Origin of the sequence: Shewanella sp. MBTL60-112-B2 (assembly GCF_019655055.1) — a bacterium.
Lineage (GTDB): Bacteria > Pseudomonadota > Gammaproteobacteria > Enterobacterales > Shewanellaceae > Shewanella.
On record NZ_BPFA01000012.1, the window covers coordinates 1 to 115,343 of the forward strand.

Sequence of the window (115,343 nt, forward strand, 5' to 3'; positions counted from 1 at the left end):
ATCTAATAAAATTACAGTGTTATAAAAAATATCTTGCTAGCCTGACAGCCGACTTTTCATTACAATGGCGCCGACCAAGCGGGGAAAGACACCCTACATAACGTTAGATTATTGGTCTTTTCTTTTTGTTACTCAAACATTTCTGATGAAAAAATCAGAAAAGTGAGATAAAGGATCTGTTAATGAGCGCTGATAAACACCTACAAAGTTGGCAAGAACGTTTCGAAATGGCTGAGGCTATGCAGCCATTACTTGGTAAGTTATACCGTAACCAAGGTGTAGAAGTTGTTGTCTATGGCAAACCTCTACTAAATGCCTCTACAATCGAAATCATTAAATCGCACCGTTTAGTGCGTCGCCATGTTGGTGAAAAACTTAGACTACGTGAAAGCTTTCCATTTGTTGAAGCTTTAAGCAAGTTAGCGGTAAAACAGTGCAAAGTTGATATCGGTAAATTAGCAGTAAATTACTGGCGCGAATATCCAGATGCAAGTCAGATTGAGGCTTATATGAGCCGTGAACTTGCAGATGCTATCAGTAACGAAGATGACGAAGCTGCTAGAGATGTTGTTCTGTACGGTTTTGGCCGTATTGGTCGTCTATTAGCACGTTTACTTATCGAAAGAACTGGTGTTAGTAACAAGCTTAGACTACGTGCAATCGTACTTCGCGGTGGCCGTAAAGGTGATTTAGAAAAGCGTGCAAGCTTACTTCGTCGTGACTCTGTACACGGGCCATTTAACGGTTCTGTTGAAGTCGATGAAGAGAACAACGCGATTATCGCAAACGGTACCTATATTCAGGTTATTTACGCTAACTCTCCAGATGAAGTGGATTACACTAAATTTGGCATTTCAAATGCTCTTGTGGTTGATAACACGGGGATCTGGAAAGATGAAGCCGGTCTTGGTTTACACCTTAAATCTCCAGGTGCAAGCAAAGTATTGCTTACTGCTCCAGCAAAGGGTGCAATTAAGAACGTAGTTTATGGTGTAAACGAGCAGGACATTCTTGACGAAGATACTATTGTATCGGCTGCAAGCTGTACGACTAACGCGATTACACCAGTACTTAAAGCGGTTAACGATAAGTATGGAATCGAAAATGGTCACGTGGAAACAATCCACTCATATACTAACGACCAAAACCTAATCGATAACTACCATAGTGCAGACCGCCGTGGACGTAGTGCGCCACTTAACATGGTAATTACTGAAACTGGCGCAGCGAAAGCTGTATCTAAAGCATTACCTGTACTAGAAGGTAAACTAACAGGTAACGCTATTCGTGTACCTACGCCAAATGTTTCTATGGCCATCATTAGCTTAAACCTTAACGGTGAAACTAATAAAGAAGAGCTTAACGAATACATTAAAGATATGGCGCTACAATCTGATTTACAAAACCAGATTGATTACACTGACTCAACTGAAATTGTTTCGAGCGACCTAGTCGGTTCACGTTACGCCGGTGTTGTTGATTCACAAGCAACTATTGCTGAAGGTAAACGTGCAATCCTTTACGTATGGTATGACAATGAGTTTGGCTACAGCTGCCAGGTTGTTGGAGTAATGCAAAAAATGCTTGGCCTTAACTACCAGTCACTTCCAAATGGCTAATTTGTTATAGTTCAATGCTTGTAGATAAAACGCCTCTAATATAGAGGCGTTTTTTATTTTGAACTATTATTAGCGATCCACGCTTTATCTTTTTCTTTTATCTGCAAGCTGATTGTTTCGTTCAAGCCATACTTCACTATAAAGCCTTAAAATATGCAATTAGTAGATTGCTAGATTGATATAGCAGAGCATCTTAAACAACATCATAAGCGTGACCTGAAAAGAGTAGGCTAGTAGCATTAACTGATCCGGGCTCGTCAGTTTTAATCGCTAAAGGTAATGGTAAGGATAAATCGCTGATAAACAGTATTCACTTCGGCTAGTCTTTTGGCTGACTTTTCACCTAAAAGCTTAAAAAACGTAAGCGTTGCTGAATTTAACATCAAACAGTCATAAAATTGTTTTTTCGAGATTGACTCTCAACAGTAAATCGGTAGAATGCCATTCCGTAGTCAAGGGGAAGCGAACTAAGCAACAGCTTGATTACAGATTAAATTGAAATGCGACATTAGCTCAGTTGGTAGAGCGATACCTTGCCAAGGTATAGGTCATCGGTTCGAACCCGATATGTCGCTCCAATTTACATCATGTGGCGCGATGGCAGAATGGCTATGCTGCGGATTGCAAATCCGTCGATCTCGGTTCGACTCCGGGTCGCGCCTCCACAAACAAGAATTTGGTGAGTTTTAATCCGAACAGGATAAACCAGTATTGGTACCGACAATACGTATCATCAGAATCAAAGAGTTTGCCCGTGTGGTGGAATCGGTAGACACAAGGGATTTAAAATCCCTCGCTGAATAAGCGTGCCAGTTCAAGTCTGGCCACGGGTACCAAATAACTCTTTCGAGAGTTGCAGAGAAGCCTCGACAATGTCGGGGCTTTTTTGTATCTAGCGTTTTACTAGAAGCACAAGGGATTTACTTTTTATAAGAGATGCCTCGCTGAATAAGTGTGCCAGTTCAAGTCTGGCCACGGGTACCATCTTCATATGAAGAGTAAATAAACCAGCCATTGAGCTGGTTTTTTTACGTCTTAAATTTGAGTTTATAGTAAGGCATAAGGGATTACTTTTTATAAGAGATGCCTCGCTGAATAAGGGTGGCAGTTCAAATCTGGTAACGGGTACCATCTTCATATGAAGAGTAAATAATCCAGCCATCGAGCTAGTTTTTTTACGTATAAAATTTGATAGAAAGCAATAAGACCTAATAATCCCTCGCGCTCTTGATAAAGTAAGGCGTGCCAGTTCAAGCCTGGCCACGGGTACCAAATAACTCTTTTGAGAGTTGCAGAGAAGCCTCGACAATGTCTGGGCTTTTTTGTATCTAGCGTTTTACTAGAAGAACAAGGGGTTTACTTTTTATAAGAGATGCCTCGTTGAATAAGCGTGCCAGTTCAAGTCTGGCCACGGGTACTATCATTAAGCCCTCTGGCTTTTTTGTTTCTGATATGAGTCTCTACTTGAACTGAGCAAGAAATCCCTCCCACACTTCATAAAATAGGCGTGACAGTTCTAAACTGGCCACGGGGAGTATTTCTTTTGGAGAGTGGCTAAACCGGCCATAGCTCTGAGCTTATAGCTCGCGCCAAACTTAATGAGCAATCCTATCAATTCTAAATACCATCACGGGACCTAATTACCTCTTGTAAAGCTAAAAGGCTACAGAGTAGCTTACGTTAGAAGTGAGTAAGCCCAAATGTAATAGGGCTAAGTAAGTTCCACAGGAAAAGTGAGGTAAAGTGAGGAAGGGGAGGTACAAAGACTCAGTCCTAAAGATCACTATTTTATGTCTTGTTCCTTCGGATTTTCTTGAAGTAAAGATAGGAGGTTTGCGATTAATTAACCACAACCTGAACATCTTTTGGCTTGTTAGAATACGTTTTAAGCAGTTGAATCAAATAAACTAATAACCAGTTGACTCAATTTTATTATCGAGTAAAGTATGCCTCGTTCCCAGCGGTTAAGGGCACAAAATGGCGCGATGGCAGAATGGCTATGCTGCGGATTGCAAATCCGTCGATCTCGGTTCGACTCCGGGTCGCGCCTCCATAACTTTTATAGTTATAAGAATATGAATTTGGTGAGTTTTAATCCGAACAGGATAAAGCAGTATTGGTACCGACAATACGTATCATCAAAATTAAAGAGTTTGCCCGTGTGGTGGAATCGGTAGACACAAGGGATTTAAAATCCCTCGCTGAATAAGCGTGCCAGTTCAAGTCTGGCCACGGGTACCATCTTCATATGAAGAGTGATTAAACCAGCCTAGAGCTGGTTTTTTTACGTCTAAAATTTGATAGAAAGCATTAAGACCTAATAAATCCCTCGCGCTCTTGATAAAGTAAGGCGCGTTAATTCAGGTCTGGCCACAGGTACCATCATTAAGGCCTCTGCATTAAATTGCGGAGGCTTTTTTGTATCTAGCGTTTTACTAGAAGCACAAGGGATTTACTTTTTATAAGAGATGCCTCGCTGAATAAGTGTGCCAGTTCAAGTCTGGCCACGGATACCATCATCAAGGGTTCTGCATTATCATCCCAAGCTATTATTGGCACCTACATTTCAGCTTTGATGGGCAAACAAAAGCCCTATGAAATAGGGCTTATTTTAAAAGAGCTGTTTACCGGACTAAGAACCTAAATACATTTGGCCGGCTTGGGCAAACCTGCAATTTTGGTTGCTTGTTTTGCAGGCCCAACTGGGAAGAGGGTATAAAGGTACTTAGAATTACCTTTGTCGGCGCCAAGCTTTAAGCCAATGGCCTTAACTAGCACTCTGATAGCCGGACTGGTTTTAAACTCTAAATAAAAATCTCGAACAAAGTTAATGACTTCCCAATGTGCTTCGGTAAGCGTAATGTCTTCTTCAGCGGCAATAATTGGCGCAAGCTCAGGAGTCCAATCATTAACAGACTTTAGATAGCCTTGATGGTCCGTATCGATTTGTGTTCCGTTGAATTCAATCATTTTACCAACTAATTACTTTATTAAATTTAAGGCTGAGCGATACAAAATCATCGTAATTGATCTGTTTTACATCGTTTAAAAGGCTTGTAAGCCCACGAGCGTTAACATCTTCTTGTAACGCGATGACATTATACGCATTTAACTGTGTGACCCAATCTTGTTTTAGCAAACAGTTAACCGCATTCCCTGTGAGTAATATACAGTCTGCCTGCGCTGCGTAACGTAAGCATGTCTTTAATGCAGAGTTTTGCTCTGGTGAGTTTTGTATTAGGTGTAAAATCATTAGAAAACGATAACCTCATCCACTGCATTGAAATGGCTAGTAATCTCGTCTGGAGCGCTTAGCGTCACCCCAATACGAAGTTCTTGCTCTGACAATCCCAACTCTTGCATAGACTCTTTACACACCAAGACGGTATCTATGTCATATAAGGGTAATGCACCTAAAGTCGCAATATAGTCTTTAGCTCCAATAGACTCAGGATCTTGACCTTTGAGGAGAGTTAACACACCTTCGTTAGTAAATAGTAAGCTAACTTCTTTCTCAAAGCTTGCGCTGAGCAAAGACAAATCGAGGCCTTCTCTGCCATGTGCAGTACCATGAGGTGGCTGCTTGAAAACAATACACAATTTTTTCATAAACACTTTTTGCCTTGCAAACTAGATTAACTAACAGTTAAAAGCAGACCAATCTGTCAGCAGTTTCTATGCCGATCACTAACTCACCTAAGCCGCCCATGATAAATGGGGCCTGCATATTCCATTGACTCAGGTTATTTTCCTTCGCCTCAGACTCAGAAATAACACCACGACGCAGTGCGGCAGATACACAATTAACTAAAGCGGTGCCGTATTGGTTATGTAAGTCAATCCAGGCTTGTTTAAGATCGAATTCGTCGCTGGCGGGACTATTGAGGTGGTTGGTATTTAATACGCCATCTTGATAGAAAAATATCTTCTCAATACTGTGACCGCTTTCTAATGCGGCCTTAGCGAATCGGTAGGCACTGTAACTTGCTGCACTGCCATAGCTGGCAGAGTTAACCTGAATAATAAATTTGCTCATGGTAAAAAAAATGGCCCTGTAATAGGACCATTTTAACTCAATTAAATTTAATTGGTATTAGTCATCGCCACCAATGCCCATTAAATGCAGCAGAGCAATGAATAGGTTTAAGAAATCTAGGTATAGCGAGATAGTTGCGCGAATATAGTTAGTTTCGCCGCCATTAACGATTTTGCTTGTATCGTAAAGGATAAAGCCTGTCATTAATAATGCGATACCGGCATTAAGCGCCATAAATACCATGCCGTTGCCAAGGAACAGGTTGACCAAAAGGCCAACAAACATGATAACTAGACCTGCGATTAGGAAGCCACGCATGAAAGAGAAGTCTTTCTTAGTGGTTACTGCATATCCAGATAATGTAACAAAGATAACTGACGTTAAGCCTAACGCTTGCATAATTAGCTGCGGGCCGTTCGCCATACCGGCATAATGATTAAGGATGTAACCTAGCGACGCACCTTGCATACCTGTAAAAGCAAATACCCAGAAGATACCAGCGCTTGAATCAGCCTTTCTAAGGGTAACAAACAATAGCACTAAGCTACCTAGAGATAGACCAAGAGACATCATAGGGCTGATGGCGAGTGCCATTGCCAATCCCGCACACACTGCAGAGAATGCAAGTGTCATAGAAAGCAGCATATACGTATTTTTCAGCAGTTTATTTACCTCAACGGTAGTACTGCTATACGCGGTTTGTTGTGTCATATCTTTCATTTCTTTCTCCGAAGACAAATTTTCAAGCTATTTAATTTGAGCACAATATTAATAAGGAGTTCCCGGATCCTAAAAATGCGAGTAAACCTCGTGTTAAGTAATTGAATCATACCGCAGCTAAACCTAGGTATAAAGCGCTTAACGGCCAAAAGTTAGCTAAGTTAAGCTTAGTTAATCTAACCAATCTTTATGAAGCTTCTCACTATCGCCCAAATAATCCAGTACCCAAGCCATGGCAGGGGACTTATTGGTGGCATTCCAGGCTAAGCAACAGGGACTGGTTTTGTTAGGCCGTTCGAGTTGTTTTTCAATTAATGCACCAGTTTTAATAAATGGAAATGCAAAGTGCGCCGGCATATAACCAACACCTAGGCCTTCGCGAAAGCAATTTATCGCTCTGATCCAATCTGGCACAACTAAGCGACGTTGGTTCTCTAATAACCAAGTCATGCGTTTAGGGATCTCTCGAGAGGTGTCTTCTAAACAAATAGAGGGGTATTGCCTTAACTCATCATCTGTTAGTGGACGGTCTATGTCAGCAAGAGGGTGATTTTTTCCGACAAGAAAACACCATTCAATTTCGCCCATGTCTCTAAAATGGTAATCACCACCAACAGGGATAGCCGTTGTTGCGCCAATTGCGATGTCACTTCGCCCAGTGGCTATCGACTCCCACACACCATTGAACACTTCGATGCGAATAATGAGCTCGACATTATCGAATGTTCGGTAGAAGTCAGCGATTAAATTACTAATTTTATCAGCACGTACTATGTTATCTAGAGCAATAGAGAGCGTAGGTTGCCAGCCATTGGCTACACGTATAGTATCGGCGCGCATTGCGTCAATATCGGTTAATAATGATCGCGACTGTTTGACGAAGTGCTCACCAGCGGCGGTTAAGCTAACGCTTCTGTGATGGCGAACAAAAAGCACTACACCGAGCTCTTCTTCTATTTGTTTAACTGCATAACTCACAGCTGACGGGACTTTATGTAATTTATTTGCCGCAGCGGTAAAACTGCCCACTCGGGCAACCATATCAATAAGCTGTAGAGACTGTTCTGAAAGCATGGTTCACATCCTGCTGTGATTTTTTTTGATAGCTAATGTGAAAAATAAACGTTTCACAGCACATTAGCAAGTGTTTACACTGCGCGACTTTAATGAATCCAGATCAGAATTTCGAATTATGAACTCACTAACAAGCGCAAAATACTACATTTTCCTAGCATATCTCGCGATATTAAGCATGTTGGGCTTTATTGCCACCGACATGTACTTGCCTGCATTCAAAGCAATTGAAGACACAATGGCAACATCGCCATCACAAGTCGCAATGTCTTTGACGTTCTTTTTAGCTGGCTTAGCGCTAGGTCAGTTACTTTATGGCCCTTTAGTTGAACGATTCGGCAAACGTAACTCGCTAATCTTTGGTCTAGTATTGTTTGCTGCTGCCAGTTTTTCAATCGCAGTAAGTGACTCTATATTAGTATTTAATATCTCTCGATTTATGCAAGCTTTAGGTGCATGTTCTGCTGGTGTTATTTGGCAAGCGATTGTTATCGAAAAATACGATGCAGCAAAAGCGCAGGGCGTTTTTTCTAATATTATGCCGTTAGTGGCCTTGTCACCAGCACTTGCTCCAATCTTAGGTGCGTTTATTTTACAATCATTAGGTTGGCAGAGCATTTTCATTACATTGACCGGTATGGCTGCAGTAATGATCCTTTTAACGGTTTGGTTTGTGCCTACAGAAACCAAAGCAATAAGCCATGATAAGAAAGAGATCAGCTACTTATCAATCCTTAAGAACACTAAGTACCTAGGCAACGTGGTTATTTTTGGTGCTTGTTCTGGTGCGTTTTTCTCATACTTAACACTGTGGCCAGTAGTAATGGAGCAACATGGCTTTGATGCTACAGCGATTGGACTGAGTTTTATTCCGCAAACTATTACTTTTATCTTGGGTGGTTATGCGAGTAAAACCCTTATTCGTAAAATCGGTTCAGAGAAAACCCTAAAGATACTATTATCAGTATTTGGCACCTGTGCTATGTCTATTGCTGTCGTGACTATCTTACTGCAAGGACTATCAATTTATCCATTGCTGGCAATATTCTCTGTGTTAGCTGCATGTAGCGGTGGTATTTATCCGATTGTTGTAAATGGTGCACTACAGGAATTCTCTGACAATGCAGCTAAAGCTGCAGGTTTACAGAATTTCCTACAGATCAGCTTATCGTTTGGTGCTTCAAGCCTTGTTGCTATGTGGGCGACAAGCGGTGAAGTCGCGATAGGTTGGGGGATTATGATCTGTTCTTTCATCGTGTTTATTGGTTTCAAATTACGTAACTATAAAAGCTGGAATGAAGTGAGCGAAGAGATCGTGATGCCAGATCCAGCGCGCATTGCAATCAACCAGGATGAGAAATAAGCAAACTGATTCGTTCTTAACCAAAGTGATAATTTATTAGAATTATCACTTTACAAGACCCCCTGAGCGCTATATTATTCGCGGCGTTCGGAGGGATGGCAGAGTGGTCGAATGCACCGGTCTTGAAAACCGGCATGGGTTTATAGCCCATCTAGGGTTCAAATCCCTATCCCTCCGCCACATTCAAGATGAAGCCCCTAGCAGAAATGCTGGGGGCTTTTTCGTATCTAAAACCTGGGTTTATAGCGTATATATGTAGGGTTTAAATCCCTATTTATTTGCCATATTTAAGACGAAAGGCTCATCAGAAATGATGAGCCTTTTTTCGCATGGGAAAATAAACAGCATTGAACCTTAGGGTTCCTATTGGTTAAAGCCAACTGTTATCAAAAAAGGCCTTAGCTTGCGCTATTGAAATGAGCTAAAAAAGCCCCTATGCAGTAGGGGCTTTAGACTTGAGGTATTCTTGTATACTAACTTACCGCATGCTCAGTTGGCATGGGGGACTGTGTAGGCTCTTCCACTCGAGACTTACTGCCAATCATGCGCTTAATATCCTCAATCATCACATACAAACATGGGATTAAGACTAAGGTCACGACAGTTGCAAACAATACACCAAAGGCTAATGATACCGCCATCGGGATCACCATTTTCGCCTGCATACTGGTTTCAGTCATAATCGGGACCAAGCCGATGAAGGTGGTGAGGGATGTCAGCAAAATCGCCCTGAAACGTCGACAGCCGGCCTCGAGTACCGACAACTTCATCGCCACACCTGACTCACGTGACTTATTGATATAGTCAACCATCACTAGTGAGTCATTCACCACAACACCTGCTGCGGCAATAATACCAAATACAGATAGTGCACTTAGATCTAAGCCTAGAATCATATGACCAAGTACTGAGCCAATCACACCAAATGGGATCACCGACATGATCATAATGGGTTGTGAGTATGACTTGAGTGGTACAGCTAATAGGCTGTAGATCACCAACATAGAGATCAAGAAATCCCTAAGCTGGGTATCAGCACTATCAAGCTGTTCCTGAATATTACCCGATACTTCACTCTTAACTCGTGGGTATTTAGCTAATAATTCCGGCAAAAAGTTATCGCGGATATCTTTCGCCAGTTTAAATGGTTCAGCTTGGTCAGCGTCAACTGAACCCCAAACATTAATGGTACGATTACCATTTTCACGACGAATACTATTAACGCCATCGGTCACCACGATTGCAGCCACCTCAGATAGCGGGATTTCAGCGCCTTGGGTCGTTTTAATCATTACGTCTGAAACTTGGGCAATAGAGTTACGTTGCTCTTCAGGGTAACGCAGCATCACCTTGATCTCTTCGCCGTTCCGTAAAATACGTTGGGCTTCGAGGCCGTAGAAACTGTTACCTACCTGGCGCGCGATATCTGCGAGGGTCAGGCCTAAGCTATGGGCTAATGGCTTAAGCTCAAACTGGATCTCTTTAGCACTAGACTGGCGACTGTCGTTAACGTCACCAACACCTTTGAGAGTATTGAGTTTAGCTTTAAGCTCTTTCGCAGCAGCCACTAACTGTTCATCATCATTGCCTTCGAGCCTAAAGCTGATATCGCCATCATCACGGCCACCGCCAAACAAATTATCTTGAATGGTGAATGACTTCATTCCCGGTATTAATGGCATGTTTTGACGCCATAGCTCGGCCACAGCAAAGGTATCGATAGGACGAATTTCAGGATCCACCAGTTTTGTCATCACCTGAGCCGAAGTACGGCCACGTAACTCTACCTGCAGATCAGAAATCATCTTCTGTCCGTACTTTTCCTCTAGTTCGTTGTCGACACGCCTTAGCGCTTCTTCAATCGATAATGCTGCCGATAAGGTCGCATTTTCAGAGGCATCGATGTTCATATCAAATGTGATCCGCGGAAAATCATGAGGAATTTTCGGTTGACCAATAAAGCGTACCACTCCACCTGAATAGAGACCTGCACAGACTAAGATCATACTGATAAATATCATGATGACCGTATAGCGATACTTAACCGCAAGTTCTAGCGATGGACGATAATAGCTTTGGATCAGCGTCTTTAAGCCCGTATCGACTTTACCCTGTAAAAAGTTAACCCCGTTTCGTAGCCAATCGACTGGATTTTTTGAACCCGGTTTTACCACTGTCTTTTGTTTCATGCGTGCCAAGTGGGCTGGCAAGATAAGTTTTGATTCTATGAGTGAGAATATTAGGCATAGGATAACCACAAAACCAATGGCTTGGCCAAAGGCTGAAGAGGGGCCATCATCTAGGGTGATAGGTAAGAAGGCAGCAATCGTTGTAAGCACGCCGAAGGTCGCTGGCATAGCCACACGCTTAACCCCACGGATAACATTATCGAGAGTTTGGCCCTTTTCTTCACACTCTGCGTGAGCACTTTCGCCCATCACAATGGCATCATCGACCACAATACCTAAGACTAAGATAAAGGCGAACAAGCTAATAACGTTGATGGTGACATCGATCATTCCCATAGGCATAAATAGCAAGGTACCTAAGAAACAAACCGGTAGTCCCATCATCACCCAGAATGCTAAACGTACACGCAAGAATAGAGCGAGTAATATGAAAACCAGCACGGCACCGCTTTTCATGCTGTCTAACATGAGGTTCAAGCGGCCCTCTAAGTAATAAGTCATATCTACCCAAGGCTCTAACTTAACCCCTTGTGGCAACACTTTCTTCTTCTCAGCAATATAAGCTTTAACCACATCGGCAACATCGGTAAGACTTTGATCGTTTGCCGCCCCAATAAAGAAGGTCACCGAGTTCATACCATTAAACTTGGAGTATTGAATTCCTTGCTCAAAACCATCAACGACAGTCGCCACATCACCTAGTAATAGGGTAGTTCCATCTTCAAGAGTGATTAACGGTAGGCTTTCAAACTCATAACCCACATAGGCCTGATTCTGAACTCGTAGATTAATGTAACCGTTTTCAGCGCGGATTTGACCCGCTGACATATTACGTGAATAACCACGAACGGCATTGGCAACATCATTAAAGCTTAAGCCAAACTCACGTAGCCTATCTTTACTGACCTCAATGGCAATCTCGTACCCAAGCCCACCATAAAACTCAGTAATATTTACTTTTGGTAGTTGTAGTAACTCATCATGGATCTTTTCTCCTAAGTCTTTTAACTGACGCTGAGACAGATCGCCATAAAGGCTCATATACATCACTTCTTGACGTAACTTTATCCGCTCGACTTTAGGACGCTCCATCCCGTCGGGAAAACTTGAGATAGAATCAATTTCTGACTTTACCTCTTCGAGTACCACTTGCGGATCGTAAGAGTCTTCAACTCTGAAGTATCCAGATGAAGCATTTCGATTCGAATAGGTGATCACTCGCTTAAGACCTTGGACACTCTCTAATGCTTCCTCAATCTTAATGGTGATCCCTTCTTCAACTTCTTGCGGAGCTGCACCCGGGTATACGGCATTAAACTCTAGCCAGTTGATCTCTACTGCAGGAAAAAACTGCTTACGTATGGTATTTGCCGTTAACAGTCCGCCTAGCAAGATAATAATCATAAGCAAGTTTGCTGCAACGCTGTTACGCGCAAACCAGGCGATGATGCCTTTATTAGTATCTATCATGAATTAATCCTTATCTTCCATCGCAATTTGCGTAGGTTGCTGCTCAGGATCTTGTTCATCACGTAACAACTTATCTTTTGGGAGAGCTAGCTCCATGCCTTCGATTGGATAATCTAAAGCCGAGGTGATCACATTCATGCCCACTTCAAGACCATCAGATACAATAACCTTAGAGCCTATTTGGCGCAGGATGGTGATGTCTTTGTACCTAAGCTTGCCTTCATCATCTAACACTGCTACTTGGTTATTGACTACAAGGTGGCGAGGCAGTTCAGCGACCAAGCCCGCATGGGAACCATCGATTGTTGCAGTAACATAAGTGCCATAGCGTAATTCATTGTTATTCGATTTAAGGCCATAAGGATCGGTGACTTTGGCAACTAAGTAGGTCATACGGCTGCGATTATCAATAACGCCTTCACTTCGAACCACTGTTGCAGGCCACTCTTGAGTCTTACCTGCGAATTCACCTTTTAATACTACTTGTGCATGTTTGCCTTTTTCATCCAAAAATTGCAGTTCTTTATCTGCAATAGGAAGACGGATCTCAGCCTCAGCGGTACTTAATACCTTGCCTAAAGGCGTGCCCATGCTGACATATGAACCTAAACCAATGTTGCGAGCCTCAATTAGAGCATCGTATGGTGCTTTAATTAAGGTACGTTCAAGATTACGTTTAGCACGCTTAAGGCCAGCTTCAGAAGAGTTAAGTTTGGCTATCTCTTGTGCTAGCTGAGGCTTTCGAAGACTTAGTTCTGTGGGCACACCGTTTTCAATACGTTTCCATTCCTCTTCGGCAACCTTACCGAATGCTTTTTCTTGAACTAGCGTCGCGCGCGCAGAAGCCATATTAGCCTGAGCATCAATCAGTGCTGCTTCATAATCGCTAGGATCTATTTTTGCTAGGATGTCGCCTTTTTTTACAAAGCCACCACGCACAAAATTTTCTGACAAGAAAACGATCTCGCCATTTAACTGCGATACCAATTCCGTCTCATATTTTGCGTTAACCACGCCATAGGAGCTAACGGCGAAACTCATAGGATTAATTTGAACCGCTTCTACCGAAACCAAGGGGGTGGTATCGAGCTTTTCCTTTTCTTCAGGGGGCTTTTTCATTGCCGATATGCCAATAAATCCTGCCACGCCGACAGCAATGACAGCCATTGGTAATATGATCTGTTTTTTCGTAGCCACAAACACGTCCTCTTGTTGAAGCAAACCTGTACTCAATACACAATCTTTTTAAACTTGCTAAAAGAATTAATAAGAGCAATCTAATTAGAATTTTGAATGTATGTTAATGGAAGTAGAGACTTGTAACAGTAGGATTATGTAAACATGTGTAACTAAATTTGACACAAAAAAATGGCAAACGTTGCTGTAATCTCAAAACACAAGGCCGCATTGACTCTATTTGACTGTTTTATAATGATAAAGCTATCTTTTATAGGGGTCATAGCCTTAGCCTTTCAGCGTGCCAATGCCAGTTAACGTGCCTGTAACTTTAATGGCTTCAATTGTAACAAAAGCTAATTTACGCTAGTGCCGATGCCGCCGATAATTATCGATGTTATATTTACTGGAAAATTGAAGGGAACCTAACGAGGAAGCAGAAGGAGGGAATACCATAGAAAGTAAAAAAGCAGTCCCTTATCGGCACTGCTTTCGTGTGTTTATTTCATCAATCTATTTCGTCAGCCTAAACTAGCTAAGAAATTAACCGCAGCATTTCTTATATTTCTTACCGCTGCCACACACACATGGGTCATTACGGTTCGGGGATTTTTCAAAACGCGTTGTTTGTGGCTTATTGAGCAAGCCTTTTAAAAGAAGAATATTCTCTTCTTGACTTGGATCGACAGTAATCATGCCCACCAGCTCATTATCAGTAAGCAGTTGTAATACTTCTGCTTCACGCTCAGCGGTTTGAACAAGCAGTTGAAGTGGGTTTTCTTCGGTTCCCACTTTTATTTCACGTTTAGTGTTGTAACCATAGCTTTCGTGCTTAGGCTTTGGGGTTTTACGCCCTTTAAAAAAGAATTTGTCTGACATCGCTATGGTGCTCAATCTAAATAAGGATAAATTTAGGCAAGCTTATACTATAAAAATGGCTTCAGTGGTATCTAAGTCTGACAATAGCGGGTTTTTTAGTACAAAAATTAGCTTTGGGGCATGGATAGCGGTTATCTAGGATCCCAAAAGCGTATACCGCGAGAGATCAAAGAACTCGTGTTTACCTCACCTGTCTAAATAGATAGCGTACACAGAATGAAAACAGGGGGGAATTGCTTGTGAAAACAGCTGTAGATAGTCTTTTGCTGCAAGATATTGCCATCAGAGACCTTTTGTTATTTCCGCATTGTAGAAAACTTTGTTAAAATCAGCGCAAATTAAAGGAGAGCTTTATATATGCCAGTTTATGTTGTGGGCCACAAAATCCCAGACTCAGATTCAATTTGTGGTGCTATCGCACTTGCACACCTAAAAAACCAAATCGGTGAAGCGTCTGTTGCGACTCGTTTGGGTGACATTTCACCAGAAACGGCTTTCATTCTAGAAAAGTTTGGTTTCGAAGCGCCTGAGCTTAAGCTTAGCTATGCTGGCGAAGAAGTTTACATTGTTGACCATTCAGAACTAACTCAAGCACCTGACGATATCGCAGAAGCAACAATTGTTGGTATTGTGGATCACCACAAATTAGGCGATCTAACCACTTCAACACCGCTTGAGTGCTGGATCCGTCCAGTGGGTTGTAGTAACACCGTCATTAAGATGATGTATGACTTCTACAATGTTGAGATCCCGAAAGAGATCGCTGGCATCATGTTATGTGCAATTCTAAGTGACACGGTTATTTTCAAGTCACCAACTTGCACCACAGCTGATATTAAGTGTGTAGAAGCACTAGCTGAAATTGCTGGCATTGAAGACTTTAAAGCCTTAGGCATGGATATGTTTAAAGTAAAATCTGCAGTAGAAGGCACACCTGCACGTGACCTTGTTATGCGTGACTTTAAAGATTTCAACATGAACGGTAACCTAGTGGGTATTGGTCAACTAGAAGTGATTGATCTGTCAGTATTCGACGACATCAAAGCTGAACTAGAAGCCGATATTGCTGCGCTTAAAGCTGAAGGTAACCGTCATAGCGTACTATTGCTACTGACTGACATCATGAAAGAAGGTTCTGAAATGCTAATCGTAAGTGACGATTTAGCGAAAGTTGAATCGGCTTATAACTGCAAGTCAGTAGATAACAAGTTTTGGTTAGATGGTGTACTAAGCCGTAAAAAGCAAGTTGTACCACCACTACAGGATGCTTTCGCTTAAGTTAAGCGTCTTACTGAAAAACTCAGACATTAAAAAGGCCGAACTTATGTTCGGCCTTTTTGTAACCCGCTAGCAGAGCTAGTCTTAGTTAACTTAGTTGTGTTAGTTGTCTTTCTTATCTTTGTTACGTAAGCCGTTAAGCCGCGCTTGGGCTAAACCTAAAATACTGTTCTTAGGATAGTCGCCTTGTTGATTTAAGTTGCCAACCTTGCAGCCAGTTAGTAACTCAATAGCCTGGTTAACATGAGTAATGGCCCAAATATTGAATTTACCTTTCTCAACTGCTTCAACAATATCTCGACGTAACATTAAATTGTGTACATTCGACTGAGGAATAATCACGCCTTGGGTATCACGACGCCCCTTAATCTTACACACATCGAAGAAACCTTCGATCTTCTCATTGACGCCGCCAATAGGCTGGGCTTCACCAAACTGGTTCATTGAGCCGGTAATCGCGATATCTTGGCGGATCCCTTTACCGGAAAAAGATGACAACATGGCACATAACTCTGCCATCGTGGCACTGTCACCGTCGACTCCACCATAGGATTGCTCAAACGTGAGGTGAGTCGATAGCGGGATCTTATCCGTCTTTCCTAAGATTGCTGCGATATAAGCGGTTAAGATCATTACACCTTTCGAGTGGATACTGCCACTTAGATCAACGTTGCGCTCGATATCAAATACTTTACCTTCACCAAATGAGCTGGTGGCCGTAATTCGACTCGGTGCGCCAAATTGGTAATCCGTCGTCGACATCACAGATAAGCCGTTTACTTGCCCAACAGTTTCGCCTTGAGTATCAATCAAGGTTTGGCCATTAGTGAAGCTTTGCATAAATTCGTCTTTTGCGCGGCAGATACGTTTTTCTTTATTGAATAACGCTTGCTCAACATGGCTGACTCGGATCATGTTGGCATTTGCTGCGCGGGCACAATAATTTGCCTCACGTAATAAGTTGGCAATATCTACTGAATGCAATGACAGCATATTCTGATCATCAGCTTGGCGAGAGCTAAACTCAATGACTCGAGCGATTGCCTTTTTATCGCAATGTAAGATTTGGTTGCTGTGCACTATGCTAGAGATGAACTGGGCATAATGCCCCTCGGACACGTCAGTTCGTGGCATTCTATCTTCAAAGTCGGCAGTAACCCGGAACAACTCAGTAAATTCTGCATCGTACTGCTGCAAAAGTTTATAGGTAGCAAAATCACCGAATAAGATGATTTTTACATCCAGCGGAATCGCCTCAGGATCCAATGAGATGGTACCAGACAAGGTCACCTCACGTTCGAGAGAAGTTAAACTCAGCTTGCGTGATCTCAGTGCTCGCTTCAAACCGTCCCATACATAAGGATGCTCAAGTACCTTAACCGCATCTATCATGAGCACGCCGCCATTTGCCTTATGTAAACTACCAGGGCGAATGAGAGAGAAATCGGTAAAAACCGTTCCTTTATAAGTAGCGTTTTCGACATAGCCGAAGATAGTGTGATAGTTCGGCGTCTCCTCAACAATGATGGGCTGTAACTGAGACTCTTGAGACACCAGCACATTGATCTGGTAGCGCCTTGGCATTTTCTTACTCATCGAAGCATAGGCTAGGGCAGCTTGCTCTTCGCTTTCTTCTAAGAAAATGTCTAGGTTGTCGAGAATGTCTTTATGCATTGCTTTTATATAAGCTTTGACACTGCTCTGTGCTTTATATTGCTCTTTTAATTTTTCTAGCGCATGGGTCAGTACCTCTTCGGCGACTTCCTCATCATGCTTTTGTTGCTTTTCTGAGTACTCTTCTTCCCACACAGTGATCTGGCGAACAATGCCTCTAAGTTGAGCCTCTAGAGCAGAAATTGCATCCTGCATCGTAGCTTGCTCTTCTGCAGAAAGTGCAACATAGCTTTCTTCTGTATGTGGCTCCTCACCATTTAAGGCAACGAGTTCATAATTACCTTGTGCAGAGATAGATAGGCCAACACTATTACGCTTGGCTTCTTCTGTTAGCACCAATAATGCTTCTTCTTGTTTCGAAGTCAGTTGGTTTTTTAATCTGTCGGCTCGGTTGTAGTACATCTCATTATCGAACGCTAAAGGTAATGCCTTTAGCAATTTCGACATTAACTTTTCCATGTCTTTTTTAAAGCTCAGTCCCATACCCGCTGGGAGCTTTAACACTTTCGGGCTGCGGCTATCGTCGAAGTTAACCACATAACACCAATCGAATAGTGTACGGCCGTTTGAGTTAGGAGCCTGACGATTTAGATGGCGAAGCACCATAGTACGTTTGCCTAAGCCGTTACGGCCTAGCGCATAGATGTTATAGCCTTTTTCTTTCATCGAAAGGGCAAACTCTACCGCTTGTTGCGCGCGGGCCTGGCCGACTATTTCGTCTAAGGGTTCGAGGTGTTTAGTCGACTTGCAGTCTGAAGAGAGCTTTTTTAGCGTCGACGCGCGGTAAAGCTTGGCACTGCTGAGAGGTTTTATTGGCATAATGCGTCCTCTTAATGACGGTCAATAATTTTACTCTATACAGTTAGATAGTAGATTTCTGCAATTATTTGCAGATCGCTTAGATATTAGCCTATTAGAGGGTTTGTTTGCTGGATATTTATACAAGATGAGGTTGAGAGGACCTTTTAAACAGCCTTTATTGTCAATCAAAAGTATTTAACTCTCTGATGAAAAGAGACTTTTACCAACAAGGATTTTAGAAAAGGTTTTTATTAAAAAGGCTTTCACCATTTACTCCATTAAAGAGTAAATGGTGTCTCGGCTAAGAATAGCTTTAGTTGTTTTCCATGGGATGTGGTCTCATTCCATGTGAAATGGGGATTACAAACCTTTTCGATATTGCTCGTTGGTGGTGTTAACAATCAATCCCTGTAAATTACCAGAAAGCTCAGTCCCACTTGTGTTTAGCACTTGCCTCTGTCCTTGTGAAGATTGCACTGCTGCTCCGTCTAATGGCTGCTGCGAAAGTGACTCAACAAACATAGCTACCGTGTCAAACGGGCTTTGCTGTAACTGACTCTTCGTCGCTACAGCGCGAAGATCTAGCAGTACTGAGTCAAAATAGCCTTTCAGTTCAGACAAGACCTGTGGGTTATAGAAGTGCTCGCTTCCATATAGAGCATTATGTTCTCTACGCTTCTTATCAATAACAAAGTCGATGCCCTTTACATTGGTCAAAGAGCTGGTCTTTTTACAAACAGTTAAGCATTCCTTATCCATAATTGCTTTATCGCAGCCACAGGATTGTAAGAACAGACATTGACGGCTGCTCATTAGCATCACCGGGTGATATAAGCTGTAATGTACTTTAAAGTTGCTTGGCGCCTTGATGGTTTTTATCTGTTGCTTATTGAGTTCATTAGAAACGAATGCACCTACACAGCCTTGCTGCTGAAGGCTGTGCATACTCAGAGAGTTGCTTATGTTCAAATACGGGCCTGCAATCCACTCTATGCCATGTTGGTTGGCGGCAATGCCGACACCGCTATTGTTGCTGACAATGATTTTAGGCTGAATGTCAGACAGTAATTGCTTTGCCGCAATAAAATCAGGCTCCATAATCACTGCGCCGAACCATGGAATTAGCTCTGGTTCCTGGGTAAACAATAGGCTCAATTTTTCACGCTCAGCTTCTATTGCATCAGGAATAGCATAATAAACACTGACATCTTTACCGTTGAATGATTGTTTAATCTCACGGTATAGGGCGAGCTCTCGTCGATTAGCGATAAGAATTGACACGCCAGTGTGTTTGCCAAGGTTAGCTTGAGCATTTGCTGCCTTTGTTTCTTGTGTCACCTGCTTGCGCACCGCTTGCAAGGTAAGGGGCTCGACATGCTCTCTACCATCGTTTAACCAACAAACAATTTGGCGCTTCATCTCAGTTAATTCTTTAAACGGGACGAAAAGGTTATCAGCAAGCTCGTCATAACAGATAGGTTCTAGACTGAACTCCAGTCCACCAATACTCGCGAAGCGTTTCGTAAGCTCATCTGTCTGTAAGCCGTATTTGTCTGATGGCAGTAGCACTGAGCTTGATTTCACCTCAAAGCTAGAATGTTTACCTTTAAGGTTATTAACTTGCAACTCCACTGAGATCCGTAACGCTTGGTCTTGCTGACCGCTAAAGCGTAAGCTAACAATGGGTTTATCTAAACTTAGCTTGGCAATTTTTCCAGCAAGGGTCTCAATGATCTCGGTCTTTTCATCATAGAGGGCTTTCTTAACATTAAGTCCACCCTCTGAGTTTTCTCCTGAGACCGGTTTTAAACTCTCAATTCGTGTGAAATGCTGAACCGCGTTGTCACGAGGATTATCGATATACATATTCTTACCGACGGCGCCCTGAAGATATCCGTTAGAAAAATCACGGTTAAATACTGTGTACAACGGATTTTTATCATTGCTCATCGCTTGATTTTGCTCAAGACGAGTTATCTGCTTACGCCAAGTATCAATGACTCTATAGACATAGTGAGACTTTTTTATTCGTCCCTCAACCTTCAATGAATCTGCTCCAGCAGCATAAAGCGCATCAAGATCTGAGTATGCCGAGTTATCTTTCAAATTCAGTGGATATTGTGCGCCTACATCTGTGGTTTGATATTGATCTCGGCAAGGCTGGCTACAACGGCCGCGATTACCTGAGTTGCCGCCATGGGCCGAGCTGAAATAACACAGACCTGAAAAGCCAATGCAGTTAGAACCGTGTACAAATACCTCTGTCAGCATATCTAGGCTATGAGCCTTATCTGACATCAGCTTTATTTCCTCTAGATTAAGTTCCCTAGAGAGGTTAACTCTTGAGGCACCAAGCTTGGACAGAAATTCAAGCTGTCCGCTGTTATGGGTGGTGACTTGAGTCGATGCATGAATATCAAGGCTCGGGTAATGCTGTTTCAATAGATAAAACAAGCCAAAGTCCTGAACAATAACCCCATCTATGCCTGTGTTGACTAATTGGTTTAACAACTTCAGCAATGCCGGGAGCTCTTGCTCCAACACTATGATGTTAAGTGTTAAGAACAGTTGGCAGTTATGCTGATGCGCGATACGGAGCAGGCCGTATAGATCTTCAAAACTCAAATTCTCCGCACGGGTACGGGCATTAAAGCTATTTAGGCCACAGTAAACCGCGTCAGCCCCCGCAACAATAGCGGCTTTAATCGACTCGATATCACCACCTGGTGCGAGTAATTCAAGTTTTCTCATGGTATTCCTAATGCTGACCAAAAATGCTATAAATAGATCATTACGGCAGGTCGGTTTTCTATGGGCTGATACAAGTGATAGAGGTGTATTGTAAAACCTCATTAGGAGGAGATCTATGTCAGTAAAGTGTATTTTAACGAACTATGATATTGATCTGTGTGCAGCCTGGGTGAGTAGCGATGCTTAGTCTAGTTTCTAGAAAAGTATGCAGACATAAATAAAAGCAACGGGCTCTTAGGGCTGTATAAGAACACGTTGCCAATAAAATGAAATCTTTAGCTAGACCAATGAATGTAGTTGATTTTCCAATGGCCATTCTCTTGCTTGCCTAAAATCATCGTTTCAAGTTTATGGCGCTTAATTTCAGTTGCCTTATCTTCAACTTCTAAGAAGGTTCTCACGGCTGTTGAGATAGCAATATTACCAACGACTTTGAGGGTTAGTTCATGAAATATCGCTGTTGATGATTTCAGGGCGTTAATATCATCCTGTAAATGCCCCTGCTGATAGGCAAATAATGAGCGTTGCACTCTATCATTTTCAACAATAACCACATCCGTGGTTAAATATGACACAGCTTTATTCTGATCTCCTTGTTGTAACGCTTTATGAAATTGGGTTACGACTTCAGCAATAGGTGTTTCAAACCCATGGAACAGATCAGTCGGTGGATTTGAAGCTCTTTGTCCGTAAACAAAGGAAGATACAAAAACAGTAATGAAGGTGATAATTACCGCAATATAGCGAGTAGCTTTAATTTTCAGCATTAATAAATTTCTTCTGTTAACAATTTACAATTTAATAGCAGCCAATAAAGCTGCATATTGTTATTTATGATGTTAAAGAAGAGAAAATAGGGGGCCTATAAAGAGGCCGAGCAATAGTCAGTAATATGTTGAGCTTATAACACCAAATGTTCCGTTCAGTTAAAGGCCGTGTTACTAACTTTAGGAAGTCCATAAAGATTGGCGTTAACCCACAGCAATTAGCACTACAATTACAACTGTCGCGGCAGATAGAGTATCCGCTGCAGTCAAAGCATGAATTAATTTCAACTGATTCAAAAGCCGCTAAGTCTGGTAGGGTTTTGAAGTTAAAGTCTTTTGTGAATAGGGTTTTAGTATGAATATAGTTTACTTCGTGCTGATTTTGATTCATAGAAGTAAACGATTGGCTTGCACTAACGAATATAAAAAGTAGCAATATACAGTTGAATTTAATGCTCACGTTGAATGCTCAAAGCAATAACTCTAAATAAGAGGCTTACAGTAGTGAAGTCCAATAATTAAGCTTTTTATTTTAAAGTAAACACCGTTTTTATAACTTGAAGTACATCACAATTGACAGCCCTAGATTTACAGGCGACTAGTCGTTATTAAATATAATCATTAATCACATAAGCGTATCATCCCTATTCGGTCAATAAGTAAGCGTAAGATGCTGCGCTGCTCATTTTATAAAGAGAATTACTCTGAATTAGTGTAAGCTAAATGTTCTTATTCTCAAGTAATTACCTTGTACATTACTGCTTAGAATTTCATCCGTATTCACTTAGAACACCAATATTAGAAGTCCAATATGCTTTACAATCAAAATCACGCTAACCGTTTTCCAAAAGGCAAGTTTGCTATGTGGAGCGTATACAGCTTCACGGGCGCATCCATCTTCGCTTCCATTATATTTTCATTACTATTGTTTCTCTCCATCGATGACGATCCTGTCATGCAGTTACTATTTGGTGGACTGGCGGTAATTTTCGAATTAGGTAAGTTTTTTGCCTGGTATGAAGTAGGTGAGCGTTATGCACGTAAGAACATTATGGGCATGTTATCGGCGTTAGGTTTTTATGCAGTATTGGCCGCGATCTCTATCGGTGGTTCAATTGGTGGTATTAACAGTGCAACCAATAAAGCCCAAGAGCATGTTCACGTACAACAAAGTAAAGTGAATGCCTTCAACATGCAGATTAGTGCTATCGATAAGCAGATTGAGCTTAATAACGTTGCTGCTGAAAAGTATATCCAGATGGAGCGTATCGCTACCGGTGTGACTCGCATACAAAAAGAGAACAATAAACTACGTGAACAACAGCAGCAATTGGCTATGCAGCGTGATAGCGTTCCGGTTGTCAGCCAAGGTTCTATCGTTGGCCTGATTGAAAGCTTAGCATTATCACTTAATATCAAAGCTGAAACGGCGCAACTTGGTTTAGTGGTATTTTTATCTATTCTATTGGATTTCTTTGCGGCATTCTTTGTAGGTTTGATTGGTGAGGAAAACCGTTTCAGACAACGATTTAAGCAGCAATCTCAACAGCTAGAGCCTATTACGTTAGATGCCTATCGTCGTGTGCATGACGATTCAGATTTTATCCCGGTTTTTGAGCCTAAGCAGTTACCCGAGGCAGAGCCTAAGCCTCTATATGAACGTGCTTTAGATGCACTTGGCAATAATAGAGTTAACTGTAGTAAACGTGCGGTAAGTCAGTTTTTAAATATCTCAACTGAAGAAGTGGATGAGATTTTTGCTCGCATGTTCAGTGAAGGCATAGTCACTAAGAAGCCTAATAACCATTATCAATGGCACGGTATCAACACCGAAATTAGCGCAGAACCTGAGCCCGTTTAAGCTATCTCATTAGAATAAATGACACTTACTAAAGGAAGCAGCATTAGTTGCTTCCTTTTTTATTGGCCTTTTGTGCTAAAAACAGCCTCCAACTTCAAATTGGTATTTGAATAAAAGCGGTAAAGCCCTTAGGATCAAGCCAATAAATTATCAACAAGATCTCAGTGAATGCCAGCGAATCAGATTAATACTCAACAAGAACCCTTAACGCTTTATTTTATCTATGACTCTCACTGCCCGTGGAGCTATGCTGCCACCCCCGTTGTCGAAGAACTGCTAAATGCTTTCGACTATTCAGATGTTCATTTATTGCATTGCGCACATTTCAATGGCTCTGACGCACCTAAAAAGGCGCAAGTAGAGCAGGTTAGTGCACTCAGTAATCAGGAATTTAGTGATGCTTACTTTAAGCAATCAAACAACAAGGTGTCTTCAGTTAAGACGGCTAACTTTATGTCTTGGGTTCAGTCTAAGCAAGCTGATAAAGAGTTCGAATTGCTCAAAGCGCTGCAACATCAACATTTTGTTGAAGCCAATCCGTTAAATTCGAGAGACGATTTCGACAAGATAATTAATCAATATAAATTATCTCCGTCAAATAAGGTGTTTAAAGATGCACTAAGCCATGAGGCGGAAAGTGTGTTAGCGGGTATTGCAGAGGTTGGTGAGGCGATTGGTACCAATGCATTCCCAGTGCTCGTGATGACATCAGGCGATGAAGCTATCTTTATCGATCACTCGCAACATTTGGCAACGCCAAAAGGTGTGGTGGAAGAGGTTCGTGCTGAACTTGCAGCTTTAAGCGCTGAGTAGGTTAAATAGCCTGCCACTTGTGCAATAGATTAGTGAAGTTGCAGATTGTGAATTTTCACAGAGCGAAATCAGAGAAAGTGACTAATTAAATAGCACGCTGGTATATCGTCAGGTTCAGTTGAATAACCTTGGTCATTTTTGCTACAAGGTTATTCAATCATCCGTACAGCCACTAAAATCAGCCGAATCATTCACGTTAGTTGTTATAGCAAAGTCGAACGAGCGCAACATAGAAAATCACTAAGCCAAACCACTTAAGTACTAACAGAGTATCGATAAGCATACAGCCACTCCTTAGAGAAATAACCTTTATCATACCAGTCTGTTGGGCTTGTATTTACTGCGCTGTAGTCACTCGTTAAAAGCTAGTATTCAAACCCGATAAACTAGTCCACATTCAGTTCATCTTTAAACGGTTACAGCTTAGCAAACGAATGTTAAATGCGGATTAATTAACCGCATTTAAATGAAACATTCGTTTCGATAATTCAGTACTAGCAAGTCTAGTTCTTTCTCTGCGCATACACATGAATATAGCGACCTAATGACAAAAATGGCTCTTGCCTACACAGCTTTTGCTCCATCGCTAAGATCTGCTCGAAGCTAAAATCGCCCATATCATGATTTTGCATATAATCATGAAATGTTCTAACCCCTGTCTTCCCTATGATCTCAAAGCCAGCTTGCTCTAAGCATTGATAAACTAAATCCGGCTTAATACCTTGCTGAGGTTGAAGTTTAAAGCGTTTACGATGCGGCATGCCTTGTTCTACATGGTTAAGGTTACCACAGATTAAATTTTTAAATAGTAAGCCGTTATAGTTGTAGAACATCACCGAGATGATCCCGCCGGGCTTTACCTGCTCACAAAGCGAAGATAACGCGCTAATCGGTTCTGCTAACCATTCCATTACCGCGTGAAACAGGACTAAATCGACAGGCTCATTAAGATGCTCTGCCACATTCTGCACCGGGCTATGAATAAACTGATACCTATCCAGCAGTTGGTTTTCTCTGATGTCTTGCTTTGCCAGCAACAGCATTTCACTGGAAAGATCGCAAAGACTGATATTATGGCCTAGAGCGGCAATTTTTTGCGACAACTGCGCTAAGCCGCCGCCCGCATCGAGTACATTAAGCACCTGCTTGTGCTGGTGGACGTCTTGATTAGGGTTTAAGGCTAATAAAATTTGTTCAATATCCTGCCATACCACTGTTTGTCTTATTTCACCTTTTGCGGTGCCGTAAATGCTCGCGGCAAACTTATGAGCTAAATCGTCAAAATTTCTATCTTGTTTCACAGCAGTCTTCTTCGGTTGAACTTGACGTGTGGCATGTTGCTGATGTCAGGTTTCTATAATACGCGGGCGCAGATTTTCTCACAGGATGAGCGCAAATAAAATCGTCATTGCAAGGAAAAGGTCATAAATGAGTTGTGATATTTGGCGTTTTCATTTCTATCTTAAATACGTGAGCCGCATAAGTACCCATAAATTTGAATACAGGTTAAAAATATCCCGGGGTTATATTTTTGTTTTTGCATATATAGTGCATAAATAACGAATAGGCTTTACATGGTCATAGTTTTCTAATTGCTCTAACAAGGCATGTTATTCACATGTGCATCACTACTATAAAAGTAAAAATAGGCAGCAAGTAACGATAAGATGCGTAACAACTACAAACATAAATTTAGTTTGAATGCTGGTGGACAAAATCAAAGTCAGCATGACCATTAGCTGTCACTTAGCAAATAGAGGACGAGTAAATGGGGCTACAATCAGCAATAGAAGCTTTGCTAAGCAATGGCTCATTGTCAAATTTTAGGCTTCACAAACCTTGATGTAAGAAGCGGTATGCAAGCCGTTGAGGCTATAAATAGTAAGCAAAGTTAGCAGGTAAAGATTGTTGGGTAAAAAAAAGAGCGGTAACTCTATTGTCGGCACTCAATAGAAATCGTGCACCATAGGATTAACACTCTTGTTTGACGCTGCTATTTTAAAAGCGACTCATTTTAAGACCTCATCTTGTTTAAAGCCTTATTTTGAGCATTCCTTTATAGCAAGTCGTTTTAGCGACGGAAAGTCACGTCTTCAGTTTCACTTAAGTGAATTTGCGTTTGTGCAATTTGAGTTTCAGCTAAAACCTTACCTTGTCGCACAGAGTAACGCACTGGCACCTGACGGCGCAGAGCATCGAATCCATTATCCGCAGGTAGGATAAGCAAGTTACCCGGCTTACCCAGTTCGATACCATAGTTATCTTGGATATTTAGGGTACGTGCCGACTTGTTAGTGATCAGCTCAAGTGAGTTATTGATCTGATCGTAGCCCATGATTTGGCACACATGTAATCCCATATGCAGCACCTGCAGCATGTTAGCAGTGCCTAGTGGATACCAAGGATCAAAAATATCATCGTGACCAAAACAGACGTTAATATCGGCTGCAAGCATCTCTTTCACGCGGGTAATACCACGACGCTTAGGATAATCATCGAAACGGCCTTGTAGATGAATATTCACTAGCGGGTTGGCAACAAAGTTAATCCCTGACATACCAAGCAAACGGAATAAACGTGAAGCGTACGCGCCATTGTAAGAGTGCATTGCCGTTGTGTGACTTGCTGTTACGCGCTCGCCCATTTCATATTTATGGGCAAGGGCTGCTACGGTTTCCACAAAACGAGACTGCTCATCATCAATTTCATCACAGTGAACATCGATTAAACGGTCATACTTACGCGCAAGTTCAAACACATAGTGCAGAGACTCTACACCGTATTCACGGGTAAATTCAAAGTGCGGAATGGCGCCAATTACATCTGCGCCTAGCTTTACCGCTTCTTCAAGCAGCTCTTTACCGTTCGGGTAAGATAAAATACCTTCTTGTGGGAAAGCCACAATCTGAATATCTACCCAGTCTTTCATCTCTTCTTTTACTTCAAGCATGGCTTTAAGTGCAATAAGAGTCGGATCAGACACATCAACATGAGTACGAACGTGTTGAATACCATTAGCAATCTGCCACTTTAAGGTTTGCTTAGCGCGCGATTTTACGTCTTCAATCGATAGCATCGACTTACGCTCAGACCAACGCTCAATGCCTTCAAACAAGGTACCTGAAATATTCCAGCTCGGCTCACCAGCGGTTTGAGTGGTATCTAAGTGAACATGAGGCTCACAAAATGGTGGCACAACCATGCCGCCTTCACCATCAATTACTTGCAAAGCATCGGCACTTGGAAGTTCGATGCTTTGCGTCATAGCAGCAATCGCTTTGAACTTACCGTCTTCAATCAACAATTGTTGAAGGCCTTCTTGACCTTTTAGAGTCACATTTTTGATCAACATACTTGCTGATGGCATGGTGTTTTCCTTATGCATTGGTAGCATTTTTACAATCTGATTTAACTAATTTTTGTTTATTGATGCGTTTTAGCGCCTCATCTATTAATAAATAGCTGATAGCACCCGCAAGTACGGCATTAATTGGCACTATGCCTGGTAATAAGTGACCAGCTAGCACGCCTATCACGACACCGCTAATGGCGGCCCAATTTACCGTTGAAAACTTAGCATTGGCGAAGTCTTTATATTTCTCACGGTTACGTAAGTAATCGGCGATGATTATGCCACCAATCGGTGGGATGGCAGCCGATAGGAAAGTTAACCAACCGACGAAGTTATTATATAGCCATAGTGCACACAGGGTGCCGATCACGCCGTTAAAAATCGACAGATACTTACTTGGCAATCCGGTAATGTTCGAAAAGCCTAAGCCCGAAGCATAAAGCGCATTATCATTGGTGGTCCAGATATTAAGACCTAGGATGATAATTGCTGGGATTAATAGTCCCTGAGCAATCATCACCTCAGAGATATCTGCTTGACCAGTTGCCGCAGCGCCCGCCGCGCCGAAGATAAACATTAGCGAGTTACCAACAAAGAAAGCAAACATGGTAACAAACACGGCAGTTTTAGGGTTTTTACCGAAGCGAACAAAATCCGCGGTGAGTGTACCGGCAGAGATGAATGAGCCGACAACCAGTACCAATGCCGTATTAAAATCGATTGGGTTTTCAGGCGTAACCGCCATTAGGCCTTGCATGCCGCCCATAGTGTCAACCGCTTGTAGTACTGAGAAACCACCAAATAGGGCAATAGCAGGAACCGCAATGGCTGATAAAATCATAATTGCGCCAATACCGAAGTAAACGGTGAAGGTCATGAGTAGACCCGAGATAATAATCAGTAGGTTGGTATCTATGCCTGTGGCTTTTTGTACCGGAATAGCAAACATGGCCACGCCAACACCAAACCAACCAACTTGAGTGCCACCGAGAAGCAGCGAGGGTAACCAGGAACCTTTTAAACCGAAAGAGTAACGCGCGAGGAGATGAGTAGAGAGGCCAGATTGAGCGCCGATGTAACCAAGAAAAGAAGTATAGATACCGAGAATTAAATTACCAATAAGAACTGCAAGAACAAAATCATTAAAAGAGAGGCCGGTGCCGAGCGTTCCTCCGGTCCACATACTCGCTGAAAAAAAGGTTAACCCTAACATCACCATTGTCAGAGAAAGCACCCCTTTGCGCGCCGAGATAGGAACTGGGGTTAGACTGTAATTATTATCGCTTGCCATTTATTGTCCTTGGATAGAATAAAGAAAATACACGGCTTACCTAAAGTGCTGAAACCTGCGGCTAAGCAAGGGCTGTAGAGCTACACGTCGGGCAAACGGCGCGTAGTTTAGTGATTACAAATAAAGAGTCAAGCAAATCTCGAGGCTATTCGTATAAATAAAAATAAAGGTAATAGGCACGTAAGATATAAGCTAATACTTAGTTGCTGAACACTGCTAAATATGGGGAAGTAAGGCTTGCTTGTTAACTGCGTGGCGGTTGGCGCGGTAGTTATTAACCTATGTTTGAGTTTGTATTAGCGACTTCAACTCAAAACCAGACCGATACAAATCCTTTCTTAAGTGCACTTTATCAACATCATTATGGAGCAAAAAAAGTAAAGCGTCCTTATAGAAGACGCTTTACTTGCAGCTAATCAAGATCATCAATTAGGTTAAGGAGCGGGTTCGATCTTGGGCTTGGGTTTAAATAACGCTAACAGTGGAATTAAACATAAATAAGAAACCAGAAGGAAGCCGAAGGTAAATACGAATGCCGTCAGGGTCGATTGTTGATGTAACATATTTTGCACCTGAGCCAAAAATGTCGGATCGGTGATGGTTGTTCCTTGAGCTTGTGCAGCCTGTTGTAAAGCCGGATTGGTTGGCGAAAGTGCGCCGCCTAATTCGTTCCATTCGCGCTGCTGGGTGCGGAAAAAATAGGTGTTAACGATCGAGATCCCGAAAGAGCCGCCGATGGTACGACATAAGTTAAACACCACAGCACCGCCGATGGTACCTTTGGGGGCGAGTGTGGCATAAGCCAACTGGCTAAGTGGGGCAAAAACTAATCCCATTCCGGCACCTTGAATAATACTTGGCAGTAAAATCCAATAGATGTTGATCTCAAGGGAGTATTGCGTCATCAAATAGGTGCCGAGTGCATTAAGGCTTAAACCAATGACTATCAATAATCTCGCATCAATCCTATCCATATAACGCGCCATCATCAGTAGCACAAATGCTGAGGCAAGTCCCCTGGGAGCCATGGCAAAACCTGTGGTTTCTACCGGGTAATTTAACAGCTGCTCTAACATCATAGGCTGTAACTGAGTAATGCCAAACATGCCCATTGAGAAACCCGCCATCACCAGGCAAGACATGGCAAGGTTACGGTCTCGTAACAACCAAACGGGGGCAATTTCACTCTTAGTTATGAAAGAGCGCGCAACAAAGAAAATAATCGCAATGGCGCTAATAATGGCTGAAAACAAGATGGTATTGGACTCAAACCAAGATTCATCATTACCTCGGTCGAGCACCATCTGTAGTAGGCCAATACCTATGGTCATTGCAATCACGATTGGCCAATCTATTTTAGGTTTACCTTTACCACTGAGCTTAACAAAAGAGTAAATCAGCGTAAGGCAGATAGCACCAACGGGGAGATTGACGTAAAAGATCCAGCGCCAATCCATATTTTCGGTAATGATCCCACCCAGAGTAGGCCCTAAAATGGGTCCAAGCAAAACACCGACACTAAACAGTGCCATCGCTTTACCACGCTGATTGGCAGGATAGATCTGCACCATGATTGATTGAGAAAGCGGGATAACCGAAGCACCAAATGCCCCTTGCATTACCCTAAAGGTCACCATTTCTGCAATGGTATCAGCCTGGCCGCAAAGTGCCGAGCTGACTATAAACCCACTGACTGATATGAGTAGTAAGTTTCGAATACCAAACTTTAGGGCCAAAAAGCTGGCTAGTGGGATAAAAATCGCCTCAGCCATAGAATAGGAGGTCAATACCCAAGTGACTTGATCCGAAGTGACCCCCAATGCGCCCATCATATGTGGCAGGGCAACGTTAGCGATAGTCATGTCGAGCAACACCATGATGGCCGATAGCATTACTGCTAACGTCACCAGTTTGCGACTGCTTTCACTCAGTACCTGGCTATCATCAGCAGCAGGCATAGTTTCTGATTTATCGCTCATGTTACTGCTCTTGCTTAGATGGGCTATTAACCGTGTTAATGCTTACGTTAGCACTAGCCCCCACTCGCAATGGAAAGTCAGGGTGTTCACTTTCATTGGTTAGGCGGATTAATACCGGAAAACGCTGTGGGACCTTGACCCAATTACCCGTTGCATTCTCTGGAGGTAACAAAGAAAAAGATGAACCGCTGGCGGGAGAAATCGCTTCAATGGTGCCGTGGTAATCCACTTTGGGGTAAAGGTCTAATGTAATTGTGGCGACTTGACCAGCGCTAATACGCTCAAGCTGTGTTTCTTTAAAGTTCGCTTGAACCCAATAGGTATTCGCCTCAACCAAAGGCACCAGTGCTTGCCCTGGGGATACAACACTACCAGCATGGGCAGTTAACTTGCCTAAATGGCCGCTTTTAGGAGCAAAAATATTAGTGTATGAAAGTGACAAGCTTGCCTGACTAAGTGCTGCTGCAGCCTTTTTCACTTCAGGCGCGGCGTCACCTTGCGCTCCTTGGGACTTAATAAGCTGAGTCATGGTTGCGCGTGCGGCGATGACGCTTTGTTCTGCAGCAGACAATTTGGCGCTAGCATCATCGAGTTGCTGGGCAGGTAGCAACTCTTTACCTACTAAATCTTTAATACGCTTATGGGTTATTTGAGCATCTGACAATTGAGCCACAGCACTTTTCACATTCGCGCTGGCGGCAAGGATGGCGTCATCGGTGGCGGCGTTATTTTGTAGCGCAACCTCATAGGCTGCACGCTCTTCATCGAGTTTCGCCTGAAAGGGCGCGGGGTCAATCTGCATCAGCAAGTCACCCTGGTTAACCTTTTGATAATCAGCTGCATTAACACTGATCACTTTGCCGCTGACTTGTGGAGCGATATAGATAATATTCGCGTGTACATAGGAGTCATCGGTGCTTGGGTAATTTTTTTGATGCTGAATATAGAAATAGCTGAGAGTAACTAAAATAACAACCACGATGGTTGCGACAATAAGATTACGTAGGACATGGGATGTTGGCTCTGCTGCTTGCGTTGGATTTTCGCTCATTTGTTTAACCCAGTTAGCTTAGTGATAATAAGCCGAGCCGGCAACGAGGGTTAAATAACTCATTGCACGGCTAGGTATTTATTGGTTTCAACAAATATTAGACCCTGTTTGTAGTCGTCACAATGTAAGTGCCTAAAAAAGCACAAAAGTGAAATCGATTTAATACTGTGACGAGGGTACATTTAAGCATCTTATCTTTACTGTTAGTGCTGGGTTAACACTTTATTGAAGGGATGTCGCGCCAACGAGTCGTATACTGGGGGGTTAGCATCTCTCTGCGCATGCCCCATTTCTGCGAGATCCCCTGAGCCGCCAAAAACAGAGAGTCAGTGCCGTATTTTGCATTAATACTATCTAACACCTGCATCCTATTAGGGTTTCTGCAACTTTCGAATAGATCTTGCTGCAGGTTGGTCTCACTGCACAAGTTAATGAGCCCGACACCGATTTTGTAATAACGAATAGCGGGGTTAAACCTAACAATAGCCGCCCGAGTTGCAGCTTCAATCAGCTCACAAGTGTCATTTGTTGGATAATTAAAATGATGAACAAACTTAAATCCGCCGGGCTGCTCATCAAAAGGCGAGTTGGAAGCAAAAATCAGCATGCTTTTACATAGCGAACCTTGGCTTCTTGCCTTTGCTGCAGCGGTTGAAGCATGCTTGCTTAACGCCTGACACAAGGAAGTTAAGTCGGTGACACGGTTACCGACGCTGCGGGTTGAAAAGATCTGTTTTTTATCGGCACGGGCTTCATCCCAAGTTTTGCACACTTCACCATTTAGTTCACGAACGGTACGTTCAAGCTCGATACTAAATTGCTTGCTGGCAATGCCGGGTTTCATTTGTGACAAGGCAAAAGCGTTATGAATGTTCATAGCGGCAAGCCTCTTGGCTATTTTTCTGCCGACTCCCCATACATCATCTGTTTTCATGGTCTTTAAAATTACAACCAGTTGCTCATCACAAGTAATAGTGCACACACCGTTATATCCGGCGATTTTCTTGGCGGCATGATTGGCCACCTTTGCCAGTGTTAGCGTCGAGCCAATCCCCACACAAACCGGTAGCCTTGTTTCTTTCCACACAGCCCGTCTCAGCTTTAGCGCGTGCTGTGTTAAGCAAGAGATGGCTGGGTAACAATGTTTAAATGACAGAAACGACTCATCGATACTGTAAATATGCTGCTCAGGCGCAAAACGGCCAATCACCTCCATCATGGCAGTAGAGAGTGAACCATAAAGCTCATAATTGGAGGAAAGCGCAATAATACCTTTTTGCTCACACAGTTTATTCGCCTCAAAGTAGGGGCCGAATTTGCTTATTCCAGCCTCTTTGGCCAATCGATTGGCAGCAACAATACAGCCATCATTATTACTGAGCACCACGATAGGGCGGTTACGCCAGTCCGGCCTAAACACCTGTTCGGCACTGCAATAGAAGGAATTGGCATCCACAAGCGCATACATGGTTAGTCGTTCTCTAAAATAGGGCTTTTGCGATGGCAGCGAATAGAGCGGATCACTACGCCCTCAACGCTAAAGGTATCGTGCTCGAGAATAGGCGTGCTCATATGAGACTCATTGGCCGACAGCAGTAATCGGTTCACCTTATCGATAATCTTGCATACAAAAGAACCGTTGAAGTTCGCCACGATAACATCTTGATTTCGCACATCAACATGCCTATCAACAATCAGAATGTCGCCATCAAAGATGCCTACACCTTGCATAGAGTCGCCATTTGCCAATCCAATGAAGGTCGAGCTTGGGTGCTCTATCAGCAATTCATCAAGACTTAGCGGCAGTTGCCGGTAATCGGTAGCGGGAGATTCAAAGCCTGTAATGCCAGCACTGGCGGCAATTGGGATGATATTCATCTAAAAAAACACGTTAACTGTACATTTATACAGTATAGTGGTTTTGTATCATTTTGCGCAATAAGCATGACCACGTTCTGTGAGCAGTGTGACCTGATTGAATACGTGAAAGGCGGCGAGGTAAGCTAAATATAGGGAGGCATGCTAAATATCAGCAATAATATTGGTATTAGAACCGCCTCTGTTAGAGAAGGAACACTAATCCTATCTCTTGTAATATGGTTTAGCCTTGAAACCTTACAAAATTGTATAGTTCAGGAAAACTTGCGGAAAGCTCTCTTAAGTAAAGTAGCCTCATCGACAGGGAAGCACCTTGTCTGTATTAAAACAAATGAGGATTTAACCATGAACAATACATCAGTTTTTAAAACAACAACTATTTCAACTCTGCTTGGACTGAGCGCCATGATGGCTACTGGCTCTGCAAATGCAGATGATGCTCCAACATCATTGAATCAAGACACTGTCTCTTTACTTCAAGCTGTCGCATTGGCTGAAACCAACACGGGTGGCGTAACGATTGAAGCCGAACGTGAAATGAAAATGGGACAGGTTTTCTATGAAATTGAATTAATCGGTAAAAACGGTAAGAAGATTTATACCGCAATCAACACACAAACCGGTGATGTTATTTTAACAGGCAATCGTAGTCATAATGATGATTATGACGCTGATGATAAATTAGAAGATGCACTGTACTTATCAGGCTTGAACAGTGGCCAGTATTTATCGATTGAAGATGTTGTTAAGCAAGCTGAAGTACAATTTAGCGCTAAAGCGTGGAGCGTTGAACTCGATGATGATCACGGTAATATTTCTTATGAAATCAAGTTGATGACTGTCAATGGTAAGCAAGTTGAAACTGAAGTGAATGCATTGACAACAGCGGTGAGCAAATAATTCTCTCGTTTAACACTTGAGCCGAATACTTGAACCGAACAATGACTAGCTAAAAAAGGGGTGATCTTTGATGACCCCAAGGAGATCTAATGACTGAATCAACAAATACCAACCAAGAAGCTGAGCCTTGCTCGAAAAGGTCGACGTCTTGGTCAAACAGCGTCAAATGCTGCATTAGTAAATCGAAACAGTGGCTCAACAAATCAAAACTGTGGTCGTCAAACATACCATCAAAGCTTAAAAGCCTGAGTAAGAATGGACCAAAAGCACTGCTTGGTTTAGCCTCTTTCTCTCTGTTTTTCATACTAGGATTGGTTACGCTGGGCGCGAGCTTATTAGCTGGTATCGCAGCGGTGATTATGATGAAATACCAACAGCATAAAGCGGAAACCATGCCAAGTGATGTGGCAGAACCAACGCCAACTGAACAACAAAATACCCCTATCGTTGCGGTTTAAGCGGCAACGACGTTACCCCTATGATCTGAGAGAGAGCCGTCATGCGAGTGTTACTGGTTGAAGACGATGTGAGTCTGAGCAGTTTTGTTGAAAAAGGACTGCGTGAAGCAGGCCATCAAGTCGAGGTGACAGAAAACGGCAAATATGCAATGAGCCTATGCATGACGGAACACTTTGATGTGGCAATCGTCGATCGCATGTTGCCGGGCCTCGACGGCTTGTCTTTGGTTAAGGCACTTAGAGCTGCGCAAATAGGAACACCTATCTTATTTTTAACCTCCTTAGGCGGGGTGGATGACCGTGTGCAAGGATTAGAAGCCGGAGGTGATGATTATCTTACTAAGCCATTTGCATTCTCTGAGCTGCTTGCGCGTGTTAGCGCACTTTCTCGCCGGTCCGGATTGACATCAACCGATACTAAACCGCAGCTAACTTTTGGCGATCTGGTATTAAACTTATTTGAACATACCGCAACACGTCAAGGTAAGCTGTTGGATTTGCAGCCTAAAGAGTTTCGTATTTTAGAATTGTTCTTACGTCATCCTGGCCGCGTGATCACCCGTACAATGCTGCTTGAGCATGTATGGGATATTCATTTTGATCCTCAAACTAGCGTTGTCGAAACTCACATTAGTCGTCTTAGAAACAAAATAGAGAAGCCTTTTGGCGACACACTGATCCAAACCGTGCGAGGCGCTGGCTACAAGTTAGAACATCGACACATTGAGGAGGCCAAATGAAACGCAGACTGCTTGAGATATTGAAAAATAAAATCTCACTTCAGCAAATCGTTAACCGACTACCACTATGGATGAAAAGCTCTGCAACCCAGCAAGGTGTGATGTTTGTTCTGGTGTCGCTATTTAGTCTTGTGCTGATGGCTAGCGTAACCATTCTCTATGTCGACTATGAACTGGGTCAACAGAACAGTGAGCTCGTTAAAGAATCAAAGCTGCGGGCAACTGGTGATAAACACGATATCGACGACGATCCGATTGAAGATGACGATATTATCGCAGTGCTTACCACAGGTTTTATTCTTGCAGGCGTTTTAGTATCACTCTTTACCATAGCCATTGTTGTCGCGATGAGCCGTATCAGTCAGCAGCGAATATCTCGTATTGAGCAAGTATTGAACGCGGCAGCAGACGGTGATTTGTCTGCACGGACGGGCGAGAAAAACACCTACAACGATCTGGCGAGAATATCCGTATCAGTAGATGAGATGCTTTCACGTTTACAAGGTTCTGTAGCGGCGATGAGCGATATTTCCTCCAATATAGCCCACGAACTGAAAACACCGATCACGCGTTTAAGACACAATTTACTTACCTTACGTGACGAGGCCGATGTATCAAAGGTTGCGCACAGTCAGAGCTTTAACAATGAACTAGAGCATGCCTTGGCTGACTCTCAACGCCTTGCTTCTATTTTTGATGCCCTGTTACGTATTACTCAAATTGAGTCAGGCGCAAGACGAAGCCGCTTTATGACTACTGATTTAAGCCAGATTGTTGATACCGTTGCCGAAATTTATGTCGATGTAGCCGAAGATGCCAAAATGCAGTTGCAGATCCACAAAGCGCAATCACCCTTGTTAATCCAAGGCGATCGAGAACTACTGATCCAGCAAATTGCCAACTTGATAGAAAATGCGCTGCGATATTGCTCTGCAGGCAGTGTGATCAAGCTAAGCTGCGGCGCGGATGATAAATCGTCACTGGTTTGGCTCAAGGTTGAAGATAATGGGCTCGGTATTGCTGAGACAGAAAGGGAGCGTGTTTTTGAGCGTTTATATCGTGTTGATAAAAGCCGTACCGACGGTGGCTTGGGGCTTGGCCTTTCATTGGCAAAAGCCATAGCGGGTTTGCATCACGGCACTATTGTTTTACACGATTGTAAGCCCGGCCTAGGAGTGTGTATCACAATGCCAAAACAAGGTGCCTGATGCTGACAGTCATAGCATCAGTGAGATAGGTGAACTATAGCAATTGATGCTATTAATTCTGAGTCTAAATGACGTTTTATCGTCAGTCGCGACTGCCCCCATTCCCAGCGGATATGGATGACACAAAATTATCCGTCTCGCTAAGGTGAATGTGTTTATAGATAAATAAGGTGCATATAGAACCAGCTAAAATAAAAGGTATAGCCCCCCAAAGTAGCCAACCATCCATTATCTCTGCGTATAAAATAACCATGGTGTTTATTATAATGACGGTAGATGTGCTCAGTATGGCGCTTTTGCTATGAGCAGAGAAACTACGAGCTGAATCAAAAAAAAATTTATGAATACAATACCAAATAAAGCTCAGTGTGGTGCCATATGTCAAAAAGCCAAATAATCCGACGAGTAAAATAAAATTACTATCGATGGCGCTAATAAAAATAGCGGTAGAAATAGTGATAATGAACGATGCGAACAATGCTGATGTAAGTAGGTTGGCGTAGTCTTTCATTCTGTTTTTTAATTGACTAAAGTTAATGGCAGTTGATTAATAGATGAAAGTGTACTCTAGCGTTCACATTTCGTCATGCAGATTCGGCCATAAAGATCAACGTACTTAGGGTTCAAGTGGACCCTCGATTTATCTATAGACTCTTAACCTAAGGATAGGTGTTAACTGCTTCAATATTTATTTAGACAAGAAGTTTCGCGTGTCACAGAGAGCATTCCGAGTCTAAAATCGATTGTAATAACTGCCGTATGTTTACATATGACAATATGAAATAGTCAAAATAAAATATTAAGAGTTCACCGGCAGGTTAGGGTGAACTCTTAAATGTTAGCTAGTACACATGACAAAATAATTTAATGATATTTTAGTTAAAAGCTAATGAGTATCTGCAGTATTTTAAATTGTGTTATGTTAGAGCGATAACACGAAATAAAGAAGAGATTCATACTTTATGGAACACGCATCGACCTTATTGGTAGTACACAACCTTACTATTTCTAAAGCATTTTATGTTGATGTGCTGGGTTTAAAGATTGTGGAAGAATATGACGATAGCATCATGCTTAGCTATGGCTTACACAATATATTCATGTTCCAAGGAACGATGCAGGCAACAGACTATGAACACGGCTACCACGCGAACTCATCCTTGGTGCTTACTGTGCATAACCTAGACGAGAAAATAGACGAGTTAAAATCAAAGGGAGTTGTGTTTATTCACAAGGCGCCAAATGAAAATAGATGGGGGCGTTATGCGGCCTTTTTCGATCCATCAGGCATAATCAATGAGTTAATGGAATTTGCTGATCATCGAAACTAATCCAAGCTAGAGTAATCATTAAGCTATACTCAGTCGAGCATTTTGAACGCTGGGTCGTGATGCAAGCACCAACAGGTCATCAATTTTGCGTAGTGAATCCTCAAAGAAAAGACTTTAACGAATCGGGCAATGTTAATGTTTGGTAACAATTTAACTTACAGCCTCTAAAATGAAGCTAATAACAATAAAAATAGCATCTGATATATAAAGACTAACTCATGAAACCTAGCTCATGAAGGTTCATGAATTGAATAAATGGGTAAGGGCAGTAGTAAGGTGAGTTTTCACCTTAACGCTAACCCTTAGAGGGAAGTAATTTTCGTAAGCGCTTAATAACCTTGAACTAAGTTCTGAGTTAAACAAGCTCAAGGCTTTTAACAATAATAGCCTTGAGTGAAGTGAATTTAATAGCTCTGGCGCTTAAAGAAAGGTTGAAATTAAGCCACTGTCAGATATTGGTTTATATGCCTGTATGGCTAGTTAACCGTTTACTTAGTTTGGATGAGAAAGTTTGGTCGAAAAAATTCCATATGATGTCTCTAATGGCACAGTATGTTGAGCATTCCCCCTAGGACAAGATAACCGGCACCAAATCCAACCCAATAGCAACATTATGCAAGTCACATCGCGTTTTAGCCTGCATGAAAAAGCTCTCTAGGTCAGCACTTGATAATCGTAAATCGTCGATGCTATGGTGGTTAATTGTTACCACTTTGTTGTGTCAGCTGTTATTTAACAGATTGACTTAGGGTTCTATTTTTATGTTTATTCACAAATGTGAACGTGTAGATGAAAGTCTTGCGATTCAATTTTCTAATAATAATGAAGCAAACTTCAGTTTATTTTGGTTAAGAGATCACAGTACCGATCAGTCCAGCCTTAACCCAGATACATTACAACGAGATGTTGAAACCTTTTCCTTACCGACAGTGCCACAGGTAGAACAGTTCCAGATTATCAATAACGGCGCCCAAATACGCATTCATTGGCTAGATGGTGATCTAGTCAGCGAGTTTGATGCTAGCTTTCTTTTTAATATGGCCTGTACGCCAGTTAATGACCCCTCATATCAGTTATGGGCTAACGAGCTACAAAACCAAGTCCCAGATTTTGATTTTGAACAGGTAACCGCTAACGATGCTGCTTTTTTGCCAGTATTAGAAAGTATGGATCGGTATGGTTTAGTGACATTTTCAGGCATGCCTTCAAATATGGATGCGACTAAAAAGTTGCTCAATCAAGTCGGATATATCCGAGATACCGTATTTGGTAGTTTATGGGACTTTTCAAATAATGGCGCGCATAGTGACAGTGCCTATACCAGTGTGGGGATTGGCCTACATACCGACAGTACCTATACACTTGACCCGCCAGGCTTGCAGTTATTGCATTGTTTAGCTTTTGACGGCGAAGGAGCTTTCAACCAGTTTGCCGATGGCTTTAAAGTTGCTCAAACCATAAAAGATGAAGATCCTGCAGCTTATGAGACGCTAAAAAGAATTAAGGTACCTGCGCACTATATTGAGCCTGGCGTTCAATTGAGAGGCCAGCATGAGGTTGTGCGCGAAGATATTAATGGCCAGTTTGAACAAATTTGTTTTAATAACTTTGACCGCAGCCCATTTATGTTAAGTGCTAGTGAGCAAAAGGCTTTTTATCATGCTTATGGCCTGTTTCAGCAATTGATTAACGACCCTAAATATCAGGTGAGCTTTCAATTACGACCTGGACGTGCGGTATGGTTTGATAATTGGCGTGTTCTTCATGCGCGTAGCGCATTTAGCGGTTTCCGTCATCTTGCTGGCGGCTACACTAATCGAGAAGATTACATTAGTAAAAAGCTAACCTTAAAAGGGAAAACACCATGGCAGGAGTAATCGATTTACGCAGTGATACGGTTACTCAGCCCTGCCTGAACATGCGCGCGTTAATGACTGAAGCCCAAACAGGTGATGACGTTTACGGTGAAGATCCTAGTGTTAAGCAGCTTGAATCCTATGCAGCTGAATTACTCAATAAACAAGCTGCAGTTTTTTGTCCTTCAGGAACACAAAGCAACTTAATGGGGCTGCTGTCTCATTGTGGGCGAGGTGATGAATACATTGTTGGCAGCGCCGCACATACCTATCTTTACGAAGGCGGCGGCGCCGCGGTATTAGGCAGTATTCAGCCACAGCCATTAACGCTACAAGCTGATGCAAGCATGGATCTTTGTGAACTGGAAAAAGCCATTAAACCAAAAGATGTTCACTATGCCAGAACCAAGTTGATATGCCTGGAAAACACTCATGGTGGTCTTCCTTTACCTGACGGATATACTCAAGCCGTTAACGCGATAGCACAGCGCCATGGCTTAAGCATGCATTTAGATGGTGCAAGATTATTTAATGCTGTTGTTGACGGTAACACCAGCGCAGCAGCCTTAACGGCAGATTTTGACAGTGTTTCAATCTGTTTATCAAAAGGCTTAGGAGCGCCTGTTGGCTCGTTACTCGTAGGCTCAAATAAGTTTATCGATGAAGCTAGGCACTGGCGAAAAATGTTAGGTGGCGGTATGCGCCAAGCAGGAATGATTGCCGCTGCAGGCTTGTATGCCTTACAAAACAACATCAATCGTTTAAGTGATGATCACCGCCGAGCGAGCGAATTAGCAAGTGCGCTAGGCCAAATTGACGGTGTGAGTATCCCGTTAGGCCAGGCCAACACCAACATGTTATATGTGAGCGTTAGCCAAGCAATGAGAGAACGCCTTGCTGAGCGTGCAGCCAATTACAATATATTGCTGCCTTCAGGTGAGCAGATGCGTTTGGTCACACACTTAAATATTAATGATGATGACCTAAAAGCCATTATTGAATTATTTCAACAAGCGGCTTAACGCTAGGGCATCTAATGACACAAAACAACACTTCACAGCCTCAAGACTATAGAGTCATGGGGTTTTGGCGAGTTTGGGCGCTAGCCGTAGGTTGCGCTATTGGTTCGGGGATCTTTATGATGCCGACACTATTAGCGCCTTATGGCATGTTGGGCTTGAGTAGCTGGTTAGTTGCTGGCGCAGGTACAGTGTTGATTGCACTGACATTCGCAAGGTTAGCCACCAGAATTCCTAAAACGGGCGGTTTGTACATCTATGCTGATTCGGGTTTAGGGGCAATGGCCGGCTTTATTGTAGGCTGGTGCTATTGGATCTCCTGCTTAACAGCCGTGGCGAGTGTCGCCATTGCATTTATCAGTTATCTATCCGCTTATGTACCAATACTTGCAGAGCACAATCAAGCAGGGTTAATAGCATGTTTGGGCTTAATTTGGCTGATTATAGGCTTGAATATTCGCTCGGTTAAGGGCAGTAGCATCTTCCAAGTGATTACGACCATTTTAAAGATCGCACCCTTGTTAATACTGGCAGCATTAGGCTTAATTAACATGCAGCCAGAAATGCTACCCGAGTACAATCCGACGGAGTTATCACCGATTGCAGCAATCTCTGCTGCCACTATGTTGGTGATGTGGTCGTTTCTAGGAATAGAATCTGCCACCGTTCCTGCGGGTAATGTGATTCAACCTGAAAAGACGATTCCGCGAGCGATTATAGCCTCAGTACTGACTATTTTAGTTTTGTATATATTGGTGAGTTTAGCGGTGAATCTAACTGTGTCTACCAGTGAACTGAAAGATTCAACTGCGCCCTTTAAGCTAGCAGCTGAGCGGTTAATGGGACCTATTGGCGCAATAGTGGTGACACTGGGTGCGTTATTATCGACGCTAGGGTCTTTAAATGCCAATACCTTAATGTGTGGACAGATGCCGATGGCCATCGCAACCAATGGCTTATTTCCAAAGCGCTTTAAGCGTTTATCTAAAAATGGTACGCCAACATTTGGTTTACTGGTATCGGGCGCAATTGTCTCTGTACTATTGATAATGAATTACACCAAAGGCTTGATCGGTGCATTCACATTTTTAGTGATGATGGCGACGTTAGCGACCTTAATGGCTTACACCTTATGTGCCATTGCTGAGTTCTACTTTTTAAAACAGGACAAACCATCGGCAGCACGGAACCGCGCCATCATTCTTGGCATTGGCACCTTTGTTTATAGTTTGTTTTGTATTTTGGGAGCAGGGCAGGAAATTGTCTTTTACTCTTTCTTCCTGATTTTGTTAGGTTTGCCTATATATGCTTTACAAAGAAAGCCCAAAACCATGTCAGAGTCAGAGACAAGTATAAATGAGGAGTTACTGTCAGACTAATTGAGTGCAGTACTCACTGATAGATAACTCTCATTTAAGCTATTCCATTATTGGCCAATGTTATGTTCAAGGCGCTACAGTTATTCTGTAGCGCCTTTTTGTTAGTTTAAACAACGGGATAATCCGATATCGTCAGGCCGTAAGCATTTTATCAAGCGTTCTAATGAAGACAGCTAATCTCCATAGATTGGCAGTTACGGTTATTGATCTTAAATCATTTAGAACCGATGTAATTCAGAGCAAAGTAAGCAATCACAGAAGTCAGCATTAACAGAGCTTTGTTTTAAGCGTATCCAAACTATGCACAGAGCTTAAGCTATGCATATACTAATCACAGAACTAATCACCGAGTGAAACACAAAAGCATGCAGCAAAGAAGTCCTAAAACGCTAAGCTATTGCAGCATCAAGTTTATCTACTGAACGAGATAAACTTGATGAGAATGTTTTGAACAGAATAGAAGTCATAACAAGCGGCTCGCTGAATTAGATTCACAAGCTTTAAGCCATAGCTAACAATGCCTGTACGATGTTATCTTTAGAATGTGTTTGCCAAAGCGTGGTTGCAAAATATTTTTTAACATAGTGACTAAAAACACAAACTGACTGAGATTCTCAAATTAGGTGACAATTCCCAAAAGGTGGCAATTCCTACATCTATCCATAAACCCTATTTAACTTATATGCTTTAGATAGCTAGTTCACAATAAAAAATAATTCATTAATCCCTTGTTTAAATTGAAGTTATTACACAATTTTTAATTATGGTATTAACATAAAGTTCATGAAGTGGCATCTAGGGAGCAGTTAAGTCACGAATCTATCGCTAGTACTTCATGAACTAAATTCAGGAAGGGCGCGCATTAGTCATAATGCTGAAATATTAAACATAAAGCCGGTGATAACTTCTTGGAACATTAGTTATACTTTTCATCATGTCGTGGTGAATTGAGATGAACCCTCACATTCACAACTGCATCTATATGGTTTTAAACTTTTAATTTGAGTACACCCAAAACCTTACATTAGTTAAATTAATCAGCTTCATTCTCTCTTACAATGAAATTTATTAACATTATATTGGCAATGAGTTAATCCCCTTTCTTGGTGTCTTATATTGCTTCTCTAACATGTTGACTCACTTTTGCTGCAGTCCTCATTAGTACAATTAATCATTAATTTTGGGGTTATCAGAATTTGGTATATTTTAGTTGACCACTACAATGTAAATAAGTCTTCGGAGATGAAAGGTAAAAAAATGAACTTACTTAAATTAAAAGATGTTCTTACAATGTCAATCAATGATATAGAAGAACAGATAGGGATATTGGAGTACGAGTTAAAAAAGGAAACTACTCAGGACCACCTTGGACGGACAAGTTTAATCGATGATAGTAAATATAAAGCAGTATTAGTGGTACTAGAGCAAGCTAAGGGATTGCATTTGGAGGGGAAAACACCTTCTGGTTTGAAGCATCCTCATTAGTGTTTAAAGTAATACGGTAATACCTGTAGTATCTCGTTACTCTCTTTACACTTGGATTTTATAAGCTAGCTTATCGCTAACTCACTTATGCCCATTAACGTGACAGCAGGCTAGTTTAGTCAAGCTGAGTTGATGCTGGTTTACCATATAAAATCTTATGTGAACTACGACGCTTCAGCCGACTAAACACTGTTTCTTTCCTAGAATGAAACCCTATTCTGGGAACTTGTAATAAATAGCGTTTAGCAGGGTCTGTACAACCATAATTTTTCAAGCACTATCCTGAACAATTTCAGCACAAAACGAGCACGCCCACACTTGTTTCAAAGGAAATTATCAATTAACATCAACCACTTAAGTTGCAGGCAGTTTAGGTAAGAGGTTTAGAAACTGAGCATGCGCGTCTCGACGGATGCACAATCAGCCAACGACTTATAAAGTTGATTAAATACAAATAATTAGCTATTCCCGTGCTATTGGTCTAATGTCCTAAACGCGCAGGGCATGTATACAAAGACCAGAATCGTCTCACAAAATGGAATTTTGAATCAATGGGAAGTTATATCTACGATTTTTTAAATGACTCACTCATCTTAGACACGAGTTTGATCAGTAGGGATTATCAAGGGATTTCTGAAAAACGTTTAGTTCAAGAGCTGTCTCGATACCGAACTTTTTCCATAATGCAAATCCCCTTTGTTTCATATGATATAAGGGATAACCAAGGCAAACTGAGTTCAACGGGGTCTGAATTTTTCGCAAATGATTTAATGCTTAAGCGTGCGGCTTTGTATATGGATCAAATCGTATTACCAGACCCAATTTTTCCTTTCACAATGCCTCCACATGAACAATCAGAAGTGTTTTCTCAAATGCTAGGTTTTAAGCAAGACGGGAGTATAGATCGCGTTAAATTAGCATTTTACGCAAATCAAATCATATCCTTACGCCCACTTGTAGCTGGAAACTATGTTAAGTTTTACCCACATTCTTACCATTCTGAACCTGCAATCCAGATTCCTGGTGGGTATTCTGAGGTAGGATTTGCTGATTTACTACCTGAGTCTATATCAAAATTTTTTAATCAACGTGCGAACGTTTCATCTCTCGAAAAAATACCGAATGGGTATATGTTATGCGATGATTTATTTCCATGTCGTGGTATTGGCCTGAGTTTCGAGGGAGATTGTCGAGAAAACGTCGAAATATATAATCTTTTTGAGCAGGAGATTATATCGATGGACGACAATACTCGTACTATGCTGACTAAAATGGTTTTGCCTGATACGCCTCCAAAAGTTCGTGAATTTGATAATTGGGTTAGTCAGTCTATAAACAAAAGTGCTTACGAGTACTTTAAAAACACAGTTAACAATGTTTCCCTTGCTACTAGCTTAAATTCGTCTTACTCGAGTACCACTCAGCTTGAATCAGAATTACTCCGAAAGCATTTTTTTTCTGGTGATAAATCGATACAAGCTAATACATTTGACTCGGTAATGAAGATGGAACTACCATTTTTACAAGGTGTTAGTTCTCATGATCTTATGAGTATAAGACAAAATGATGGAGAAGAGTTTGCAAACTTTCGCCGCGAATTGGAAAGCTCGTTAAAAGAGCTTCGTTATGAAAAAGATCCTCTTATTATTAGGAGAAAAGTTGAAGATATTGAGCATGAAATATTTGAATCACAAGTTCAAAAAATCAACACAAAACTAAAAAACATTAAAAAAGTATCTTTTGCTGATTTAGGTATTGCAGCAGTAGGTTTATCGGCTAGTATCGCGACTTCAGGGGCTAGTCTTTTAGGTACTTTAGCCGCTCTAGCTCATGGCGCTAAAACTTATGGAGACTATCGCGAAAAAGTAACGGAAAATCCGGCGTTTTTTGCATGGAAACTCAAGAATAGTGCTAAACCTACATCTAGCCTCAATGCCGATAAGGTTATGCCTAAGTCAAGGACCATCTCTGGCATAACAGTTACTCACGGTGATTATGTAGTTACGCCTAAAGAATAAATCCAAGTGACGCCTACGGCACCTGATTTTGGCGTTATAAACCTGAATAAATAGAGCAATACATGATTGAAAAGTTAAGAAATATATTTTCAGAATCATTAGCTGAATTTGTTGTATCGCAGAATGCAAATATACAGGCCGGTATTTCGGAGCGAAATTTATGTGCCCGGTTGGCGATGATACTAGAACCCAAAGCTCATGAAGCTGGGTTAACTGAATATTTTGCAGATACTGAATATAATCGAAATCGTGGCAGAGTAAAGACTATTCTCGATAGAAATGCTGTTATTGTCCGAATTTGCTGTGACTTATTATTACATAGCCGAGGTCAACTAGACGCCGATAACCTCATAGCGGTTGAAATGAAGAAGGCTGAACGCCCTGCGATAGAAGAAGATGAAGATTGTGAGCGCCTAAGGATTATGACGAAATCGAATTATGATGATGTTATAATTTTAGAAGGTGAGCTTAAACCTCGGCATGTATGTGGTTACAAACTGGGTTATTTTTTATGGATAGATGCAGAACGTAGAACTTACAGACTAAAAGAGTTTGCCAACGGTGAATTTGTCTCTGAGGAAATTTTCCAGTTTTAACTCGAACAAATGAAGGGTAGGTCGTGCGCAGTCGAGTCCTTATCCAAAGAACAAGTGTTATTGCATATCACATTGCCATACTTATCCTAATGCCAATAGTCATTTCCAGAGCTTTAGCTCTAACGTATATTTGTCCAACAAAATTTAGAGTGTAGCCATTTATTGTATGGCTACGAGTTCTAATTTAGATGTAACCCAGAGCTTCGCATCGAGAGTAAACAATATTGTTTCTGTTCTTTTGAATATTCTCAATGCGGCTAGCTCGTTTGCACTCCCATTTGCTCACAGGGAATTGCTTGTCCCAAGCATTCATTAGCTGCTTTTGCTGTTTACTCATTATGTATCGCGGATAAGCTTGTTCCATATACAAATAGGTTCTTGCAATTCTGCCTCTTGAGCCAATAGTCGGCTCTACTTTTCTATCATGAATCTTTACTTCGCAACTACCAAAGCTCGAACCTGAAGAGGGGAGCATTGCAAAGTTGTAGTTAGCTCTGGTAGCGTTCACTGCGCCTACTGCTGGATACAAATTATATAAATCAGATTGCATTAAACGGTAATCGTGATTTACTTTCTCGGCACATTTACGGCCTTTGAAGCTTTTTACTTTGTTATTTACGCAACTTGGGTGGCCATCACGCCACTCTGAAAAGGTTCGGCCAAAGTTCTCTGCAGGAACAACATGCTCCCATTCAACTCTTTTGGCGCGCTTAACGTGCTTTTCAGTTGTAAATCCGCGAGGAAGTTTGATGCTTTTCTTGCTATCAAACTCTGCATTACAATAAAGCGTTACACGATGGTCGTAATAAACTTTACGTTCGAGTGTTTTCTTTGCTTTATTAAACGACTTTATGGTTGTATTGCCTTCACCAGACTGGGCAAACGTAGTTAAAGGCAGCAGTGCTGTAATAGCTATGGATAGTGCGCGGATATTCATAAGGTTCTGACTAAAATAGTTTGATTAATTTTGCCTTAACTATCAGAAGCTTTATAGTAGGAATAAGCATGATTTAATTAAACTTGCTTAATATGACTACACATTGGTTAGCATTTAACCAAAGGTATGTCTTTCCAGCGCGTAGTGTATTGCGGCGTCAGCATGTCTCTCCGCATTCCCCATTTCTGCGATATACCTTGGGCAGCGAGAAACACCGTGTCAGTGCCGTACTTTTCGTTGATTTTATCCAAGACCAGCATCTTGCTTGGATTCCTGCCGCCTTCAAATAAATCACCTTGCAGCCTGCGTTGCTGCCACAATGATTTCGCAGGTGTCATTTGTTGGGTATGCAAAATGATGAAGATACTTAAACCCCCTTGTGTGCTCATCAAAAGTCGAGTTTGACGCAAATACCAGCATGCTTTTGCACAGTGAACCTTGAGTTCTTGCTTTAGCGGCTGCAGTTGAAGCGTGTTTACTTAATGCTTGGCATAATGAAGGCAAATCAGTCACTCTGTTGCCAACACTGCGAGTTGAAAATATCTGTTTCTTGTCAGCTCTTGCTTCATCCCAAGTCTTGCACACTTCGCCGTTTAGTTCTCGTACCGTTCGTTCAAGTTCAATGCTGAATTGCTTTCTGGCGATGCCGGCTTTCATTTGCGACAACGCATAGGCATTGTGAATGTTCATTGTAGCGAGCCTTTTGGCTATGCGGCCGCCAACGCCCCAGACATCATTGGTTTTCATGGTTTTTAAAATTGCTGAACGTTGCTCATTGTTAGTAATGGCGCAAACGCCATTATAACCAGGGAGTTTTTTTGCTGCATGATTAGCGACTTTGGCTAAAGTAAGGGTTGCGCCAATCCCAACACAGACAGTTAACCTTGTTTCTCTCCAAACGGCTCGCCTAAGTTTTAATGCGTCTTCAGTTAGGCATGGTATAGCGGGGTAGCAATGCTTAAACGATAAAAAAAGACTCATCAATACTGTAGATATGCTGCTGTGGGGCAAAGCGGCCAATCACCTCCATCATAGATGCAGATAAAGAGCCGTAGAGCTCATAGTTTGAAGACAACGCGATAATACCTTTGTGCTCACACAGTCTTTTAGCTTCAAAGTAAGGACCGAACTTTTTAATTCCCGCTTCTTTCGCCAACCTGTTAGCCGCACAATACAACCATCGTTGTTACTGAGCACGACAATAGGGCGATTACGCCATTCGGGCCTAAAAACCTGTTCAGCACTGCAATAGAAAGAATTGGCTAATGTTGGAGGTAAATTTAGACAGAATAGTTTGGGTTGCGACAAGTTACTGTTTTAAAACTAAAATAATGCATGTAGTCATTGAAATACCACAAAGACCATTTGCGTCTAAAAATTTACAGTTAGTCTTTAGTAAAACAACTCTATGAAGTTAAATTACGAGACAAAAGAGAGCTAAATTTAGTAGAGGACTTTCATACTGAATCAGTGTATGGACTAGGTTCTACCGTATCAAATTCAACGTAAACCGGGATAAATAATCATTCTAACCTGCATTCGTAACTCATGAATCGAGCTATGAATGAGTACTAAAGTACCATACATACCTAACTCGTTTTTGGACAGGAACGAGACAGCTGAGAAAAAAGTTGGCATCTTGCTCAATAGATAAACTAACCCAATCCTCAACTGCCATAGAGACCCCTGCATATTCAATTCGTACTGTTCTACTCATTCTTTTTGCAAAATCAAACAACTTGACTTTAGTACTAGATTTATTTGCTAATGTGTGTAAAGTTGCACTCCATATAAGATTAACTAACTGATATAAATGATAAACACTTTCCGTATCCACATGCTGAAAGCTAAGACAGGCGATTCATTTATCGTAGAGTGTGACAATGAAACATTCTTCATTGATGGTGGAACTCGCAGTGTAGCGAAGTATTTGAAAAGATATTTACAAGAGAACGATCCCGCAAAGCTACAAGCGGTATTTGTGACACATGTGGATAGGGATCATATTGGAGGAATAGCAAAGCTATACGGTCAGTTTAGTAAATATGTTCCGAAAACAGCGCCCATTTATATGAATCACCCTGATCAGGTCGCTATAACAACTAATACAAGTGGTCTAGTGACTTATGAGGATGGAAACAGCCTCAAAGAAGTTCTTATGAAGAACGGTTACGTTCTCGATGAAGCTACAACGGGTAAAATTCTCGACTTTAATGGAGTCACAGTGGAAGTCTTATCGCCTCCATCTATAGTCGCTGGTCAACTTTTCACTGAGTGGAAAGCCAGTGATGATGGGCTCGTTTCAACTGATTTCATCGAAGTCGATTGCTCAAATGTTCCTCCTGAGCCAAAAAACAACATTTCAAGTGACATTGTAAATGCGTCCTCAATTGCACTAACTATCACACATGCGGGCAAAGCTGCATTGTTCTTGTCTGATAGCCTTCCAGAGGTGGTGTTAAACCAAATCGAAGGAAAGACAAAGTTTGATGTTGTAAAAATCTCTCACCATGGGAGTAAGCACAATACCAGTATGGCGTTACTAAGAAGAATAGATTGCAACAACTTCATTATTTCTACTAATGGGCCTAGAAGTTATGGTCATCCACATGCAGAAACCCTAGCGCGATTAATCTTATCGAGTAATGAGCATGGTTATTCGGAATGTAACATTACTTTCAACTATGAGAAAGTTTGCAGTCGCATCAAGATAAATAATCTACCAAATGGTTTTCGTGTAAACTTAATTTATTCAGAGACTATTACCTTATAATGAAAGTATTAAAGAATAGCATCAAATCAAATTTCGTAACTCTAAATTCTAATAGTTTACATGTAGGTTGTGGTTTTCTATTTAAGTCGGCAGATATCACTTACTGTATTACTGCTGGGCATGTTATCTATGGAAAAAAGTATGATGTTGAACGCGTAGTAGAAATATTAGATGTTCGCGGTCAGCGCATTGAAAGGTTTGAACAATTGACCTTTCTAGAGTTCGCGCAAAAACATGATCTTACATTGTTTAGACTTTATTCTGAAGTAGAAAACATACAGCCAGTTACTCTTTGTAACTCGATAACTAACAGCAGACTATTATCTATTTCATACATGAAACCTAGTCTTCTGAATGACTCTTTCTTCTTGGATAATGTTAAGTTCAATGATGATCTAGAAACAAATCAATTTAGATACTCGGCAGTTCCTGGGGCATTTAACAACTTTCACGATGATTCGCATGGCGCTGAAGCGATGGAAGGGATCTCTGGTAGTCCAATGTTACTTTGCACTTCAGATAATACCATCATATTACATGGGATAACGAGCAGAATACCTAACGACGGGGTGCTCGACTTTATTGAGACTAGAGATTTAACTGTTCTCAAAGAGGTTGTTGATAGTTTTGAATTCAAAAATAGCGAAGATTTTGATTGTAATCATCGGCTAATAAGCTTCAACCGCAAGCTAATAAATGAAGAAAAATTTAACCTGTGGGTTGATGAGTGGAAAAACCGCCCTGGTAATGAAGGGTATTATGGTCATTTAGAAAGTAAATTAGAAACGATTCATGGTGATTCGTACAAAGCAGAGTTACCCAAAGAGCTAGAAAAAATAATGATTGGCGATGCTTGTATCAAAAACGTAATTGAAAAAGATTCTACTCTCTTTGAAAGCTATGAAGATGTTATTGAGACTGCAGAAAGGGATAAAATGGAGAAGTACGTGAGCTCAAAACATGAAGCTCTCGAACACTACAATGATGTTTACCAAGAACACCTTGATGTAATAAACGAAGATCTGGGGCAATTTGATCTAAGTCGTACGGATAGAAGAAAAATTGCCCAATATAATGTCGCAACATGGATGGCAGTCTGTAATCTTAGGTTCAGTAAAAAATGACTATATATATTGAAAAACGACCTTATACCAGTTTTCTTTCCCCAAGGAAGTTAGACAGCTTTCAAATTGCTGCAATCATCTTTTTAATTGCATATTCTACTTCTGGACGTGCGAAGTATATTTACTTAGATAAACTTCATTTTCTATTTGATCTGTTAATATGTGATCAAGACTTCTCTAGTCTTCCCAAATTCACTATTCCTCCATGGAACATAGACAAAGAATTGAAAAATAAAGTAATAGTTCTTGTTAAAAATGAAATTATATGTCAGTCATATGACAATAACAAAGTTAGGTATTCACTAACTGAAAAAGGACTCAAAAAATTTGATGAGTTAATTGAAATTGAAGAGTTATCAATTTTAAGCTCAAAAGCAGAAGTCTTGGCTAATACAACAACAAAAACGTTTGAAAAATCTAAGGTAATCTATAATGTTTAAGATTAATAACGTATCGGCTGAAATCCATGTTCGTGAAAATAAAAACAAATACGGATTCAAATTTAACTTTAATAACGGTCTTAACATTATAAAAGGTCAAAACTCTACGGGAAAGTCAAGTATATTGTCTTGTATTTATTACAATTTAGGTATGGAGCAGTTACTTGGAATGAGTACAAGTAAGACTAGCCTATTGGATAAATGTTTGACTAGCGAGTTTGTTTATAAAGATACGACTTACAGCATTACACAGTCGATGATAAGACTTGAGATAGAGAATCATAACGGTGAGATTGCTTTGATTGAAAGACCTGCAATGTCGCCAATTGAAGATGATAGAAACACAATTATTGTTCAACAAGATGGTAAAGTCAGTAAATACTACCTTCACTCTGCAAAAGATCACAGTCATAAGTTTGGTTTTTATACATGGCTTCAAACATTCATTGATATAGAATTACCAAGAGACCCCGAGACGAATAAGAACACATTATATTTACAGAATGTATTCTCTAGTTGCTTCATAGAGCAAACTAAAGGTTGGTCTGATTTTATGTCCCAAATGCCTTCTTTTAATATTAAAGATGCAAAGAGGAAGTTGGTCGAGTATTTATTATCATTACAGTGTTTAGAAAATGATATCGAGAAAGATAGATTATCTACCGAAAAAGCTGAACTAGTAGAAAGCTGGAATCAAGCAGTTAAGGATTTCGACAGGGTGGATTACTCTCTTTCATACGTAGTAAATGGACTTGGAAAAAAATTCGAAAAATCAAAGATCGATTCTTTGTTGAACCTCCAACTTAAAATAAAGATGGAGTCTGACTGGTTAGATGTAAAGACTGCACACAAGTTAAAAACTGAAGAGCTAACTAAGTTAAGAAAAATAAATCGAGATATTGAAAAACGAAAGGATCTCAGTGACTTGAGTGAGAATCGAAAAGACCTTAAAGTAAAGCTTTTGCAACTAAATAGAGTCAAATCCTCGTTAGACCGTGCGTATGCAACCGAAAAATACAAAGTTAAGAACTATACAGACCACTTAACTAGACTTTCTGAAGAAAGGTCTAACATTGTTGGTTCTAGAAAGGTTGACGAATTGATTAGTGAACTTTCGTCATCAGATAATTGTCCGCTATGTGACAATACAATTACTGCAATATCTCCAAATAAGGTCGTAAGCCAAGATAACTATGAGAGTTCGTTGAAGTATATAGATAGTAAAATATCAATGATCTCCAGCTACCTAGATAGCTTTAGTAACTTCGAAGAAGACTATGTCAAAGACTGTAACTACTATAATAATCTTATTCACTCCACTAGAAATGAGATAACAAACCTTGATCGCGACTTGAATTCAAACGTAGATAAGTCTTTACACAGGTCACTAATTCAGCAAGAGCTTGTCACTTCAAATTTATTGGATAGACTTAATGTTTTGGCTGGAGAGTTTGAGAAGTTTAAAGAAAATATCAACAGTCTTAACACTCGAATAGTCAATATAGACAATGAGATCAGAGGCATAAAGCAGTCTTTTGGTAGTGATGAAGAAAAAATTAACTTATTCCAGAAAACTTTTCAAAGTTACTTGAAAAAGTTCCATTACGAGAGTAACGAAATTCATAAGGTTAAGATTAATAGTAAACAACCATTTAAAGTTTTTCCGAGCGTCTTTAATGTCGCAGCAGGTAGTGCACAACCTATTCGATTAGCGTCATCTGCTAGTGATTTTATAAGATCTGAGTGGGCTTTTTATCTGTCATTGTTGTTTAAGTCTAGTGTACACCCAGGCGTATTGATCTTTGACGAACCTGGTCAGCATGCAATGAGTATTGACTCTATGACTCAATTACTTGAGGAATCAGAAAAATTTAAAGATCGTCAACTTATATTTGCAATATCAAAGTTCTACAAAGGGTATGGAAAAGAAAAACAAGATTTCTTTATAGACAATATCACAGCTAATTTGGGGCGCTTTACAGAAATAGAAATTGACTCAGACGACCAGAAACTAGTATCTGAACTATAAAATCAATTAGGCACCTATTATTTAGGTGCCAACTATATTATCTGGATATTACACTAGAAAAAAGATGATTAATTATTAAAGCTGAAGCAATGGGGTCAGATCTTGCTTTTCGTTACTCATTACTTTTATATATCAAAGTTACCTGAACAACTTTGTGAGAACTTCGAGGCCTAACTGTGGAACATTACTTTCCTAATTGTGTGGATAGTTTGATTAATTACGTTGAACATGTTCTTGCTGAGTTCAGCGCCTTGAAAAACTCCCATAGTAGATAAAAAAATACGCCACTAGACAAGCTTATAGCTCACTACGACTCCAATAACAAGTCTATGCACATATGAGTTACAGGCAATAAGGAGGAAATAACTGTGAAGAGCGTGTTGGCTTACTTTTACTAATCGATAAATGGCAGTCATTGATCGCTTTCGATTCAGCATCAATACCAATGCTCACATTGCTCATTTTTGTGCGTATTTATCCGGCAATACTCTTTTAGAGTACCTATAAATCAATAGCTTGTATACTGTAAAAATTAAATAATAGGTGTATTAATTGTGCATGCGCGTTTTCCCAAATACGTGCGAATGCGCACGATATAAATGTCAGGCGAACAATCTACCCAGTAAATCAAGCAAGGAGCATTTATGGCAGAAATGACAAACCCTATGGATTCACTAAGACTATTGCAGCAAGCGATAAACGTAAGATCAGTATCTTTCCAAAATTGCGAAAGCTATCCTGAAGTTTCAGTTCTATACGATACACCTAATGATACTGCTAGGTTCACCTATGCTTTGTTCAACGGTGACATTGCTCAATCAATTGCTTTGTTTGTGCTTACTGAACCAGTCGAGGGCATTCCTTGCTTCCAAATGGGGTGGGCCACAATTGAGAATGAAAGGGGTAAAGGTCTAGCAACTAACATCGTTTCAAAAGGTCTCGAAGAGTTAAAGAATGGTATGAAACGCAACGGTATCAGTAAGTTCTTTATTGAGGCTGTTATTTCAGAATCAAATTCTGAATCTGTTAAATTAGCGTCTAAGGTTTTCACGGAAAAGCCATCATCCTGCACGGATTCTTTTTCTGGTGATAATGCGCTCCAGTTTCTACAGGTGGCATAGTGAAATCACCTAACAAGGTCAGCCAGAGGGACCACAAAAACTCCCCTTAGGCTCTGGTTTTTCGGCCTCTGCTGACGGCGTTACTGCATGGTCGAACACCATAGATTAACTTAGCCCACGACTCAAATTTAGAGCCTGAGTTCTAGCTTGTTTTGTCCATAAGCGATTTAAGGCGCACCTATTTCGTATACTAGTTTCAAACTTGTGCTTCATATCGGAAGAACACGAAATTATTTCTGCTGCGCTTACACGTTTGCACTCCCATTTTGCTTATATACAAGGAGATTAGTGCTGGATAAAGTGCAAACCTTCATGTTTGAGTTATTAACATAGAACAAGCACTCGTTTTTGTGATTTTTTACTGCGTTCCAAACCTGCAGAACCTTTGCACTATTAGGTTCATCTGAAGGAGAGGGGAGTTATAAAAAATCGGAATCTTGGTCTTATTAGTAGTTCTAATGAGTTTTGAATCTAATTGGCTTACCTTAGATTATAACTATTGCGCTAACTGACTACTTCAATAAAATATCGGGCTATTCCTTCTCTAAAGGTTCTTCCGCCACTAGTTGCATTCTTATAGTGATAGCCCCTGATATCAATCATCATAGCGCTACAATACTGCCAGTGTTTTGCATCCCGAGAATAATCTAGTTGTCCTAATAAGCTGCCAGCCCTTTTCAGATTATCTAGTGAATATTGATTATCGATTAGGTCATGAATAACCAAGCCAAGTGCTTGCCAGATTTGTGTCGAGTAGTGAAAACCGTCACGGTTGTATTTCAGTTGTTTTTGGCAAGACTCTAGCCACGCAGAGAAAAAAATAATGATGGCGGGTTTAATTCTTTCTAGTCGAGGTCTATCTATGGTGCTGCCATCGGATAGCTGATTGATGGTTTTAGTAGACATTCTAAGCCTACTTCCACCAATAGCGGCTAGAATCATATGCAACATAGTTGATTCAGTTGTAATGAACGGATCACTTTTTGTAACTCTTGTGGCTTTTGAAGACATTCCCCCAAATTTATCCAGCCTAAGTTCTTTCTCTAGTTGATAAATTAATTCCTTAATGGGTGAGTCACTAGTTATTCTTGCGAGGTTAACGGAGTGTAGCTGAACTTCTCTTTGATTAAATATTTTACACAACCGTAAAATATCACTTTGTTCTAAGTTATTTTTTTCATCAAAAATAATTGTAAGATGTAGATAATGACCGGCAAGCATCTGTCTTACGCGGGGATCAACTCCCTTTTGCTTTTGATTTACAACGAAATTAGGAAATTTCAATTCATAACCTAAGAGGTTCATGATTGCACAATAGGTCAAAATCCCATCAACCAGAAATGCTCTCTGAGGCTTGTATCTTATTAAATCTAATGGGGCCTTTCTCTTAGAAAACAAACTCTCATCACTTACAGCAATAGTAAGCGATAAAGGAGTACTGAACTGTTCCGAACACAACCCATGAACAATTTCTTCTTCTAACCTTTTGATTCTATTTTGGTTAGTTGAATTAAGTAATTCTGAAAAAATAAGCTCGAGGTCTTCTGGTAGGCTTTCAAATGGAGAAAAGTAATTTTGAACCTCAGTAGAAGGGATTAAACACAGAATAGATTTACCATTTCCGTACTTCTGGTCTGCCGATAACCCCAATACTTCAATCTCTGAACTAAGCAATTGTTTTTCCAGAATTAACATTTAGATTTTATAGAGATTATAAATAAATTATATATCTTTTCTTGATCGGGGCTACGCCCCGATCAATACTACTGTATAAGTTTTTTAATTGGTGTTCGAGGTGTAAGATGGAAAAAGACAAAGTAAATTCGTTTGAGGAAGATCTTGTATGTGGTTTAGTAAAAAAGTACCAACCAGTATCAAGAGCATATCTCGGGAGTTCCAAAGAACTAAAAGATGGGTCTCAAGAGTTTCTTTCACGAGATGACATGAATGGGATTTTTAAAGAAAAATCAGGGCAATATCCATGCCTAAAGAGAATTAAAACATCAATCAGATATGACGTTGTGTACATAACCCCCTCTGTAGCAAGGGATATTTTGCGTTTTTCAAGTCGAGGTGTCATTAATCCACACAATAAAAATAGACGTATAAGCAAGGCTGAAGTTAAACGATATACCGCTGCGATGAATGATGAAAAGTGGTGTTTAACTGGTGAACCAATTGTATTTAGTGATGATGGTGAACTGCTAAATGGCCATACTCGATTAGAGTCAGCCGCAAACTCATCTAAGGGGTTTATCACAGTTATTATTTATGGTGTAACAGATGACTTATCATTCGCACATATAGATGTTGGTAAAATTCGATCACGAGCCCAGGTTTTAGAAATGGCGGGAGTGACTGTAGATGCCAGTATTCTATCCAAAGTGGCAATGCTGGCGAAATCTTTTGAACAGACGAAAAACCCTTATGCTTTTCGTGGTACGCAAGGGACGTCATTCCAGCAAGCAGAAATTCTAGAGTACGTAGAAGCAAAGGAAGAGCTTGCCTTATCTGTCAATTTTGTCGCTGAATTAGCAAAGAGGCATAAGCGTGAGATTCAAGCTGCAATTCATATTTATGCATTCGCTCATTATCTGATTAAAGCGGAAGTGCAGAAATATGAAGGCGTTATAGTCATTACACCGGAGGATTATCTATTACGATTGATATCAGGAATAGGTATACAGAGTGAGGAGGATATCGAATATCAAGTCCGAAACTTCTTACAGACACAGGTTGGTGAATCAAGTTCTTATGCACTCGTTTGCCGATTAAGTAGTATTTTCAAAGGTTGGAATCAATATCATAACATTGATATTGCAGGAAACAAAATTGCGGTACGTCGTGTTGCTAGATACAAGAAAGATGCTGATGGTAACCGTATGCCAGCTAAAAGTGCCGGTAATATTAATGAAGCATTTACTTATCCATTCGCAAAAAAAGGGCCAACACCATCGAAAATTCGTAAACAATCTAATTTACAAATCGTTTGAAGGTTGTAAGCTCTAATTTTCTAAGTTCTCCTAGTAATGCTTTTCAAATTTCATTGGAGAAAGTTCACCTAAATAACTCTACGTCGAGAGTCCGCTTGATGTTTTTTCCTCATCAATCTTCCTTTAATTCGCGGATTAGGTATGGAGATAAACAGCGTTCAACATTTGCAACTGTACCGCTATTTTTTAAAGATGTTACTATAGATAACAGCACTTTAGTGTTCATTGCTAATTGCTCTTGCGCTTGCTTAACTTGCTCGGTTAATTGTGCATTTTTTGAAATTATGGTTGCTTTACTTTGCGTTGAGCCTTTGCGTAGGCTCGATGCATAAGCACCACCAACATCATCAAATTGCTTATTTCTATACACCTCAATCAGTTCTTTTCTGGTTGAGGTGGATAGGGTGCTCAGCTTACCTTGGACAATGCCTTTATTTACAAGCCTTCTATGGACATCAGTTGGTGTTATTGGACTACGGTCATAGCCCTCGGCAACCATTGTAATCAATTCTCTTTCGATCTCAGTGTCTAGAGCTTTACCACGGAGCACCGCCATAAAAGTTCCTCATTTTTAATTTCCAGTAAATTGTGTTGGAAATACTACGTTTCCCTAACACAATTTATAAGATTACTTCTGCTGTTTAGTCGTTAGTTTAGTTACTCACTAGGCTTTGACAGCTTTTCTAACACAGCTCTTTTTTCATTAGTTCGATGCTCAACTGCAAATAACGTCGCTAACCGAATTGGTTTCTTTTTGGCATCATATTCCAGTAGATTAACTGGTATTTTTTTAGCTTCAAAGGACTGACTTTGTTCACTCAGCATTTTAACATTCTCTTTCCGAGCGTTTAAAACCTCTAGGAGTTCGTCCGCCTCGTCGCGTGCTATGATTTCTAAATAGTTGATCCTCTCGATTTCGGATTCAATACTCTTTAATAAAGACGCTACCTTGTCAGCCTCATCGGCACGTCCTGTTAGAGTATGGTACGGGCAGGCGGTACCATCTTGACACATAATATTAAAGGGACACTCGATTACAGAAATGTTGCGCATACAGCTACCGAAGGCCAATGGGGATAGGTCTGAGTGTGCTCGAATAATATCCCTCTTCTCATTATCGTCTTGAAATGCAGCAAGTTCATCCGAAAACTCTTCAAAGATATTCAGATCAATATCATCAAGCATATCAGTGATGAACGAAGTTCTGTCGCGCTCTGTTGTAAATGTATGTAGGTTTTGCGCTAGCGAGTTCTCAAGTTTAAGGTCAGGATTTAAGGCAATGATACCAGTGTTTTTTACCTGATCAACGCCAGTTGGACTCAATGAGATAGCAGTACAGGAATTGTCCTGATGGTAAGAAACTATGTCCGTAGTTAATGCTAGTTCTTGAATCGCAAGATGCTGATATCTTTCGTTTTGTTTGATGTCAGCACGACCCATGACCATAGCCTGTAGATGTTCAGAGACATCTGCTATTGCTAAGAAGGTGTTTTTATTATGGCGGGGCATATGGGTATTAATCTTGGTGAATTCGCCATTTTTTGTTCTTAGATTATAACGAGTAAAAATAGATGTGTTGCGCTTAATACCCATCCCCAAATATGCAGATAAATGCCGATACCAGACTGGTGTTGCTAATGGCTTAATCATGCCTGAGTAACTTAATGCAGTTGAACCTACTGGCGTTATGAATAAAAGCTTTTCATATTCGACATCGTAGGAGTAGCCATTTGAAGAGTCCCGTACACGGTAAATCATGTCTGCGGAAAGCTCTTTAGATTTAGTTATGGTCTGCTTTAAAAAATCATCAATTTGTTTAAGCGTATAAAATTGATCTTCGCGTTTTCTGCGATTTTCAACGATTCGATGAGGTAAAAAGCCAGCTTTTCTTAGTTTTTCTTTAGCAAAACGCTTTAAATCATTAAAATACCTAATACTATCCGAGGTGGACTCATAAATGTGTGCAACTACATCTGCTAACTCAATTTCTGCTTCATTTAGATTAACAACGTTTGATTCTTTAGGGACTAGCTCTTGAGGGAGTAGTGTTTTAAAGTTATTACCACGACAATTAACAACCTGATTTCTTAGTGTTTTTGTTAGCTTTATCGTATCCTTGAAAATGAATTCAACCAAATCTATTGCAAGGGGCTCAACCCAGTGAGTACGCATTCCAGCACCTTTTTTCCCCTGATAAACGATACCTAGATAATAGGTATGCAAGCCACGTTTTTTGAGTAACTTACGAACTTGTTCATCTTCAACTTCTAGTCTTTTCAATGCATTAATGGTTATGCCAGATAATTCTTCAAATCGCCAAGCTGTAACAAATAATAACAATGTCATATTCAACATTATTTTTTCGCTATCCTTTTGGACAAGATTTCGAAGACTTACAACATTAAGAAAATCCTGGATCTCAACTAGCTTTTCATTTTCCTCATTCCCTAGCCCCTCAGCAAATTCAGTCTCTCTAACCTTCTTGGTACTTGCTCGTTGAGGACGTTTAACCGTAACCATGAACTCAGGTTCGCCATAGGTAATTTGTTTTTTGCGAAGGACTTCCGCAATACCGTTTAAATAGGTTTGATCGTCAGCTAATGTACTTTGTTTGCGAAACGTAGCCAGCAATTCTGCAGTATCACTAAGTGTTTCTGACGATATATTGCAAGGCGATGGTTCGATTCCTGACATTAACAAACGCACATAAATGCGCTTTAAAAGTAGGGAAGGGGCAACCAGACTTGCTGCGCTAGGGTACTTGCCAGATTGTCTAAGCTTATAAACTAAAAATGCCTGAGTGAAATCAGAAAACAGCGGATCAATTTGAATGGTTTTACCATCCTCGATAACGATATGTTCGTAGCTTTCATCCTCTCGGAACAAAGCTTTCGAGCGAGTAGCGAGGATTTCCTTAAAATTAACACCTGCGTTTGTAGGGCCAATAAGAAACCCCTTATTTGACCTATTATATATCCATGCCTCCCCCCATTTTAGGTTGTTTTCATTCGGGGCTAGTACTGTTTCAAAATAACTTTTTTGTTCCGAAATAAATAATGTCAAATTTTCTTGAATTTCCTTCATGACAAACCTCCTTGAAGGCGATTTATAACCAACTTAACCTCGTGTCTGGCGTCCGTCGCGGTGCGGATCATAGGACTATTTTCGTAGCCAGATTTGTTTGTCACATCTATTAACTCAAAAAGTTCTTCGCTAAAAATTCTATAAACTTCTTCATGTGGTTCTAGATTTTTGAATGGGCGAAAATAGAAACATCCATAACAGCTCCTAACCTTGCATAAATGGCATTTAGCTTGCTTGCGAGTACAACCACCAATGTTTATAAATAGCTTGCCCTTCAACATTCCAGAAACGGTATGTCCAACCCACGTATCCTTATCGACTGCATACCCTGTAGTCATTAGACCTACCATATTCATCCAGACAGGATTGGAGCCTAAAGCTTTGTGTTGAACCATGGCTAACTCAGGTGTCGCCATGATGTAATATGTCGCAGCAACCGTCGAAGAATGCCCCAAAATATATGCTATTTCTTCGGCGCTTGAACCACTCATCGCCATTGTGTGCCCAACATTATGTCTAAAATCCGTGAGCACATAACGTTCTGGGATTAGATCCTTAATAGCAATTGCCATTTTGGTTTCGTCTGACTGGAGAAAGAGCAAGCCTCTGTTTAAACAAGCATTTAAATCTGAACCAAGACGTATTTTGTCTGTAGTGAATAATTGGCTCTCTTTAGTTAGGTTAAATCTGTTCATGTATTCCTCAATCATGAATCCAATGGAATCAGGAATAGCAGTTTTAGCGCCATCGACATTAACTCGACGCTGCTTGGCAAGTGGAACTGTGATGCTGTAACGGATCAAATTCGTTCGAGGGTTTTGAGCCTCACGCCTCAAAGAGGAACCTCGGAGTTTATCAAATTGAATTGAGCGCATACCTGTAGCATACGACAGTCCTAGGATTGTAAGGTCGGTAAGTTTAGCATCGGTAAGGGCGGCTAATCCTTCCTCTGTAGAGTGCTCGACCAACCCCTTGCCAATCAGTCGCTTTAGATGTGACGGGAAAGAGTTCTCAATGTCCTGATAGATAAGAAAAGAGTTCTTAACCGATGGAATAGTGACTTCTTCGAGCTTTTCATAATCAAGTGTTCCAAATTGTGGCATCCCCATCCGAAATAGATGTCTGCATGTGCGTTTTAATTCATAATATTTTCTTATTACAAACGTTTTATCCGATCTAGCAAGATTTTCTAATTCGTTAAAATAAGCCTCACTCCTTAAATTACAACCACAAATGAAAGACTTAATATAACTGAACTTACTTTGTTCTACCGGAGCAGACCTCATATTAAAATCGACAACACATACATATTTCAATAAATGCGTTAGACTTTGATTTTGACAAACCATGTTCAATTTGACTTGATTGCCACCATATTTGAACTCCCACACATCTAAAGAGGGGTTAATTGACTGAGTGTCGAATTCTGAATTAGTTGGCAAAACCAATCGATTAGGTAACTCTAACCCGCTAATAAATCGGATTTGTTCAACACTTAGGAAGACAGCTGAAGTACTCCTGAGTTTTTTTCTTAAATTACTCAAAATTCAATATCCTCATCAATTAGGTGGTCATATAACGTACTGTTAAATATATTTAGTAAGGACATATTGGCCTGATTTTGGATAAATCGCTTACCATAGTGTTGCGGCATTCTAGATTTTAACGACCAACCACCTAACACTCTTAATTGCTCGATACTGTCCTCCATGATCCCGGAAACCTTAACAGCCTTAGTGTTGATATATTTATCACTCGTTTGGCTGTAGATTGCAGCCAAGGTACTAAATGCCCATGTGTGTCGTAGCCAATGTGGTGTAACGTTTGCTGTTATTGCATCGCTATATTCGATATTGAAGTGCGATGGGAAATTTTTCTTAAATGATTCTGCAGTTCTTTCGAACTCTTTTAATATGCCGCGATAGGATAGGGGACGGTATGGTTTAACAGAAGATGTAAAAATAAAATCGTGGCCACATTGTTCATCTGTGGGTCTCGTATTTTTGTAGTAAACACCGAAAATTAAATTGTAATGTTCTCTGGTAATATCAATCTTTCTAGTACTTTGCATTGTTTTTATGGAAGGTTTCTGACTTCGAGTATCATTCTTATCTTCAAGGTTTTGCACTATCATCAAATATTTACTGCTATCTGTCATATAGGGTTTAAATGATATCTTTTGCAACAACTGAATTTCACCAACTCGAAGACCATAACGCAGCATCAGCAGCCACATTAGGTAATTGCGTATTTGTATGGACTGGCTAACCTGGGGGTTTAGTGGATTTGGCACTTTTTTGGTGCTTGGACGAATGACCTTTGAAAAATCAACACATTGATCGGCACTTAAACTATGAAGCGTGCTTGTTTGTGAGCCGCTGTCCCTGATGTATCTCTGGAAACTCTTGCGTGGTGTTTCTAATTTCATTTTCAATAAGTTGCGGTGTGCTAATATTTCTGTTTTAGACTGGTTGGTGTATCTAGAGTCCACGTAGATATCAATTAAACACTTAATGAAACGAATGACTGCCAAGCACCGAGTTGAATGCGTTGTTAATTTCTTCGTGTCTGTATTCACATTTCCCGAAAATAAAATGTGTAGATTCAATTTTCGCCCTGCAACCAAATAATCCCAGAACGGCTCTAGCTCATCAATTAAGAGCTCAATATCTTGGAATCCTGATCTGTATAGAGAATAATCCAGAGTCTCTCCAAATTTATCGAACCAGAACTCATAAAAAAATTGCACAGCCTGTAGCTCAGCTCGTTGCGTGCTGAATGCCTTTTTACGTAGCTCGTATTCGCAATAGCGCAACGACAATAATGGGGGCGACATCGTTTCAGAATCACATAGGTACCAGAACTCATCTTTGAAACACATCGTTTTATACATAAACCCTCACAACGTTATGAACTAGATTAGCAGTACAAATATCCAGCATGTGAACTAGAGTATAAGGGCATATAAGACACGTCAAGAGTTTTAGCTAGAATATATAAGTTACTGATAGGACTTGGATATTGAAAAGAATTAAGAATCTATGAAGTAAAACAGACATTCCTTTAATTTAACATAATATACATTGTGCGCATAGCTATATGAATGTCACTGATGTGGGGTTAGATGGCGACTTTATCTATATGAGCTTTCAGTCAGCTTGATTGCCATTGAACCGGATAGCTCAGTTTCTTGTATATAGCTGCTTGCATATAGTTGCAGATAATCATTTGCAACATGGCTTAAGTTTAAAGTCATGTATTAGTGTTTAGCATCTAGCTCGGACTTGATTGACGCCAACATCTGCAAGCGACTTAACTCAGCTCCTTATACTCCTTGCTCTATATTGTTTGCTCTATATGCTACTCGTGCAACTGTGAAAACGGTTCGGCTATCTTGCTACTAACAGCTGCGAACCTTAGAGTCTTGGGATTGATTCGTTTATGCGCGAATGTTTATACCAGTCGAGTTGTGGCTGGCCATTTTTAACGGCACGAGTCTCACGTTGGATGTAAGCTTGGTCGTAGATTGCAACTTAGCGTTTAGCTAGAGTCCTGAAACTGTTTATTCAAACTGGGCGCTAAATCCAGCCTAAAACCAGTAATGAACCAGCACTGAAATCAAGATGTTGAAACAGATAGTTAAAACGAGCCTGAAAACAGCCATTTGTAATCGTGCGCTACGTGAAATCTACTGAGCTGAGCTAGGCAAAGATTTAAAGCAGCCACACAGCGCGCCGTATGAATTTAGCCAAACTAACGACAAAGATTACGACAACAATGCCAATTTACAGCTTTATCTAGTTTCTGAAATTAGCTCCTATATTGGGGCCAGATATTTGCTCTTGGCCAAAACTACTTTAGCTCAGTTCAGCATAGCTTTGCCTAGTCATTGCCATAAGAGCAACTGTTATAGCAATAAAAATCGTTAGAGTCCGGTTTACTCGGCCTTGTAGCAGTTAAGCGAGTCAGTCATCGAATGGCCCCAATGACCCATGAAGGCTTGGATAGAGCCAGAACTTAAACTTAAGATGATAGTTTTGAAGAAAACTAGACTGAGGGACTGAGCTTACTTAGAACCTAAAATCGAGCAGTTAATTGAGCTGACAATTAAGCTAGAAATTGAGCTGATAGCTTGGCTAAAACAGGCTTAAAGTAAGTACAACGCAGACTAATTTCATTAATATTAAAGAGTTAAAACAGGTAGCCAGCAACATAGTGACAACCATACCTTTCTAGCTCTAGGCTGATCTGTCTCTTATATAGACAAAAGATACTGAGGCAAAAACAGCTATAGATACAGCTTAATAGCGGGAAAACCCCTTTTAAATCAATTGCCGATAATGTCACTTATCGGCATTAACCCATCTTTGAAATCCAAATAGAAATTCCAATAGAAATCACAGCACAAAACTAACTTGAATTTTGTAGTTAGCAATGTGATTAGTAATTGGATCAGATACAGAGTTGGTGTATTGGGTAAACAGAGAAAGATCGAATGGTTAATGTAAGAGACTATTTAAGACTCGAACTCCAAGTGTGACATGAACATTATAAGTTTATAATCAGCAGCTTACTAGTTAACCCGAGATAGTCGAGTGTAGCGCTAGCTTATTTGGAATAGTGTGAGAGGCTAATTATCGTGTCCACGCCCTACTCTTTAACGGCTTTATACGCGCTTGTTCAGACAGAGCTAGTTTAGACAGAAGTTGCTCATCATCGCGCTCTGCTCGGCTAGTATTCATTGAGAGCTTGTATTGATAGATTGTATTAAGAGCTTGTAGCGTTGCTCATTCCTCTTCAATAGCACGAGATAGCACGAGATAGCACGAGATAATAGCCTTCTTCCCTACTCCATCTTTGTCGCCTTTTATTAGCCTTGATCTATTGCGGTAGCTCGGGACATAACTGTATAAGATAAAGACTTACCGTCTATTTTAAACATGTCTTTTATCTCGCCACATTTCTCAAACCCTGTGCTGAGATACAGTTTTTGTGCGGCTAGATTATTTGAAAGTACCCAAAGATCGATAAACTCAATTAGCGGTTCATCAGCAACCCACTCTAGCATTTTATTGATTAATTGCTTGCCGATACCGAGTCTACGAACTGAACGATCGACGCCCATACCAAGTAATACTCTATGTTTAGTATGGTTTTCTGCATGGCCTCGAATATCGATGTGCCCTACTATCTTCTGGTTTTCATCGAATGCGAGCCAAAGGCGTCGCCAGCCTTGCTGGTATATTTCCGTGTTAATGCCAGCAGTAAAACGAGACTTCATTGCTTCATTAACAGATGATTCTGCTTTAGACATAGGCTGGAAAAGATGAGTATCACCGGCCCCATTGTCTGACAAATGATTATTTAAGTAACTGAAGAACTTTGCTAAATCATTTTGTGTTGCTTGCCTTATTTGCATGACACTCCATTTTCTCGTTGCTTTATAGCGCCCTTTTAAGAGGCGGATTTAGTCAGAACTTCTTATTTGATAATGCCTTTGTACGTTTTTAGTGACTTTGCCCCATTGAGATGATTTCACTCTAGCTTGATGATTATCAAAAGCAGTTTGATTTACAAATTCCTCGTAAACAATAAACTTATTACGATTGGATTCATCAGGTGTCACACTAAAAGTTAAACAACCAACCTCTTTTAAGGTGAGACTTTTGTGCATAACCAATTCACGACTGACTAGCTCAAGGTCTGAATCAGGTACGACTATAAAACCTTGCAATATAATCTTTGCCAACACTGACTCCACAACGTATTAGGCATGCCAAAATGCCCATGCCTGTAGCATAAACACGCTACCACAATCTGAACCTGAACATAAACAAGAAACGGAACATGAATCTGAACAAGAATTACAAGCAAGCATTGCTAACTACCTTGAAAAACACCGCTAAGCTGAATCCCATATAACAGAAACAGCAAAAGAGTTATCTTTATCTCAGGACTCTAGGTATACGCGGATTTTAGGCATAAAAAAACCGTACCCGTTAACGGGTACGGTTTGTATATAGTTAGGTAATTACTTCACATTCATGGACTACGATTCAGAGCTTTACCTAATAGTCCAAGTTTACAGTGGTGGAGATTGTGGCTCTGGTAATTTTTTAGATTCTTGCTTAGTTAAAGAAATAATCGCGTCAGCAAGCTTGTTATAAGTTTTATTCTCGAAATCAGCTTCTTTTATTTTCGTAAAGGAACTATCACTATCTAAGTTCCAGTTTTCAAAGATTGACTTAACATCTTGCTGGTCTACCTGAGAACCGTATATTTCTAAATACATTTTGCCAAAACCGATAGCATGCATTCGATCTGTTCGTTTGAGTGATTCATGTGTATAGGCACTTGCAACACCATAACAATACTTAGCGGTTGCAGCTAAAATCGAAACCACAAGCATTTCTTTAAACAGCATCGTGCCATAAATAGCCCAGTTTAAATCCGTTTTACTACTGAATGTTAAGATACCTGTATAAATAACAAAGATTACAGATAATATTGCTGCCGCGCCAATAGCCCTATTACCTCTAAGGTTCCATTTTATTGCTAATTCCCTAAAGTGTTTTTCATTGGTGGCTAGCTCCTTTTTTGCATTATCTACAAATGCCGGTACTTCAATAGCTATTTTGCCTTGTAATTGTTTTTGCTTTAACTCTGTATTCTCATCGTTAAGTTGGTTATTTATTTTTTTTAAGCTTTCGTTTGAACTGAGAAGAACACTCAATTCATTGGTGATATCCAAATGGACACTGCGAGCATTACGCAAATCCTCTTGGGTAACATGAAGTTTAGTCTTAAGGTTTGATAACTCTTTATTAAAGCTAGCTTCTAGTAATTTTCGTTCATTACGCATCTCTTCTATATCATGTGAGTAGCGCTTTGATAACAACTTGCCATCGACGTTATGCAGTGTCCAAGGCCTTCCTAATTCATGTTCAGAACCAGTATCACGTGCATGCTCTCTTTCTGCATATCTTTGAAATAAAGTATCAACCTTATGTATATTTCGATCCTTTGCTGCTCCTTGGTAGTTTAAAACACGCAAACGCTCCGCAATTGAACAGCTGTTTAAAGTTTTAGTAACAGACTCACTATTTAACTTATCAGCTCTAGACCAAAATTCTTCAGCAAAACCTTCTAAATCATCATTATTGACATTATCCATTTTAGACATGACCCATTATTATAAGCTATTGAATAATAACTCAATTAAAGTCAATTTGTAGTGATCGCATCAACAATTATTGGTTTTACAACTTTTTAAATTCCCTTTCCTTACCTTCCCAGTCACATCGTCACGTTCAACAAAGTCCAACGGCTTAAGTCCTGTCACCTCTGACACGTGTACATCTAGCTCTTTGGCGACCATCTTTCGTCGTCCTTTAGTCTTTAACACGCTTGAGTCGCTTCGTTCTGAATACCCTGTTCAAAATAGAGGCGCATTAGCTGTTAACTATTAGCATGGCGGTTTTATCAGATTCGGCTGGCCGTTGCGTTAAGGAAAAAATGGGCGATAGACCACGGGCACGGCCTTTGCGGATAAGTTGCCCCTACCAATGTGGGGCTTTACTGGTGCTAGTCACATCCACGTTTCTTCTGCAACTACGGCGGCATTAAAGCAGTCGAAAGCATAACGCGCCGACTTTACATGGGAGAGATCGTATATCGCATTGCTGATAGCCGGCTTTTAAGAGTAATTACACATACCCACGCTAGTACAGTGTGAAACTTAAGCTTTGCTAGAAGTGCTGTGCAAGCTTCTAAATCGGGCCACAAATGTTCCATACATTTGTTGGCATTTCCACCAATCCATGGCGGTCAGAGATTTAGCTCATACCTTAAAGAAAGGCCTATAGGGATATATTTACGGCGTCTTGCTAAAGCACGAAAGCAAAGCCCCTGCTAGGCAGTCAAGTTTTAGCAGGTGGCAACGTTGGTTTGTATTTGGTACCTACTCAGCTTTCATTCACTTTATACAAACAGCTACTCTATCCCCTGCAGATAATCTAACGGTTTGTTCTGGGCACTCTCGTGTCTTTCTATCTGAGTGGTATGCAGATATTGCGAGGTGGTGTCGATACTCTCATGACCGGCATCGGCTTGAACGTGGGATAAGGGCCTGCCGTTAATATTGATGTCGTGAGTAATGCCGGTGTGGCGAATATTGTGGATACTTAAGCCGCGCATTTGCTGTGCGTCCTCAATAAAGCCGTCATTTTCGATGCTGTTAGCTGCAATTTCGATGATCTTGTCGACTTCTTCTCGAATTTGGCGAATACCTAAGTTAGCATTCAAGTTGCCCACTTCTCGCCCTCGCCCAGCGGCTTTTTGACGCACAATTAACGGGTGTTGCTCGCTACTTGTTGGCAGTGGCGACAGATTTAAGTAGCTACGATATTGAGTTAAGGCATCGATCAAAGCCTTAGAGACGGCAACACTTCTGCTCTTGCCGCCTTTACTTTTAGGGATATGAAAACTCCAAATTCCCGTTTGGCGGTTTTGCTTAAACTGGCTCATAACAGGTGAGAAACCTGCCCTGGCTGATACCTCTGAGACGCGTAGATAACAGGAGTAGATAAGCTTAATTAAAAACAAGCTACGCTGATGTAATTCAGGCTGCGCTTTAGCGAGTTTCTCAACCGTTGACATGATGTAGGACCACTGCAACTCGGTAAACGCCAACTGATTATCATCATCGGTATTGAGTCGGTACTTCTGTCTTGAGGAGAATCGACTCTTGTTAAGCCACATCTGCGCAGGATTCTTGTCGCAGTAATCCTCCCCCATCAGGTAGCTATAGAAGCTCGATAGAATTGCGACTTTGGTCTTGAGCGCGCTGTCACTGAGCACATAAGGCTGAATTTGCCCGTCCACTTTCTTGCCTCTAAAGGGTAGCCAAGCCGGGTTGGGCGTTCGCTCGGTCGTTGATTTATTCTCTTTAAATTGGGCCACATTAAAGTAGCCGATAAGCTCGGTAGGCGGATTTTTACAATACTCTATATATAAGCCGACTTCTCGGCGCCCTATTGCACTGACGTTGAGCTTAATAACATCGAAACACCAGTGCAGGAAGGTGGTTAGTTCGCTTCGATAGGCTTTATAGTTATTCTCGTTGTACTTTTGCTCGAATAGCCAATCTGTAGCGTGTTCAAACACTAAACCGGCTTCATCGAGAACCCCCAGGCTAAGTTGGGTGATATGTTGATTAACCAGCGGATTGCCGATTTGAATGTAGTCGATTGAGTCAAAAAGCGGGATTACTAGGGGTAAGTGCATAGGTATATAAAAATATTGAAAGTATAAAAGCCGATATCTCTATATTAATCAGTAAGGTTAAAAAGCGATATCCTTAATTAACCTTATATGACTGTTATAACTGCTGGTGATGCTTTTCAGCGAGTAAATACCGCTATGGCGCTTTTAACCAACTCTTGGCTTTGCTCATTACACAGGCTTTTACATTCTTGTTGGCAATGTTTGTCACAATGAATGCGTTTTTCACAGCTCCATAGGCAAAGCTGCCACACTGCCTGTTTAGTCTCTCTATCCAAACACTTAAAGTCTGCGGCGCATAAATGGCCTTGTTGGATCAGCTGAGCAATTTTGGCTTCAGAAATACTGATATTTAGTTGGCGGGTGGCACTGTCCATTTGTTTTCTCCAGCTGAACTGTCCTGAAATAACTAAGCTTACGTCAGTTACATGGCTTGAATATATCACTAAGCATGCCTAGCTAATGCCACGACCGAATGATAATGATTATCAATAAGATTGTCGAGTCATTTATTTGTAGTGAAGCAAGCATTTATTTTCAATGAAACAACAATGTGGAAAAAGCTCTGTGTTCAACAAATGGCTTTTAGGCCATACATACTTAGCCTGGGTTATCGGCTAAGAAATCGAAGCTGGTGAACTTCTCCACTCCATCGATTTCGTAGCTAACAATTGCACTCCAAACCATGTAGTCACCACTGCATGAACCATATATTAAGTTTCCCTGATGCAGGTTTTCGTCGATTTGGTTAAGTTTTACTGGAATAATCCCCATAAACATATCTCTACCCTGAACTTTAACCTTTATATTACTCAGTGGTTGAGAAGTAGTAATAGATAGCTGTAATGGCTGCTCGCTCGGGGTTTGCCAAGGACTGATCGTTAACTCAAGGTCTACATCAGCTACAGTTTTGGTACAAGGGCCAGATTTAAAATTGCATAAGCTTGTATCTACAGCTCTTGACGCCTGTGGTTCATGCGCTTTTGGTTCACAACCGAGTAGAAACAGCCCTAGTACTAAGCCTACAGAAAAGCCTAATACTGGTGATTTGTGAGTGACTTGCACGATATTTAACCTTTCAACTAAATGTTTTAACATTCTATTGAGTACCTTGATCTAGATCAACTTATCCCGCCCCTTAATTCCTATCTTTTTTGATATAGCTCAAGTATCATGGCCTTGCTTTGCGTTACTTCATGAAATGCAAGGTTACACATTGACACACAAGCTTAGTTTCCTATAGGAGACGTGTTTTTTGTCATATAAACGGGTAGAGCTTTACTCTACACAACAATAAGTATAAGTAATAAGCAGTGGAAGCAATATGATGAACCATTCCCAGCCTCAAGGCGCTGATTACAACTACACCATCGTCCGCCAATTCGCTCTAACAACTGTGTTATGGGGAATTGTAGGCATGTCAGTAGGTGTACTAATTGCAGCTCAGTTAATCTGGCCGCAGCTAAACTTTGAAACTTCATGGTTAACGTATAGTCGTCTACGACCTCTACATACGAACGCCGTGATTTTCGCGTTTGGTACCTCAGCCCTTTTCGCCACATCCTATTATATCGTTCAACGCACCTGTCAAACTCGACTATTTGCACCTAAGTTAGCAGCATTTACGTTCTGGGGTTGGCAAGCCATCATTCTTTCGGCAGCAATCAGTTTGCCACTTGGTATCACCAGTGGTAAAGAATATGCTGAGCTAGAATGGCCAATTGATATCGCAATTACCGTCGTATGGGTCTCCTATGCTGTGGTTTTCTTCGGTACTATCATTAAACGAACTACGTCGCATATCTATGTGGCTAACTGGTTCTTTGGTGCCTTTATTATCACGGTAGCCGTACTTCACATAGTTAACTCTATGGCTGTACCGTTAACTATGACTAAGTCTTACTCGCTATATAGTGGCGCTGTAGATGCTATGGTCCAGTGGTGGTATGGTCACAATGCGGTAGGCTTCCTGTTAACTGCAGGTTTCTTAGGTATGATGTACTATTTCGTACCTAAGCAAGCTGGTCGTCCAGTTTATTCGTACCGTCTATCTATCGTTCACTTCTGGGCACTTGTTGCTTTGTATATCTGGGCTGGTCCTCACCACCTACACTACACTGCACTTCCAGACTGGACTCAGTCACTTGGTATGGTGATGTCTCTAATCCTATTCGCTCCTTCTTGGGGTGGTATGATTAACGGTATCATGACGTTATCAGGTGCATGGCACAAACTTCGTACAGACCCTATCTTGCGTTTCCTTGTTGTTTCATTGTCTTTCTACGGTATGTCTACCTTCGAAGGCCCAATGATGGCAATTAAGACGGTTAACGCACTATCTCATTACACTGACTGGACTGTTGGACACGTTCACTCTGGTGCATTGGGCTGGGTTGCTATGGTTTCAATCGGTTCTTTGTATCACTTGATCCCAGTTCTGTTTGGCCACGGCCGCATGTACAGCACAAACCTAATTAACGTTCACTTCTGGTTGGCAACAATTGGTACTGTTCTTTATATCGTTTCAATGTGGATCTCTGGTGTGATGCAGGGTCTAATGTGGCGCGCAGTTAACTCTGACGGTACATTGACTTATAGCTTCGTTGAAAGCTTAGAAGCCTCTTACCCGTTCTACTTTGTTCGTTTCCTAGGTGGTGTGTTCTTCCTTACAGGTATGTTCTTAATGGCATACAACGTATACCGTACTGTTAAGGCCCCTAAAGATTCTTTGCCAGCAATTGCTGATGCAAAAGCAGCTTAAGGAGTAGATACGATGAAATTTAATCATGAGATAGTTGAGAAAAACATCGGTCTATTAGGGATCCTCACTGTTGTCGCAATCAGTTTTGGTAGCTTGGTTGAGATAACACCCCTTTTGTTCCAAGAAGACACTACTGAGCCATTAGAAGGTCAAATCCCTTATACGGCAATGCAGATTGAAGGTCGTGATATCTATGTTCGTGAGGGCTGTTATGGCTGTCACAGCCAGATGATCCGTCCACTGCGTGCCGAAACTGAACGTTATGGTCACTATTCAGTGGCTGGTGAGTCAGTTTGGGATCACCCATTTCAGTGGGGCTCTAAGCGTACCGGTCCAGATCTTGCCCGTGTTGGTGGTCGTTACAGCGACAAATGGCATGAGGTTCATTTAATCGACCCTCGCGCTGTGGTACCGCAGTCAAATATGCCTGCCTACCCTTGGTTAGCTGAGAATATCCTAACGGGTGATCTTACTGGCCAGAAGATGCAAATCTTGCAAAATCTTCACCCTACTCATCAGATGTATACAACTGAAGAGATTGATGGCGCTAAAGACGCTGTTAAAGGTAAGACTGAGCTTGATGCATTGATCGCATATCTGCAATCACTAGGCCACGCGCTTAAATAAGGAGGCAAATTATGGATTACGGCACATTACGTGGAATTATAACCATAGTGGTAATGGTGACCTTCATCGGTATATTTGCTTGGGCATATAGCTCTAGTCGTAAGAAGCAATTCGACGATGCAGCTAACCTAGTTTTCTCTGACGATGAGAAAATCTCGGTTTCGAAGGACTCAGGAGAACAAAAGTGATGAGTAACTTCTGGAGTATATGGATTATCGTACTCACGGTTGTGGTAATCATTGGTTGTGTTGTTCTACTACGTGCTTGTTCTAAGAACGACACAGGTGTAGAAGAAGGCAAGTCGATGGGTCACAGCTTCGATGGAATTGAAGAACTTAACAACCCACTACCTAAGTGGTGGAGTTATATGTTCTACCTTACTATCGTATTTAGTGTTATCTATCTAGCACTTTACCCAGGTCTTGGTAGCTTTAAAGGTCTTTTAGGCTGGACAAGTTCAAACCAAAGCGTACGTACTATTGAAGAGTCGAAGCAAGCGGTTATCGACGCTCAAAACGACGGTCGTTGGGTTCAGTATGACCAAGAAGTAAAGCATGCTGACGAAAAGTTTGGCCCTATCTTCAAGGCGTATGCTGACACCCCATTGGAAGAGTTAGTTAAGAATGAAGAAGCCCTTAAAGTGGGTGGACGTTTATTCTTACAAAACTGTGCCATGTGTCATGGTAGTGATGCTCGCGGTAGTAAAGGCTTCCCTAACCTAACCGACAATGCTTGGTTATATGGTGGTGAGCTAGCAACGATTAAGACCTCTATTATGAATGGTCGTCACGGTATGATGCCGCCTAAAGGTGGTTTACCGATTGAAGACAGTGAGATTAAAGGTCTAGCTGAATACGTTGTTAAGCTATCTGGTCGTGATCACGATGAAGCACTTGCCGCTCAAGGCCAAGGTTCATTCATGAAGGGCTGTTTCGCTTGTCATGGTATGGACGGTACAGGTAACAAGTTCATGGGTGCCCCTAACCTGACCGACAATGCTTGGGTATATGGTGGTAGCCGTGGTGCTATCGAGCAGTCAATCCAAAACGGCCGTACTGGTGTTATGCCAGCGTGGAAAGATGTATTAGGTGAAGAAAAAGTTCACGTAATTACAGCTTACGTTTACAGTTTATCTGCTAAGTAATCACATACGGTTAACACCGAGTGTAATATTAAGGCCTCGTGATAACGAGGCCTTTTTTTTAAGTGATAAGTCACACTTTTATGGGTAAAATGTCGGTTGTTTTTTCCCGTACTGTTACAACTATTTTAATAATTATAGGTGGTTAATAATGTCTACTTCGCAACCCTGGTATAAGCAATTCTGGCCGTGGTTCCTAATCATATTACCGCTGTGTGCTGTGATCGCTAGTATCAATTTATTTTGGGTTGCTTTTACCAACCAAGACCCATTAGTGACCGAAGAGTACTATAAAGAAGGTAAAGGCATTAATATTGACCTGCGTAAGATAAAGCATGCTAAGCAGCTTGGCATAAACTACATGCTTGAGTTTGATGACAAGTACGTTGAGCTGTCTCAACAAGGTGGCGAACAGTACCTAGCTGGATTAAGTATTAGCTTTTATCACCCCACTCTTGAAGAACGTGATTTTTCACAAATTGTCACAGCAGACGCCAATGGCGTATATCGCATCGATTTAACCCAATCGATTGAAGGCCCATGGGACGTTAGAATTGAAGGCTATGATCAGACGTGGCGCATTCAGCAACGTGTCGTGCTGAAAGACGATCAACAATACTGGTTAAACTAATTAGTTTATGCCCTAACCCGCAAGCCTCTGTTGCGGGTTTATCAAATAATTACAAAAAGAAAAACAATCCATGAGTCAACCTAGCTGCTTCCATTGTAGTGAACCTGTATTAACAGGTAAGCAATTTACCACTCGTATTAATGATGATGAGCAGCTTATGTGCTGCCCAGGTTGCCAAGCAGTCTCTCAGGCGATTATCGACGCCGGACTCACTAACTATTATAAATTCCGCACAGAACCTGGTAATAAACAGACGGCCTTGGTACCTGAAGAACTGTCAAATTTTAGTGCATACGATCTACCTGAAGTTCAGCAAGACTTTATTCAGCAAAGAGACTCACTTAACGAAGTTTCTCTAACTGTTGATGGTATTACCTGCGCGGCCTGCGCCTGGTTAATTGAACATAAAATCAATAAGCTCGACGGTGTTGCTAAAATTCAAGTCAACTCCACTACCCAACGCGCGTTGATAGCTTGGGATAGCGATACAATTAAGCTCAGTGAAATTCTGAACCAGATAAGCCTTATTGGCTATCAAGCTGCGCCTTTTCAAGTTGACGAGCAGGAAATAAAGAGTAAGCGAGACAGCCGTAAATTCCTTCTACGCCTTGGCCTCGCTGGTTTCGCCACCATGCAGGTGATGATGTTCGCCCTCGCCCTTTATTCTGGTTACTTTAGTGATTTAGAAACCGAATACCGCGATTACTTCCGCTGGGTCAGCATGTTGTTTGCCGCGCCGGTGGTATTTTACTCGGCTCAGCCGTTTTATTTTAGCGCCGTACGCTCGATGCTAATGGGCCGCTTGAACATGGACGTGTCGGTTAGTATCGCGATATGTGGTGCTTACATTGCCAGCTGTATCGAAACCATTAACGGGACTGGCGAGGTTTATTTCGAATCTGTCTCTATGTTTACCTTCTTCCTATTACTGGGGCGATTCTTCGAACAAAATGCTCGTCAAAAGGCGTCAGTTAGCTCCAGTAATCTGCACAAACTAGTGCCATTAACCGCGCAACTTAAAACGGATGAAGGTTTTGATGAAGTCCCTGCCAAGCGCTTAGCCATTGGCGATATGATTTTGGTAAAACCCGGTGATGTCATCGCCGCTGACGGCATAGTCATAGAGGGCGAGACCGCAGTGAACGAGGCTATGCTTACTGGTGAGCAGATGCCACTACAAAAAATGCTAGATGCAGAGGTATTTGCCGGAACCATTAATATTGAGCAACCTATTTTGGTTAAGGTGACTGCGCTTGGGCAAGATCAACTGGTTGCTGAAATTATTCGCTTGCAAGAGATTGCCTCTAATAATAAACCCAAAGTGGCGCTGTATGCCGACAGGTTCTCTAACTACTTTACTGCCGCGATTTTATTGATTGCAGCGTTAACTTACCTATTTTGGTACTTCTACTCTCCTGAAGATGCGTTTTGGGTCACTCTATCAGTGCTTGTTGCAACCTGCCCCTGTGCGCTCGCACTTGCTACACCTACGGCAGTAACCTGTGGCACGGCTATTATGACGCGTTTGGGGATCATTACTCGTCGCAGTGGTATTTTTGAGAAGTTACCGCAAATCCAACATGTAGTATTTGATAAAACCGGTACCCTAACCTTAGGCTCATTGTCTATCAGCCATGTAGAGCTATTGGCCGATTGGTCAAAATCTGATGTTCTTGCCCATATTGCCGCGTTGGAATCGGGTTCTTTGCATCCGATTGCTAAAGCCTTTGCTACACACTTTAATGGCGCTATGGCAGTTAGCCAGAGACAAAATGTGGTCGGTAATGGTCTGTCAGGCACTATCGATGGGCTTGAATATAAGGTCGGCAGTCAGCAGTTTGTTAATGGCACTAATGATGTTGAAGACTCGACTATTGTCTGGTTTAGCCAAGGGCAAACCTTGCTGGCGAAAATCAGCTTGAATGATGAAGTGCGTCCAGAAACTGCACAAGCGGTGGCTCAGCTGAAGGAGATGGGTTGTAAACTCAGTATTGCCAGTGGTGATAATTCCACCGAAGTTGAAGCCTTAGGTCGGCGTCTTGGTATTGATGATGTCCATAAAGGCCTCTCACCTAAAGGTAAGCTGGCTTTAATTGATAAGTTCCAACAGCAAGGTCAAGTGGCCATGTTTGGCGATGGCATTAACGATGCGCCTGTGCTGGCGGGGGCTAATTTGTCAATTGCTATGGGCAGCGGCGCCGCGATTTCTAAAAACAGTGCCGACATCATTTTATTGGGTGACAACCTGTCGCGTTTTGCCGATGCGGTAAAGGTCGCAAAATCTACAGGAAGGATTATTAAGCAGAATTTGTTCTGGGCGCTAGGATATAACCTGTTTATAATTCCATTGGCCGTAAGCGGCCACGTAGCTCCTTACATCGCTGCATTAGGGATGTCTGCGAGCTCACTCATTGTTGTTACTAATAGCCTAAGACTACTTAAGGTTCGTTTATGAGTATTATTTATGTCCTGATCCCAATCGCTATGATTTTCGTGCTTATCGCGGTAGGTGTATTCTTCTGGGCTGTAAAATCCGATCAGTTTGATGATTTAGAAAAACAGAGTGTGTCGATTCTTTTTGAAGAAGATGAGTCGCCAAAGGGTAAATCTCAAACCAATAAACTCGACGAAAACGACACTGATAAGAAATCCGCAGAGTGAATGATTTCAGCCTAATTGGTGCATTTATCGTAGGTGTGATGGGTGCGGGTCACTGTATTGGTATGTGTGGTGGCCTTGTGGGCGCATTATCGGCGAACTTGCCTAAAACCGGTGGCGCTAATGCCCTGGTGTCTCAGCTTGGTTACCTGCTGAGCTACAACAGCGGCCGGATTATCAGTTACACGGCTGCTGGCGCGTTGATTGGTGGCAGTGCTAGCGCACTTGGTGTCTTGTTCGATGCTGACACCTATTTACTGGTTTTGCGCGTTTTTGCTGGCCTTATGATGATAATTACCGGGCTTTACATTGCACAGATCTGGGCCGGCGTGGTTCAGGTTGAACGTATTGGCAAGTGGCTGTGGCAATATATCTCCCCCGTCGCCAATAAATTTATTCCAATTAAAAACCGCTCTCATGCCTTTATTGCTGGTGCATTGTGGGGCTGGCTGCCTTGTGGCCTAGTCTATAGCATGTTGACCTGGGCCGTTGCTGCAGGTAATCCGCTTGAAGGTGCGCTAGTCATGCTTTGCTTCGGTTTAGGCACATTACCCGCACTATTAAGTGCAGGTATTGCAGCCAGTAGCTTTAGTCGCTTAATGCAGAAAAGAGCTGTACGTATTGTAGGCGGCGCAGCGCTGGTGGCATTCGGAGTGCAGACCTTGTATGTGGCGATTAACCAGCTTAACTAGCTCCGAATATCAAATTAGTTTAACATAGTAGATGAATAGTCAAAATTGAGAGAGACAATGTCAGCAGATAACAACAAGAATCGTCGTCAAATGGCGTCAGGATGTGCGATTCATTGTCATGATTGCAGCATGGGTACACTTTGTATTCCTTTCACACTTAACTCTACTGAGTTAGATCAGCTTGATGAGATCATCGAACGTAAGAAGCCAATACAAAAAGGCGAACCGATTTTTAAATCTGGCGATCCGCTAAAGTCTTTATTTGCGATCCGTTCTGGCACAATCAAAAGCTACACCATTACAGAACAAGGCGATGAACAGATCACTGGCTTCCACTTAGCTGGCGATGTTATCGGCTTCGATGGTATTCATTCGCAATCTCATCAAAGTTTTGCTCAAGCCCTTGAAACATCGATGGTTTGTGAAATTCCTTACACCACTCTCGATGAGCTAACAGGTAAAATGCCTAAGCTTAGACAGCAGGTAATGCGCTTAATGAGTAATGAAATTCAAAGCGATCAAGAGATGATCCTGTTACTCAGTAAAAAGAATGCAGAAGAGAGACTTGCAGCCTTTATTAGTAACCTCGCTAAGCGCTTCGGTAGCCGTGGATTTTCACCAAGAGAGTTTCGATTAACAATGACTCGTGGTGATATTGGTAATTACCTTGGACTGACAGTTGAAACTATCAGCCGCTTACTTGGCCGTTTTCAAAAGGCAGAACTAATTGAAGTTAAAGGTAAATACATTACCATTTTAGATATTGACGCTTTGAGCGAATTATCAGGTAACAGTAATATTGCGCGATAGGATTTAATCGGCAATCAGCTTGATCTAAAACAATATAAATTCATCGCAATCATGCAAGATGGAACTGGACGATATTTAGATAAGGAAACGGCTATGATGGACTATCAGAAACTCCTTGTGGTTGTCGACCCAACGACAGAAAAGCAGGCGGCTCTTGCTAGAGCCGTTGAACTCGCCTCAGAAAGCAAAGCCGAAATAACGGTCTTTTTATCTATTTTTGACTTCTCCTACGAGATGACTTCGATTCTGTCGGGCCAAGAAAGAGAAGCGATGCGCGAAGGTGTTATTAACCAACGTAAGGCTTGGATAGATGACATCATTAAACCTTACTGTAAAGATGGCATAAAGGTAACATCAGAAGTTATCTGGCATAACCGCCCTTTCGAAAGCATCATCAGACAAGCTATTGACGGTAATTACGATCTCATCGTTAAAGGCACTCACGAACACGATAAGCTTAAGTCGGTAATTTTCACGCCTACCGATTGGCACTTATTACGAAAAGCTCCAATCCCAGTACTGTTAGTTAAAGAGCAAGACTGGCCTGTTGCAGGTAAGATAGTCTGCGCGATTAATGTTAGTGCTGAAGATGACGCTAATGAAACCCTTAATGGTAAAATCATTACTCACGCCAGCAAACTCGCTAAGCAATTTAATGCTCAAGTGCATCTGGTTAACGGTTACCCTGGTACCCCAGTTAACTTAGCTATAGAGCTACCTGATTTCGATGCCCATACTTATAGTGAAACGATTAAGCTTCAGCACGAAGAACGTATTTGCTACCTTGCCAATGCTTATGGGATCTCTCCTGACTTTTGTCATGTAAAAGAAGGCTTACCAGAAGATGTCATCCCCGATCTGGCTGCTGAATTAGATGCTGAACTCGTGGTTTTAGGTACCGTAGGTAGAACTGGACTTTCTGCTGCATTAATCGGTAACACAGCTGAGCATGTCATCGACAGTATCAACTGTGACTTACTGGCGATTAAACCTGATGGTTATAAATCACCATTAGAAGAGGTCTAACCGCTATCTAAGCTTTACCCGAAGCCATTAAGCTGGAATAATACGCGCCCTGAACTATTGTGTACTAGGCGCGTTTTTTATGTCCGAAGAATTAACTCCACAACAAATCACTCGTATGACAAAACTGCAGAAGCGATTACGCACTGAAGTTGGTCGTGCAATTGGTGATTACAACATGATTGAAGAAGGTGACCGAGTCATGTGTTGCCTCTCGGGTGGCAAAGACAGTTACGCCATGCTTGATATCTTGTTGAACCTTCAGCAACGCGCTCCTATTAAATTCGAAATCGTTGCGGTTAACTTAGATCAGAAGCAACCTGGATTCCCTGAAGATATTTTGCCTGCGTACCTAGATACTCTAGGCGTGGCTTACCATATCTTGGAAAAAGATACATACTCTATCGTTAAAGATAAGATCCCAGAAGGCAAAACTACTTGCTCGCTATGCTCACGTCTACGCCGCGGTACTCTATATGGTTTTGCGCAGAAGATTGGTGCAACTAAAATTGCTCTAGGTCACCACAGAGATGACATCATTGAGACCATGTTCTTGAACATGTTCTTTGCCGGTAAGATGAAGGCGATGCCACCTAAGTTACTGTCTGATGACGGTGCTAACATGGTTATTCGTCCATTAGCCTACGCCCGCGAAAAAGATATTGCTGAATATGCTGCGCTTAAAGGCTTTCCAATTATTCCTTGTAACCTATGTGGCTCACAAGAAAACCTTAAGCGTGCAGCAGTCAAAGACATGTTAGTGCAGTGGGATAAACAGCATCCTGGTCGAATTGAAACCATTTTTACCGCAATGCAAAATACATCACCTTCTCAAGGTGTTGACCGCGAGCAATTTGATTTCTTATCATTAACTCGCGACCCTGATGCGCCGATGAGTGGTCAAGTTGCCGAGTCTGATCTGCCAGCATTCGATTTTGTTGATGTAGCAAATAACGGCCATATTAACCTTGATGCTGCTGCGCGAATTGACGTTGTAAGTACTTATACTCCTGAGTAGTATTAAAAAATACAATTAAAAAAGCCCTGATAATCAGGGCTTTTTTGTGGCAGGCTATCAGCTAAGCTTACTTCACAGTCCAAGGACTGATAACCTTTGGTGCTACAGAGGTTTTTAAGCTTGTTAAATTTGCCAATTGACTGGTTTCAAGGCGATAGGTGCCTGTAACAGGAATCGCTTTATCATCGATATAAACCGTCGCATCACCATCAAACTCTAAATTTAGACCTGCGATATCCGATGCGAAATAGCGCATTGGAAAACCTTGCATCTGACTCAGTAAAGCATTCATCTCTTGCTCTATCTGCACAAGCTCCGCTTGTGTGTAGCTCTGCTTGGTATTCTTTGCCCTTACTTGCATGGCAATTGCGCAAGTCTGAGCATCGCCTTCAACATTAAGATTAATCAAAGCGCGATCAGACTTAAGTTGAGCATCGTAAGGTAAAAACAACCTTTGGTCTTTAGTGATGGTTAATGGAAACGAGTCTTTTTCAGTCGTAATGGTTCCGTTTTTGACTTTACATCCATTGGCCTTAGACACTGAGAATGCAATTTCAACGAGCTGGTAATTACCTTTATTTACCTGCTTGAGGCGCTGATAAAAACTCTGGTACTCAAGTGAGATAGGCTGAGCCTGACTCACCGTTGAAATACCTAATAAGATACAGCTAAGCAGCAGTTGTTTTTTCATTATTATCCACTAAAAATCGTTGGTTTTGACGTAACATTTCAAGTAGCTCATCGATGTAAGCTTCTTGGCGTTCTGAATAGTTGATCAAGCCATAAACGAGATCTTGAGCTGTAGGCGTCTTATTTTCTGCGCGTAAGTCGGCTCTAATCGATCTCAATAAAGAATATGCGGCGTTTGAATTAAGGTTGCGCATGTATGAGGCTACGGAGTCTTCCACTGTTTTAAATAGTGCGACCTCATGGGACAAGCCTTCAGTTCGTGATTGAGGAACTAAGCCACAGCCTTTTCTAAAACACCATTGGCCGAAAAAGTTAAGCCCTTCACGTGCAAAACGAGATGTGCCCCAACCCGTTTCATTCGCGGCCTGGATTAATACCATTTCTTCGGGAATGACATCGACTCTTACGAGTAGTGTGTCGATATTGTTAATATTAAGGCTTCTAAAAGTATATTGATACTTTTCAGATATTTGCTGTAATCTAAACTCATCAGCCTCGGTAAGCGATTTGCCATTAACAATCTGGTTTCGAGTGGCAATTAAAAAGTCTCTTTCACCTTGAATAATCGCATTTTGATGTTTGATCGACGGCCGTAAAAACCCGAAAAATTCGCGTTTTTTCTCACTCACATCTCTAATGGCGGCAAAATCTGGTACTACACTGGCCACCTCAAGGTTTTTCACGGCTTTACCTATTACCGACGATTGCTCTTCCTTTGCTGGAATAAACACCAGTCTGATAAGTAGGAGTAGTGCAATAACTAATCCTAACGCGATAGTAAACAACCCAACTTTACCTGTTTTCACTCATTTTCCTTTCTAAGAATTACATCAAATTCACATTTAACTAATTTGATGGCTATTATATGCTAGCTTTAGCCGATAATACATCGCGAAAGTTTTAGTAATTTAGGTATAATTGATAGTCCTTTTTACAAGCTTTGGGTATTCAGGAAGGAGACCCTCAAAATGAAACACAATAGGCTTAATCAATATAACCATGTGGTAGCCATAGGTGGCGGGCATGGGCTGGGTCGAGTGTTATCTGCACTGTCTTTTTTAGGTCCTAAATTGACCGGTATTGTTGCTACAACCGACAATGGCGGCTCAACTGGACGCTTAAGGGCCGAACAAGATTGTATCGCTTGGGGTGACTTACGGAACTGTTTAACTCAATTGGCTAAACGCCCTTCCGTTGGCTCACTTATGTTTGAATACCGTTTTTCGGGTGCAAGCGAACTAAGTGGTCATAATCTTGGTAATTTGATGCTAATGGCATTAGATGAGCTCTGCGTACGGCCACTCGATGCGGTTAATTTAGTGCGTAACTTTTTAAATATTGATACGCGCCTCATTCCTATGTCTGAAGAACCTACGCATTTAGTTGCGCTGCAAGCCAGTGGTGAGAGTGTTTTTGGTGAAACCGATGTCGATAAGATGCAAGACACGCCAATTGCTTTGTCTCTGGATCCACAAGTTGAAGCAACCTGTGAAGCATGTGATGCAATACTTGAGGCTGATCTTATTATTTTGGGGCCGGGAAGCTTCTTAACCAGTATCATGCCACCTTTATTATTACCTAAAATTGCGCGTGCACTGTCAGAGTCAAAGGCCGAAGTGATCTTAGTCGATAACTTAACCGATGAGCCCTCACCCATCGCCAACTGCAGTTTGAGTAACAAGGTAAACTGGTGCCATCAAGTATTGGGGTTAAGGATTATCGATAAAATCCTTTGCAATGCCGATAGCCACTCTGAAGAAGATAACATCTGTTATTACCCGCTTCGAAGTTCACATCATGTTGGTTTACATGACAAACAAGCGCTGGCAGATGCATTATCTTTCATGGTTAGCCAGAAGCACTGTTTGCAAGAAGCTTAGCCACTCTTTAGGCAATAAAAAAGGACCTTATAGGTCCTTTTTTATTGGGCGAGAATGCCGTAATTTAAGCTTTGTGCATTAAAGTACTTTGGCGATAGCCGCACAGATCACAGGCATGTTTGCCTTAGTCATACCTGCTACACTGATCCGGCCTGAACCGACAATGTAGACTGCAAACTCGTCTCTTAAACGATTCACTTGCTCTTTATTTAGACCCGAGAAACTGAACATGCCATTTTGGCTTGAGATAAAGTCAAAATCTTGTTCTACACCCGCAGCTTTCAATGACTCAACAAACAGTGTACGCATCTCGGCGATACGCTCACGCATCTCTTTTAGTTCGTCATGCCAAAGCTGTTTCAGTGTGTCATCTTCTAAAATAGTGCTAACAATTAATGCACCGTGCGCTGGCGGATTAGAATAAGAGGCACGAATAGTGCTCTTAATTTGGCTAAATGCATTAACCGCTTCACCGCTGTTAGAAGCAACAACCGTTACTGCGCCGATCCGTTCATTGTAAAGACCAAAGTTCTTTGAGAATGAATTGGCAACAATCAATTCTGGTACGGTATTAGCGACAATTCGAAGCCCTTGCGCGTCTTCTTCAACGCCAGTGCCGAAACCTTGGTAAGCGAAATCAAACAGTGGCACTAACGATTTTGCTAGACATAGGTCAGCAACTTGCTGCCATTGTGCGTTATCTAAATCGATACCTGTTGGGTTATGACAACAGCCGTGAAGCAATACAAGATCGCCAGCTTCTGCAGTTTGTAAGTCGGCAAGCATGGCTTCAAAATCTAGACCATGAGTTTCCGCTTTATAGTAACGGTACTCAGCAATCTCTAATCCTGCTGTGCTAAAGATGTTGTTATGGTTTGCCCAGGTAGGGTTGCTGATCCAAATCTTGTTAGAGCTGGTATGGCGAACTAAGAATTCTGCCGCTACTCGTAGTGAGCCTGTTCCACCTGGAGCCTGTGCTGTTAAAGCTCGATCTTGTGCAATCACATCATGGTCAGCGCCAAATAATAATGTTTGCACAACTCGGTTGTAGGCATGTACACCTTCCATACCAAGGTAGCTCTTACTCTTCTCTGTGCCCAATAATTTTTCTTCGGCAAACTTTACAGACTTTAGAATAGGAGTCTGTCCTGATTCATCTTTATAAATACCCACGCCCAAGTTCACTTTGTTCTCGCGAACATCAGCTTTGAATGCATCTGTTAGGCCTAAAATTGGATCTGCAGGGGCCAGCTCAACCTGGGAAAATATCATTATGGCTTTCCTAAATATTAGAAGTGTAGGGTTTTCGGTGTATTTATAACATTGAAGCTATTGGGGAGAAAGAGAGATTTACGACTATTAGTAAATTTTGGGGCTTTGGGTTCTTTTTATCAGTTTTTTGCTGAAAAATATGAATATTCACAAATATTTGTAGTTCAAAATAACAATAATATAATTGAGTTAAGCGCAAAACAAAAAGCCTTCACACAAGTGAAGGCTTTCTATTTAAAACGATAAGAAAAAACAGCTATTAACCGATTTTTTCTAGACCGCCCATATAACCGCGTAACACTTCAGGCACTGTGATAGAACCATCTGCGTTCTGGTAGTTCTCAAGTACTGCCACTAATGTACGGCCTACCGCTAAGCCTGAACCATTTAGTGTGTGTAATAAACTTGGTTTCTTATCTGCTTTACCTTTATAGCGAGCTTGCATACGACGCGCTTGGAAATCTTGCATGTTACTGCAAGATGAAATCTCACGGTACGTATCTTGCGCAGGTAACCAGACTTCAATATCGTAAGTCTTAGCAGAACCAAAGCCCATATCACCGGTACATAACACAACTGTACGGTATGGCAGACCTAGTTTCTGCAATACAACTTCTGCATGGCCCGTTAGCTCTTCTAAAGCTTGCATTGAATCTTCAGGCTTAACAAGCTGAACCATTTCAACTTTGTCAAACTGATGCTGACGGATCAAACCACGAGTATCACGACCATAAGAACCAGCTTCACTGCGGAAACACGGTGTGTGTGCAGTCAGTTTGATTGGTAATTCGTCTTCTTCAACGATAGTGTCACGTACTAAGTTAGTCAGTGGCACTTCAGCCGTTGGAATTAGACTTAGACCTTGGCCTTCTTCAGTTGCAGGCTTAGTATGGAACAAGTCTTCGCCAAACTTAGGAAGCTGACCAGTACCCAGTAAACTATCTTCGTTTACAAGTAATGGCACGTAGGCTTCAGTGTAACCGTGTTCAGTGGTGTGAAGATCTAGCATAAACTGTGCAAGTGCACGGTGCATGCGAGCAATTTGTCCCTTCATCACGATAAAGCGTGAACCGGTAATCTTCACCGCATTTTTAAAGTCTAAGCCACCAACGTTTTCGCCAAGTTCAACATGATCTTTAGCTGCGAAATCAAATTCTTTTGGTGTGCCCCAACGACGTACTTCAACGTTTTCAGACTCATCAGCGCCAATTGGTGCAGACTCATCAGGTAAGTTTGGTACGCTCATTGCGATAGCGTTAAGTTCTTCAAGTAGAGCTGCTAATTCAGTCTTCTTAGCATCAAGCTCTTCACCTAGTGAACCAACTTGAGCCATTATTGGTGCAACATCTTCGCCTTTAGCTTTAGCTTGGCCAATCGACTTTGAGATAGCGTTACGCGACGCTTGTAGCTCTTCAGTAGCAACCTGCAAAGACTTGCGGGTTTCTTCAAGCTTGCTTAGACGTTCAACGTCTAAAATAAATCCACGAGTCGCAAGGCGCTCGGCTGTTACTTCTAATTCACTGCGTAAAAATTTTGGATCTAACATATTTTATTATCTTAATAGTTAAAAACGAGAAAAAACCAATTGCTGTCCCAGATAAACGACGAAAATACACACGCCGACATTAACAACAACATTGAATACAGCTTTAACCAAATATCCCTGTTGCATTAGCAGCAAAGTCTCATTGGAAAAAGTAGAAAACGTGGTTAGGGCCCCTAACATGCCAACCCCAATAAACGCCTTAAGCTCCGGGCTAAGTTCGCTTACTTGTCCGAGTGCAAAAATAACACCCATTAAAAACGAACCTAAAATATTAACGACAAGTGTACCAAAAGGAAATCCACTACCAAATACCTGAAGCATCAATAATGAGATAAGATAGCGCAAAACCGCACCAATTGAGCCGCCTAAGGCCACAAAAAGTACATTATTCATATCTTTTCACCTCACTGTGTTGATCAAGCAACTTTAGCTGAGCCAGTTTGTCCTTTATTCGCTTTTCAAACCCACGCTCTGTTGGATAGTAAAATTGCTGGTCCGTTAAAGATGGTGGCAAATATTGCTCACCACTAGCATAAGCATTTGGTTCGTCATGGGCATAACGATAACCTTCACCTTTACCTATCTCTTGCATCAATTGAGTCGGCGCATTACAAAGGTGCTTTGGTACTGGCTCGTGCCCCGTTTCCCGAGCAAGCTGCCTTGCCTTGGCAAAAGCGGTATACACCGCATTACTCTTAGGTGCACTCGCAAGATACAACACAGCTTGTGCGATGGCACGCTCACCTTCTGAGGGGCCAACACGATGAAAACACTCCCATGCATTAACGGCGACGGTCATCGCCATGGGATCGGCATTACCTATATCCTCAGAGGCAATGGCGAGTAGACGTCGGCCGATATAAAGCGGATCGCAGCCTCCCTCAAGCATTCGGCAATACCAATATAGTGCAGCATCAGGCGCCGAACCACGGATTGACTTATGAACGGCTGAAATCAAGTCGTAATATTGATCGCCGTTCTTGTCGAAACCAGCAAGTTGCTGCCCAGCAACCTGCACTATCATCTCTTCGGTGAAGGAGTCGCCGTCTTTAAGCATATCGCTTATCAGCTCGATAAGGTTTAACGCCTTACGTGCATCACCGTCACAAGTTTGCGCAAGCTTTAAGGCTACATCGGGTGGCAGCAGTAACTTACGTTTCCCTAGGCCACGTTCTTCGTCTTCAAGCGCTTGTTGGACTATTTGCCCGATTTCTTGCGCTTCAAGCTGTTTAATAACATAAACCCTAGCTCTGGATAATAATGCGTTGTTTATCTCAAATGACGGATTTTCTGTAGTTGCGCCAATAAAGATTACCGTACCATCTTCAATAAAAGGCAAAAATGCATCTTGTTGACTCTTGTTAAAACGATGTACCTCATCGACAAAGAGTAAGGTCCGTTGACCGCGAGACTGAGCCACATTTTTGGCATGTTCAATTGCGCTACGGATCTCTTTAACACCTGAGGTAACTGCAGAGATACGTTCAACATGGGCATTGGCATAATGTGCCACTAACTCGGCTAAGGTGGTTTTGCCTGTACCTGGCGGCCCCCAGAACATCATCGAGTGAGCTCTACCTGCCTCTAGCGCTTGGCGCAGGGGTTTACCCTCACCTAATAGATGAGTCTGACCTATATATTGCTCTAATGTTTCTGGCCTCATCCTAGCGGCTAAGGGCCTAAAATCTGGAGCGAAATCAAAACTGAAACTGGACACTAACTTCTCTTAATTTGGCGACTTCAAACGCTGATCATCGATATCAACATCATCTGGTACGATAAACTTAAACAGATCTTTATCATTTTCTGCAATAGGCGTTTGATTAGTCAGAGTGAAATCACTGGTATTCCCCTGCTGATCCTTTAACACCATTTTGGTCAATTGCTGTTGGTCAAAGCACACCTGCACTTCTGATACGCCGCTATCTTTATCTCTAGGGCTAATATCAAAACAGTCGCCTTGGTTAACCACATTATACTGCGACCATGTAGCTTCGTCTGAATGCACTAATAACGCGATAGGTGAAGCATTGATCGCCTGATTAATATCCATAACAGAAACTTCCTCTGCAAATGGATTATAGATCCAAACATCCGTGCCATCAGCAACGATTAAGGATTCATCTGGTGCGGTCAGGTGCCAGTAAAACTGGTTCGGGTGTGAAAGTGCAAATACCCCTTGCCCGGTTTGGATGACTTTGTGGTTGATATCGGTCACCGTCTGATTAAAGTTAGCTTTTAAGGTGTTGATTTCCTCTAGCTTTATTTTTAAATCATCCTGCCCTCCAGCCATAGCCGGTAGCTGATAAAGCAATGGCAGACTCAAGGCTGCAATCGTAAAAATCTTTTTCATTTTACTCTCCGAGAAAAGCCAAAATTAGGCTTAACGCTAAATCTAATTGGTAAGCTGTACTATACGTAATCTTTTGGCGGTGGTGGTGCTAGCACCTCACGGTTACCGTTATGTCCTTGGCTACTAACCACGCCCTGCATTTCCATCTGCTCGATAATACGGGCTGCGCGGTTATAACCAATTTTAAACTTACGTTGCACGCTTGAAATCGAGCCTCTACGTGTTTGAGTAACAAAGGCTACAGCTTCATCGTAAAGCGCATCGACATCTTCTTCTGCCTCGCTGGTTTCGCCAGGTAACAAGACTTGCTCACCCTCTGCAGAACCTTGCAAAATTTCCTCGATATATTGTGGCTTACCGCGAGCACACCAATCGGCGACCACTTTATGGACTTCGTGATCATCAATAAATGCACCATGAACGCGGTTCGGTACGCTAGTACCCGGTGGCAGATATAACATGTCACCCATACCAAGAAGCGTCTCAGCACCTTGTTGATCAAGAATGGTGCGAGAATCGATACGCGAAGACACTTGGAACGCCATTCTTGTTGGAATGTTCGCCTTAATCAAACCTGTAATCACATCAACCGAAGGTCTTTGAGTAGCCAAGATCAAGTGAATACCTGCGGCACGAGCTTTTTGCGCAATACGTGCAATCAGCTCTTCTACTTTCTTACCAACAATCATCATCATGTCAGCAAATTCATCGACGACAACCACAATTGAAGGCAGTTTATCTAATTCAGGTGCTTCAGGATCCATACTGTCTGATGCTTTCCAAAGCGGGTCAACAATAGGCTGGCCTGCCTCTTTAGCATCTTTAATCTTGGCGTTGTAACCTTTTAAGTTACGCACACCAAGGGCCGACATCAGTTTATAACGACGCTCCATCTCGCCCACACACCAACGCAATGCGTTAGAGGCTTCTTTCATGTCGGTTACTACTTCACACAATAGATGTGGAATACCTTCATAAACCGATAATTCAAGCATCTTAGGGTCGATCATGATAAAACGCACGTCATCTGGGCCTGACTTATAAAGTAAGCTGGTGATCATTACGTTTACACCCACGGATTTACCCGAGCCCGTGGTACCTGCTACCAATAGATGTGGCATCTTGCCTAAATCAACCACTACAGGTTTACCACCAATATCGGCGCCTAATACCATGCTTAAGTGCGATGGGTCTTCTCTAAAAGCGTCGCAGTCGAGTACGTCGCGCATAAATACTGTTTCACGGAACTTATTTGGTAGCTCAAGGCCCACATAAGCTTTACCCGGAATAACTTCAACGACACGCACGTTTTCAGCAAGTAATGAACGGGCTAGGTCTTTAGATAAGTTTGTGATCTTAGAAGCTTTAATCCCTGGCGCCAATTCAAGTTCAAAACGCGTAACAACAGGGCCAGGATAAACACCAACCACATTAGCGGTAATATTAAAGTCAGCTAGCTTTACTTCAACTAGCTTACCTATTTGCTCAAGCTCTTCTTCGGTTATCGGATTCTTCTTACGATCGGGTATATCGAGTAGAGAGATACAAGGTAGAGGCGCCATAGGTGGACGTTCTTGCTCTGGCTCTTGCCCTGGAAGCACTACAATGCCATCGACTACCTTAGCCTTTTGTTCTTCATTTGGCTTAACCGTGTCGATTGAGCCTATAGATGCTGTGTTATCAAAGTCGATTGACTCAACATTAGCTGAGGTCTCATTGTTTGCTACATCGCTGACCCAAGGTGCAGCAATTTGTGGTTCTGCAGACAGTGATGCATTAACAATAGGTTCAGCAATATTAGAAAAATCTACAGAAGGCTCTATGATTTGCGGCTCTATCCTAGGTTGAACGCTATCAATCTTAGGCTTGTCTTTTTCTTTGTCTTTGTTAACTGTGACCGTGTTGGCCGTGGGAGTCTCTTCGAAGGACTCTTCATCTATGTTGGTATTGCGGCGTTCTTTAAAACGCTCGACCACAGATAAAAAACCTCTAGTGTCTTCGGTATCACCCATTTCAGGCTTGAATTTGTTTGGTAGCTCTTTAATGGTTCTAAAAAACCATATTGTGGCGTAGCCCGTTAAGTCAACAACGGTTAACCAGCTAATGCCCGTGAGCAAGGTAAAGCCCGCGCCAACAAAGCATAGTAATAGTAATGTTGTGCCTAGGCTATTAAAGTAAGGCAGCATTGCTTGACCAATAACATCGCCTGCTACGCCACCAGCAGAGAAACCATAGATCCCATTGGCGTTCATGCTCGCTAGCGCGGCAAGGCTGAACACGATAAGTAAGAATCCGATTAAACGCAGACCTACAGAAAAGTAGTCGATTTCTAGCAACTTATGAGTACGCTTAAATAGCAACCATCCCGTTAAAGCGATAATGATTGGAATGATGTAGGCGCAATAACCAAAAAAATAAAATAAGACATCGGCTAACCAAGCGCCTACGGCTCCGGTCAGATTATTAATTTCGCCATCAAAATTAGATTGACTCCATCCAGGATCAGAAGAATGGAAACTGCTTAAGGCGATAAGGACGTATGTCGCCATCATGCAACAAAAAATAAGACTACCTTCTAGTAATCTTTGGACGCCAGAGAGCGTTTTAACACTATTTCCCTTAGACAATGGAAAACCTACACTAAAAAAACGTTAATTAAGGACAAGATACCAGAAAATAAGACTTTATGCAGCGTTTGCGACTTCTGAAGACAAGTGAATATTTATTCAACCGAACACTTTGCATCAATTTGTATCTTTTGGGATTTTGTATAAAAAAAGGAGCCGTTTAGGCTCCTTTTTATCGATAGTATGTTAATTAAGCATCTGAAACTGTATTGATTGCAACACGATTTGTTTGCTTAACTTCTTCCATCACGACATAAGTACGAGTATCTGAAACTGCAGGCAATTTAAGAAGCGTTTCACCTAGTAAACGACGATATGCAGACATATCTGAAACTCGCGTCTTTAATAAATAGTCAAAATCACCAGAGACTAAATGACACTCTTGGATGTCATCAAGCAGTTGAACGGCTTTATTGAACTTATCAAACACCTCTGCAGTGTCACGGTTTAAAGTGATTTCTACAAAGACTAACAATGAAGCGCCCAAGTAATGAGGGTTTACCAATGCTGTGTAACCCTTTATATAACCTTGCTTTTCAAGTCTTTTAACTCTTTCAAGGCAAGGTGTTGGGCTCAAGCCTACACGCTTAGATAACTCGACATTTGAAATTCGACCATCAATCTGTAATTCATTAAGTATATTTCTATCGATACGATCTAAGTCTTTTATAGGACTCTTTTTATTATTAACCATATATATAACCCTGGTTGTCGGATAATACAATATTATCATCTACTTTTAAAAAATCTTCAGCAGCATAAACTGCGTAATGAATACTATACTAGATTTCCCTGAAACATTCACGTTCAGGCAATATAAAATAACAATTACACCCATAGAGAATGGGTTTTTATGCGAATTTGAGGCTCGAAGATGATTATAGGTGTTCCAAAAGAAATCAAAAATCACGAATATCGTGTTGGCATGGTTCCTTCTAGTGTTCGTGAATTGACGTCACGTGGTCATGAGGTTTTTATTGAAACAAATGCTGGTTCAGGCATTGGTTTTGCTGATCAAGATTACATCGAAGTTGGTGCAAAAATACTGGATACTGCTGCAGAAGTCTTTGCTAAATCAGAAATGATTGTAAAGGTAAAAGAACCTCAAGCAGTTGAACGTGCAATGTTGCGTGAAGACCAATTACTATTTACCTACCTTCATCTAGCGCCTGATCTTCCGCAAACAGAAGATCTCGTTAAAAGTGGCTCAGTATGTATAGCATACGAAACTGTTACAGATGATCGCGGAACACTGCCTCTACTAGCACCTATGTCTGAAGTTGCTGGTCGCATGTCAATTCAAGCTGGCGCTATGGCATTAGAGAAGTCTATGGGTGGACGCGGCATGTTACTTGGTGGCGTACCAGGTGTTGAGCCTGCTAAAGTTGTTATCATTGGTGGCGGCATGGTTGGTACTAACGCTGCGCAGATGGCAGTAGGTCTTGGCGCTGACGTTGTTATCTTAGACAGAAGCATCGATGCACTTCGTCGTCTCAATGCTCAATTTGATAATAAAGTTAAAGCTATTTACTCGACTGCTGACGCTATTGAAAAACACGTACTAGAAGCTGATCTTGTTATCGGTGGTGTACTTGTGCCTGGTGCCGCAGCACCTAAGCTTGTGACTAAAGAGCACATCAAGCGTATGAAGCCTGGTTCTGCAATTGTCGACGTTGCAATTGACCAAGGTGGTTGTATTGAAACATCACACGCAACGACGCACCAAGATCCAACTTACATCGTAGATGATGTTGTGCATTACTGCGTAGCAAACATGCCTGGTGCTGTAGCCCGCACTTCAACGTTTGCTTTAAACAATGCGACTTTGCCATATATCATTAAACTTGCTCAGTTAGGTTATAGAGAAGCGCTTTTACAAGACAAGCACTTGCTTAATGGCCTTAACGTCATGCACGGCAAGATCACTTGCCCTGAAGTTGCAGAAGCATTAAACCTTGAGTTTGTTGATCCAACTATCTTACTCAAGTAAGGATTGCTTAAGTAAATAGTGCTTAAGTAAAACGACATATATAAAAGGGAGCCTATGGCTCCCTTTTTGTTCTAATGCAATCAAGCTAACTTATTGAGGCAAAACTATAGCCCTTCCCTCTGACTGTATTAATCAGAGATTTAGGTAATTGCTTTTCAAACAGCTTACGCCGTGTATTACTGATATGCATATCAAGGTTACGATCGAACTTTCCGAGATCTTTCTCCAATATACGAAGTTGCAACTCCTGCTTTGTCACTACTTGCCCTTTTCTCTCGAACAAATATTTAAACAACTTAAATTCAGTCTGGGTAAAAACCACCGATTTCTGTGAAATTGATATGGTGTATAACCTATCGTCGAAGCCTATCTCTTCGTTTTTAACATGTTCTTGCCGAGGACAAGTTTTGTTGCTTGCCATTCTACGACCCATGGCATTGATGCGCACTAATAGTTCACGTTCACTACAAGGTTGGATTAAATAGTCATCGACACCATACTCATAGGCTTGGATCCTATCTTCTTCAGAATTTGAATCCGATAATATAATCACAGGCGTGCTTGTTTGCTTCAATAAAGCACGCTCGATATCAGTTATATCTGCCATATTAAGCATTAATAGAGCGAGATCTGCATAGATAGACGCTTCTTTAAGGCGTTGTTCATCAAAGTTGTTTGCGAGGGTTACAGTGAAGTCTTGCCCTGCAAGAAGCTGGGCCAATTTCCCTATAATAGTGGAACCGTTATCCACCAGCAAAATGTGTTTCATTACCTAACAACTCAAATACGAATAATTCGCATTAAGATTACATTAAATAAAACAATTAATCTAGTCACTTGTAAAAATCGGTTTACCTGTAATTTACTAGCATTTGAGTAAGAAACAGAAGTACAAAAAAGGCCAGCTGCAATTGCAAACTGACCTTTATTAAAAAAACCTCGATTACTTACTTAGCATTAGCTCGCGAATGTACTTAACTGGCGCGCTGCCGTAACTCAAAAACTCTTCATGGAAGGCCTTCAAGTCAAAATCATCCCCCTTGAGCGCCTTATACTCTTCTCTAAAATCGTAGATTTCACGATAACCAGAATAATAGCTGGTTAATTGAACCTGACTCAGTGTTGCTCTACGCCATTTACCTTCGGCTTCGGCTCGCTGTTGGAAGGCTTCATTCATCATCAGATCTAAGGCCTGCTCCTCTGTCATACCATTAACTTGAATGCTGTAATCAAGAATTGTGTTACAGATAACTCGTAAATTCCACTTGTAGTACATGAGCCACATTTCCGGTTCGAAATCACCGTAACCTTCTTCAAGCATCATACGCTCGGTGTAAACCGCCCAGCCTTCAACCATAGCGCCATTTCCAAATAAACTCTTGATAAGGCTTGGAGACTCATTTGAATAAACTAGCTGAGTATAATGACCTGGGATAGCTTCGTGGATATTGAGCACCTGTAAAATCCAGTGATTGTATTCACGCAAGTAACTCTCTGCAGAATCACTGCTCATGCCATCGAGTGGAGTCACGTTATAATAAGTGTTACCTGACTTTTCGTATGGACCAGGCGCACTGATTGATGCACCAGCATAGCCACGCATATAAGCCGGCGTCTCGCGCACTACTAAGGGCTTATTTGGATCCAGTGTTACGAGTTTTTTCTCATTGACGAAAGCGACAAGCTCTGGGATCTGTGCACGCACTTCATCGACAAAATCTTCCCGCTTAACATGCTTAGCCGATAGTTTGTCTATAAGCGCTTTTATCGCTAGCTTGTCATCTTTAGGTTTTGGCGTATCAAAATACTTATCCCAAATTTTTGAGGTTATCTTTGCCATCTCGGCTTGGACACGGTTTTTGTCATTTACCGCTTTCTCATATAGGGCTTTGCCCGACATCCCTGCTTGAATATCGTAGGCAAATTTTTGCTCATAGAGCTCTGCTCCAATACGAAAACCTCGCGCTCCTTGCTTATCAAGTGATGACTCTAATGCTCTTAGCCAGTCGAGATGCTCATTGATTGCTATGGTCGCCTTATTATAACGGTTAACAAATAGCGCCTTTTCTTGATTGGTTAATCCCGATTTTATCGCTTGGTCGAGTAAGTCGTTAGAGAAAACCGAGAACGCGCCTTCGTTTTGCATTATGGCAAGTTGTGTATGCTCAAGAGTCGGATCCTGAATGTTCTCACGAGCTGCAGCATAATATGCAGGCACATTCTCCATTCTCAACATAACTGAACGAAGGCGTTCGTCTAAAGGAGCAAAGTCTTCATTAATTATCTGGGCAAAACCACCTGAAACATTGTAAGCCGATGGATCCCATTGCCAGGACTTAAAGGTCTCTATGTTCCATTTCATCTCTGCTAGCAGATTCTCGATTAATCGATAATCTGTCAGCATAGCAGGGGTCATCAGTTTAGGATTGAACTTGGCTAATTGTTGTTGCTGATTCTGTACAAAAGCGAGGCTCGCCTGCCTAGTTTCAGCGTTAGGCACCTTTAAAACGCCATCGTACTTATGAAAACCACTGTATAGAGCCCATGTTGGCGATTCAATCCACAAAGCATCGATAAATTGAGTACTGAATTGAGAGAAAGCTAAATTCTGATCTGTAATTTCGACCGCTACGGGTTCAGTTGTTTGCTGACTTTGACAGGCTGTAAGGCCTACCAGAGAAAGCGCTATCGCCAATGGCAGCGCTGCTCTTTTCATATTGTGGTCCCTTAATTTGTTAGTTCGTGGTCTTTGCCACTTTTAATGCCCTCTCAGTAAATCATGTTCTGTTAATTTTTTCAGTAACTAAGCTTATTTCGACAAGCTTTGTTACACAAGGAGGGCTTAATACTATCTTGGAACTCAAATCATAAGTGGCTTTGGGTCCATGATAAAATTTCCGCGAAGCGATAATGCTCAAATTGTGCAAAACCATTAAGCTGTCTCATCTTTAACTTGGTGAAGATGGGGGTAGTCAATCCACAAAGAAATCGCGTAACTAAAACCGGGCTTGCGTGCACACCTAGCTTTTTGATTGCGTCATGACAGATCTCATTGAAGTCAAACTGACTTAAAGGTTTCAGCCCTGCGGCGACGGGTAATTTAGCCGTATGCCCATTACATACGCTACAGTGGCCACACGGTCCACTTAAGCGAGGATCGGCAAAGTATTGAGCTAACTGTAGACTTAAGCAGGACTCACTATCGAAAAAGTCCACCAGCTGATTTATACGAGTAATTTCGCTCTGCTCTTTAAGACTAAAACGGTCAAACAGTCTCGTTGGTAATGAGTCATCAATATTGGCACTAAAGATTTCATAAACTTGAGTTAGCTGTTTACTTTGCAATTCGATAAGCTGTTTTTGATGCAAGTAATCTAGGGCTTTTATCGCTCTATCCCGGCTATTAGGCATTTTTTGTTCTAATGCCTCAAAGTTGGCGCTATACCAAAGCTTTGCTTTCTGTGAACTATCGAGCACAGCATTAATGAAGACTTGTCTGTTAGGATCGAATTTCTCTAAAATTTGCTCGACCGGACACAAGAGCTTAAAGCGATAGTCGGCAAAATAACTGTACTTTGGCTTGATGACCCGCAGCATCTCTAAGTAAACCAGTAACGTCTTTAAACTCAAGATTCGAATATTCGATGCACTGGACAAAGGATTAAGCATCAGCTCCCATACCGAGCTGGTTTGCGCTTCGCGTTTTATTTCATCGATAACATACTCTATCGCACTGAGTTCTGGAGTATCACCATAAACAAAGTTTTCTAGAACATTAAGGTTATCTCTATTGGCGAGTACCAAACAATCAGAACTAAAGCCATCGCGTCCCGCTCGTCCTATCTCTTGAGCGTAGTTTTCAATGGACTTAGGAAGATCATAATGGGCTACATAGCGAATGTCACTCTTATCAATACCCATCCCAAAAGCGATGGTCGCGACGATAATTGGCACCTCACCCGCCATAAACTGCTTTTGAATTGATTTTCGTTTATCACTGTCCATTCCTGCATGATAAGCAAGGGCAGAGAAGCCCTTTTTAACCAAAGCATTTGCAATAAACTCAGCGGTCTGCTGTAAGGTCACATAAACAATGCCACTGTTATCTTTTCTCGCCGCCAGCCAATCAGCAAGATAAGCTAGCTTATCTGAAGATGGGATCCCTATTGCTTCAAGATTTAAATTCGGTCGATAAAAACCCGTTAAGGTGACACATTGCTCATCTATGCCAAACTTTTTCCCCATATCCTCGATTACCTTGGGAGTCGCTGTTGCCGTTAACAAAAGGACTTGCGGGATCTGCAATTGTCGCTGATAAGCGGGAAGTTTAAGGTAGTCGGGTCTGAAGTTATGCCCCCACTCAGAAATACAGTGAGCCTCATCGATAACCAGCATCGAAATAGGCACAGATGAAATAAAGCGTCTAAAGCGTTCATTATTGAGACGCTCTACTGAAATCATTAAAATCTTAATCCGACCCGAGGACACGCCTTCAATCACCGCACTTGCTTGCTCATTAGTTTGAGTGGAGTCAATAGATGCGGCAGCAATACCCTTTTTATTTAAAAATTGTAACTGATCGTCCATTAAGGCGAGTAGCGGTGATACCACGAGAGTTAAGTGAGGTAAGGCTAAGGCGGGTAACTGATAGCAAAGGGATTTGCCTGAACCTGTCGGGAAAATAGCCGCCGCGCTTTGACCATTTAAAATGTTTTGGACAACTTCTTCTTGTCCTTCACGAAACTGCTGGAAACCAAAGTATTGGCTAAGCAACGCATGGGCGTTATCCATATAAAATCCTGTCTGATGTGATGTGCTAAAGAAGTACTAATATAGAATTCTAGAGATAGAGGCCCGTATTACGGGCTTAACCATTCATTAGAGTTAACCATTTTTTAGTGTGAACTAGTTATCCGAATTAACTATGTCTACAGGGCGCTTCTTGATCAATCGAAAATACGCTTTAACCGGGTTGTGATCTGAACTTGAAGTAATAATCGACTCCGCCTTTACTAACTCCAAATCTCTATAAAAAATATGATCGAGGTTATGACCTAAAATCTGAGTTCTTGAGTCGACACTGGGTATTGCTTCGATAAGTCCCACGAGTTTAGCCAATTGTTTAACCGTGTCGAAGCGATCATCGCTCCAAGTATTCATGTCACCAGCAAAAATAACCGGCCCTTGATGACCCTTTATTGCTTCTTGTACGATCCGCAATTGAGACTGATACTCCTCCAGACCGAAAGTAAAATTAATACTATGAATGTTAGCCACCAACAACTGGCTATTATCAGATAGCGGGTAATAAGAGATCAGCATAGACTTTGGATAATTAATGTAAGGCTCGGCCTTTCTAAATACACAACTGCTGGTTGCTGACTCTCGGGTTAGATTCATCACTCCGACAGGCTCATCTGCAAAACTGAATGCTTTAGCAAGCAACATAGAAAGCTCTTGAGATCCTATGAATGCTTTAAGTTCTGGTGTTAACTGAGCCTCTTGCAGTAAAAGTAAGTCTGAACGCTCAGCCAGTTGCTTTAACGTTTCATTCCATCCGTCATTTTTCTGCTTATAAAGATTCCAAGTGGTTACATCGAGTTTACCGTATCTATCTAGATTACCTTTTGCCGGTTGGCTAATACATTGCACATCTTGGCTAGTACCGCCCAAATTCGTGACGAGTACATCTTCGGTGGGAATAACCGATGCGTCATACACATAAGCAACACCTGCTAAGGCCGCAATAAGCGTTAGAAATACAAGCTTTCGGATAATTTTTGCCATAATGGACTAATTCAACTCTGTACTTAGATTTAAAGTAATCTTTTCATTATAATAGCTTATTAGTGTTAGTCACATAATCATTCAATTAAGAGGTTAGTTAGCTTAAATCATCGATGAAACGCTGCTTTTTGCGACTAAAGGTAAGACTATCAAACACAATATGTATGAATTTTATCAGCTACTAACCATAGCTGGCGTTTTTCTCTACTGGCTTATTATTGCCGGCATTAGTATTCGCGTAGTTGCAAAGCGGCGCTCTATTGGCGTTTCTTTAGCATGGTTAATGATTATTTATATCGTGCCGTTAGGTGGTGCGTTTGCCTATCTGCTGTTTGGTGAATTAAATTTAGGTAAAAAAAGAGCCGTTCGCGCTGAACTCATGTTTAAACCCTATGGTGAATGGTTTAAAAAACTCTATGAGTATCGTCAATATCGACCTCATGTCGCCAGCCTGTATGGGCAATCAATAAGTGCTATATGTGAGAAACAAGTCGGGATCCCAGCACTCGCTGATAACCACCTGACTCTGTGTAGTGAGACTTATGAGATCTTAGATAACTTAATAGAAGATATCGACAAGGCAAGTGAGACCATTCTGCTCGAGTTTTATATTTGGCACCCCGGTGGTCGCGCCGATGATGTGGCTAACGCCTTAATCAAGAGTGCTACTCGTGGAGTGAAAGTACGCTTATTACTTGATGCCGCTGGCAGCAGGCACTTCTTCAAGAGTCACTGGCCAAAATTAATGAAGAAAAGCGGCATTCAAGTGATCAGTGCCCTCGAAGTGTCTCCTTTCCGTATGTTCTTCAGACGATTAGATCTGAGACTTCATCGAAAAATAGTGGTCATCGATAACCAAATTGGCTATACCGGCTCAATGAATCTAGTCGACCCTAAGTATTTTAATCAAGACGCTGGTGTCGGTGAATGGATAGATGTGATGGTGCGGATCACAGGTACCTCAGTTCCTGTGCTTAATAGCATCCATGCCTGGGACTGGGAAGTCGAAACTAACGAGCGTTTCTTACCTGAACAGCCTAAATGTTTACCCCATGAGGATTCGGAGATCACAGATTTAGTGCAGGTGATCCCTTCAGGACCAGGAATGCGTGAAGAAGTTATCCATCGAGTGCTACTGCAAAGTATTTATCAGGCCTCCAAAAGTATCGTCATCACCACTCCCTACTTTGTACCCAGTGACAACCTACATATGGCGCTAATTATTGCGGCGCAACGTAACGTTAAAGTCGATATTATCGTGCCAGATAAAAATGATTCATTAATGGTTGAATGGGCAAGTCGAGCATTTTTTAGCGAGCTTTTAGAGGCTGGTGTTAATATCCATCGCTTTAAAGGTGGTCTATTGCACACCAAATCCGTTGTTATTGACAGTAACCATTGTTTAATTGGTACGGTTAACTGGGACATGCGCAGCCTATGGCTTAACTTCGAAGTTACCCTTGCGGTTGATAATCTTGGCTTTACCCAAAAACTTGAGCAAGTACAGCAAGATTATCTTAAAAACGCCGATAAAATCTGCTTACAAGAATGGCAAAAACGTTCGATTGCCAGTCGAGGAGCCGAGCGAATTTTCTATTTATTCAGCCCGTTACTCTAACACTTTCTGGTACAAGCAGTTTGCTTTACCCGCCAAGGTTAACAACTGCATAGTAAAATAAGTTTAGCGGATAAGCTTGAGACTATAAGCATGCGCTCCGCTAAGTCTTATATTGGGCGCTAAAGTATTACTCTAATTGGAATGTTATGAATAAAGTTTTTATTATTGGTCTACCACGAACTGGCACCACCAGTATCAGCGTAGCCATGTTAGATTATGGTTTTAAAGTTGCTCACACTGCCTATACACAAGAAGCGTTTCACCTCGCTGATATTGTTTCTGATGCCCCCTGCTTTAGCGATTATCAACAATTAGATAAATTGTTCCCAGGTGCTAAGTTTGTTTATCTAGAGCGCGATTTATCTCTTTGGATACCGTCTATGCAGATGCTTATCAACAAGATGAAAACACAACTTGATCCTGAGGCGGGTATATTTAACCCTGTTCTAAAGCGTAGCTTTATTGACACTTTTAAACTAACAGGTACTGCTGAACCCGATAACGCCGCCCATCTTGAAGAATGTTATTTACAACATAAACAGCAAGTACTGGAATACTTTGCAGGCCGTGATGATTTGATCTGTATTGATATCAGTCATAAAGACAGTTTATCTGAGCTTCTTGGATTTTTAGGAGTGACTTATGAAGGGGAACCTCAGTTTCCGCATCTAAACATTGGCAGAAAAGTCGCTTGCTGGAAGGAACATAAACACCCCAATAAGGTGAATGCTAATAGTGCGGGACCTATGCACAGAAAGTTTTTCGATTACGCTGCTAAGCGCTAATCAGCAAGTAACTCTAAATATTCCATGTCTAGATTCAATGACTAAATCCAATAACATTGGCTGAATTACAAATAGCAAAAAGCCCGTTATCTTTCGATAACGGGCTTTTCTAAATTTGGCGGTGAGCGAGAGATTCGAACTCTCGTTAGGGATTAACCTAAACACACTTTCCAGGCGTGCGCCTTCAGCCACTCAGCCAGCTCACCAAACTAATTAGTTTTACGTGGATAATTACCACTATCGCCAACAAATATCTTTAAACCAAAATTTGGCTGGCAACGGAGCGCTACTTTACTGAAAAGGCACAATTGCGTCAAGCCAAATTACCGTAATCTCAAACGTTTGCGCAATTGCTAGCCACTTAGTTCTTATAAAGAACAAACATTAACAAATACAACTATAAAAAAAGCTCAAACAAATGAGCTTTTTATTAATAATCAGTAACTAGTGTTTACGCATTACCTTTTACTTTCATATTCAGTGTCTGGGCAAAATTAAGCATTCTGTCTAATGGCTTTAACGCGTCTAGGCGTAAGCTATCATCAACAAATATCTCATGGTTGCTAGCGTCCACGTTTTCTAGCGCACTCTCGATAGCTTTTAAACCATTCATAGCCATCCATGGGCAATGTGCACAACTCTTACAAGTCGCGCCATTACCGCCAGTAGGTGCTGCAATTAGATTCTTATTAGGTGCAGCTTGCTGCATCTTATAGAAGATCCCTTTATCGGTAGCCACGATAAAAGTCTCATTTTCCATGGTTTGCGCCGCTTTAATCAATTGACTAGTCGAGCCCACGGCATCAGCTAGCTCTACCACACTGGCAGGAGATTCAGGGTGCACTAGCACAGCGGCATTGGGGTGAATTTTTTTCAACTCACGAAGTGCTTTAGCTTGGAACTCATCGTGAACAATACATTCCCCTTGCCACATCAACATCTCAGCGCCAGTTTGCTTAGCGATGTAGCTGCCTAAATGACGGTCTGGGCCCCAAATAATCTTTTTACCTTCACTGTCTAGGTGCTCAACAATTTCAAGAGCGATGCTCGATGTCACTACCCAGTCGGCTCTAGCTTTTACTGCAGCGGAAGTATTGGCATATACAACTACAGTGTGATCCGGGTGAGCATCGCAAAATTCACTGAATGTCTCAATCGGGCACCCAATGTCTAAAGAACAGGTTGCCTCTAGCGTTGGCATTAAGATGGTTTTATCAGGGCTTAAAATTTTTGACGTTTCGCCCATAAACTTAACACCAGCGACGATTAACGTCTTTGCTGGGTGATCACGACCAAAACGCGCCATCTCTAACGAGTCAGAAACACAACCACCGGTTTCTTCGGCTAAAGCTTGAATTTCAGGATCGGTGTAGTAATGCGCGACAAGCACAGCATCTTTATCTTTTAAAAGCTGTTTAATTTTGGCTTTTGATTCTGCTTTTTCTTGATCAGATAAAGGAGTCGGCTTTGGCGGAAATGGATATTCAATATTTTCGATGATTGGGGCTAACGCGCTCATAGAACAACCAATGGGCAATAACAGATTAGCGGAATTATACGGAATTGTTTACAAATTTAAAACTACTAATCCAAATAGCATAGCTAAAAAAGGCGCTATTACTAGCGCCTTTAAGTAGTCTTATATTGATTACTGCATTGCTAGCAACATCTCTTGTGGCTGCTCCAGGTAAAGCTTCCACAAATTACAGAAGCGGGCAATGGTGCCACCATCGATAACACGATGATCACCAGACCAGCTCACCTGCATAATCTTGCGTGCTTCAACCTCACCTTTGTCATTAAACCGAGGTAAAACCTGCAGTTTACCCAGTGCAACAATTGCCACTTCAGGTTTGTTGATAATAGGCGTTGCAACAGTCCCACCTAAGGCGCCAATATTCGAAATGGAAATACTTCCACCTTTTAGATCGTTTGGCGATACTCGGCCACTTCGCGCAGCCGTTGTAAGACGAGTGATCTCCGCTGCAATTTGCAGGATAGTTTTATCTTGTACATCTTTAACGTTAGGCACTAGCAAGCCGACTTTAGAGTCAACAGCCATACCTATATTATGACTAGCCAGATAGGTCTGCTCAGTGCAATCTTCATTGACACGGCTATTCATATCAGGAAATTGTGATAGCGCCAGTGACATCGACTTCATAAAGAAAGGCATCATGGTGAGCTTAAGCTCATCAGTGGAATACTTTTTCTTCATGCTTTCTCTAAGAGCGACCAATTCAGTTAAATCAAACTCTTCACAGTAGGTGAAGTGTGGGATCGTTGATACTGACTCTGTCATCATCTTCGCCATAACTGCGCGAACACCTTTTATCGGCTCCACTCTATCGGCTTGGCGGTGACTGACAGGCTCAATATCCGCTACTGGCTTTGAAGCAGAAGTCGCGGTAACAGGCTTTTGCGTTACCGAGACATTAGTCTGGCCAGCATTAGCATGATGACGTTCAACATCTTCTTTATAAACGCGGCCATTCTTACCTGAACCGGGTACTGTTGAGATATCGAGATCCAATGAGCGCGCTAAGCGACGAACAGCTGGGCTTGCTAAAGCTTTGCCTTGCGTTACCGGCTCTAAAGCTTGAGTCGGTGCATCAGGCTCTGCGATTTGAGGTGAGCTGGCTTGCGACTGCCCAACCTCGGCCTCAACTTCAATAGCAAACAGTGGCGCATGGACTTTTGCTAGCTGCCCTTTTCGAACATGCAGCTTTACAATTTTGCCATTTTTAATCGCTGGAATTTGCACTAGCGCTTTATCAGTCATCACATCTGCAATAGGCTGATCTTCAACAACCATATCGCCTTCTTCAACTAACCACTCAACAAGTTCACACTCGACAATTCCTTCACCTATATCCGGTAATAAGAATTCCTCGATAGAGACCCCTGATACAGTTGGCGCAATCGTTTGCTCGGTTTCAGCTACGCTAGTTGCTACGTTAAGCTCAGGGCTAGTCGCGGTATTAATTTGAGCGTTCACCGCGGTTTGGCCTTCTTCAACGACATCGACTGAATACAAAGGCGCGTGCACTTTGGCAATCTCGCCCTTAGCGTAAAATAGCTTAGTGATCACGCCTGCATTGGGGGCTGGAATTTGCACTAAGGCTTTATCAGTCATAACATCAGCGATAGGTTGATCTTCAACAACACTATCACCCTCTTCTACTAACCATTCAACCAGCTCACATTCGACGACGCCTTCGCCGATATCCGGAAGGATAAATTCTTTAATCATGGGCTGGCTCCTAAAATTTAACCGAAGCTTTAATCGCTTCAAACGTCTTTAACGCATCTGGCATATATTCTTTTTCGTGGATCAAAGGATACGGCGTATCTAGACCACACACTCGCGCTATTGGGGATTCAAGATACAAGAAGCACTCTTGTTGAATAGTCGCGGCGATCTCACCGGCAAAGCCGCCGGTGAGTGGCGCTTCATGGTTGATTAGTAGACGCCCAGTTTTCTTAACCGATGCGGCTACTGTGTCAACATCCCATGGAGATAGAGTTCTTAAATCGATAATTTCACAGGAGATCCCTTTCTTTGCAGCCATCTCAGCAGCGTTTTCAAGAATTTCCATCTGTGCACCCCAGCCGAGTAAGGTGATGTCTGTACCCTGCTTGATAACTTCGGCTTTGCCTAATTCGATAACATGATCGCCTTCAGGCACTTCACCTACCGATGCGCGGTATAGACGCTTTGGCTCAAAAAATATTACCGGGTTTTTATCACGAATTGAGGCGATTAATAGCCCTTTTGCCTGCTCTGGATTACGCGGAACGACAACCTTAATCCCCGGCGTTTGAGTAAAGTAAGCTTCTGGTGATTGTGAGTGATAATGACCACCTGCAATACCGCCACCATAAGGTGTTCTAAATGTAAGGCCGCCAACATTAAACTCATTACCACTGCGGTAACGGAACTTGGCGCTTTCATTAACGATTTGGTCAATAGCTGGGAAGATATAATCGGCAAACTGAATTTCAGCTACAGCCGTCATACCGTTAGAAGCTAAGCCATTAGCAAAACCTGCAATGCCCTGCTCGGTTAACGGAGTATTGAAACAACGCTCACGACCAAACTTTTCTTGTAGGCCCGAGGTTGCTCTAAACACACCGCCAAAGTGGCCGACATCTTCGCCGAACACCATCATTTTTTTATCCGCTTCCATTTCCGAGCTTAGGGCTTGGTTAATGGCTTGCAACATATTCATCTGAGCCACGGCTTATACTCTCCCTGCACTTTTTGGATAGGATTCTGGATACTTCTTAACATGGCTTTTTAAGTCAGCTAGCTGCTTCTTCAGAATTGGGGTTGGTGTGTCATACACATCTTCAATAATGTTATCGATATGAGGAGTTGGAATTTTTTCAGCGACTTTAAGCTCTGATAATACCTCTTCACGGTACTTAACATAGAGATCAGCATCGCGCTGTTCATTCATCCAGCCCTTATTGATCATCCACAGTTTGAAACGTTTCACTGGATCGTGCTGTTGCCATTTAGCTTCTTCATCTTTTGAGCGGTATCCAGATGGATCGTCGGATGATGAATGAGCTCCTAATCGATAAGTCATGGCTTCAATCAGCACTGGGGCGTTGTTATCTAACGCGTAGGCACGAGCCTGTTGAGTTGCCGCCAATACTGCCAACATGTCATTACCATCAACACGAATAGTATGCATACCATAGCCCACACCGCGGCTTGCAATACCATTGCCTTTAAACTGCTCATCGGTGGGTGTTGAGATGGCATATCCATTATTACGACAGAAGAAGATAACAGGAGAATTGAGCACTGCCGCCATGTTGAGACCAGCGTGAAAATCGCCTTCAGAGGCTGCACCTTCACCAAAATAACAGATTGCAATATTACGCTTACCCTGCATTTTCAGGCTATATGCAACACCTGTAGCTTGGGGGATCTGCGTGGCAAGCGGAGATGAAATGGTTTGATAATTAAGCGCTTCACTACCGTAGTGGATCGGCATTTGGCGGCCCTTGCCAAAATCTTTTTCATTACTGAACATCTGATTCATAAACTGCTCAGTGGTAAAGCCGCGGTAACGAATCGCGGCATGTTCACGGTACTGAGCTAAGATCACATCACCATCATCGAGTGCTGCGGTGCTGCCTATTATCGAGGCCTCTTCTCCGGTACAGGTCATATAAAAGCTAATGCGACCTTGACGCTGCGCACCCAACATGCGCTCGTCTAGTACCCGAGTAAACACGCAAGTATCATGGATTTTAACCGCTAAGGCTTCATCGATAACCGGTAATACGGCCTCTTCATATGCGGTGCCGTCCGCTTGGAGAATTTTTAATATGGGGATCGCCAGTGAATCTTTATCTAAAAAGCTCACGCGATGGACTGTTTCAGCATTCGTTGTTGCGTTGCTCATAATGTGCTCTTGTTATTGAGGGTGCCGTCAGACGAGAAATACAGCACCTTGCTATTTTAATACGCGGGAAGAACATTACGTTAACGTAAACTAACTCTCAATACTTCCCATCATTGAAACGACAACTAAGCATCTCTGTGCATGTATATATTGGTTTACATGCACAGTTATTCAGATTGAATCTAGTCTAAATGACTTTCATCTGCAGACTTTAAGCACAAGACAGTCCGCTGCCCTACTGGAACCTTTGCATTAGGGAATACAATAGATTCAAACTCATGCTCAACCTTCACCTCAAGGCCGCCCTCTTTCGCTAAAGTGTAGCCTTTAGGGAAAGCGGTAAAGTTTTCGACATCATTGGTGAAAGTAAATTCAAAGTCATCGTATCGTTTGTTTACCGAACGACAAACTTGATAAAGATTTAAACGCTTCATATCGAACTTAGGTAGTTGAAGCGATTCACCGCACATCAATTGGGTTAGCATCTCTTTCATCGCAATAAAGCGAGTCATATCATTTTGTCCCATGGGGAACACTTTACCTAGTTCGATGGTAAATGCGTCAGCATGGTAATTTTCAGAAGAGAAATAGCTAAAGGTCGTTGTAGGTTCGTGGTGGAATAAAATGGTATTTACACCGCAAGACTCGAGAAACATGATCTGCTCTTTGCTGTACTTGCGATTACCGCGATAGGGATAAATAGCAAACTTCTCATGCTTAGAGGCGCGAATTGCCGTATGTAAGTCATAATGCATACGATGACGCTCGCCCGAATGGGCCCTGAAAAACTTATCGACATACTGCTCAAGCTTTTGTGCCCTAACACGTTCAGGGTTACAAAGGCCCTCACCACGTGAGTGCGCACCATTAAATAATCGGTTAAGGTTTTCATCAATAAAACGCGTGCCATTGTGGATGGCAGGAGGATTACCAATCAAAAATAATACTCGTTGCTTTAGAACAAGTTGTTCATCAAGCAGCTGCGTTATCAGGTCGTTACACAACTCAATAGGCGCAGTCTCATTACCATGAACGGCACAAGATAAGACAAGATCTTTAGTATGCTTAACGCCCTTAGGCTCAAACATGATAACGCCTGTATCCCAAACCTCTACATGGACTTGGTTAGCAAGATCAAATTCAAAACTTTCGGTTAAGTATTGTGGGTGCGCGAGGGTTAACGCTAAAAAGTCCTTAGACTGTTTCAATTCTTGAAACACAAACTACTCCTTATTATTCATGTCAGCTTTATTTGGCAGAAATTTCAAATACCACGGGTATTTGTAACACCTAGCTCCGCTAATTCTGCCACGGATAGTAGCATATTTGACTGCCGTATCTCGTACCCTTTTTAGCCTCTGTCGCACAACAAATCACCATCCATGCATTTTTTACTTGCACTAAGGCAAAAAATAAAACAAGATAAAGCCATCTAGCCATCCAAACGGCTATTTGTAAAACTTATTAAGGAGACAGTAATGGCATTGGCAACATTCGGCGCGGGGTGTTTTTGGGGAGTTGAATACTTTTTCAGAGAAGTTGAAGGTGTCATTGACTGTACGTGTGGATATATGGGCGGCAAGGATAACTTCACTCGCTACACAGAGGTTAAAACCGGTACCACTGGCCATGCTGAGGTTGTACAAGTCGAGTATGATCCGAACATTGTAAGTTACCAACGCTTAATTGAAGTCTTTTGGCAAAACCATAATCCCACCACATTGAATCAGCAAGGTGGCGACATAGGTAGCCAGTATAGAAGTGCTATTTTTTTCCATGATAAGCAGCAAAAGGATCAAGCTGAAGCCGCCAAACTAGCGCTGATCAAAAGTGCCAAATGGGGCTCTCGTCAAATAGTTACTGAAGTTGTTCCCTGTCAGCAGTTCCACCAGGCAGAGGCGTATCATCAAGATTATTTGGCTAAAAACCAGTTACCAAGTTGCCATATAAGCTATTAATTTAAAGGGAATTCTATTCGAAATTTTGTTGTATGCTTTCCATATAAATCAAGAAAGTAACAATGACAGTAACAGTTTATTGATAAAGAAAAAGGCACCGAAAGGTGCCTTTACATTTAAATCCACTTAAAAAGCTTTTAACTGAGTTTAATTCAACGCTTCAGCCACAATAACTTGAGCTTCTTTTAGTAAGCAAGCAAGGTGCTCTTGGCTTACAAAGCTTTCACCGTATAACTTAAATAGCGCTTCAGTGCCCGACGGACGGGCTGCAAACCAACCATTTGTTGTCACCACTTTAATGCCACCGATAGCAGCATTGTTACCTGGGGCATGAGTCAGTTTTTGTAAGATCTCATCACCAGCTAGTGTCTTTGTTTGAATAGAATCGGCTTCAATTCTCGAAAACTTAGCTTTGTCCTCTAGACTCACTGGACTGTCGATGCGCTGGTAAAAACTTTTACCAAATTGTGCTTCGAGTTCATCGTATCTTTGCTGGGGGGTTTTACCGGTAACGGCAAGAATTTCAGCCGCAAGTAGACACAAAATAAAGCCATCTTTATCGGTACACCAAGTGCTGCCATCATGTCTTAAAAAAGCAGCCCCGGCACTTTCTTCACCGCCGAAGGCAAATTCACTATTAGCAAGTCCATCTACAAACCATTTAAAGCCTACTGGCACCTCAGACATTGGCTTATCATGCATCTGACAGACTTTATCTATCATGGCACTCGATACCAGTGTTTTTCCAATCACCATTTGCTCAGTCCATGCTGGACGATGTGTTACCAAGTAGTCGATTGCGACAGCAAGGAAATGATTTGGGTTCATCAAACCTGTACCGGGACAGACGATACCATGGCGATCAAAATCAGGATCATTACCCAAGCAGAGATCATAGCTATCTTTATGTTCTAACAATCCCGCCATTGCATAAGGTGATGAGCAATCCATACGGATTTTACCGTCCTTATCGAGAGGCATAAAACCGAAACTAGGATCGACCTGGGAATTGAGTACTGTGATATCTATACCGTAATGCTTTGCAATTGGTTCCCAGTAATGGACGCCTGAACCACCTAAGGGATCAACACCCAAACGAACCTTAGCATCAGCAATAGCTTGCATATTGATAACGTTACTTAAGTCGGTGATATAAGGCGTGATAAAGTCTGCTTCTATAAGATAGTCGCTACTCAGCGCTGCGCTGTAATTGATGCGCTTAACACCGGCTAAGTCATTGGCTAAATATTGATTGGCCTTATCTTGGATCCAAGTGGTGATCTCACCTTCTGCTGGGCCGCCATGTGGTGGGTTATATTTAATACCACCATCTTGAGGTGGATTGTGTGAAGGCGTAACAATAAGGCCGTCAACTAACTCATCAGTGCTACTCTTATCCAAATTGGCACTAATAATGGCGTGAGAAACCACAGGCGTCGGAGTAAAACCATCATTTTGATGTACAACAACACTCACCTTGTTAGCGACTAATACTTCTATAACCGATATTGCTGCAGGTTGTGATAACGCGTGAGTATCTATGCCTAATATCAAGTTGCCCTTGATATTAGCTTGCAAACGATAATCAGCAACGGCTTGTGCAATCGCAAGAATATGCGCTTCATTGAAACTTTTTTGTTCAGCACTACCACGATGACCCGAGGTACCAAATGTGACCTTTTGACTCACATTGTCAACATCGGGCGATAAGCAATAATACAGGCTAACGAGTTTTGGGATATTGACCAAATCCTTTTGCTCAGCAATCAATCCAGCTCTCTTATGTATAGCCAAGTCCCTCTCCTTATATTACCGATATGAATTCACCTTCGGTAAGTCTATATGTTTTACGTTAACGCTTTATGTCGTTAAATTTTTTCTATGATATCGGCAACTTGCGATTCATCAGTACCAAACTGCAGTAACACTTCTGAAAGAATAGTGCGTTTCTTCGCGGTATTATTGTTGGTCGTTACCCAAAATCCACTGCAACCAATCTCTTTAGGGTTAGCAGACTTACTCGCTTTTAACAGTGCATCCTTCGACGTTGCAAAATACAGACGATCGCGGCCTTGAATTTGTAACACCTGTTCAAACTGCTTAGTCGACGCTCTATAAACAGTATCTAGGATAAATAGAAAACGCCCCACTGCACCTTTTTGCGCAGCTAATGCTTCGGCGTCAATCAGGTTGGTAAAATCAGAAACAGGCTTAGTTGCCGCTTTCGCCACTTTTACGGGTTTAGGTGAAGACTGTTCAAGACTAGGATGACTGATCTCTTCAGGCGCAGCTTGAACCACTGACTCAACTTCTAATCCCAATATACGGCGCAAAATATCCGAAGCGCTCTCGCCAATATGTTCAGTTTTGCTGGCGATGTGTCGATAAAGCTCTTCATCAACTTCGATATACTTCATAACGGTTATCTTCCTTAAGTAGAAAAGCGGATCGGTGTTCTTAAATGCAAAAGATCGCATAACTGTCCCGAATTATCAGCTCAGTGTAGCGAGGTTTAGGGCCTTGATAAAGCGTCATTAAATGAAAACTGCGATCCAGAGAAGAAAGATCCTATTTACTAAGCAAAGTATGTTTACTTTTTCAGCAGTGGATGACCATTTACCCAGCCTCTGTTGGAATTTAACTAAATACGAGGCACAATCTGCGCCAATCGACTCAGTAATCGGAAAGACAATGCATTATGTGATAAGTGGTCAAGGCCCAGTAGTTATTCTCATTCATGGTTTGTTTGGCGACCTTGATAACCTCAAGGCTTTAGGCAAAGAACTCGAAGAGCAATTTACTGTTGTTCGCATTGATGTGCTTAATCATGGAAGTAGTCCACGAGTTGCCAGTATGAACTACCAATCACTGGCAGACAGTATGGTAAAACTGATTGAGGAGCTTGACTGTAACCAGGCAATTTTAATTGGTCATTCAATGGGGGGCAAAATCGCCATGGCGACAGCGCTCAGTTACCCGCAATTGGTGAGTAAACTCGTCGTTGCCGATATTGCGCCCGTAGCTTACCAAAGCCGTCACGACAAAGTGTTTGCTGCACTGGAGTCTATGCCAATAAACGAGTTAAAAGATCGCCGCCAAGCACTTACGCATATGCAAGCATGTGATGTCGACGACGGCACGGCACAGTTTTTATTAAAGTCTTTAACTCGGGCGGAGCAAGGTTTTAGCTGGAAGATGAACCTAAAAGGTTTGAAGACAAGCTACGCTGATATTATCGATTGGCCAGACTTTTCACGTAATTACCAAGGCCCTTGTCTCTTTGTTCGAGGTGGTGATTCAGATTACGTTACTGCGGAGCATAGACACGCTATTATGACTCAATTCCCAACTGTGAAAGCAAAAACTATCGAGGGGACAGGCCATTGGTTACATGCGCAAAAACCCGCCATATTTAATCGAATAGTTAAAGATTTTATAACCGCCAATTGAAGCACATTTCACGCCAGAAAGACGTAAAGCATATAGCCGCTCGAAAACTTATATGGTATATTCGCGCAACTTTTTTTGGCCTAGGAGGAAATGGCAAATGCTAATGCAATATATGGAGCAGATTGAGTCGCTTGGCTTAAACCTGTTTTTTGCAGCCATTTTCTTTTTTATTGGTATGGCCATTCGAGATGTACTCAAACAGGGTAATGTCCCAACGTTTGGCCGTAACATCGTTTGGCTCGTTTTATTTCTCGGCTGTGCCGGGTTTATTGCAAAAGGGATTATACAGATGACCTGGGAAGGCTCAGGCATCGGGTAAATACGAACTCAATGGCAAAAGAAACATCAGATAGAACCACCATTGATCTGTTCGCAACAGAAAAGCGACGTGGTCGGCCCCGCAGCAATCCTTTGCCACGGGACCAACAGCTCAAAATTAATAAAAGAAATCAAATTCAGCGTGATCGAGCGAACGGATTAAAACGAATAGAGTTAAAGGTGTCACAAGATTTGTATGACGCCTTGAATGAACAAGCTTTGGCCAGTAATATCAGCCGCAGCCAACTAATCGAATCTATACTGCAAAAGCTGGTTAGTAACTAAGCCACTTTAAATGCACGCATACCATTAATAGTTAACTAGATATTAAAGGAACAACAATGGCAACTGTAGGTCTTTTTTTCGGGTCTGATACAGGCAACACCGAAGCCGTCGCCAAAATGATCCAGAAAAAACTGGGCAAGCAAATGGTTGAGGTGAAAGATATCGCCAAAAGTACCAAGGAACAAATTGCAGATTACGATCTGTTAATTTTCGGCATTCCAACTTGGTATTATGGTGAAGCACAATGTGACTGGGATGATTTTTTCCCTGAACTTGAGCAAATCAACTTCGAAGACAAGTTAGTCGCAATCTTTGGTTGTGGCGATCAAGAGGATTACGCTGAGTACTTCCTTGATGCAATGGGCATGGTCAACGAAATCGTTGAAGCTCGTGGCGCTATCGTAATCGGTCACTGGCCAACTGAAGGTTATGATTTCGAAGAATCAAAAGGTTTAGCAGACGACAAGCATTTTGTTGGCTTAGGCATCGACGAAGACCGTCAGCCTGAATTAACTGAAGAGCGTGTTGACGCTTGGGTTAAGCAGATCTACGAAGAGATGTGTTTAGCTGAGCTTGAAGACTAAATTTCAAGCTCTGTTTAAGCCTTATTGCGAGTCTTAAGCATCAAGTTTAACAACAAGATCCATGACTAATCACAGCAATGTGTTTGATTGACCTTAGTAAAGCGGCATATTTTTATGCCGCTTTTTTGTCTTAAATATTTAGCTTGATAGGCTTTGTAACGTTAAGCCGATGATGAGAGTTTTTAATATATGGCAACTCATAATGCCTGTGGGCGTTGGGACATTTTCTGTGCTGTAGTTGATAATTATGGTGACATTGGTGTTACCTGGCGTTTAGCCAAGCAATTAGCACAAGAGCACCAGCTTGCTATCACTCTCTGGGTTGATGATTTAAAAAGCTTCTCTCATATTTTGCCCCAGCTAGATCCTGGCTTAATGACTCAGATTCATTCGAATATCACGATCAATCAGTGGAGTCAGCCTTCAGTCGTAGACTACCAAGTCGGCGATGTCATCATTGAAGCCTTTGCTTGTGAATTACCCGAGCAAATTAAACATACCCTTGATACTTTACATATAGCGTATAAAAACGATCCGCAAGCCGTGAAACCGCCGTTGTGGTTAAACCTTGAATACCTAAGTGCAGAATCTTGGGTCGAAGGATGCCATGGTTTACCCTCC

At 41.7% G+C, this 115,343-nt stretch carries 96 protein-coding genes, 7 tRNA genes and 1 pseudogene (1 of these 104 running past the window's edge); 49 read left to right on the forward strand and 55 right to left on the reverse strand.

The features are described from left to right. Positions 1–182 precede the first annotated feature (182 nt). From K5Q73_RS09535 to K5Q73_RS09560, 6 genes are all read left to right on the forward strand, one after another. Entirely contained in the window at positions 183–1,619 is a 1,437-nt protein-coding gene (locus K5Q73_RS09535; protein WP_220760504.1) for a glyceraldehyde-3-phosphate dehydrogenase, read from the forward strand. Between the two features lie 502 nt (positions 1,620–2,121). Continuing rightward, a tRNA-Gly gene (locus K5Q73_RS09540) sits at positions 2,122–2,197 on the forward strand. Between the two features lie 13 nt (positions 2,198–2,210). Next, a tRNA-Cys gene (locus K5Q73_RS09545) sits at positions 2,211–2,284 on the forward strand. A gap of 85 nt (positions 2,285–2,369) precedes the next feature. Beyond that, positions 2,370–2,455 (forward strand) — tRNA-Leu (locus K5Q73_RS09550). A gap of 1,143 nt (positions 2,456–3,598) precedes the next feature. Then, positions 3,599–3,672: transfer RNA gene (locus tag K5Q73_RS09555), tRNA-Cys, on the forward strand. Between the two features lie 102 nt (positions 3,673–3,774). Continuing rightward, positions 3,775–3,860, forward strand: a tRNA-Leu gene (locus K5Q73_RS09560). 399 nt (positions 3,861–4,259) lie between these two features. Here K5Q73_RS09560 and K5Q73_RS09565 read toward each other — a convergent pair. The 6 genes from K5Q73_RS09565 to punR form a co-directional block, all read right to left on the reverse strand. Next, complete coding sequence (locus tag K5Q73_RS09565; RefSeq protein ID WP_220760506.1) at positions 4,260–4,589, reverse strand: TusE/DsrC/DsvC family sulfur relay protein; 330 nt, start codon at positions 4,587–4,589, stop codon at positions 4,260–4,262. A gap of 1 nt (position 4,590) precedes the next feature. After that, a complete protein-coding gene (tusB, locus tag K5Q73_RS09570; protein ID WP_220760508.1) occupies positions 4,591–4,872 on the reverse strand; it encodes a sulfurtransferase complex subunit TusB in 282 nt (93 codons plus the stop codon). Next, the gene (gene tusC / locus K5Q73_RS09575; RefSeq protein ID WP_220760510.1) at positions 4,872–5,228 is read right to left on the reverse strand and encodes a sulfurtransferase complex subunit TusC; all 357 of its coding nucleotides are present in this window, start codon (positions 5,226–5,228) and stop codon (positions 4,872–4,874) included. The genes tusB and tusC overlap by 1 nt, the downstream gene beginning before the upstream one ends. Before the next feature lie 37 nt (positions 5,229–5,265). Continuing rightward, on the reverse strand, positions 5,266–5,655 hold the full coding sequence (gene tusD / locus K5Q73_RS09580) for a sulfurtransferase complex subunit TusD (protein ID WP_220760512.1): 390 nt from the start codon (positions 5,653–5,655) through the stop codon (positions 5,266–5,268). A gap of 57 nt (positions 5,656–5,712) precedes the next feature. Beyond that, positions 5,713–6,366: a Bax inhibitor-1/YccA family protein gene (locus tag K5Q73_RS09585; protein ID WP_220760741.1), complete on the reverse strand. Its 654-nt coding sequence runs from the start codon at positions 6,364–6,366 to the stop codon at positions 5,713–5,715. 180 nt (positions 6,367–6,546) lie between these two features. Then, entirely contained in the window at positions 6,547–7,449 is a 903-nt protein-coding gene (punR, locus tag K5Q73_RS09590) for a DNA-binding transcriptional activator PunR (RefSeq protein WP_220760514.1), read from the reverse strand. 118 nt (positions 7,450–7,567) lie between these two features. Here punR and punC point away from each other — a divergent pair, with 118 nt between their 5' ends. Together punC and K5Q73_RS09600 are read left to right on the forward strand one after the other, a co-directional pair. Continuing rightward, positions 7,568–8,812 carry a purine nucleoside transporter PunC gene (punC, locus tag K5Q73_RS09595; RefSeq protein WP_220760515.1) on the forward strand — a complete coding sequence of 415 codons (1,245 nt, stop codon included), beginning with the start codon at positions 7,568–7,570 and terminating at the stop codon, positions 8,810–8,812. Between the two features lie 89 nt (positions 8,813–8,901). After that, a tRNA-Ser gene (locus K5Q73_RS09600) sits at positions 8,902–8,992 on the forward strand. Between the two features lie 293 nt (positions 8,993–9,285). On the opposite strand, the gene K5Q73_RS09605 is transcribed toward K5Q73_RS09600, so the two are convergent. From K5Q73_RS09605 to K5Q73_RS09615, 3 genes are all read right to left on the reverse strand, one after another. Further along, positions 9,286–12,471: an efflux RND transporter permease subunit gene (locus tag K5Q73_RS09605; RefSeq protein ID WP_220760517.1), complete on the reverse strand. Its 3,186-nt coding sequence runs from the start codon at positions 12,469–12,471 to the stop codon at positions 9,286–9,288. 3 nt (positions 12,472–12,474) lie between these two features. Continuing rightward, complete coding sequence (locus tag K5Q73_RS09610) at positions 12,475–13,668, reverse strand: efflux RND transporter periplasmic adaptor subunit (RefSeq protein ID WP_220760519.1); 1,194 nt, start codon at positions 13,666–13,668, stop codon at positions 12,475–12,477. A gap of 522 nt (positions 13,669–14,190) precedes the next feature. Beyond that, positions 14,191–14,526, reverse strand: a complete 336-nt coding sequence (locus K5Q73_RS09615) for a PBPRA1643 family SWIM/SEC-C metal-binding motif protein (RefSeq protein ID WP_220760521.1) — start codon at positions 14,524–14,526, stop codon at positions 14,191–14,193. A 357-nt stretch (positions 14,527–14,883) separates the two neighbouring features. On the opposite strand from K5Q73_RS09615, the gene K5Q73_RS09620 reads away from it, so the two are divergent. Continuing rightward, positions 14,884–15,804, forward strand: coding sequence for a manganese-dependent inorganic pyrophosphatase (locus K5Q73_RS09620; protein ID WP_220760523.1), 921 nt, complete (start codon positions 14,884–14,886; stop codon positions 15,802–15,804). A gap of 102 nt (positions 15,805–15,906) precedes the next feature. On the opposite strand, the gene K5Q73_RS09625 is transcribed toward K5Q73_RS09620, so the two are convergent. The 3 genes from K5Q73_RS09625 to K5Q73_RS09635 all read right to left on the reverse strand — a co-directional run bounded on the left by K5Q73_RS09625 (position 15,907) and on the right by K5Q73_RS09635 (position 21,797). After that, entirely contained in the window at positions 15,907–18,297 is a 2,391-nt protein-coding gene (locus tag K5Q73_RS09625) for a Lon protease family protein (RefSeq protein ID WP_220760525.1), read from the reverse strand. 342 nt (positions 18,298–18,639) lie between these two features. After that, positions 18,640–21,030 carry a peptidase U32 family protein gene (locus K5Q73_RS09630; RefSeq protein ID WP_220760527.1) on the reverse strand — a complete coding sequence of 797 codons (2,391 nt, stop codon included), beginning with the start codon at positions 21,028–21,030 and terminating at the stop codon, positions 18,640–18,642. A 275-nt stretch (positions 21,031–21,305) separates the two neighbouring features. Beyond that, complete coding sequence (locus K5Q73_RS09635) at positions 21,306–21,797, reverse strand: DUF4440 domain-containing protein (RefSeq protein ID WP_220760529.1); 492 nt, start codon at positions 21,795–21,797, stop codon at positions 21,306–21,308. An 811-nt stretch (positions 21,798–22,608) separates the two neighbouring features. On the opposite strand from K5Q73_RS09635, the gene K5Q73_RS09640 reads away from it, so the two are divergent. Next, positions 22,609–23,658: a Preprotein translocase subunit SecY gene (locus tag K5Q73_RS09640; protein WP_220760531.1), complete on the forward strand. Its 1,050-nt coding sequence runs from the start codon at positions 22,609–22,611 to the stop codon at positions 23,656–23,658. 168 nt (positions 23,659–23,826) lie between these two features. Continuing rightward, positions 23,827–24,471, forward strand: a complete 645-nt coding sequence (locus K5Q73_RS09645) for a protein-disulfide isomerase (RefSeq protein ID WP_220760532.1) — start codon at positions 23,827–23,829, stop codon at positions 24,469–24,471. Between the two features lie 503 nt (positions 24,472–24,974). Here K5Q73_RS09645 and cmoM read toward each other — a convergent pair. The 7 genes from cmoM to K5Q73_RS09680 all read right to left on the reverse strand — a co-directional run bounded on the left by cmoM (position 24,975) and on the right by K5Q73_RS09680 (position 34,022). After that, complete coding sequence (gene cmoM, locus K5Q73_RS09650; RefSeq protein WP_220760534.1) at positions 24,975–25,772, reverse strand: tRNA uridine 5-oxyacetic acid(34) methyltransferase CmoM; 798 nt, start codon at positions 25,770–25,772, stop codon at positions 24,975–24,977. A 770-nt stretch (positions 25,773–26,542) separates the two neighbouring features. Continuing rightward, positions 26,543–27,838 carry a cytosine deaminase gene (locus K5Q73_RS09655; protein ID WP_220760536.1) on the reverse strand — a complete coding sequence of 432 codons (1,296 nt, stop codon included), beginning with the start codon at positions 27,836–27,838 and terminating at the stop codon, positions 26,543–26,545. A 10-nt stretch (positions 27,839–27,848) separates the two neighbouring features. Continuing rightward, the gene (gene codB, locus K5Q73_RS09660; protein ID WP_220760538.1) at positions 27,849–29,114 is read right to left on the reverse strand and encodes a cytosine permease; all 1,266 of its coding nucleotides are present in this window, start codon (positions 29,112–29,114) and stop codon (positions 27,849–27,851) included. A gap of 434 nt (positions 29,115–29,548) precedes the next feature. Then, complete coding sequence (locus tag K5Q73_RS09665; RefSeq protein WP_220760539.1) at positions 29,549–31,093, reverse strand: MDR family MFS transporter; 1,545 nt, start codon at positions 31,091–31,093, stop codon at positions 29,549–29,551. A gap of 1 nt (position 31,094) precedes the next feature. Continuing rightward, entirely contained in the window at positions 31,095–32,144 is a 1,050-nt protein-coding gene (locus K5Q73_RS09670; protein ID WP_220760541.1) for an HlyD family secretion protein, read from the reverse strand. Positions 32,145–32,358: 214 nt separating this feature from the next. Continuing rightward, positions 32,359–33,612 carry a Y-family DNA polymerase gene (locus K5Q73_RS09675; RefSeq protein ID WP_220760543.1) on the reverse strand — a complete coding sequence of 418 codons (1,254 nt, stop codon included), beginning with the start codon at positions 33,610–33,612 and terminating at the stop codon, positions 32,359–32,361. Between the two features lie 2 nt (positions 33,613–33,614). Next, complete coding sequence (locus K5Q73_RS09680; RefSeq protein WP_220760545.1) at positions 33,615–34,022, reverse strand: LexA family transcriptional regulator; 408 nt, start codon at positions 34,020–34,022, stop codon at positions 33,615–33,617. A 345-nt stretch (positions 34,023–34,367) separates the two neighbouring features. Between K5Q73_RS09680 and K5Q73_RS09685 the strand changes: the two genes are divergently transcribed. The 11 genes from K5Q73_RS09685 (at position 34,368) to K5Q73_RS09735 (ending at position 47,012) form a co-directional block, all read left to right on the forward strand. Next, on the forward strand, positions 34,368–34,922 hold the full coding sequence (locus K5Q73_RS09685) for a PepSY domain-containing protein (RefSeq protein WP_220760547.1): 555 nt from the start codon (positions 34,368–34,370) through the stop codon (positions 34,920–34,922). An 89-nt stretch (positions 34,923–35,011) separates the two neighbouring features. Next, positions 35,012–35,380, forward strand: a complete 369-nt coding sequence (locus K5Q73_RS09690) for a hypothetical protein (protein ID WP_220760549.1) — start codon at positions 35,012–35,014, stop codon at positions 35,378–35,380. Between the two features lie 41 nt (positions 35,381–35,421). Next, the gene (locus K5Q73_RS09695; RefSeq protein WP_220760551.1) at positions 35,422–36,120 is read left to right on the forward strand and encodes a response regulator transcription factor; all 699 of its coding nucleotides are present in this window, start codon (positions 35,422–35,424) and stop codon (positions 36,118–36,120) included. Next, positions 36,117–37,328 (forward strand): cell wall metabolism sensor histidine kinase WalK, encoded by a 1,212-nt coding sequence (locus K5Q73_RS09700; protein ID WP_220760553.1) that lies wholly within the window; start codon positions 36,117–36,119, stop codon positions 37,326–37,328. Before K5Q73_RS09695 ends, K5Q73_RS09700 begins: the two co-directional genes overlap by 4 nt. 962 nt (positions 37,329–38,290) lie before the next feature. Next, a complete protein-coding gene (locus tag K5Q73_RS09705) occupies positions 38,291–38,659 on the forward strand; it encodes a VOC family protein (protein ID WP_220760555.1) in 369 nt (122 codons plus the stop codon). Between the two features lie 761 nt (positions 38,660–39,420). Next, positions 39,421–40,536 carry a TauD/TfdA family dioxygenase gene (locus K5Q73_RS09710; protein WP_220760557.1) on the forward strand — a complete coding sequence of 372 codons (1,116 nt, stop codon included), beginning with the start codon at positions 39,421–39,423 and terminating at the stop codon, positions 40,534–40,536. Continuing rightward, positions 40,524–41,537: a low-specificity L-threonine aldolase gene (gene ltaE / locus K5Q73_RS09715; protein ID WP_220760558.1), complete on the forward strand. Its 1,014-nt coding sequence runs from the start codon at positions 40,524–40,526 to the stop codon at positions 41,535–41,537. The genes K5Q73_RS09710 and ltaE overlap by 13 nt, the downstream gene beginning before the upstream one ends. Positions 41,538–41,551: 14 nt before the next feature. Then, the gene (locus tag K5Q73_RS09720; protein WP_220760560.1) at positions 41,552–42,913 is read left to right on the forward strand and encodes an APC family permease; all 1,362 of its coding nucleotides are present in this window, start codon (positions 41,552–41,554) and stop codon (positions 42,911–42,913) included. 1,257 nt (positions 42,914–44,170) lie between these two features. Beyond that, positions 44,171–44,398 (forward strand): hypothetical protein, encoded by a 228-nt coding sequence (locus K5Q73_RS09725; RefSeq protein ID WP_220766140.1) that lies wholly within the window; start codon positions 44,171–44,173, stop codon positions 44,396–44,398. Between the two features lie 551 nt (positions 44,399–44,949). Then, entirely contained in the window at positions 44,950–46,416 is a 1,467-nt protein-coding gene (locus K5Q73_RS09730) for a hypothetical protein (protein ID WP_220766141.1), read from the forward strand. A 62-nt stretch (positions 46,417–46,478) separates the two neighbouring features. Beyond that, the gene (locus K5Q73_RS09735; RefSeq protein WP_220760566.1) at positions 46,479–47,012 is read left to right on the forward strand and encodes a hypothetical protein; all 534 of its coding nucleotides are present in this window, start codon (positions 46,479–46,481) and stop codon (positions 47,010–47,012) included. A gap of 184 nt (positions 47,013–47,196) precedes the next feature. On the opposite strand, the gene K5Q73_RS09740 is transcribed toward K5Q73_RS09735, so the two are convergent. From K5Q73_RS09740 to K5Q73_RS21865, 4 genes and pseudogenes are all read right to left on the reverse strand, one after another. Further along, entirely contained in the window at positions 47,197–47,949 is a 753-nt protein-coding gene (locus K5Q73_RS09740; RefSeq protein WP_220760567.1) for an endonuclease, read from the reverse strand. Positions 47,950–48,056: 107 nt separating this feature from the next. Beyond that, the gene (locus K5Q73_RS21855) at positions 48,057–48,338 is read right to left on the reverse strand and encodes a DUF4113 domain-containing protein (protein WP_374706835.1); all 282 of its coding nucleotides are present in this window, start codon (positions 48,336–48,338) and stop codon (positions 48,057–48,059) included. Then, on the reverse strand, positions 48,241–48,930 hold the full coding sequence (locus tag K5Q73_RS21860) for a hypothetical protein (RefSeq protein ID WP_374706836.1): 690 nt from the start codon (positions 48,928–48,930) through the stop codon (positions 48,241–48,243). Before K5Q73_RS21860 ends, K5Q73_RS21855 begins: the two co-directional genes overlap by 98 nt. Then, positions 48,908–49,257, reverse strand: a pseudogene (locus K5Q73_RS21865) (hypothetical protein). Before K5Q73_RS21865 ends, K5Q73_RS21860 begins: the two are co-directional and overlap by 23 nt. A gap of 529 nt (positions 49,258–49,786) precedes the next feature. Here K5Q73_RS21865 and K5Q73_RS09755 point away from each other — a divergent pair. The 5 genes from K5Q73_RS09755 to K5Q73_RS09775 all read left to right on the forward strand — a co-directional run bounded on the left by K5Q73_RS09755 (position 49,787) and on the right by K5Q73_RS09775 (position 55,436). Beyond that, complete coding sequence (locus K5Q73_RS09755; protein ID WP_259650737.1) at positions 49,787–50,722, forward strand: ComEC/Rec2 family competence protein; 936 nt, start codon at positions 49,787–49,789, stop codon at positions 50,720–50,722. Continuing rightward, positions 50,722–51,846 (forward strand): hypothetical protein, encoded by a 1,125-nt coding sequence (locus K5Q73_RS09760; protein WP_220760571.1) that lies wholly within the window; start codon positions 50,722–50,724, stop codon positions 51,844–51,846. The genes K5Q73_RS09755 and K5Q73_RS09760 overlap by 1 nt, the downstream gene beginning before the upstream one ends. After that, on the forward strand, positions 51,843–52,286 hold the full coding sequence (locus K5Q73_RS09765; RefSeq protein WP_220760574.1) for a hypothetical protein: 444 nt from the start codon (positions 51,843–51,845) through the stop codon (positions 52,284–52,286). Before K5Q73_RS09760 ends, K5Q73_RS09765 begins: the two co-directional genes overlap by 4 nt. Beyond that, complete coding sequence (locus K5Q73_RS09770) at positions 52,279–54,315, forward strand: hypothetical protein (protein ID WP_220760575.1); 2,037 nt, start codon at positions 52,279–52,281, stop codon at positions 54,313–54,315. Before K5Q73_RS09765 ends, K5Q73_RS09770 begins: the two co-directional genes overlap by 8 nt. A gap of 644 nt (positions 54,316–54,959) precedes the next feature. Further along, positions 54,960–55,436 carry a hypothetical protein gene (locus tag K5Q73_RS09775; protein ID WP_220760577.1) on the forward strand — a complete coding sequence of 159 codons (477 nt, stop codon included), beginning with the start codon at positions 54,960–54,962 and terminating at the stop codon, positions 55,434–55,436. 504 nt (positions 55,437–55,940) lie between these two features. On the opposite strand, the gene K5Q73_RS09780 is transcribed toward K5Q73_RS09775, so the two are convergent. After that, a complete protein-coding gene (locus K5Q73_RS09780; protein WP_220760579.1) occupies positions 55,941–57,131 on the reverse strand; it encodes a DNA sulfur modification protein DndB in 1,191 nt (396 codons plus the stop codon). 107 nt (positions 57,132–57,238) lie between these two features. On the opposite strand from K5Q73_RS09780, the gene K5Q73_RS09785 reads away from it, so the two are divergent. Continuing rightward, positions 57,239–58,429, forward strand: coding sequence for a chromosome partitioning protein ParB (locus K5Q73_RS09785; protein WP_220760580.1), 1,191 nt, complete (start codon positions 57,239–57,241; stop codon positions 58,427–58,429). A gap of 112 nt (positions 58,430–58,541) precedes the next feature. On the opposite strand, the gene K5Q73_RS09790 is transcribed toward K5Q73_RS09785, so the two are convergent. From K5Q73_RS09790 to K5Q73_RS09835, 10 genes are all read right to left on the reverse strand, one after another. Continuing rightward, on the reverse strand, positions 58,542–58,985 hold the full coding sequence (locus K5Q73_RS09790; RefSeq protein WP_220760582.1) for a hypothetical protein: 444 nt from the start codon (positions 58,983–58,985) through the stop codon (positions 58,542–58,544). 101 nt (positions 58,986–59,086) lie between these two features. Then, positions 59,087–61,513, reverse strand: coding sequence for a hypothetical protein (locus K5Q73_RS09795; protein WP_220760584.1), 2,427 nt, complete (start codon positions 61,511–61,513; stop codon positions 59,087–59,089). Next, positions 61,510–63,057: a hypothetical protein gene (locus K5Q73_RS09800; RefSeq protein WP_220760586.1), complete on the reverse strand. Its 1,548-nt coding sequence runs from the start codon at positions 63,055–63,057 to the stop codon at positions 61,510–61,512. The genes K5Q73_RS09795 and K5Q73_RS09800 overlap by 4 nt, the downstream gene beginning before the upstream one ends. Next, the gene (locus tag K5Q73_RS09805; RefSeq protein ID WP_220760588.1) at positions 63,054–64,406 is read right to left on the reverse strand and encodes a site-specific integrase; all 1,353 of its coding nucleotides are present in this window, start codon (positions 64,404–64,406) and stop codon (positions 63,054–63,056) included. The genes K5Q73_RS09800 and K5Q73_RS09805 overlap by 4 nt, the downstream gene beginning before the upstream one ends. 1,977 nt (positions 64,407–66,383) lie before the next feature. Continuing rightward, positions 66,384–66,932 (reverse strand): GNAT family N-acetyltransferase, encoded by a 549-nt coding sequence (locus K5Q73_RS09810; RefSeq protein ID WP_220760589.1) that lies wholly within the window; start codon positions 66,930–66,932, stop codon positions 66,384–66,386. 48 nt (positions 66,933–66,980) lie between these two features. After that, the gene (locus K5Q73_RS09815; RefSeq protein ID WP_220760591.1) at positions 66,981–67,262 is read right to left on the reverse strand and encodes a putative quinol monooxygenase; all 282 of its coding nucleotides are present in this window, start codon (positions 67,260–67,262) and stop codon (positions 66,981–66,983) included. A gap of 333 nt (positions 67,263–67,595) precedes the next feature. Then, positions 67,596–68,687 carry a hypothetical protein gene (locus K5Q73_RS09820; protein WP_220760593.1) on the reverse strand — a complete coding sequence of 364 codons (1,092 nt, stop codon included), beginning with the start codon at positions 68,685–68,687 and terminating at the stop codon, positions 67,596–67,598. 818 nt (positions 68,688–69,505) lie between these two features. Then, positions 69,506–70,798 carry a site-specific integrase gene (locus tag K5Q73_RS09825; RefSeq protein WP_220760595.1) on the reverse strand — a complete coding sequence of 431 codons (1,293 nt, stop codon included), beginning with the start codon at positions 70,796–70,798 and terminating at the stop codon, positions 69,506–69,508. Positions 70,799–70,914: 116 nt separating this feature from the next. After that, entirely contained in the window at positions 70,915–71,172 is a 258-nt protein-coding gene (locus K5Q73_RS09830; protein ID WP_220760597.1) for a hypothetical protein, read from the reverse strand. A 223-nt stretch (positions 71,173–71,395) separates the two neighbouring features. Continuing rightward, positions 71,396–71,893: a hypothetical protein gene (locus tag K5Q73_RS09835; protein WP_220760598.1), complete on the reverse strand. Its 498-nt coding sequence runs from the start codon at positions 71,891–71,893 to the stop codon at positions 71,396–71,398. A gap of 226 nt (positions 71,894–72,119) precedes the next feature. Between K5Q73_RS09835 and ccoN the strand changes: the two genes are divergently transcribed. The 11 genes from ccoN (at position 72,120) to ttcA (ending at position 82,156) form a co-directional block, all read left to right on the forward strand. Continuing rightward, positions 72,120–73,556 (forward strand): cytochrome-c oxidase, cbb3-type subunit I, encoded by a 1,437-nt coding sequence (gene ccoN, locus K5Q73_RS09840; protein ID WP_220760600.1) that lies wholly within the window; start codon positions 72,120–72,122, stop codon positions 73,554–73,556. Between the two features lie 12 nt (positions 73,557–73,568). Beyond that, the gene (ccoO, locus tag K5Q73_RS09845) at positions 73,569–74,183 is read left to right on the forward strand and encodes a cytochrome-c oxidase, cbb3-type subunit II (protein WP_220760602.1); all 615 of its coding nucleotides are present in this window, start codon (positions 73,569–73,571) and stop codon (positions 74,181–74,183) included. Positions 74,184–74,194: 11 nt separating this feature from the next. Then, positions 74,195–74,371 (forward strand): CcoQ/FixQ family Cbb3-type cytochrome c oxidase assembly chaperone, encoded by a 177-nt coding sequence (locus K5Q73_RS09850; RefSeq protein ID WP_012155452.1) that lies wholly within the window; start codon positions 74,195–74,197, stop codon positions 74,369–74,371. Further along, positions 74,371–75,327: a cytochrome-c oxidase, cbb3-type subunit III gene (ccoP, locus tag K5Q73_RS09855; protein WP_220760604.1), complete on the forward strand. Its 957-nt coding sequence runs from the start codon at positions 74,371–74,373 to the stop codon at positions 75,325–75,327. The genes K5Q73_RS09850 and ccoP overlap by 1 nt, the downstream gene beginning before the upstream one ends. Positions 75,328–75,475: 148 nt before the next feature. Next, positions 75,476–75,955 (forward strand): FixH family protein, encoded by a 480-nt coding sequence (locus K5Q73_RS09860; RefSeq protein ID WP_220760606.1) that lies wholly within the window; start codon positions 75,476–75,478, stop codon positions 75,953–75,955. 70 nt (positions 75,956–76,025) lie between these two features. Next, positions 76,026–78,410, forward strand: a complete 2,385-nt coding sequence (locus K5Q73_RS09865) for a heavy metal translocating P-type ATPase (protein WP_220760608.1) — start codon at positions 76,026–76,028, stop codon at positions 78,408–78,410. Then, on the forward strand, positions 78,407–78,616 hold the full coding sequence (gene ccoS, locus K5Q73_RS09870; protein WP_220760610.1) for a cbb3-type cytochrome oxidase assembly protein CcoS: 210 nt from the start codon (positions 78,407–78,409) through the stop codon (positions 78,614–78,616). The genes K5Q73_RS09865 and ccoS overlap by 4 nt, the downstream gene beginning before the upstream one ends. Further along, on the forward strand, positions 78,613–79,305 hold the full coding sequence (locus K5Q73_RS09875; protein ID WP_220760612.1) for a sulfite exporter TauE/SafE family protein: 693 nt from the start codon (positions 78,613–78,615) through the stop codon (positions 79,303–79,305). Before ccoS ends, K5Q73_RS09875 begins: the two co-directional genes overlap by 4 nt. Before the next feature lie 57 nt (positions 79,306–79,362). Further along, positions 79,363–80,115 (forward strand): FNR family transcription factor, encoded by a 753-nt coding sequence (gene etrA / locus K5Q73_RS09880; protein WP_220760614.1) that lies wholly within the window; start codon positions 79,363–79,365, stop codon positions 80,113–80,115. Positions 80,116–80,208: 93 nt separating this feature from the next. Then, positions 80,209–81,141, forward strand: a complete 933-nt coding sequence (gene uspE, locus K5Q73_RS09885; RefSeq protein ID WP_220760616.1) for a universal stress protein UspE — start codon at positions 80,209–80,211, stop codon at positions 81,139–81,141. Positions 81,142–81,220: 79 nt separating this feature from the next. Next, positions 81,221–82,156, forward strand: a complete 936-nt coding sequence (gene ttcA / locus K5Q73_RS09890) for a tRNA 2-thiocytidine(32) synthetase TtcA (RefSeq protein WP_220760618.1) — start codon at positions 81,221–81,223, stop codon at positions 82,154–82,156. Between the two features lie 67 nt (positions 82,157–82,223). On the opposite strand, the gene K5Q73_RS09895 is transcribed toward ttcA, so the two are convergent. Next, the gene (locus tag K5Q73_RS09895; RefSeq protein ID WP_220760620.1) at positions 82,224–82,847 is read right to left on the reverse strand and encodes a DUF2987 domain-containing protein; all 624 of its coding nucleotides are present in this window, start codon (positions 82,845–82,847) and stop codon (positions 82,224–82,226) included. After that, positions 82,825–83,652, reverse strand: a complete 828-nt coding sequence (locus K5Q73_RS09900) for a glucosaminidase domain-containing protein (RefSeq protein WP_220760622.1) — start codon at positions 83,650–83,652, stop codon at positions 82,825–82,827. Before K5Q73_RS09900 ends, K5Q73_RS09895 begins: the two co-directional genes overlap by 23 nt. Positions 83,653–83,814: 162 nt before the next feature. Here K5Q73_RS09900 and yvcK point away from each other — a divergent pair, with 162 nt between their 5' ends. Continuing rightward, complete coding sequence (yvcK, locus tag K5Q73_RS09905; protein WP_220760624.1) at positions 83,815–84,726, forward strand: uridine diphosphate-N-acetylglucosamine-binding protein YvcK; 912 nt, start codon at positions 83,815–83,817, stop codon at positions 84,724–84,726. Between the two features lie 78 nt (positions 84,727–84,804). Here the strand turns inward: yvcK and K5Q73_RS09910 are convergent, their stop codons facing one another. The 7 genes from K5Q73_RS09910 to lrp form a co-directional block, all read right to left on the reverse strand. Then, complete coding sequence (locus K5Q73_RS09910; protein ID WP_220760626.1) at positions 84,805–85,998, reverse strand: amino acid aminotransferase; 1,194 nt, start codon at positions 85,996–85,998, stop codon at positions 84,805–84,807. 259 nt (positions 85,999–86,257) lie between these two features. Beyond that, on the reverse strand, positions 86,258–87,544 hold the full coding sequence (gene serS / locus K5Q73_RS09915) for a serine--tRNA ligase (RefSeq protein WP_220760628.1): 1,287 nt from the start codon (positions 87,542–87,544) through the stop codon (positions 86,258–86,260). Positions 87,545–87,562: 18 nt separating this feature from the next. Beyond that, positions 87,563–87,937 carry a fluoride efflux transporter CrcB gene (gene crcB, locus K5Q73_RS09920; RefSeq protein WP_220760630.1) on the reverse strand — a complete coding sequence of 125 codons (375 nt, stop codon included), beginning with the start codon at positions 87,935–87,937 and terminating at the stop codon, positions 87,563–87,565. Then, complete coding sequence (locus K5Q73_RS09925) at positions 87,930–89,261, reverse strand: replication-associated recombination protein A (RefSeq protein WP_220760632.1); 1,332 nt, start codon at positions 89,259–89,261, stop codon at positions 87,930–87,932. Before K5Q73_RS09925 ends, crcB begins: the two co-directional genes overlap by 8 nt. Before the next feature lie 9 nt (positions 89,262–89,270). After that, positions 89,271–89,897, reverse strand: a complete 627-nt coding sequence (lolA, locus tag K5Q73_RS09930) for an outer membrane lipoprotein chaperone LolA (protein ID WP_220760634.1) — start codon at positions 89,895–89,897, stop codon at positions 89,271–89,273. A gap of 59 nt (positions 89,898–89,956) precedes the next feature. After that, positions 89,957–92,524, reverse strand: coding sequence for a DNA translocase FtsK 4TM domain-containing protein (locus K5Q73_RS09935; RefSeq protein WP_220760636.1), 2,568 nt, complete (start codon positions 92,522–92,524; stop codon positions 89,957–89,959). Between the two features lie 190 nt (positions 92,525–92,714). Next, on the reverse strand, positions 92,715–93,218 hold the full coding sequence (gene lrp, locus K5Q73_RS09940; protein WP_012155470.1) for a leucine-responsive transcriptional regulator Lrp: 504 nt from the start codon (positions 93,216–93,218) through the stop codon (positions 92,715–92,717). A 180-nt stretch (positions 93,219–93,398) separates the two neighbouring features. On the opposite strand from lrp, the gene ald reads away from it, so the two are divergent. Continuing rightward, the gene (gene ald / locus K5Q73_RS09945; RefSeq protein ID WP_220760638.1) at positions 93,399–94,514 is read left to right on the forward strand and encodes an alanine dehydrogenase; all 1,116 of its coding nucleotides are present in this window, start codon (positions 93,399–93,401) and stop codon (positions 94,512–94,514) included. A gap of 85 nt (positions 94,515–94,599) precedes the next feature. Here ald and K5Q73_RS09950 read toward each other — a convergent pair whose 3' ends face one another. The 4 genes from K5Q73_RS09950 to K5Q73_RS09965 all read right to left on the reverse strand — a co-directional run bounded on the left by K5Q73_RS09950 (position 94,600) and on the right by K5Q73_RS09965 (position 100,301). Next, positions 94,600–95,283, reverse strand: coding sequence for a response regulator transcription factor (locus K5Q73_RS09950; RefSeq protein WP_220760640.1), 684 nt, complete (start codon positions 95,281–95,283; stop codon positions 94,600–94,602). A gap of 174 nt (positions 95,284–95,457) precedes the next feature. Beyond that, complete coding sequence (locus tag K5Q73_RS09955) at positions 95,458–97,230, reverse strand: DUF885 domain-containing protein (RefSeq protein WP_220760642.1); 1,773 nt, start codon at positions 97,228–97,230, stop codon at positions 95,458–95,460. Positions 97,231–97,379: 149 nt separating this feature from the next. Beyond that, positions 97,380–99,305 carry an ATP-dependent DNA helicase RecQ gene (locus K5Q73_RS09960; protein ID WP_220760644.1) on the reverse strand — a complete coding sequence of 642 codons (1,926 nt, stop codon included), beginning with the start codon at positions 99,303–99,305 and terminating at the stop codon, positions 97,380–97,382. A 114-nt stretch (positions 99,306–99,419) separates the two neighbouring features. After that, positions 99,420–100,301 (reverse strand): endonuclease/exonuclease/phosphatase family protein, encoded by an 882-nt coding sequence (locus K5Q73_RS09965; protein WP_220760645.1) that lies wholly within the window; start codon positions 100,299–100,301, stop codon positions 99,420–99,422. A 160-nt stretch (positions 100,302–100,461) separates the two neighbouring features. On the opposite strand from K5Q73_RS09965, the gene cls reads away from it, so the two are divergent. Then, a complete protein-coding gene (gene cls / locus K5Q73_RS09970; protein ID WP_220760648.1) occupies positions 100,462–101,919 on the forward strand; it encodes a cardiolipin synthase in 1,458 nt (485 codons plus the stop codon). Between the two features lie 146 nt (positions 101,920–102,065). Beyond that, complete coding sequence (locus K5Q73_RS09975) at positions 102,066–102,704, forward strand: sulfotransferase (protein ID WP_220760650.1); 639 nt, start codon at positions 102,066–102,068, stop codon at positions 102,702–102,704. A 116-nt stretch (positions 102,705–102,820) separates the two neighbouring features. Here K5Q73_RS09975 and K5Q73_RS09980 read toward each other — a convergent pair. From K5Q73_RS09980 to astE, 6 genes are all read right to left on the reverse strand, one after another. Next, positions 102,821–102,910, reverse strand: a tRNA-Ser gene (locus tag K5Q73_RS09980). 245 nt (positions 102,911–103,155) lie between these two features. Then, positions 103,156–104,223 carry a quinolinate synthase NadA gene (gene nadA, locus K5Q73_RS09985; protein WP_220760651.1) on the reverse strand — a complete coding sequence of 356 codons (1,068 nt, stop codon included), beginning with the start codon at positions 104,221–104,223 and terminating at the stop codon, positions 103,156–103,158. A gap of 129 nt (positions 104,224–104,352) precedes the next feature. After that, on the reverse strand, positions 104,353–105,957 hold the full coding sequence (locus K5Q73_RS09990) for a dihydrolipoyllysine-residue acetyltransferase (RefSeq protein ID WP_220760653.1): 1,605 nt from the start codon (positions 105,955–105,957) through the stop codon (positions 104,353–104,355). A gap of 10 nt (positions 105,958–105,967) precedes the next feature. Beyond that, a complete protein-coding gene (locus K5Q73_RS09995; RefSeq protein WP_220760655.1) occupies positions 105,968–106,945 on the reverse strand; it encodes an alpha-ketoacid dehydrogenase subunit beta in 978 nt (325 codons plus the stop codon). A 3-nt stretch (positions 106,946–106,948) separates the two neighbouring features. Continuing rightward, positions 106,949–108,127 (reverse strand): thiamine pyrophosphate-dependent dehydrogenase E1 component subunit alpha, encoded by a 1,179-nt coding sequence (locus K5Q73_RS10000; RefSeq protein ID WP_220760657.1) that lies wholly within the window; start codon positions 108,125–108,127, stop codon positions 106,949–106,951. A gap of 182 nt (positions 108,128–108,309) precedes the next feature. Beyond that, complete coding sequence (astE, locus tag K5Q73_RS10005) at positions 108,310–109,347, reverse strand: succinylglutamate desuccinylase (protein ID WP_220760659.1); 1,038 nt, start codon at positions 109,345–109,347, stop codon at positions 108,310–108,312. A gap of 258 nt (positions 109,348–109,605) precedes the next feature. Here astE and msrA point away from each other — a divergent pair, with 258 nt between their 5' ends. Then, entirely contained in the window at positions 109,606–110,085 is a 480-nt protein-coding gene (gene msrA / locus K5Q73_RS10010) for a peptide-methionine (S)-S-oxide reductase MsrA (RefSeq protein WP_220760661.1), read from the forward strand. A 147-nt stretch (positions 110,086–110,232) separates the two neighbouring features. Here msrA and pgm read toward each other — a convergent pair whose 3' ends face one another. Together pgm and seqA are read right to left on the reverse strand one after the other, a co-directional pair. Next, on the reverse strand, positions 110,233–111,879 hold the full coding sequence (gene pgm, locus K5Q73_RS10015; protein ID WP_220760663.1) for a phosphoglucomutase (alpha-D-glucose-1,6-bisphosphate-dependent): 1,647 nt from the start codon (positions 111,877–111,879) through the stop codon (positions 110,233–110,235). 74 nt (positions 111,880–111,953) lie between these two features. Further along, complete coding sequence (gene seqA, locus K5Q73_RS10020; protein ID WP_220760665.1) at positions 111,954–112,502, reverse strand: replication initiation negative regulator SeqA; 549 nt, start codon at positions 112,500–112,502, stop codon at positions 111,954–111,956. Positions 112,503–112,776: 274 nt separating this feature from the next. Here seqA and K5Q73_RS10025 point away from each other — a divergent pair, with 274 nt between their 5' ends. The 5 genes from K5Q73_RS10025 to earP form a co-directional block, all read left to right on the forward strand. Further along, complete coding sequence (locus tag K5Q73_RS10025) at positions 112,777–113,535, forward strand: alpha/beta fold hydrolase (RefSeq protein ID WP_220760743.1); 759 nt, start codon at positions 112,777–112,779, stop codon at positions 113,533–113,535. 97 nt (positions 113,536–113,632) lie between these two features. After that, positions 113,633–113,854, forward strand: coding sequence for a DUF2788 domain-containing protein (locus tag K5Q73_RS10030; RefSeq protein WP_220760667.1), 222 nt, complete (start codon positions 113,633–113,635; stop codon positions 113,852–113,854). Between the two features lie 11 nt (positions 113,855–113,865). Further along, entirely contained in the window at positions 113,866–114,138 is a 273-nt protein-coding gene (gene ybfE, locus K5Q73_RS10035) for a LexA regulated protein (protein WP_012155288.1), read from the forward strand. Between the two features lie 56 nt (positions 114,139–114,194). Beyond that, positions 114,195–114,722 carry a flavodoxin FldA gene (gene fldA, locus K5Q73_RS10040; protein WP_220760669.1) on the forward strand — a complete coding sequence of 176 codons (528 nt, stop codon included), beginning with the start codon at positions 114,195–114,197 and terminating at the stop codon, positions 114,720–114,722. Positions 114,723–114,911: 189 nt separating this feature from the next. Continuing rightward, on the forward strand, positions 114,912–115,343 hold the start of the coding sequence (earP, locus tag K5Q73_RS10045) for an elongation factor P maturation arginine rhamnosyltransferase EarP (protein WP_220760670.1). Its footprint extends 762 nt past the window's final position; 432 of the gene's 1,194 nt are visible here — the first part of the coding sequence; its start codon is at positions 114,912–114,914; its stop codon lies beyond the right edge, outside the window.

What these genes read in the sequence shown, in the direction of transcription:
- K5Q73_RS09535 (WP_220760504.1), top strand. Translation starts at nt 183, where the DNA reads ATGAGCGCTGATAAACACCTACAAAGTTGGCAAGAACGTTTCGAAATG.
- K5Q73_RS09565 (WP_220760506.1), bottom strand. Translation starts at nt 4,589, where the DNA reads ATGATTGAATTCAACGGAACACAAATCGATACGGACCATCAAGGCTAT.
- tusB (WP_220760508.1), bottom strand. Translation starts at nt 4,872, where the DNA reads ATGATTTTACACCTAATACAAAACTCACCAGAGCAAAACTCTGCATTA.
- tusC (WP_220760510.1), bottom strand. Translation starts at nt 5,228, where the DNA reads ATGAAAAAATTGTGTATTGTTTTCAAGCAGCCACCTCATGGTACTGCA.
- tusD (WP_220760512.1), bottom strand. Translation starts at nt 5,655, where the DNA reads ATGAGCAAATTTATTATTCAGGTTAACTCTGCCAGCTATGGCAGTGCA.
- K5Q73_RS09585 (WP_220760741.1), bottom strand. Translation starts at nt 6,366, where the DNA reads ATGACACAACAAACCGCGTATAGCAGTACTACCGTTGAGGTAAATAAA.
- punR (WP_220760514.1), bottom strand. Translation starts at nt 7,449, where the DNA reads ATGCTTTCAGAACAGTCTCTACAGCTTATTGATATGGTTGCCCGAGTG.
- punC (WP_220760515.1), top strand. Translation starts at nt 7,568, where the DNA reads ATGAACTCACTAACAAGCGCAAAATACTACATTTTCCTAGCATATCTC.
- K5Q73_RS09605 (WP_220760517.1), bottom strand. Translation starts at nt 12,471, where the DNA reads ATGATAGATACTAATAAAGGCATCATCGCCTGGTTTGCGCGTAACAGC.
- K5Q73_RS09615 (WP_220760521.1), bottom strand. Translation starts at nt 14,526, where the DNA reads ATGTCAGACAAATTCTTTTTTAAAGGGCGTAAAACCCCAAAGCCTAAG.
- K5Q73_RS09620 (WP_220760523.1), top strand. Translation starts at nt 14,884, where the DNA reads ATGCCAGTTTATGTTGTGGGCCACAAAATCCCAGACTCAGATTCAATT.
- K5Q73_RS09625 (WP_220760525.1), bottom strand. Translation starts at nt 18,297, where the DNA reads ATGCCAATAAAACCTCTCAGCAGTGCCAAGCTTTACCGCGCGTCGACG.
- K5Q73_RS09630 (WP_220760527.1), bottom strand. Translation starts at nt 21,030, where the DNA reads ATGAGAAAACTTGAATTACTCGCACCAGGTGGTGATATCGAGTCGATT.
- K5Q73_RS09635 (WP_220760529.1), bottom strand. Translation starts at nt 21,797, where the DNA reads ATGCTGAAAATTAAAGCTACTCGCTATATTGCGGTAATTATCACCTTC.
- K5Q73_RS09640 (WP_220760531.1), top strand. Translation starts at nt 22,609, where the DNA reads ATGCTTTACAATCAAAATCACGCTAACCGTTTTCCAAAAGGCAAGTTT.
- K5Q73_RS09645 (WP_220760532.1), top strand. Translation starts at nt 23,827, where the DNA reads ATGCCAGCGAATCAGATTAATACTCAACAAGAACCCTTAACGCTTTAT.
- K5Q73_RS09655 (WP_220760536.1), bottom strand. Translation starts at nt 27,838, where the DNA reads ATGCCATCAGCAAGTATGTTGATCAAAAATGTGACTCTAAAAGGTCAA.
- codB (WP_220760538.1), bottom strand. Translation starts at nt 29,114, where the DNA reads ATGGCAAGCGATAATAATTACAGTCTAACCCCAGTTCCTATCTCGGCG.
- K5Q73_RS09665 (WP_220760539.1), bottom strand. Translation starts at nt 31,093, where the DNA reads ATGAGCGATAAATCAGAAACTATGCCTGCTGCTGATGATAGCCAGGTA.
- K5Q73_RS09670 (WP_220760541.1), bottom strand. Translation starts at nt 32,144, where the DNA reads ATGAGCGAAAATCCAACGCAAGCAGCAGAGCCAACATCCCATGTCCTA.
- K5Q73_RS09675 (WP_220760543.1), bottom strand. Translation starts at nt 33,612, where the DNA reads ATGTATGCGCTTGTGGATGCCAATTCCTTCTATTGCAGTGCCGAACAG.
- K5Q73_RS09680 (WP_220760545.1), bottom strand. Translation starts at nt 34,022, where the DNA reads ATGAATATCATCCCAATTGCCGCCAGTGCTGGCATTACAGGCTTTGAA.
- K5Q73_RS09685 (WP_220760547.1), top strand. Translation starts at nt 34,368, where the DNA reads ATGAACAATACATCAGTTTTTAAAACAACAACTATTTCAACTCTGCTT.
- K5Q73_RS09690 (WP_220760549.1), top strand. Translation starts at nt 35,012, where the DNA reads ATGACTGAATCAACAAATACCAACCAAGAAGCTGAGCCTTGCTCGAAA.
- K5Q73_RS09695 (WP_220760551.1), top strand. Translation starts at nt 35,422, where the DNA reads ATGCGAGTGTTACTGGTTGAAGACGATGTGAGTCTGAGCAGTTTTGTT.
- K5Q73_RS09700 (WP_220760553.1), top strand. Translation starts at nt 36,117, where the DNA reads ATGAAACGCAGACTGCTTGAGATATTGAAAAATAAAATCTCACTTCAG.
- K5Q73_RS09705 (WP_220760555.1), top strand. Translation starts at nt 38,291, where the DNA reads ATGGAACACGCATCGACCTTATTGGTAGTACACAACCTTACTATTTCT.
- K5Q73_RS09710 (WP_220760557.1), top strand. Translation starts at nt 39,421, where the DNA reads ATGTTTATTCACAAATGTGAACGTGTAGATGAAAGTCTTGCGATTCAA.
- ltaE (WP_220760558.1), top strand. Translation starts at nt 40,524, where the DNA reads ATGGCAGGAGTAATCGATTTACGCAGTGATACGGTTACTCAGCCCTGC.
- K5Q73_RS09720 (WP_220760560.1), top strand. Translation starts at nt 41,552, where the DNA reads ATGACACAAAACAACACTTCACAGCCTCAAGACTATAGAGTCATGGGG.
- K5Q73_RS09725 (WP_220766140.1), top strand. Translation starts at nt 44,171, where the DNA reads ATGAACTTACTTAAATTAAAAGATGTTCTTACAATGTCAATCAATGAT.
- K5Q73_RS09730 (WP_220766141.1), top strand. Translation starts at nt 44,950, where the DNA reads ATGGGAAGTTATATCTACGATTTTTTAAATGACTCACTCATCTTAGAC.
- K5Q73_RS09735 (WP_220760566.1), top strand. Translation starts at nt 46,479, where the DNA reads ATGATTGAAAAGTTAAGAAATATATTTTCAGAATCATTAGCTGAATTT.
- K5Q73_RS09740 (WP_220760567.1), bottom strand. Translation starts at nt 47,949, where the DNA reads ATGAATATCCGCGCACTATCCATAGCTATTACAGCACTGCTGCCTTTA.
- K5Q73_RS21855 (WP_374706835.1), bottom strand. Translation starts at nt 48,338, where the DNA reads ATGAGCACACAAGGGGGTTTAAGTATCTTCATCATTTTGCATACCCAA.
- K5Q73_RS21860 (WP_374706836.1), bottom strand. Translation starts at nt 48,930, where the DNA reads ATGAGTCTTTTTTTATCGTTTAAGCATTGCTACCCCGCTATACCATGC.
- K5Q73_RS09755 (WP_259650737.1), top strand. Translation starts at nt 49,787, where the DNA reads ATGCTGAAAGCTAAGACAGGCGATTCATTTATCGTAGAGTGTGACAAT.
- K5Q73_RS09760 (WP_220760571.1), top strand. Translation starts at nt 50,722, where the DNA reads ATGAAAGTATTAAAGAATAGCATCAAATCAAATTTCGTAACTCTAAAT.
- K5Q73_RS09765 (WP_220760574.1), top strand. Translation starts at nt 51,843, where the DNA reads ATGACTATATATATTGAAAAACGACCTTATACCAGTTTTCTTTCCCCA.
- K5Q73_RS09770 (WP_220760575.1), top strand. Translation starts at nt 52,279, where the DNA reads ATGTTTAAGATTAATAACGTATCGGCTGAAATCCATGTTCGTGAAAAT.
- K5Q73_RS09775 (WP_220760577.1), top strand. Translation starts at nt 54,960, where the DNA reads ATGGCAGAAATGACAAACCCTATGGATTCACTAAGACTATTGCAGCAA.
- K5Q73_RS09780 (WP_220760579.1), bottom strand. Translation starts at nt 57,131, where the DNA reads ATGTTAATTCTGGAAAAACAATTGCTTAGTTCAGAGATTGAAGTATTG.
- K5Q73_RS09785 (WP_220760580.1), top strand. Translation starts at nt 57,239, where the DNA reads ATGGAAAAAGACAAAGTAAATTCGTTTGAGGAAGATCTTGTATGTGGT.
- K5Q73_RS09790 (WP_220760582.1), bottom strand. Translation starts at nt 58,985, where the DNA reads ATGGCGGTGCTCCGTGGTAAAGCTCTAGACACTGAGATCGAAAGAGAA.
- K5Q73_RS09795 (WP_220760584.1), bottom strand. Translation starts at nt 61,513, where the DNA reads ATGAAGGAAATTCAAGAAAATTTGACATTATTTATTTCGGAACAAAAA.
- K5Q73_RS09805 (WP_220760588.1), bottom strand. Translation starts at nt 64,406, where the DNA reads ATGTATAAAACGATGTGTTTCAAAGATGAGTTCTGGTACCTATGTGAT.
- K5Q73_RS09810 (WP_220760589.1), bottom strand. Translation starts at nt 66,932, where the DNA reads ATGCAAATAAGGCAAGCAACACAAAATGATTTAGCAAAGTTCTTCAGT.
- K5Q73_RS09820 (WP_220760593.1), bottom strand. Translation starts at nt 68,687, where the DNA reads ATGGATAATGTCAATAATGATGATTTAGAAGGTTTTGCTGAAGAATTT.
- K5Q73_RS09825 (WP_220760595.1), bottom strand. Translation starts at nt 70,798, where the DNA reads ATGCACTTACCCCTAGTAATCCCGCTTTTTGACTCAATCGACTACATT.
- K5Q73_RS09830 (WP_220760597.1), bottom strand. Translation starts at nt 71,172, where the DNA reads ATGGACAGTGCCACCCGCCAACTAAATATCAGTATTTCTGAAGCCAAA.
- K5Q73_RS09835 (WP_220760598.1), bottom strand. Translation starts at nt 71,893, where the DNA reads ATGTTAAAACATTTAGTTGAAAGGTTAAATATCGTGCAAGTCACTCAC.
- ccoN (WP_220760600.1), top strand. Translation starts at nt 72,120, where the DNA reads ATGATGAACCATTCCCAGCCTCAAGGCGCTGATTACAACTACACCATC.
- ccoO (WP_220760602.1), top strand. Translation starts at nt 73,569, where the DNA reads ATGAAATTTAATCATGAGATAGTTGAGAAAAACATCGGTCTATTAGGG.
- K5Q73_RS09850 (WP_012155452.1), top strand. Translation starts at nt 74,195, where the DNA reads ATGGATTACGGCACATTACGTGGAATTATAACCATAGTGGTAATGGTG.
- ccoP (WP_220760604.1), top strand. Translation starts at nt 74,371, where the DNA reads ATGAGTAACTTCTGGAGTATATGGATTATCGTACTCACGGTTGTGGTA.
- K5Q73_RS09860 (WP_220760606.1), top strand. Translation starts at nt 75,476, where the DNA reads ATGTCTACTTCGCAACCCTGGTATAAGCAATTCTGGCCGTGGTTCCTA.
- K5Q73_RS09865 (WP_220760608.1), top strand. Translation starts at nt 76,026, where the DNA reads ATGAGTCAACCTAGCTGCTTCCATTGTAGTGAACCTGTATTAACAGGT.
- ccoS (WP_220760610.1), top strand. Translation starts at nt 78,407, where the DNA reads ATGAGTATTATTTATGTCCTGATCCCAATCGCTATGATTTTCGTGCTT.
- etrA (WP_220760614.1), top strand. Translation starts at nt 79,363, where the DNA reads ATGTCAGCAGATAACAACAAGAATCGTCGTCAAATGGCGTCAGGATGT.
- uspE (WP_220760616.1), top strand. Translation starts at nt 80,209, where the DNA reads ATGATGGACTATCAGAAACTCCTTGTGGTTGTCGACCCAACGACAGAA.
- ttcA (WP_220760618.1), top strand. Translation starts at nt 81,221, where the DNA reads ATGTCCGAAGAATTAACTCCACAACAAATCACTCGTATGACAAAACTG.
- K5Q73_RS09895 (WP_220760620.1), bottom strand. Translation starts at nt 82,847, where the DNA reads ATGAAAAAACAACTGCTGCTTAGCTGTATCTTATTAGGTATTTCAACG.
- yvcK (WP_220760624.1), top strand. Translation starts at nt 83,815, where the DNA reads ATGAAACACAATAGGCTTAATCAATATAACCATGTGGTAGCCATAGGT.
- K5Q73_RS09910 (WP_220760626.1), bottom strand. Translation starts at nt 85,998, where the DNA reads ATGATATTTTCCCAGGTTGAGCTGGCCCCTGCAGATCCAATTTTAGGC.
- serS (WP_220760628.1), bottom strand. Translation starts at nt 87,544, where the DNA reads ATGTTAGATCCAAAATTTTTACGCAGTGAATTAGAAGTAACAGCCGAG.
- crcB (WP_220760630.1), bottom strand. Translation starts at nt 87,937, where the DNA reads ATGAATAATGTACTTTTTGTGGCCTTAGGCGGCTCAATTGGTGCGGTT.
- lolA (WP_220760634.1), bottom strand. Translation starts at nt 89,897, where the DNA reads ATGAAAAAGATTTTTACGATTGCAGCCTTGAGTCTGCCATTGCTTTAT.
- lrp (WP_012155470.1), bottom strand. Translation starts at nt 93,218, where the DNA reads ATGGTTAATAATAAAAAGAGTCCTATAAAAGACTTAGATCGTATCGAT.
- ald (WP_220760638.1), top strand. Translation starts at nt 93,399, where the DNA reads ATGATTATAGGTGTTCCAAAAGAAATCAAAAATCACGAATATCGTGTT.
- K5Q73_RS09950 (WP_220760640.1), bottom strand. Translation starts at nt 95,283, where the DNA reads ATGAAACACATTTTGCTGGTGGATAACGGTTCCACTATTATAGGGAAA.
- K5Q73_RS09955 (WP_220760642.1), bottom strand. Translation starts at nt 97,230, where the DNA reads ATGAAAAGAGCAGCGCTGCCATTGGCGATAGCGCTTTCTCTGGTAGGC.
- K5Q73_RS09960 (WP_220760644.1), bottom strand. Translation starts at nt 99,305, where the DNA reads ATGGATAACGCCCATGCGTTGCTTAGCCAATACTTTGGTTTCCAGCAG.
- K5Q73_RS09965 (WP_220760645.1), bottom strand. Translation starts at nt 100,301, where the DNA reads ATGGCAAAAATTATCCGAAAGCTTGTATTTCTAACGCTTATTGCGGCC.
- cls (WP_220760648.1), top strand. Translation starts at nt 100,462, where the DNA reads ATGTATGAATTTTATCAGCTACTAACCATAGCTGGCGTTTTTCTCTAC.
- K5Q73_RS09975 (WP_220760650.1), top strand. Translation starts at nt 102,066, where the DNA reads ATGAATAAAGTTTTTATTATTGGTCTACCACGAACTGGCACCACCAGT.
- nadA (WP_220760651.1), bottom strand. Translation starts at nt 104,223, where the DNA reads ATGAGCGCGTTAGCCCCAATCATCGAAAATATTGAATATCCATTTCCG.
- K5Q73_RS09990 (WP_220760653.1), bottom strand. Translation starts at nt 105,957, where the DNA reads ATGATTAAAGAATTTATCCTTCCGGATATCGGCGAAGGCGTCGTCGAA.
- K5Q73_RS10000 (WP_220760657.1), bottom strand. Translation starts at nt 108,127, where the DNA reads ATGAGCAACGCAACAACGAATGCTGAAACAGTCCATCGCGTGAGCTTT.
- msrA (WP_220760661.1), top strand. Translation starts at nt 109,606, where the DNA reads ATGGCATTGGCAACATTCGGCGCGGGGTGTTTTTGGGGAGTTGAATAC.
- seqA (WP_220760665.1), bottom strand. Translation starts at nt 112,502, where the DNA reads ATGAAGTATATCGAAGTTGATGAAGAGCTTTATCGACACATCGCCAGC.
- K5Q73_RS10025 (WP_220760743.1), top strand. Translation starts at nt 112,777, where the DNA reads ATGCATTATGTGATAAGTGGTCAAGGCCCAGTAGTTATTCTCATTCAT.
- K5Q73_RS10030 (WP_220760667.1), top strand. Translation starts at nt 113,633, where the DNA reads ATGCTAATGCAATATATGGAGCAGATTGAGTCGCTTGGCTTAAACCTG.
- ybfE (WP_012155288.1), top strand. Translation starts at nt 113,866, where the DNA reads ATGGCAAAAGAAACATCAGATAGAACCACCATTGATCTGTTCGCAACA.
- fldA (WP_220760669.1), top strand. Translation starts at nt 114,195, where the DNA reads ATGGCAACTGTAGGTCTTTTTTTCGGGTCTGATACAGGCAACACCGAA.